The organism is Nocardia sp. NPDC059236, assembly GCF_042754085.1.
Taxonomy (GTDB): domain Bacteria; phylum Actinomycetota; class Actinomycetes; order Mycobacteriales; family Mycobacteriaceae; genus Nocardia.
Map to the genome: position 1 here is coordinate 1 of NZ_JBHZAF010000016.1, position 113,633 is coordinate 113,633.

Below are 113,633 nucleotides of genomic sequence, written 5' to 3' on the forward strand. Positions count from 1 at the left end.
ACTGTGCCGTCTAGCTGCCCCTGACCTGGTCACAGGCGTCGGCGCTGGTCAGACCGGAAATATTACAATTGGTGCACTGCCGACCCTCTGCCCCGGCATCGTCCACACCAATATCGTTGCCACCACCCGCTTCTCGGGTGTCTCCGCCGAGGAGGAGGCCGCCAAGCAGCAGCGCTACGACAAGCTCTACGCTGCCCGCCGCTACGGCCCGGAGAAGGTCGCCGCCCAGATCGTCAAGGCCGTCGAGCAGGGCCGCGACGTCGTCCCGGTGACCCCGGAAGCCTGGCTGCAGTACCGCTTCAACCGTTTCGCCCCGGCGGTGGCCCGCTTCTTCGCGGCCCGCGTGAAACTGACGTAGTCAGGTACCCATTTCGGCGGGGGCTCACACCGGTGGTGAGCCCCCCAGAAAATGGGTTTGTCGGACCGATTCTTCCTGGCGTAGCTTTCGGCTATATCTCGCGGTAGGGGCCGCGAGGTGGGGGAGGAGGCCGACGATGGTTGGCGGAATTATCTGTGTTGGCATCGTGATCGCGCTGATTGCCGTGGCGATTTCTGTCGCGAACGGGAGAGAGCCCGATCGCCGTCGTGGAAGTCGCAGCAAGAGTTGGGGATACGGGGCGGCCGGCGGCGATGGGGGCGGCGGGTGGTCCGACGGTGGCGGGAGTCACGGCCACGGCCATGGCTGCGGCGGTGGGCACAGCGGGTGCGGTGGCGGCAGTAGCTGCGGCGGCGGTGGCTGTGGGGGTGGTGGCTGCGGAGGCGGTTAGCCCGCCCGTAGCGCGGCCTCGATGGAGTGGACCCGCTCCGCGGGGATGCCCCACGGATGGTCCACTCCCACAACGGTATCCAGGTCCCACAGCACGCATTTCTCGCCTGGTCGCGCCACGAACGACCAGGCGACCACCGTGCGTCCCAACTGCTCCGTCATAGGGTCACCCGAACCCGTGCCCTCGCCGTCGGGGAAGTGATGCAGAAACCGGCCATACGCGCTGTCGCACAACCGCGCATACCGCTTCGTGCACAGGATGAGCCCGTGCCACGCCTCGTCCACCGCATGCGAGGGCATGCCGATCACCCGATCGTCCCGCATCGCCGCCCCGCAGCAGCGCAACCATTGCCGCAGACCGGTTTCCACCAGCTCGCGCGGCTGCCACGGACAGGTCTTGAACACTGCCTCCGGAAGTTCCAGCGCATCCACGGCGCGATTGACCTGCTCGAGCCGAGGCGGCCGGGAACGGTGCAGCAGCATGGTTTCACGCTACGTCGATACCGGCGCGGTTCGCGAGCGATATTCACCGGTCCCTGCCGCGCGGCTCACTGCACGTCGACCGCGGTCTCCTCAGCGTGTCCCTTGTCGCCGCGGGTGGCGCGGAGGCTGGTGAAGGTCACCGTCGCCAGCACCACCACGATCACCAGTAGCGAGGCGGCCGTGGGGATCTGGGGGACACCGCTCCAGATGCCGTGCGCCCAGTGCAGGACCAGCTTCACGCCGATGAAGGCCAGGATGGCGGCCAGGCCGTAGGCCAGGTGCACCAGACGGGAGAGCGCGGCGTGCAGGACGAAATACAGTGCGCGCAAACCGAGTAGCGCAAAGGCGTTGGTGGCGAACACCAGGAACGGGTCGCCGGTGACGCCGTACACCGCGGGCACCGAGTCGACGGCGAAGACGATATCGGTGGCCATGACCGCGCCGACCACCAGCGCCAGCGGGGTGAGGGCGCGGCGGAATCTACCGGGCTGGGTGGGATCCGCCTCGCGGACCACCATCTTGGTGCTGCGGTAGTCGTCGGTGACCGGCCAGATGCGGCGCAGCAGGCGCACCGACTTCATGGTGGCGACATCGAGTTCCTGCTCGTGCCCACCGGCCGCGTCGGCCAGCAGCTTCACCGCGGTCACCAGCAGGATCATGCCGAACAGCAGGAACGCCCAGTCCAGGGTGGCCAGGGCGGCCGCACCGAGCGCGATGAAGATGCCGCGCAGCACCAGCGCGCCCGCTATGCCGTACAGCAGCACCCGCTGCGCCAGCGCCGCCGGGACCGCGAAGGCGGACAGCAGCAGCATGAAGATGAACAGGTTGTCCACCGACAGCGACTTCTCCAGCAAGTAGCCGGTGAAGAACTCCACGGACGGGGTGCCGCCGTTGTTGAACCACAGGAACACGCCGAACGCGATGGGCAGAGCGATGTAGAAGATGGTCCAGGCGATGGCCTCGCGCATGGACACCTCGTGCGGGCGGCGGGTGAGCGTGAAGTCGAGGATCAGCAGCGCCAGCACCGCGGCGATCGTCCCGCCCCACAGCCAGGGCGTCCCGACGCTGTTGATGGTGGTGGAACTCGCGAGAATGGACAGGGTAGGACTCATGGGACCTCCTCGGGCAGGGTAAACCAGCCGAGGTCTCCTTCACCTGCGTCTTCGAATGCCACAGTCGCAGGCAACCATCCGGGGGACGCGTCGGCGCGGCCCGTACTGACCGGAGTGATTCTTGGGAAGTACTCCCCTCAGGTCAGGAAGGATAGTCGACCCTTACCCACGAGGTCCACCCGGCGCTGGTGTCAGCGCGGTGTGAGCACCACCACGGCGATCGGCCGCGAGGTCATCGTCTGGTACTGGGTGTAGCGGCCCTGGTTCACCTTGTCGACGAGCTGGAAGCGCCGCGCGTACTCCGGATCGTCCGGATAGGTGGCCTGTGCGGTGACCGGAATCCGCTTGGTACCGATCTGAATGTCACAGTCCGCCTTGGCCTTCACATTGGCCAGCCAGCCCGGCGGCCTGGGTGACCCGCCGTTGGACGCGGTGACCAGGTAGTCCTTGCCGTCCTGCGCGTAGGTGAGCGCATTGGTGCGCTCCTGGCCGGTCTTGCGGCCGACCGTGCGCAGCAGCAACGTCGGGTTGCCGAACAGCAGCTTGTGGCCGACCAGGCCGTTGCTGTTCTCATAGATCCACTGATGTGCCTTCAGCACGTTCGCGAACAGACTCGCCATCGTGATCCTCCCTGCGGTCGTGGACTGCCCCAGATTAACGCTTCACGATCCGGTCACGATCTTGTGGATACGTTTCCCGAGCCGGTTCGCCCGGGATTTCGAAAACTGCACGACGACAAAAGGATTCATCGCATGACCACCGCTCTCGCCATGCCGATAAAGCCCCGCAACCCGGTGCTGGTGTGGCTGGTCTGGCCGCTCATCACCCTCGGCATCTACTTCTTCGTCTGGTACTACAAGATCCACAAGGAGATGGCCGAACTCCGCCGCGACCCCGAGGCCCCGGTCGCGGGCCCCCTCCTGGTCATGCTCTTCCTCTCCTGGACCGGCATCGCCGCCATCATCAGCTTCTGGCGCACCGGCACCCGAATCCGCCAATCCCAGGAAGCCGCCGGCCTCGAAGGCACCTGCAACCCCATCCTCGGCTTCGCCCTGAACCTGATCCTCGGCCTCGGCATCCTCTACTACCAGCTGGAACTCAACAAGATCGCCGACCGCTACGCCGGATAGCGAGTCCAACTGGGCATCGACCCTCCCGAGGCGGTAGCATCTCGCGGAGCCCGTAGTGATCTGAAGCGGTCGGGGGCGGTAGCTCAGTCGGTTAGAGCCGTGGACTCATAATCCATTGGTCGCGGGTTCGAGCCCCGCCCGCCCCACAAACCCCTTTCACCTGCGGATACTCCGCCTCGTTCTGTCGAGCCGCTCCAGTACAGAGCACCTCCAGCCTTGTATTCTGCACGTAGAATCGGCTCGCATGGGGGCCGAGAATTGAAGGACGACTTCGCCACGGAACTGCAGCGAAGGAACCGCAGCAAGAACACGATCGACGGCTATCTGGTCCGGATCGACTACTTCATGTCTGGCCGCCGCGCCAGCAACAGCGGGGCATGGTCCTCCAAGAGGAATCTTGGAATATTCGACGTTGAGCGGTACGCCCGGTTTGCATTCGGCTGAACCTTATTCAGCCTGTTGTCCGCTCTGGCAACGTGATGACGCTCATCCCGATCGGCGTCATCGTGTCGATTCAGGTGGGCAAGAAGACCAACGGCCGCAAACGCCCGGATAGCCGATGCGCCGCGCCGAGGTGTTACCGCCGCGCGCCGCGAACCCTCAGGCCCGGCATCTGCAACGATCCAGCAAACATCGCCTCCGTGCGGACGCGTCCGCAGGCGAAAACTGCCAGGATGCAGTACGACGACTCTGATTCCGTGCGGACTTGCGACGTGTGGAGGGACATGTTCACAAAACTCGCCAAGGTGGCTCGGGTAGCCTGCGCCGGTGCCCTGGGCGCGGCGTTGCTCGGGACGGGCGCGGGGGTCGTGCGGGCCGATTCCGGTCCGCCGGTGATCGGGGGCGGTTCCGGAATCATCATCGACAACGTGGAAACCTGCACCGTCACCACCGTCGGCCATGATGCGGCCGGACGACTGGTCGGCCTGACCGCCGGGCATTGTGGCGAGCAGGGCTCCCAGGTGTGGGCCGAGCAGGACCGCGGCGCCGGCGTGATCGGGCATTTCGTCTACTCCAACTCCGACTGGGCCCTGGACTATGCGGTCATCCAGTTCGATGAGGGCAGCATCATTCCGGTCAACCGGATCGGCAACACGACGATCACCGAGATCGGCGCGCCCGCGACGTTCCCGATGATCGGCTGTAAGCAAGGCCGGACAACTGGCAACACCTGCGGAATCACCTGGGGCGACTTCTTCCAGACCGGCAATACCTGGACCCAGATATGCGTAGTCCAGGGCGACTCCGGTTCGCCCGTGGTGGTCGGCACGACGCTGGTCGCCATGGTGCGCGCCTACGTGGTCGCGGCCTGCATCGGTCCCGAAATCGGTCCCAACATGTCGGCGATCGTCAACGATATGAATGCGCGCGGCGGGGTCGGCGCGGGGTATTACCCGATCTGATATCCGAGCGTGCCCGCCTGAAAGTGGTTGTGCGGGGCGGTGATTCGAGTGCGAAAAACTCAAGTCACCGGCCCGATCCGTGTTCGGGGGCGTTCGGCTGCATGGCCGGACCGGTCACGGCGCAATGCGGCAGGCCGGTCCCGGCCGGAGACCGGATCGACGTTCGCAGCAACCCGTCTGGGTATGGTGGGGGCGACGGCTCGAAGGGCGCTCGCCCGTGGCCTCGACTCTCGCGGTGCGCGCTCGGAGTTCGACGTCCACAACGAGAACCGTCACCGGCCCCGACAACGGTGACTCGCTCATCGGGCGGCGCTCGAGCCCCGATACACGACACGATCGCCCGAACGGGCACGACAACCTGTCTCGGAGAACAGATTCCGGCCGCCTCACCGCGACCGTCGATTGCGCATAGCGCAGCGTGCGGCCCGGCGAGTCCGGCTCGACCGCTACCGGCGTAGGCGCGGCCGCTGCTACGGCTATGCCGACCCTCATCGGCGCCCAGCAATTCTGCGCTCTACACAGCGACATCTCCACCGCCGCCACACACGGCTGCCTACTCTCGACACCCTCGTCGAGTTCGACCGGGGGACAAACCCTTCCGCGAAGAGCAGGCCGTTGATCTCGCCGTAGTCGTGGATCGGGATGATGTGTGGTTCCCGCAGGCGGGCGGCGGTGCGGGACTCGCGCCGGAACCGTTCGCGGTAGCGGGCGTCGGCGGCCAGGTGTTCGGGCAGCAGCTTGAGCGCGACCGTGCGGTCCTTGGTGGTGTTGTATGCCTCGTACACCTCACCCATACCGCCCCGGCCGAGCAGCTTCCGCAGCTGGTACCACCCGAATAGGACCACAGCGAGCCCGCCGGACAGGCGCTGCTGCACCGGCCCGAACGGCGCCGCCTGCACCACCGCCAACGCCCACTGATAGAACTTCTCGAGCACCGCATCCGATCGATTCCACGTCACCGCGGCCACCTGAAACGGCGGCCCGGCAGTCGGCGCGCGGCGTAAAACGCCTCGCTGATCTGGGAACGCACGCGCACCACACAGCCACGTGCTGGCCGACATGAAGCGCACATCCGGTGCAGGACACGCGCGATTCTGGCGAATCGGCCACGGCCTTCGAGGATCGGCCGGTGCTGTGCCAGCGCGGTCATACGCTGCGCTTCTCGGCGCCGTTTTCCGTTGTCAGTGCGGAAGCAGACCGCGCGTGCGGGGATGAGCCCACCGCGATCACGTTGCCCATCGGGGTCGAGGCGTGCTCTCCGCATATGCGGGGATGAGCTCTCAGGAGGGCCCGGTCGTATCGATCGCCAGGGTGATCTCTGCGCGCGCGGGAGGCACGGCGATCAGCCGGTTGCAGGTGTCTCAGCGATCTGCACGTAAGCGTCTTGCGTTGTGGGACCGTCGATTTCGATGCGCACTGGTTTCGGAATGAATGCACACTGGATGCGCAATGAATGCACACAAGTTGTGCGATGAAAGTGCGATACGAAATCGCTTTGACCTGTGGGTTTGGTGGTGGTCCGCCTCCCGCCTGATCCCTACTATCTCCCGCTTCGCTGAAGATAGTAGGGATCAGGCACGAGGCAAACCACCACCAAACAGTTGGGAGGAGAAGAGAAGAACCAGAAGAGGGGGAGACCACAAGGAAGAGGGACCACAAGGGGGAACACAAAGAGAGGACCACAAGAGGCGGGTTGGCATGGCAAGGTGCGTTGGTAGCGGAGGCGCGTCCGGCGACGAAACCACAAGCGGGGCGTGAGCGTGGATGTCACGTCGACGCCTGGGCTCGGTTCGAATATTGACCACAACAAGGGGATTCAGCGCGGAACTTCTTTGATGCCTGTGCAACAACATTTTTGATGCATAGAAATCAATTCTCGGAGGTGTGGCATGAATGCCATTTCGAGTCCTCTTGTCGTAGCTATCGAGTCGGTGTGGGCGGATCTGCGCGCACGTCATGCCGATATCCCCGATGTGGTGGTGGCCATGGCGTCGGGGATCGATGGGTCGGCGTGGGGTGCTGAAGCTGGGGCATTTCGGCCCCGACCGGTGGAAGGCCGGCCAGCAGATGATGCCCGAGTTGTTCGTCGGTGGAGAGGGTTTGGCGATGGGCGCGCGCGATGTGCTGGGAACATTGCTGCACGAAGCCGCACACGGTGCGGCGGTTGCGCGCGGGATCGACGACACCAGCCGCGCCGGTGCCTACACAACGGGAAGTTCCGGGACATTGCGCGCGAGTTCGGGCTCACTGTCGAACGCACTCGCGATCGTGGCTGGACGGTCACGACCATGTCCGACGCCACCGCCGACACCTACAAGCGGCAGATCCGCACACTCGACGCTGCGATCGTGGCCTACCGCCGCGACGAGCACGATCCCGCTGATGGCGACGGCGAGGGGGACGGCGACAAGTCCGGCAAGGCCCCGCGCAACGGGCGCGCACTGCTGTGCACCTGCACGCCGGCGCGGCGAGTTCAGGCGGCGCAGAAGACCATCGACGCGGGCCCGATCCTGTGCGGAGTGTGCCGCGAACTGTTCGCCGCCGAGGCCGAGGAGTGAGATGAAGCCACCGATGGCCTATTACGGGGCAAAACGACGATCGCGGCGAAGGTCGCGGACATGCTGCCCGAGCACAGGCATTAAGTCGAACCGTTCGCCGGATCGCTGGCAGTGCTGCTGGCCAAGCCCGCAGCGCGGATGGAGACAGTCAACGACATCGACGGCGACCCGATGACCTTCTGGCGCGTGCTGCGCGACCGGCCGGCGGATCTGGCTCGGGTGTGTGCGCTGACCCCGCACTCGCGCGCCGAGAAAGCGGCCTCGCACGGGGACCTGTCCGGGCTGGAACGGCCCCGGGGGCTGAGGGAGGACTGAACAAGTTGGCCGCCTCTCGAACACAACATCATAATGTCGACCTACGCCAACTCATGTTGGCAGCCGGGTTATGCAGCCATTCATATCGGTCTCATTCATGGCGGACGGGCCTGCGTTGACAAGGAACCGGGGGCGCGGAATCGCGTCGCGCAGCAAACCGTCCCGTTGTACAACCGCGGTGGAATCGGCGCCGACCAGCAGTGCTGTGTCGGCACCCAGGGCGTGAGATGTTGCCCAGGGGTGAAAACGATCGCCACCTATGGTGGCTATTCGGGACGAGCGCCTACGCCGAAGATTCTTGTCAAGGCTGCTGCCAACGAAGCGGCGGACCTCACCCATCGCGCGCCGCGCCGATACACGAACCAGCTTTCCAGGAGTTCACGAATGCCGTCCACCTTTGTCGCGGATGTTCGCGAAGCCGATGCCTACCGCGCTACACCTTTTTCCGCGAGGTGCGCCGCGAACTGGTCGCGGAGGCGGTGAACCACCGTGCACTCGACTCCGACACACGGGCAGTGGGGGTCCGGCCACCGTGCCGTCCTCAGGCCGATCGGACGGAGCCGTTGCTGTATCCGCTCGGACGCGAGTTCTTGCGGGCGTGCTTCGGTTGCCCGTACGCCGGAGCGATCGCAGCACCGGCCGCGTGCCGCACGCTGCGCGCAGCATGCAGCGAACCAAAATCCTCCAGGCGAGTCTGTGGAACGAGACGGTGCCCCCATTCGCAGTGAGTCACCAGCATTCGCTGGATGTGTCGGCGCGAGAGCCGGTCGATCCCCGAGCAGTCGTAGCACGCCGGCCCATACCGTTGGACTAGAATTCAGGGGGGCATAGATTGTGTGGCAGTGGGGTCGCACTTTCGCCGAAGGGGCCGAGGCCGCGTCGTCGTCCACCTGGCAGGTCGACAATGTTCAAGCGCCGATTCTCGATTCTGATCAACCTGCGCAGGTTGCCCACAACGCAGGCAAGGCAGTCGTGAACAACCTACGGCCGCCACTGATGCCAGGGTCGACGTTCGGGAAATATAGCCTGCGGCGGCTGATCGGTTCCGGCGGGATGGGCCGGGTGTTCGAGGCACTCGACACCTCCAAGGGCCGGGTGGTCGCGGTGAAAGTGCTGCCCGAACAGCTGGCCGACGACCCGGTTTATCGGGCCCGGTTCCGGCGCGAATCCCACATCGCCGCGCTGCTGCAGGAGCCTCACGTCATCCCGATCCACGACTACGGCGAGATCGACGGGCTGCTCTACATCGACATGCGACTCGTGCACGGCGAGAGCCTCCGCAGCGTGCTGAGAACCCGCGGCCCGCTGCCGCCCGAGCAAGTTGTCTCGGTGATCTGCCAGATCGCAGCCGGACTCGACGCGGCACACCACGACGGTCTGGTCCATCGTGACGTCAAGCCGGACAATATCTTGCTCACCCACGACGGGTTCGCCTACCTGGCCGACTTCGGCCTGGCCAACACGAACACCGACGAACGCCTGACCCAGACCGGATCGGCGATCGGGTCGTTCAGCTACATGGCACCCGAACGTTTCCGACCCGGCCCGGCCACGCCGGCTGTCGACGTGTATGCCCTGGCGTGCGTGTTGCACGAATGCCTGACCGGCACCCGCCCTTACGCGACCGACGGCGGCGACGCCGCCATCATGCGGGCCCACATGATCGAACTTCCACCCCGAACGAGCAGCTACGCACCGGGAATCCCGGTCGCGATCGACGCTGTCGTAGCGCGCGGTATGGCGAAGTCGGCCGATGAACGCTACGCCAGCGCCGGCGAACTGGCCGCCGCCGCTCACGCCGCACTTGCACCGTCTACCGGCGACGCCGAAGACGATAGTCCCCTTGCCGTATTCGAATACGATCCCACCGTGGCGGCGCATCCCGCACCCCGGGCGACCTCCACACCCGAGGCGAGATCCGTCCCGGGGCCCAGGCGCCGGCCACGCGGCCTCTGGATCGCCGCTGCCGTGGCCGCCGTGGCCGTCGTGGCCGTCGGAGCCTGGCCGCGACTCCACAAGCCGACACCACCGGCCCCAGGGACGGCGAAAGCCGAATTCACCGACGACGACATCACCCTGCTGACGAACGTGCAAGGCCCGTACAACCGCAGCATCTGTCATCACTCGAACCCAGAGGCGATTCTGGGGGAGAAAGCCCGTCTCGGCTGCGACGAGATTCCCGAAATCCGCGTGCCCAGAGCGGAGTTCCACCTGTTTCCCAACGCCGACGCGCTAGGCAAGGCCTATCACGGCTTACCGGTACAGACCAGCAGCTGTCCGGGCTATCCATCCGGCCCGGATGGCCCCGCGACGAGAGACGGCAGGGAGGTCGGGCGGACGACCTGCTTCATGGATGCCACTACGACACCACCGACCTCGGGGGTGATCCAAACCGACGACGCGGCCATGAGCATGGCGGTTTTCTACTTCACCGAGTCGGTGGGCGGTAACGCCAGCTTGTTCTGGACGCTGAAGGACACGGGAGAGGGAAATTCGCAATTCCGGACCAAACCGAAGGACCCGGACTACACCACTCAGGCCGACCGCGATCTGCTCACCAAACTGCCCAAAACTTACAACCCGCGATACTGTCGACACGAGTCACCCGAGAGCGATGCGACCGCCGTCGTTGTATGCTTGGGCAACGAGTCTGGTGCGCCGACAGCAACGTTTTTCCAATTTCCCAACCATCCGATCGCGACCCAGTTTTTCGATGGTGTCATGAGGAAGTCCGGCGGGCGCGCGTGCGGCGGTGCAACGGTTCCCGAGCAACCGTCGATTCGAAATGGTGCGACCGTCGGCCGGTTCACCTGCACCACCGATCCTGTGCCGACGCTCGTTGCGTTGGATCAGAGCAGCGACATCGCCATTCGAGTCAAAGCAGTCGGTCCCGATTCCCCCTCGAACCGTCCCAAGACGGATCAGGGTTTGATCGATTGGTTCAAAAAGAACCCGCTGTAGGCGCCGATGTCTCCGCGGAGTCGGCGAACCAGCGTCGACCACCGCACGTCGATACGTCGATAACTCGCGTCATGCGGACTGACGAAGTCAACTGGTCTTCGATGCCGATGCGACGCGAACTCGCTAAGTCCGGGCGGTGGTTGCTTTCCGTTTGCGATCCTCACCAGCACCAGCTGAGGCAGGGGCTGTGGGTCTGGCCATGGATCCTTGGGCTTCGGTTGCTCCCCGGGCAACCGCGTCTGGCCTCGCAGCCGCTGCGCTCGTGTCACAGTGTGGGCTGCCCGGGGCGCCGCAGCCAGCCCGCCCTGGTCCGGGGCTGGAACACCGCGATAGATCTGGCAGGAGCCTCCGCCCCTCCGTGTACTGGAGAACCCGCCGCCCGGTGGGGAACTGAGTTAGCAGTCGAATCTAGGGCACCGAGGCATCGGCGGATGCCAGTGGCTTTGCGAGGCGGCATCGAACGACGACGCGGATGCCACCGGTGATGCGGCTAGCGGCAGCGAGCCCGACATCCCCAAGACGCTGGGGCCGAGCAGCATGAGTCCGCCGGTAAGGGCCATCGACAGCAGGACGCGGCGGCGGGCATGCGAGTGCATTCGCCTGCCAGGGGTCCCGGGACGAGAAGACAGAAACTGAACAGCAAGAGGCATCTGCATCACTTCCCTGGGCGCGGTATCGCTCACGACGTGGACAGGGTCAATTCTCGTCTGTGAACGGATCGCGCAACACCCACCCCAGGGTGAAACCCGCACCCGCCCTTACCGGCTGGCAGATCGGATTTCGGTCAACAGGGCCACTCCTGCTGTGACCGATTTGATGGTCACGCCGAACCCCGCACGATCGTTCCTCTCGCCGAAAGCGGACGAAACTCGCTGCTATCAATGCTCCCGAATGTCCGGTCTTGTCGATTACCGAATGTCCCTGCAATGTCGATGAGTGCGCTGGACAGCCTGATGCAGACTTATCGGGATGTGCCCGCTTCGTGGAATGCGGGCAGCGCCGGGATGAGGGTGCCGACGTAGTCGCGAATCCGTCGTGGTGGAAAGGATGCCACCGGTGATGCGGCTAGCGGCAGCGAGCCCGACATCCCCAAGACGCTGGGGCCGAGCAGCATGAGTCCGCCGGTAAGGGCCATCGACAGCAGGACGCGGCGGCGGGCATGAGAGTGCATTCGCCTGCCAGGGGTCCCGGGACGAGAAGACAGAAACTGAACATCATTCGCACATGAGTTCGAATGACCGGCGGTGTCTGGTATCTGCACCCGGACAGCTACGCCATCGATAACGACCACCTGGTCCAGACTCCGCGCGGGTGGGTTCTCCCGACGCCGATCTTCTGCTCGGGCGCAGAAAGCCACGTGCTCGCGGCGAGCCGGTCGACCCTCGGATGGACCGCGTGCCGCCGGGCGGGATGCTCCCGCGGTCATCTCGTCCACACCTGCGGCCGCTGCGGTGCCCATGTGTATCAGCCGGTACTCGGGCCGGGCTGGGCAATGCCAGCATCGAAAAGTGATGCCCAAGCGGGCTCGTCGGCGACGCGGACACCCTCCCCGCCAGACCGGAAGCGCCCGTGCCGCAACCAGATCCGGCGCCATGGCGGGCCCACCTCAGGCCGAAGGCACCCGTCGTACACCCTGCGCTCCCGCAACGACGACACCACCGCGGAGAACCGTGCATCGAAATCGCGGATTCGGGCGCTGTCGGCGGTCTGTGGCTGCGCTGTACCGCATTGTCCGCATGGATTCCCTATAACCCGGGCTGCCGGGCTATAGGGTTGCATGGTCATAGGTCACACATCGTGGGCGCGCGTTGGCGGGCCGGCTCGCTGCCGGATTTCACGGGAGGCGCGGCATGACATCGACGTATATGGGGAAGCCGTACTATCCAGCGTGGCTGGATAACCTGGCCGACGACGTAACCGGGGAAGGCGCCGCGTGGGACGGCGTCATAGAAGGCGCAGAGGCCGTCCATGAAGTCGTGGTCGCCGCCCGCGAAATATACGAGTTCCAAGACTTTCACTACGCCGGCCCCTGTGGCGAGAACAGTTTCCTCGAGGACTACACCTCATCGGTACGCGGCGTGCCGATTCATGTCATCGTCCTGGTCACCTTCAACGCCGCCGGAAAGGCCCAGCGCCTCGTGGTGAACCACCGTCCACGCAGCTCGGTGCTGCTGTTGTCCCGCTTGATGCTCGAGCGGTTCGCCGACACGCCCCTTGCCAAGCACTGGGAAAACACACCTTGAGGAGCGAACATGAATGCGCCCTTGTACCTGATCACCGGGGCGGGTGGTGGCACCGGTGGCGTGAGCCGGCAGGTGATCGAGCAATTGCGGGAACGTGGGGATCGCGTTCGCGCGCTGGTGCACCGCGACGACGCCCGAGCTGAGCCGTTACGTGCACTCGGCGCTGATGTCGTAGTCGGAGATTTGACCGATCCACGAGATGTGGTCGATGCGATGGCCGGCATCGATCGCATGTTCTTTTCGATGGGTGTCTCTCCGGACTACCTGCAGGCAACGGTAGTCGTCTGCGACGCCGCCTTGGAGTACGGCCACCTCGAGGTGGTCGTGAACATGTCCCAGATGACTGTTTCTCAAATGACGCTGACCAGTGTGGGAGAGTCTCGTCAACATCGACTGCATTACCTCGCCGAGCACGTCTTGAACTGGTCGGGTGTCCCGGTCGTGCACATCAGGCCGACTGTGTTTCTGGACAATCCGATATTCACCGGACTCGCGGCACCGTCGCTGCGAGAGCAAAACCTGTTGGCCCTCCCCTTCGGAACGGGTCGAACATCACCGATAGCTACCAGCGACGTGGCCCGCACGATTACGGCAGTGCTCGTGGATCCCACCCACCGCATCGGCGACGTCTACGAATTGACCGGCCCGGCGCGTTTGGACATCGATGGCCTGGCCGCCGAGTACACCCTGGGGCTTCACCGGCAGATTCGCGGCACCGACATTCCCCACGAAACCTGGGTCCGGGAGGTCCTCGCGCCCCGAGGTCTGCCCGCGCACGTCGAGCAGCATCTGACCACACTGGCACTGCTACACCGTGCCAACCGCTACGACCGAGCCACCGACGACGTCGAGAAGATCACGGGACGGCCGCCATCCACCGTTGGGCAGTACATAGCCGAACACCCGGAACTGTTCTCATAAAGGACGCCAGACGGTGTGGCCGCCCTGGACAAAACGCTGAACTCGATCGCCGGACCGAAAGTTCTTGTGGGCCATGCCTATGCGGGCGCGGTGATCGGCGCGACACCTCGATTCCGCATCCCCGAAGAAAGTGAGTCACCCAGTCATGTCCGCGATCCGATATTTGCAGGCCGACGTCGACGGATTCCACGTGTCCTACCGCGAGGCGGGAACGCCGGGAAGGCCCAAACTGCTTCTACTGCACGGCTTTCCGACGTCCAGCCATATGTTCCGCGACCTGATCCCCTTGCTCGCTGACGACTTGCACCTTATCGCCCCCGACCTGCCGGGCTTCGGCGGTTCGGACATGCCGCCACGCGAGCAGTTCGCCTACACCTTCGACCACATTGCCGAGGTGATCGACCGCTTCACCGAAGTGGTGGGCTTCGACCGGTACGCGCTCTACGTCTTCGACTACGGCGCTCCGACCGGATTCCGGCTCGCCGTCGAACATCCCGACCGCATCACCGCCATCGTCTCCCAGAACGGCAACGCCTACGCCGAAGGGTTGAGTGAGGGCTGGAACCCGATCCGCGCCTATTGGGAGAACCCCTCGGACGCCAATCGCCAAGCGCTGCGGCAGTTCCTCGCACCGGAAACCACTCGCTGGCAGTACACCCACGGCGTATCCGACGATGCCCTGGTTTCCCCCGACGGCATCGCCCTCGACAACCACTACCTGGCCCGCCCCGGCGCGGATGATGTGCAACTGGACCTGTTCCTCGACTACCGCGACAACGTCACCCGCTACCCCGAATTCCAGTCCTACTTCCGCACCCATACACCCCGACTCCTCGCAGTGTGGGGCAAGAACGATCCCTTCTTCCTCCCTGCCGGTGCCGAGGCTTTCCGACGTGACCTCCCCGAGGCCCAGATCCACTTCTACGACACCGGCCACTTCGCCCTCGAAACCCACGCCCTTGACATAGCCCAAGCCATCCGGTCGTTCCTCACCGTTTGAGTGGCGGCGGTCATGGCCGGCCTGGCGGCCGAGTATCGAATCCTCGAGACCCGGTGCCTCGCCGACGATCTCATGCTCGGCTATCGGTCATTTCCAGGTCTCGCGACTGTGAAACATCGCCCCTATCACCGCGGGGGCTGGGTCAGCTGTTGAGGAAGATCGGTTTCCAGCGCGGTGCGGTTGGCACCGGAAATGCCGTGGGGCGCATCGGGATCACGCGCAGTTCGGAAACGTCCCTATCGACAAAAAGATTCGCTCGTGGAACCCGAAGGATCCGCCCGCCGACTACCTGACCATGCTGCACCGCTCTGACACCCACCACGACATCCGCACCGCCGCCGTCGTTCTCGCCTTCCTGCTGGTCATCGCCACGACCGCCCGCATGATCGGCACACCGACGCGCCAAGCCGCCCCGGCCGCGGATCGTACGCACTGACAACCGCCCCTCGGGGATGAGCAGGACTGGAGGACAAGACAATTGGAACGACGAGCCGTGTTGCGAGCGCTGATGGCTGCAGGCGGTGCTGCCACGTTCGCAACCACCCTGCCCAGGAGCGGCGCACCGGAAGCGAAGGCGGACGGACAAGGCCCAGCCGGGCCTCTCCGCGTCCATATCGTCATGTTCGACGGTGTCGAAGAACAGGATTTCATCGGACCCTTCGAGGTGTTCTCGCTCGCCGCCATGCTCGCCGAGCGCGGCGTGGACCTGCGGTACGTGACTACCGGTCAACCCGGAACGATCCGCGCTTCCTACGGCACCGTCGTGCAGGTCACCGAACCGTGGGCACCCCAGAACGCCGATGTGCTCGTCGTACCCGGCGGCGGCTACACACACCGCGACGCGCCAGGCGTCTGGGCCGAGATCAATCGTGGCGTCCTACCCGAAGCCCTGGCAGCCGCGCCCCGCGCCGGACTGACGATCAGCTCATTGTGCACCGGCGCATTGCTTTTGGGCGCAGCCGGGCTGATCAACGGCCGCCCCTGCACAACCCATCACGGTGCTCTCGACACACTGAAACAACAGGGTGGCGTCCTTATGAAGGCGCGCGTCGTCGACGACGGCGATCTGGTGACAGCGGGCGGCATAACCTCGGGAATCGACCTGGCCCTCTGGCTGGTGCGCCGCGAGCTGAGCGCCGAAACCGCGACCCGCGTCGAGGAGATCCTGGAATACGAGGCACGCGGGCCGATCTGGACCCGATGACCCAATCTCGATCCACCCGTTGACCCCTCCCCATCCTGGTGGGGATTCAATTCGGGCTCGGAACGGTATTGATGCGTATTTGTCAAAGGTTCTGATTGAACCGTGGTTGTGAAAACTACTGGTAGGGAACATGATTCGGTTGAATCCCGTGGAACCCGGCAGTCGCCCGCTGACACGCGACAGCTAGCCACGCCCGCAAGAAAGGTCGAGGCTAGGATGCTTGCGAGGGTAAGTGAGTCGACCACGTGAGGCGGCGAGCATATGGTGACCCAGGACAACGAACACCGATCCCTGTACCTGTCTTATCTCGGGTACTGCAATGAGCACGATTTCGATAGTATGGCGTCATTTTATACATCGACCATCAAAGTCGATGACGTTCCTATGGATCCAGCCGCTGTTACGGCGCAATTCTCACCTCTCGTCTCCGGATTTCCCGACTGGCATTGGGAGATACGGCACCTCGTTGTCGACGGCAACTATATCGCGGTGCACTTCACGGTAACCGGTACCCATCGGGGGACTTTCCAGGGAATTGAGGCGACCGGTCGTCGGGTGACTATTTCGGAGTTCACTCTTTATCACCTCGAGGACGGCAAGTTCGCCGAGGTCTGGGACTACACCGATATCGACGCGTTGATGAGGCAAATCGGGCGAGGCGAGGCGCCGCTGACGACCCCGACCGACGAAGCCGGTACCGCAGATAGCTGACTTCGCTCCCGTCCATTTGGTTTGACTCCACCTTCTGGAAGGCAGGCCGATGACCCCCACCACACCCTCGTTCTTCGAGGCGCAACTTCCCGCCCTCTCGAGCAGCGGAAGAGACGTTCAACGTCACGAGCGATGTCTGCCGCGTACTCAACGGCTATACCCCGGCCGGTTTCGAGCAAGTGATCAAGGGGCTCGCGCGACCGGCACCGAAGCGTGAGCTTCCCCCGAGAACTGAAGAGCCGGCGCCAGCAGACATCGCGGCAGCACAGTTCCTGTTCAGCAACTACTGGACCGCACGAGCCGACGATCCCTGGGCGAAATTCTTCGTCCGCTGATCCCGCGCCCGCATGGATAGCACGCTCGATTGCTGTGCCCACTGGAGAAAGGGGCTGATCGATCATCATGACCACGAAATCGTCCGTACAGAGCGTCACATACGATTTGCTGAGGTCGCTGCGCCTGACAACGATCTTCGGTAATCCGGGTTCGACCGAGGAGACATTTCTCAAGAACTTCCCGGATGATTTCACCTACGTTCTGGGGCTGCAGGAAGCGTCTGTCATCGCTATGGCGGACGGCTTCGCCCAGGCCACGCGGCGTCCTGCGTTGGTGAACCTGCACTCTTCGGCGGGGCTGGGAAACAGCATCGGCAACCTGGTCGCGGCCTATCACGGACACACGCCGCTGATCGTCGTGGCCGGTCAGCAGCATCGCGAGTTGTTGATCGGCGACCCGTACCTGAGTAACCGCGACGCAGTGGCGATGCCGAGGCCGTGGGTGAAGTGGTCCTATGAGCCCGCACGCGCCGAGGCCGTGCCCGAAGCGTTCATGCGTGCCTACGCGATGGCCGTGCAGCCTCCTGCCGGGCCTGTGTTCTTGTCCATTCCGCTCGACGACTGGAACCAGCCACTGGAAGGGCCCGCGGTACTGCGGGATGTCAGCACGACCTACGCGCCCGACCCGGAGCGTCTGCGGCGCTTCGCCGAGCGCATCACGGTGAGTCGGCGGCCGGCCCTGATCCTCGGGCCCGACGTGGACCGGGCCCGCGGGTGGGACGCCGGCATCGCGCTGGCGGAGAAGTTGCGGGCTGCGGTGTACAGCCCTCCGCTCCCGGATCGCGCTTCCTTCCCGGAGGACCACCCGTTGTTCCAGGGGTCGGTCGGTATGTCGGTCAAGGCCATCGGCGAACGGCTGGCCGGACACGATCTCGTCGTGGTGATCGGGGCCGAGGTCTTCCGCTACTACCCCTACGTACCCGGCGACATCCTGCCTGCCGGAACCGAACTACTGCAGATCACCGACGATCCGGGGATTGCCGCGGCCGCCCGTGTCGGGGACAGCCTCCTGGGCGATGCCCGGCTGTCGATCGAGCTTCTCACCGAACTGGTGGGCGACGGCGCAGGCCGTGAGGTGCCCAAGCCCATGCCGCGCGACCGGAAGCTGCCGGAAACGTCGAACGGCACGCTCACGCCTGCCGAGGTCTACGCGGCGCTCAGCGCAGTCCGTCCCGAACACGCCGTCTTCGTCAACGAGTCCACCTCGACCATGGCCCAGCATGCCAACTGGCTGCCCGCCGTGGAGCCGGACTCGATGTTCGCCACTGCCAGTGGTGGTATCGGCTGGGCCGCACCGGCTGCGGTCGGTGTCGCACTGGGCGACCGCGACCGTGGCGTCACGCGCCCGGTGATCGGTCTGATCGGGGACGGCTCGTTCCAGTACTCGGTCCAATCGCTGTGGACCGCAGTACAACACAATGTGCCGATCGTGTACGTCGTGATGCGCAACCACGAGTACTCCATCCTCAAATCCTTTGCCGCTCTGGAACAGACACCGGGCGTCCCCGGACTCGACCTCCCCGGTCTCGATATCGCTTCCGTGGCAAGAGGATTGGGCTGCCATTCCGTCGACGTCACCTCCGCCGGAGACCTCGAGAAGGAGTTCCGGCTCGCGCTGGAATCCGGCACCACCACGGTCATCGTGGTGACCACCCAACCCGAGAAGGCCGCACTCTGAGCGATCAGCAATTCCGATTCCGCTCGAGCTCGGCCTCGTTCAGGTCGGCCGGTCACCAGACCCCATGCTCGCTGCCCTCCAGCGCGAGTTGGCGCGATCGAAGGAGCCGCAGGGAGACCTGCGGCTCCTTGGGGTTCGGGTTACTTGGTGGCCGGTGGGGTGAAGGGTTGGTTGATGGTGGTGAAGTATTGGGCGGCGGCGAGTATGGCTACCGGGGCGGTAACGAGGAGTAGGCCGGCTACGGTGCCGAGGGGGGCGATGGCGGCGATGCCGCCGATGCAGCCGACGGCGGCGGCGGGGAGGAAGGGGCCGAAGAGGCCGACGATGGTGGCGGAGGCGGCGGCGGCGCCTGCTGCGCCGCCTAGGAGGCAGCCGACGGCGGCACCGCCCAGGCCTCCTACCAGGGTGCCGATCGCGGCGCCGGTGACGAGGGTGGTGCCGAGGCGGGCCCAGGCGGCTTGTTCGCGGTCGTATTCGTTTTTCCAGGGCGCCTGGTTCTCGTAGGGGAGGGCGACGGGTTGGTAGACCGCGTGGTCGAGGTCGAAGCGGGGGGTGAGGACGGCGGTGCGGTTTGTGATGTCGGCGGTGATGGGGAAGACGAAATCGTCTACGCGGAAGGATAATTCGGTGCCGGCAAGGGTGGTGCCGTCAGCGGCTTTGATCTTGAAGGTGCCGTGGTCGTCCACCAGGGAGCCGGCGTCGGTGGTGATGGTCAGCGCGCTGTCGGTGCGGACGGCGGTGTAGTCGACTCGGCCGGTGGTGCCGGAGTCCGCTTGTGCGGCGCCGGAGTCGGCGTGTGCGGTGGCGGGTAGGGCGGTCAGGGCGGTGGCCGTGAGCAGGGCGAGGCCGATGTTCTTGTGCAAGAGGATGACTTTCAATTCGGGGTGGTGAGGATGGGGTCGTGGGTGATGCTGCGTTCGCGGACCAGCCACGAGGCGCCGTGCGGAACGAGGTGATCGCGGATATCGGTGCTCAGGTGCAGCCGCGGGGACTGCCCGGGGCCGGTTTCGACGACCAGGGAGTAGAAGCGGGTGCGGATGGTTCCTGTTGCCGCGCCGTCGTTTTCGATGGTCAGGTTGCCCAGCCAATGGCGGCGCACGAGGCCCGCGGCGCGGAGTCGTTCCGAGGTGCGGCGCAGCCCGTCGGCGATCTCGGCCCGCCCGGTGTGGGTGGCGGCCCGCTGCGGATGGATCAACAGCCCGTCGGGTTCGAACTCGGCCGCCCATTCGTCGACGCGCCCGTCGTCGAGCAGGCGCAGGTGCGCGGCATAGAACTGCTGGAGGTCGACATAGAGCTGGCGGGTGCGGTCAGCGTCGGACATCGGAGCCCCGTTCGGTGGATTCGGCCCATTTCTTCGCGTTCTCGAGGGTGGACAGGGAATTGCGGCCCAGGGCGTTTCGAATGAAGGCCGTGGCATCGGCGAGGGTCTTGCCCGTGCCGAGGATCGAGGGGATCGCCTCGGTGATGAGGGCGACGGTGTGCTCGGAGGTCGCGAGCGTCCCCCCGTCGCGCGGTGTGAAACTCCAGCGACCGCGGTGCAGGGAGAGCAGCGCGGGCAGCCGAGTCTGCTTGTAGACGATGTCGCCGGAGTCGAGGACCACGCGCCACGAGGCGGTGGTGTGGACGTCCCCGTCCGGTGTCCGGGTGTCCAGGCTCAGAAACTGGTGTCCGGGTTCCGGTTCGGTGAGGGTGACGGCGTCGACGTGGGCGAGTCGCTCCGCCCACAGGTCGGCGCGGTCGATGAATTCCCGGACCCGCGCCGGTTCGGCGTCGATCCACAGCGAGTCCGCGAACGTGACGGTGGCCTCGGGTCGCCGGGCCAGCGCCTCGGCCGCGGACTTGAGCGATTCGAGCTCCCGGGTCGAGTTGGTGTCGACCGCGGCCTCGATCCACTCCCGGGCTCCCGCGCTGTCGTCGGGAGAGAAGCTGTGCAGTAACAGCACTCGGCTGTTGTCGGCGTCGATCTCCTGCACCACCCATTCCCCGCTCATGGAGGCGACCGGGGGTGCGGAGACCACCTGCCGGAAAGTGATCCGGCGCTGTTCGGGGTGGAAGGTGCGGCGCGAGGTCCAGGTCTTCAGTGACTCGTTCGCGGTGGCCCACAGCCGGATGTGGTCGCCGGAGGCGTCGTGCTCGAGGGTCTCGGCGTGGATGGTCGGGGGAAAGATGTTGGGCCAGTTGACGACCGAGCGCAGCGCGTCGTGCACCGCCTGGGCCGGCGCCGCGATCGTGATGGTGTGTTCGGTGTGATGGAGGCTCATCCGAGCCACCTCCCAATCTCTCGGTGGCTCAGTAGTTGCCCAGTCCGCCACAGACATTGATGGCCTGCGCGGTGATCGGCGCGGCGGCGGGCGTGGTGAGATAGCCGACCAGTCCCGCGACCTCCAGCGGAGTCGAATACCGCCCCAACGGGATCTTGGCCTCGAACTTCTCGAGCACAGCGGCCTCGGTGGTGTTCCACACCTCGGCGTAGCCGCGCCGGACCCGTTCTGCCAGTGGGGTTTCGACGTATCCGGGGCAGACGGCGTTCACCGTCACCCCGGTCTTGGCCAGTTCCAGTCCGAGCGCCTTGGTGAATCCGATGACGCCGTGTTTCGACGCCGAATAGGGCGCGCCGAGCACCACGCCCTGCTTGCCGCCGGTCGAGGCGATATTGATGATGCGGCCGTCCTGGGCGTCGAGAATTCCGCCGTGCGACAACACTTCTCGCGTCACCCGGAAGGTTCCGGTCAGGTTGATGTCGAGCACGTCCTGCCACAGCGCGTCGTCGATGTCCCGGGTGACGCCGCCGCCGTTGCGGCCCGCGTTGTTGACCAGCACCGTGACCGGTCCGAACCGCGCGACCGCCGCCGCGACGAAGGCCCGCACGTCGTCGGTCGATCGGACATCGGCGGCGATGCCGTCGATGGTGATGCCTTCGGTGCTCAGCTCCTCGACCGTGCTCTTGACCCTTCCCCCATCGCGGGCGTTGATGAAGACCTGATATCCGGCCAGGCCCAGCGTGCGGGCGATCTCGAGGCCGATTCCGCTGGTGGCCCCGGTGACAATGGCGTGCTTGCTCATGCGAGTGCTCCTGAGGATGGATCGGAGGCACCGGCGTCCTGGCCGGCGCCCTCCGCGAGGGTGGTGTTGACGAGTTCGAGAAAATCTCGAACGGTCACGGCGTCGACGACCGAACTGTCGAGAAGCTTGATCCCGTAACGGATTTCGATCTGGTTGGACAGTTCCAGGACCGCGAGGGAGTCGTATCCCAGGTCCTCGAATGAGCGATCGGTGATGTCTCCGCTCAGGTCGATGGTCTCGTCTTCGCCGGCGACCCGCTGCAGTACCTCGCGCAGCTGGTCGGTGGTCACGGCTGGGTTGGCAGACACCATGTGCCTCCCTTCTCGGTCGGGTGCTGTTGGGGGAGTGGGGTTTTCATCGGACGCCGCGCAGGACCACCGCTGAGGTGAACCCGCGCCCACCGCGGGCGAGCACGAGCGCGGCCGGTGTGGTCAGCTCACGCGGCTCCCGGACCAGGTCCAGGCGGGTGGGGCAGGGATAGTGCTCGAGGCCGGGGGTGGGCGGGATGGTGCGGCTGTCCAGCGTGAGAGCGGCCGCGGCGATGTCGAGCGCCCCGCCGCCCGCGAACAGTCGTCCGGTCCCGGTCTTGGGTGCGGTCACCGGGACCCTGTGCGCGCCGAATACCGCGTCGAGCGCGGCGATTTCGTGATCGTCCTGTTCGCGGACTCCGGCCGCGTCGGCGAACACCACCCCGATCTCGCCGGGCGCAATGCGGGCGTCGGCGAGCGCGGCCCGGACGATCCGGGCCAGCGCCGGTGGCCGCGGTGAGCCGGGCCGCGGATCGAATCCGCTGGCATACCCGCTGATGTGGGCGTAGACGTGCGCACCGCGGTCGCGTGCCCGGTCCGGATGTTCGAGGACGGTCAAGGCGCCGCCTTCGCCGGGTACGAAACCGTCGGCGGTGTCGGCGAATGGCTGGTAGGCCCGTTTCGGGTCGGTGCTCGTGCTGACATTGCCCGCAGCGAGCGTGGCCAGCCAGCCCCACGGCGAGAGCACGGAATCGAAACCGCCGGTGAGCACCAGCGGGGTGCCCGCACGCACCAGCCGGCGCGCCTTACCGACCGCGTCGAGGCTGCCCGCCTGGTCGGCCACCACGACACTCGAGGGTCCGCGCGCGCCGTGCCTGATCGCGAGCTGCCCCGTGTTCACGGCGTAGAACCAGGCGAAAGACTGATACCGCTGACATGGCGACTGCCCTGGGCCCATAGTTTCTGCAGCTCCTTCTGCCCGAACTCGAAGCCGCCGCTGGTGCTGGCGGTGACCACTCCGAGTTCGAAGTCGTCCCGGTCGTCCGGGGTGATGCCGGCGTCGCGCAGCGCGGCGTCGGAGGACACCAGGGCGTGCCGGGTGGAGATGTCGGTTTGCGGAAGCAGGCGGCCGGACAGCGGCGAGGGGTCGAAGTCGCGAATCTCCCCGGCCAGGGTGGCGGTGTACGGACTGGGATCGAAGCGGGTGATCCGGTCGATCGCCGAGCGCCCCGCGAGGGTGTTGCGCCAGTAATCCGCCACGGTGACTCCGGTCGGCGCGTGGACGCCGATGCCGGTGACGGCGGGATCCACCGCGAGTCCGGTCATGGCGCGACCAGCACTGCGGCACTCTGGAATCCGCCGAATCCGCTGCCGACGCTCAGCACGGTGTCGGTGCGCTGGCCGCGCGCGGTCAGCGGCACGTAGTCCAGATCGCAGCCGGGGCCCGGGTTGTGCAGGTTGGCGGTCGGCGGGATGACGTCGGTGTCGATCGCCAGCGCCGAGGCGGCCAGCTCGAGGGAGCCGACAGCGCCGAGCGAGTGCCCGATCATGGACTTGATGGAGCTCATGGGAACGCGCCGGGCATGGTCGGCCAGCGCCCTTTTCACCGCGGCGGTCTCGTGCAGATCGTTCTGTTTGGTTCCGGAGCCGTGGGCGTTGACGTAGTCGACCGCGGTGGGGTCCACCCGGGCCTGGTTCAGCGCGGCGCCGATGGCCTCGGCCATCTCCACTCCGTCGGGCCGCAGGCCGGTCATGTGAAAGGCATTGCCGCGCGTGGCGAATCCGGCGAACTCGGCGTAGATGTGCGCGCCTCGGGCGCGGGCCCGGTCCCAGTCCTCGAGGATCAGGGTTGCGGAACCCTCGCCGAGGACGAAGCCGTCCCGATCCCGGTCGAACGGACGCGACGCGTGTTCCGGGTCGTCGTTGTTGGGGCTGGTGGCCTTGATGGCATCGAAGCAGGCCACCGTGATCGGTGAGATCGGGGCCTCGCTGGCGCCGGTCACGACGATATCGGCGGCTCCCTCGCGGATCAGATCGGCGCCGTGGCCGACCGCGTCCAGCCCGGACGTGCAACCGGTGGAGACCACCGAGGTTGGTCCTTCGGCGCCGATCGTCCAAGCCAGCTCCGCGGCAATGGAACTGGGCACCAGGTAGTCGAAGAGCTGCGCCACCGCCCAGGCCGGGTCCACCAGCCATTCCCGGCCCTGATCGCTGACCAGGGAGTACTCGCGTTCCAGGCCCGTCGTGCATCCGACCGCACTGCCGATGCTGATGCCGATCCGCGCGGGGTCCACGGTGCCGAGATCGAATCCACTGTCCTGCAAGGCTTCCCGGGCGGTGGTGACCGCGAACTGGGTGACCCGATCCCAGGCCCGCTCCTCGCGCCGGCTCAATCCGTGGTCGTAGGGCCGGAAGTCGATCTCGCCCGCGATCCGGGACCGGTAGCCGCCGGTGTCGAACGAGCTGATCCGGCGGGTGGCGGTGCGGCCCGCGGTGAGCAGGTCCCAGAACTGGCCGGTGCCGACCGCTCCGGGAGCCAGTACGCCGATTCCCGTGATCGCGACCCGGCGCGGTCCGTGCGCCTTTGTTGTCTTTGCTTGCGCCCCAACGTATGCCATGTTCCATCCTTTCGAGTTCGGAACAACTGCTGGCGATCGCCACGACTTCGTGTCAGTGGCGTCGACACTCGCATCGGCTGCTGGAGGCGACGCCGACGAATGCTGGAGGACCACTGGAATCGGCTGCTCCAGCGATCCTGTAGGCGGTTGTCGGGCGGGTGTCGGCACAGTCGAGCGACGACTGTCACCTGAAGGAGAAGTAATGACTGTGCAGCCGAATGGTCTGGCCGAACGCCGCATCGTGATCACCGGAGGTGGCCGCGGGCTGGGCCGCGTGGTGGCCGAGGATCTGCTCCGCCACGGCGCGCGCGTAGTGATCGTCGGAAGGGAATCGACTGCGACACAGTGGATTCAGGAGCACCACGCCGGAAGCGCCGTGACTGCGGATGTCACCGACGCCGTGCAGCTGGCGGCGGCCTTCGCCGAGGCCGGCAGCAGGCTCGGCGGTGTCGATGTGGTGTTCGCGAACGCCGGCGTGAGCCGTCCCGGCCCCTTGGCGGTCACGCCGCCGGAGAATTTCACCACGGTGCTCGAAACCAATGTCGTCGGAACGTTTCTCACCCTGCAGGCAGCGGTGCCCTATCTGGCCGACTCCGGGTCCGCCCGGTTCATCGCCCTGTCGTCGGCCCTGGCGCAGCGGATCGCGCCGGGCGCGGGCGCGTACTCGATCAGCAAGGCGGCCATCGAGACCCTGGTCCGTGTCGCGGCGATAGAGCTTGCACCGCAATCCATCTCGGTGAACGCCCTGTCTCCCGGTTTCATCGACGAGGGGATGGGCCGCGATCTCATCGCGAATCCACCGGTGTGGGACCGGTACCTACCGACCATCGCGGCGGGTAGGCCGGGGCGGGCCGGGGAGATTGCCGGTGTGGCCCGGTTCCTTGCGGGTCCGGACTCGGACTACGTCAACGGCCATGTGCTCGAGGTGAACGGCGGCCTCGCGTTCTGACGCCTGCTACCAGTGCAGGACCGCCTTGCCGTGAAAGGTCCGCTCCTGGAGTGCGGTCAGCGTGTCGTCGAGCGTGTCCAGCGGCCCGGTTCGGTTCACGGCGAGGTTCAAATCCCCTGCGGCCCAGCGCTGTCCGAGCCAGCGCAGATCGGCCCCGGCCCCGGTCCCGGCGTCGAGCTCGTCGAACAGGTTCACGTAGCTCAGACTCACCCCGGGCCGCCGATGTCCCCAATCGACCGGCAGCTCGAGCGGCGCGCGGACGGTATTGCCGAAACTCACCAGCACGCCTCGCGGTTTCAGCAGCTCGAACGCCGCCTGCAGCGTCGGTCCGCCGACACTGTCGAACACGACGTCGACCGGCCGCGGTGCGGTCGGTTGGCCTTCCGGAGAGACGACATCGAGCCCGGCACCGGTGATTTCGAGCCCAGTGCCGGTGAACCGGTGCCGGACCGACAGCACCTCGGCCCCGGCGGCGTGTGCGAGTTGCGCCAGCACCCCGCCGACGCCGCCACTCGTTCCGGTGACCAGCACGGTCCTGCCGATGATCGGCCCGGCCCGCCGGATGGCCGCGAGCGCCGTCAACCCGGCCACGGGCAGCGCGGCGAGATCGACGGCCGTGCCGGGGTCGTCGATGACGGCGACGTCGCGGCGCGGCACGGCGACCCGATCGGCCCACCCGTCGCCGCGCGCGAGCGCGACGACGGCCCGCGAGTGCGCCGGCCCGTCCGCGTCGGCGTCCTCGATCGTGCCGAGAATGTCCCAGCCGAGCCGGGATCCCGCCGGAAGTCGCTCCGCCCGGGTCAGCTCACCCCGGTTGATCCCGATGGCCTGCACCCGGACCAGCACCTCACCGGGCCCCGGCGTCGGCTCGTCGACCTCGATCAGCCGCGTCGGCGTCTGCCGGTCGCCGGTGGTCACTACCGCTCTCATCGCACACCCGTCCTGTCTCGTGTCTTCACGCGATCCAGCAAAACGACTGCCGCGCAACGCTGTCCAGCAAGGGCCGGACGCCTTCCAGCGTTCCTCCAGCGGCGCCGGAGCGCGGCTGCATCAGCGGCGACAACACTGCGAACCATGATGGGTAGAACCGTGTGGCCGCTGGCCGCCCTGCTGACCGCTGCCGCGCTGGTCGCGGGCTGCTCCCCGGGTACGGATGGCGGGGGATCGGACGGGCCGCCGGTGGCCGGCGGCACGCTGCGTTTCGCGCTGCCCTCGGAGCCGAGTTGCCTGGACCCGGGGGTGAGTCCCGCCGACGCCACCGCCCTGATCGATCGCGGTGTGGTGGATTCCCTGGTGGCGCAGGGCAATGACAACACCATCCACCCCTGGCTGGCGAAGAGCTGGACGATCAGCGATGACCTGACGCGGTACGTCTTCACCCTGCGCGACGATGTGGTGTTCCACGACGGCACCCGGCTCGATGCCGCCGCGGTCAAGGCGAACTTCGATCGGATCGTCGATCCGAACACCAAATCCCAATGGGCGGCAACGCTGCTGGGACCGTACAGCCGGTCGACCGTGATCGACGAGCACACCGTCGAGGTGGCGTTCACCGAGCCCTTCCAGCCGTTCCTCGCGGCGGCGAGCACCACCGCCCTGGGTATCCAGTCGCCGAAGAACTTCGCCGACAACGCCGGCAAGCTCTGCGATCACGTGGTCGGGTCGGGTCCGTTCACCCTTGCCGGGCATACCGCGCAGCAGAGCGTCAGCCTCGCCAAGTTCGCCGGATACGGCTGGGCCCCGGAGACTTCGGCGCATACGGGGCCCGCGCACCTCGATGGTGTCGAGTTCCGTTTCGTGCCGGAGAACTCGACCCGCATCGGGGCGTTGACCAGCGGCCAGATCGACGGACTGCTGTCGGTGCCCGCGCAGAACGTCAGCGACCTGAAGGCGGATCCTTCGCTCCGGTACACCCGCTACGACGCACAGGGCACCGGCTACGGCGTCTACATCAATACGCGGCGGGGTCCGTGGCAGGACCCACGCGTCCGCCGGGCGTTGCAGCGATCGACCGATGTCGACGCGATCCTGTCCTCGATCTATTTCGGCGTCTACAGCCGGTCCTGGAGCATCCTGACCCCGGCCACCCAGTTCTACGATGCGGCACTGGAGAATTCGTGGAACTACAGCACCGACGAGGCCAACCGGCTGCTCGACGAGGCCGGGTGGAACCAGCGCGACGCAGCGGGCTACCGGGTCAAGGACGGCGTCCGGCTCCGCGCGACCTGGACGACCACCAAGGCACAGGACGAATCCAACTATCGGGGCCTGGTCGGGCTGGCCATCGTCGCCTCGGCCGAGAAGGTCGGCATCGAGATCGTCCGCACCAATGTCCAGACCGGTGAGCTCTTCCAGCTCGTCGCGCGCGGCGACTACGACCTGTTCGACACCAGCTGGTCTTCCAACTCGCCGGACATCATGCGCAGCTTCCTGCTCTCCACCGCCAAACCGATGGCGGGACAGAATATTTCGTGGGTGAACGACCCGCAGGTCGACGCGTGGGTCGGCAATGCCGCGCGCACGCTCGACGCGGGCGCGCAGCGCGCGGACTATGCCGCCGCCCAGCACTGGGCCATCGATCAGGCGGTGCTCGTTCCGATCTTCGTGCCCGCCAGCCAGGTCGCGACCCGGACCCGGGTGCACGGTCTCGCCGCCGCCCCGGCGTCGTACCCGGTCTTCTACGATGCGTGGCTGAACTGATGGCCGCCCTGGTGACCGTCGCCGGTGCGATCCTGCGCCGGGTACTCGGAATCGCCGGAATCCTCACGGGGGTCGCGACCGTGACGTTCCTGGCCATGGCGCTCGTGCCCGGCGATCCGGCCTACGCCATGCTCGGCAACGCGCCCGCGACCCCGGCGACCCTGGCCGCCATCCGTGCGCAGATGGGCCTGGACGAGCCACTGCCGCAGCGGTTTCTGCACTATCTGGGCCGCCTGGCCCGCGGCGATTTCGGCGAATCCTTCCAACGACAGCAGCCGGTACTGCATGTGATCGGCGAACAGCTCACTCCGACACTGCAACTCGCCGCAGCGGCCATCACCCTCGGCGTCACGGGTGCATTGGTCACGGTGGTCGCGACCTCGGGGACACGCCGTGTGCCGCGGGTGCTCGCGCACGCGCTGGAGCTGATCGCGGTCTCCACGCCGACCTTCTGGACCGGCACCCTGCTGCTGGCGGGCCTCTCGTTCCGCCTGCATCTGTTCCCCTCGACCGGGTCCGGTCCGGCGGCCTTGGTCCTGCCCGCGACCACCTTGGCTGTGCCCATCGGCGCGCTGCTCGCCCAGGTGATGCGGGACGGCGTGGACGCGGTCATGTTGTCCCCGTTCGTGCTCAGCGCCCGCGCCCGGGGGTTGGGTGAGCTGGACATCCGAATCCATCACGCGCTGCGGCACACGCTGCTGTCCGCCGTCACGGTCAGCGGTTGGCTGGTCGGCGGTCTGCTCAGCGGCGCGGTGCTGGTCGAGACGGTGTTCGCGCGCCCGGGTCTGGGGCGAGTCCTGTTGTCGGCGGTCACCACTCACGATTTTCCGGTGGTCATCGCACTGGTCATGTTCGGCTCGCTACTGTTCATCGCCGTCAATTCCGTGGTGGACCTGGCCTACCGGGTCATCGATCCGCGCTCGGCGACGCCCTCGGGGGTGGCCCGGTGACCGCGACGCCGAACGTGCGGCTGCTCTTGCCCGGCCTCATCGCCGCCGTGCTGGCGGCCTGTGTCCTCGTGCCCGGCCGGATCGCGGCGCGATCGCCCATCGAGGTCGATCTCGGTCAGGCGCTGGCGACGCCCGGCCGCCACCACTTCCTCGGCACCGATCAGCTCGGACGAGACATCTTCGCGCGCATTGTCTTCGGCGCCCGCTATTCGATCCTCGTCGGTCTCACCGCCACCCTGCTGGCCGTGCTCGGTGGCACGCTGATCGGGCTGTGCGCCGCGCTCGGCGGCCGGCTCATCGACACCGTCGTCGCGCGGGGGCTGGACATCGTGCTGGCGTTTCCGGGCGTCCTGCTGACGCTGTTGGTGATCGCGATGCTCGGGCAGGGGGCGGGCAGCCTGATCGCGGCGATCGCCATCGCCGAATCCGCCTCGTACGCCAGGCTGGTCAGGTCGCAGGCCCTGGTGGTGCGGAACGCCGACTACGTGCGGGCGTCGATCGCGCTGGGCCGCTCGCCCGGATATCGGATCGTGCGCCACATTGTCCCGAACTCGCTGCGCCCGACCGTCGTGCTGGCGACCCTCGGCGTCGGCAGCTCGATCATGATCGGTTCGGCCCTGAGTTTCCTGGGGCTCGGCCCGAAAGAGCCCACCCCCGAATGGGGTTCGATGCTCGCGGCGGGCCGTGAACTGCTGTCCAAGTCGTGGTGGGTGGCCGTTCCGCCCGGAGCCGCCATCACCCTCACCGTCGTCACCGTCACCGTGCTCGGCCGGGCACTGCAACAACGTTGGGAGGGCGGCCTTGCCCGTTCTGCACGTCGATGATCTGCACGTCTCCTTCGGCCGGGGCGGTGACCGGGTAGCGGCGGTGCGTGGCATCGGTTTCGAGCTCGCGGCCGGTGAATGCCTGGCGATCGTGGGGGAATCCGGGTCCGGAAAGAGCGTTACCGCCCGCGCGCTGCTGGGCCTGACCGGACCGGGCTCGACGGTCGCCGCCCGGTCTCTGCGCCTGGGCGACATCGATCTGGATCGATTGTCCGCGCGGGAGTGGCGTTCCGTGCGCGGTCGGGAGATCGCGCTGATCCTGCAGGACGCGCTGATCTCGCTCGACCCGTTGCGGCCGGTCGTGGCCGAGGTGGGCGACACGCTACGCGCGCACCGGCTCGCGCGCTCCGCGGCCGACCGCGCCCGCCGGGTCGACGAGTTGCTGCGATCGGTCGGCATCGACGATCCGGAACTGCGCAGAACCATGCGCCCACACCAGCTTTCGGGCGGGCAGCGGCAGCGGGTATTGATCGCGTCCGCCCTCGCGGGCCGACCGAAGGTGATCATTGCCGACGAGCCGACGACGGCCCTCGACGCCACCGTACAGGCCCGGATCCTGAAACTGCTGGCCGCCCTGCGCGATGACGGCACCGCCCTGCTGCTGGTCAGTCACGACCTGTCGGTGGTCGCCGGAATCGCCGACCGGGTCGCGGTCATGCACGAGGGCCGTATTGTCGAACAGGGCCCGGCCGCACGGGTTCTCGGCGCACCCGAGCACCCCTACACCCGCCGGCTGCGGGCGGCGGTCCCGACTCCCGGCAAACGGGGAAGGCGGCTGTCCGGGGATGGCTGGACCGTCGCGCGATCGGAACCGGCGGTCCGTGCCGGCGCCGGGACCGAATCCGCGTCGCCCGCCCTGTCCGTGACCGGGTTGTGCAAGTCGTTCCGCGTGGCCCGCGGCCGGTCGGTGGCGGCGGTCACCGAGGTCGGCTTCGAGCTGCCGGTCGGCACCACGCTGGGCCTGGTCGGCGAATCCGGCTCCGGCAAGAGCACCACCGCCGCACTGGTTCTCGGCCTGCTGCGACCGGACGCCGGCACCGTCACCCTCGGCGGCCAACCCTGGAGCGCCCTGCCCGAGCGGGCCCGCCGGGCCCGGCGTCCGCAGGTCGGCGTCGTCTGGCAGGACCCGGCGAGTTCGTTCGATCCCCGCTGGGACGTCACCCGGATCATCGGTGAGGCCCTGCCCGCGCGCGGGCGCAGCGCCGCCGATCGGCGCAAGCGAATCCTGAGCCTGCTCGATTCCGTCGGTCTGCCACAAACTTTCGAACGGCGGCGGCCCGGCGAGATGTCCGGCGGGCAGCGCCAGCGGGTGGCCATCGCCCGCGCCCTGGCCTCCGATCCCGCCGTCCTGATCTGTGACGAGCCGGTCTCCGCCCTGGATGTCACCATTCAGGCGCAGATCCTGGATCTGCTCGCGGATCTGAAAGCCCAACGGGGACTGTCGATGCTGTTCGTTTCGCACGATCTCGCGGTCGTGCAGCACCTCAGCGACTCCGTGGCGGTGATGTCCACGGGCCGGATCGTGGAGCAGGGGAGTGTCGACCAGGTCTTCGACACTCCGCAGCACGACGTCACCCGGGCCCTGCTCGCCGCGGTCCGGCTTCAGCCGCAGAGCGAATCCACCTGCGGTCGCAGTCGACCCGCGATGAGTTCGGCCGAATAGCGCGAGGCGGCAACGATTTTCGGTGGCGGAGCCAACTCCGGAGCGCTGCGCAGCACCTTGTGGTGCAGTTGCTGCAGCGCCGGGGTGGGCTCCAAGCCCAGCTCCTCTGCCAGCCGGTGCCGCAACCGCTCGTACACCTGCAGCGCGTGCGCCTGCCGGCCGGAGCGGTAGAGCGCGATGATCAGATGCGCGTGCAGGCTCTCCAGCAGCGGTGAGCGCTGCACCATGCCGCTGAGTTCACCGATCAGTTCGCGATGACGGCCCAGCCGCAGGTCCACCTCGATGCGGTGTTCCAGGATCGACAGCCGCACCTCGTTCAGGCTGGTGGCCCACATGGTCAGCACCGGACCGGGTTTGATGTCGGTGAAGACCGGGCCGCGCCACACGGCCAGGGCCGCGCGCAGCGCGCTGTCGGCGCTGTCGTCGTCCTCGGCCGCCAGTGCCAGCCGGGCCAGCCGGACCTTGTCCTCGAAGACGTCGACATCGAATTCCCCGGGGCCTACATGCAGGAGGTAGCCGCGTTCGCGGGTCTCCAGCCGGGACTCGCCCCGATCCAGGTTCGAGCTGTGCTCGCCGAGGCATTTGCGCAACTGCATGACATAGGTCTGGAGCGTGGAGGCCGCCGAGGACGGCGGCGCGGACTCCCACAGTTCCTCGATGCAGTAGTCGGCCGAGATCACCCGGTTCGCGTTCATCAACAGCAGGGCGAGCAGTTGGCGCTGCTTCGGTGCGCTCGGGACTGCGCCGACACCGTCGATGCAGCACTGCAGTGATCCCAATACCCCGAATTTGATCATGTGTAGCTCCCGAGCTGTATGAAGATTTCAGCGCGCCGGAAATCCGGTCACGCTGGTCGTTCGATCGCGTAGGCGCGCAGAATCAGTCGTGCGGCGCGCGCCGAGATCTCTGCGGCCCGGTCCGGCGTGAGCGCGATGGTGCCGAAGGCCGAGGCCTGCTGGCCGTCGTGGGACAGCTGCGCGAAGAACTGGCCCGCCACCTCCGCCGGTTCGGTCGTCTCCAGAATGCCCGCCGCGGCGAGCACTTCGAAGCGATGGGCGAGCCATCCGGCGATCCGCGGCCCCTGCGCCACGGATTGATCGGCACAGACCTGATGCAGGTCCGGGTGCCGCGCCACCTCACCGACGATCAGCCGCCGTACCGCGGACACCCGCTCGGACAGGGTCACCGCGAGGAACAAACGCCCCACCGTGACCAGATCCTCGAAGACGGTGTCCGGATTCCGCAGCAGGCGCGGATCGAGTTCGTCGGCCGTATCGGCCGCCGCCCGCACCCCGGCGAGTACCACCCGGAACAGGGTCCGTTTGTCGCCGAAGTAGTTGTAGATCGTCTGCTTGGACACGCCGGCCTGCTCGGCGATGGCCTCGACACTGGTTCGCTCGTAACCGAATTCGAGAAACGAGTCCGTGGCGGCATCCACGATCACCGACCGCTTGTTGGCCGCGCGTGATTCCAGCGCGACTGCGGCCCGGGACGAAGCTGACACCATGGGCACACTCCTTCATTCGAAATGCGATCCGATTCCACAGGCTAGCCAGCGTCCGCCGGGTGCGGAATCGTCCCGCTCGCCGTGATCGGAAGGCTTCGTCAGTATTTCATAATCTGTTACGGCACAGTCGAATTGGTGACATGGTCGGCAATCGTCGGGTGGGCGTGCCGAGGTCAGGCGGAGGCCGGGATCGAATGCCCCAGGAAGGCCGCCATATCCGCCAGGACCGGTCCCGAGCGGATCGGCGTGGCGGTGTCCGCGATCTCGGCGTACGCACAATGGAGATTAGCCACCAAACGCTCCGGTTCATTCCACGACGACCACGGATGGTCGCCCAGTCGCGCCGGATCGACCTGGCGGGCCGCCTCGAGTGGCGTCGCGCCGGACGGCATCGCGTCCCCGGCCACCGCGAGCAGCCAGTCGAGATAGTCACGGGTCTCGGTGAGGACGTGACGGTCGGCGACCTCGCCGTGGCCGCCGATGATGGTCTCGGGCGCCAGGTCCCGTAGCCGATCGATCCAGTCGAGCATGCCGTGCACCGAACCCGACAGCAGGAACGGTGTCGTGCCGGGCATGACGAGATCACCCGCGATGAGGACCCGCGCGTGCGGTACCCACACCGCCAGATCGGCGTCGGTGTGTCCGATACCCCCGGTGAGCAGGTGGATCTCGCGCTCACCGGCGTGCAGGACGGCCCGATCACCCACCCCGACACCGGGCAGCACCAAAGGCAGGTCCCCCCAATCGATCTCGGGCCACAGGGCCCGCACCGCCCAGCCGTTGCGAGCCATCGCCGGCCGGCACCGTCGATGCGCGACGATCGGAGCCGGGGCGAACAGCGCGTTCCCCGCCGTGTGGTCCCCGTGCCAGTGGGTGTTGATCACCATCGCCGGTGAGCCCGCGCCCATCCGCGTCAGCGCGGAACGCAAACCGCGGGCCCGGCTTTCGGTGCCCAACGTGTCCACCAGAACGGATTCGCCGTCAGCGCGGACGAGCGCGGCATTGCTCACGCACCAGCCGCCGGGGCGCTCGATATAGGCGAAGACATCGTCGGCGACCTCGTCGAGTGCACTCACCCCGGCTGACCGGCCGATCGAATGATCCGGCACAGCTGCGGATCTCCGGACGCCACCTCACCGACCCGGGTGCGGGTGCGGAATTCCGGATTCGAGGTCGCGCGCAGGAATGCCTCGCGGCCGGACCAGCGAGCGATATTGATATAGACGTCCGGATTGCTCTCGGATTTGAGCAATTCGTAATGCCGGAAGCCGGGTTGCCGCGAGAAATAGTCCGCGACATCGGCATAGATCGATTCGAATCGCTCCGCCGGACCCGCCAGGCGCAGGACGTTCACGAAGACGTACTCGGACTGCTGCCCGGCCGCTACCGGGTCGGTCGTTGGATCGGACACCGATCGTCCTCACTTCTCATCGATCGAACACGTGTCTCCAGCATGTGCGCGGGATCTGCAGCGCCACTGGAGTCCCGCTGGAGTCTCGCTGGAGTCCCGCTGGAGCCGGATTGACGGTGGACTCATGAGTCCAGATATTGGACCCATGAGTCCATCGGACTCGAATCACCTTTGTGTCCAAGGGAATTGGAGCCCAATCCATGTCCACACCGTCTCCGTCGCTCGACACCACACGGTCCCGGATTTCCCGTCCGCCGGATTGGGCGGTGCTGAGCCTGCTCTGCCTGGGGCAGCTGATCGTCGTCCTCGACCTTTCGATCGTCAATGTCGCGCTGCCCGCCATCCAGGGTTCGCTCGACTTCTCCGACGCCGGACTGCAATGGGTGGTCAACGGCTACGCCATCACCTTCGCCGGCTTCCTGTTGCTCGGCGGCCGGGTCGCCGACCTGATCGGCCGCCGGCGGGTGTTCCTCATCGGCCTCACCATTTTCACCCTCGCCAGCCTGGCCGGTGGTCTGGCCAGATCGTCGGAATGGCTGGTGATCGCCCGCGTCATCCAGGGTTTCGGCGGCGCGCTGCTCTCGCCCGCCACCCTGGCGATCCTGTCGACCACCTTCACCGAGGGCAAGGCGCGGGCCCGTGCCACCGCGGCCTGGGGTGCGATCTCGGGGGCCGGGGCCGCACTGGGGTCGGTGCTCGGGGGCGTGCTGACCGATATCGCCAGCTGGCAGTGGATCTTCTACGTCAATATCCCGCTCGGTGCGCTGGCCCTGGCACTGACCTATCCATTGCTCGGTGAGAGCCGGGGCGCGGCGGGGAAGCGGCTCGACGGGGTCGGTGCCGTGCTCGTCACCACGGCGCTGGTGGCGCTGGTGTTCGGTGCGGTGGACTCCCAGAACCACGGCTGGTCCGCACCCTCGACCTGGGGGCCGATCGCCGGCGCGGCCGTGCTGCTGGTCTGGTTCACCCTGCACGAGGCCAAGGTCGCGGCCGCGCCGCTGATTCCGTTGTACGTCTTGAAGATCCGTTCGGTCGCCTTCGCCAATATCGTCATGTTCTGGATCGGCGCGGCGGTGATCGCGCACTTCTACTTCCTGTCGCTGTACATGCAGAACATCCTGGGCTACAACGCCTTCCGCACCGGCATCGCGTTCCTGCCCGGCGCGGTGGCGATGACCATCGGCGCGTACTCGGGTCCGCCGCTGGTCAAGCGATTCGGGGGCGTCCGCCCGCTGCTGACCGGCGCGCCCGCGTTGAGCGCGCTCGGCTTGATCTGGCTCGCGTTCGTCCCGGATCACGGCTCCTTCGCACTGCATGTGCTGATCCCCCAGGTCCTGATCACCCTCGGTGCGGGCTTGGTGATGGTGCCGCTGGTCATTGCCGCCACCGGCGGCGTGGCGCCCGCCGAGGCCGGCGTGGCCTCCGGAATCATCAACACCACCAGGCAATTCGGTGGAGCCATCGGACTGGCGGTGCTGGCCACCATCGCTGCCTCCCGGACCGGTTCCGGCAGTGGCGGCCACCCGCCGTCGCACGCTGAGCTGCTGTCCGGCTATCACGCCGCGTTCGGTGTCGGCGCGGTCTTCGCAGTGGTGGCGCTGGTGTTCACCTTCGGGCTGCGGACCGCCGCGCCGCCCGCACCGGCGGCGGCGACCCCGGCGGAGCCGGAGATCGACGCACCTGAGTCCGATGCCGCTCTGGAGACCACCGAAAGCAGTCCCGCCCGCCCATGACCGGTGCCGGGCGAGGGTCCTCACGAATCGCCGAGGAACCTCGCCCGGTGGTCGCGCACGAACTTCTGATAGCTGATCGGCGGTGTCCCGGTGAGTATTTCGACGTCATCGAAGATCCGGCCCCGGACCGGGCCCGCGGCGGCACGGGCGGCGGTGACCGCGTCCGCGACCGCCGCGGGCACCCGGCGGGCCAGCCACTCCCGCTCCTGGTCGATCGAGATCTCCCGCACGGCGATCGGCCGGCCGAGCACCTCGGCGAGGACGGCCACCTGCGCACGCGGGCTCACCGCCTGCGGGCCGCTGAGCCGCAGCACCGGTGCGCCGGCGGGGTCGGTCTCCGCAGACAGCGCCCGGGCTGCCACCCGCCCGATATCGCGGGGATCGAGGTGGGCCGCGGGCAGATCGGGCAGCGCCACCTCGACCACGCCGGTGCCGAGAATCGAAGGGATCCACGCGAATGTATTGGAATAGAACCCGTTCGGCCGCAACACGATCGACGGAATACCGGACTCGACGGCCACTCGCTCGCCCGCGGCATGCCAGCCGCCGAGCGCGCCGTCCGGATTCTCGTCCACTGCCAGCGACGAGACCGTGACCACCCGCCGCACGCCCGCCGCCACGGCGGCCGCGACCACGGTGGCGTCCTGCCTCGCCTTCAGATGGCCGGAGGTCGCGATGAAGACCGAATCCACGCCCTCCAGTAGCGGATCCAGTGTGCGGGGAACATCGAGGTCCCCGGCCACGAATTCCACGCCCGCCACCGGGGCGGTCCGGCCGGGCTCCCTGGTCAGGGCGCGAACCTTCGCGCCCCGCCGCGACAATTCCCGCACCGCCGCGGTGCCGACGATACCGGTGGCTCCGACCACGAGAATCATTCGAATCATCTCCCTTGCAACGCGATTCACTGCGACGGCGGGAGCGTATCCGGCAATTCGGGCGCACCGTCGAATGCCGGATCCACGCTCCAGAGATCCTCCAGGAGCCGTGCAGTAGCGCTTTCTACGGTCGATTCCGACGCCAAACCTCAGGAGAACTCGATGAGTCACGTCTCCACACCGCTGATCCCCGCTCCCGGTGAGAACCTCGACAACACCGATTCCGGTGGATCGCCCGCACACATTCTCGGCCTGGTCTCCGGGGCCCGCCGCGCCCAGGTGGTGCTGGCCGCGGTGGAGCTGGACCTGTTCACCGCACTGGCCGAAAAGGAGCTTCCGGCAGCCGAAATCACCGCGATCACCGGAATTCGACCCGAGTGGTCGCGCGATTTCCTCGATGCCGTCGCCACCACCGGACTGCTCATCACCGATCATGGTCGTTACGCGAACAGTCCCGATGCGCACCGTTATCTGGTACGTGGCCGTCCCCACTATCTCGGCGGATTCCTGCGTTTCCTCGACAAGACCCTGCATCCGGCCTGGACCGGGCTCGCCGCCAGCCTGAAATCCGGGAAGCCGGCCAATTCCGATGCGGCGGACGGTGATCCATACGGCACGCTGTTCAGCGACGCCGACGATCGTCGCGCCTTCTTCGAGGCGATGGATGTGCTCAACGCCCCCATCGGCGCGGCGCTGTCCCGGCTGGACTGGTCGCAGCGCACCACCTTCGCCGATATCGGCGGCGCGCGCGGAAATATCGCCGCGGAACTGGTGCGAGCCCACCCACACCTCACGGCACAGGTCTTCGACCTGCCCGAGGTCGAACCCGAATTCGACGCCCACATCACCGAACTGGGGCTGACCGACCGGATCGCGTTCCGGCCCGGCGACTTCTTCACCGATCCGCTGCCCGGCGCCGATGTGCTCATTTTCGGGCACGTCCTGCACAACTGGCCCGTCCATCGGCGGCAGCAGCTCATCGCCGCCGCCTACGCGGCGCTGCCGGAGGGCGGCACCATCGCCATCTACGACCCGGTGCTCGATCCGGTCGGCCCCACCCCACCGGCCTTGCTCGCCAGCCTGAACATGCTGGTGTGGTCCTCCGGCGGCAGCGAGTACACCGTCGCGGAGGCCGAAACCTGGCTGCGTGCGGCGGGATTCGTTGATATCGCCGCGGCCCCGCTCGGTCCGACATCCACGCTCATCACCGGCGAAAGGCCACATCATGGCGGTGCCACTGCAGCGATCGCCGAATAGCACCCGGGATCTGGTGCTGGGCTGGCTGTCCCGCACCTCGACCGGGTACCGCATCGATCCGGACAGCGTCGATATCTCGCTGCCGCGCAACGGTTTCTCGGCGGAGACCATTCAGGTGACCGCGCGCGATGTCGCGGGCGGCACCCACCGTTCGATCATCCGGGTCGGCGCCACCGGAGAGAGGATCTATCCCACCGAATCGATTGTGGCGCAGGCCGATGCGCTGCGGGCGGTTCGCCGCCACAGCGATGTGCCCGTGCCCGAGGTGCTGGCCGTCGAACCCGATGCCACCGTGCTGGGCGCGCCGTTCTTCCTGATGGAGTTCGTCGACGGCCGGGTCCCGCCGGACTTTCCGTCCTACCACCGGTCGGGCTGGGTCGCCGACCTGGTGCCCAGCGAACGCACGGCGGTCTGGTGGGCGGCCCTGACCGCGCTCGAACGACTGCATTCGATCACGGCGGACACCGCCGATCTGCCCGATCTGGGTCCTGCGGGTCCCGCTGCGCAGGTGCGGTATTGGAGCGATGCGCTGGACTTCTATCGCTGCGCGGACGATCCGGTCATCCGGCGGGCCGAGCGGTGGCTGGCGGGCAATATTCCGGTCCACCGGTCGCCGTACGTGCTGCTGTGGGGTGACGCCAGGCTCGGCAACATCATCTACCGCGATACCGAGGTCGCCGCCCTCGTCGACTGGGAGATGACCGGATACGGCGAACCCGAGAGCGATCTCGCCTGGTTCCTGTACCTGGACCGGCATCTGAGCCGGGGGATCGGCGCACAGCGACTGTACGGGCTGCCCGACCGGGACCGAACTGTCGAGGCGTACGCCGCGCTGTCCGGCCGGACCCTGCGGAATCTCACCTTCTACGAGGTGCTGGCCGGATTCAAATTCGCGCTCATCACCGCGGCGGTGACGCGCCGCGCGGAGCGCACCGGACTGCCCTCGGATACGCCATTTCCCTTGCACCGCAATGCGGTAGCCCTGCTCGACGAAACCCTGGAGGCGCTATGACCATCAGATTGTCCATCCTCGACCAGGCTCCGGTCCCCGAGGGCACGCCCCAGTCGCAGGCCCTGGCCAATTCTCTCGACCTCGCCCGCCACGCCGAACGCTTCGGCTACACCCGCTACTGGGTCGCCGAACACCATGCCATGTACTCGCACGCCATCTCGGCGCCCGAGATCCTGGTGACCGCGATCGCCTCGGCGACCTCGACGCTTCGGGTCGGATCGGGCGGGGTGCTGCTCACGCACTACAGCCCGTTCAAGGTGGCCGAGACGTTCCGGACGCTGACGGCCCTGCATCCGGGCCGCATCGACCTCGGCATCGGACGGTCCACGGGCGCCGACGAGGTCGAAACCCTCGCGCTGCGACCGGTGCCCGAGGCCGGATGCGGACCGTCGATCGACGCGAAGGTCGAACAGCTGCGCGCGTATCTGGCCGGCTCCCCGGCCGTCGACGGGGCGCGCCGCGCCCCGGTCGCGGTCCCGCTCGACGCGCCCGCACCGGATATCTGGCTGCTGGGCAGCAGCCCCGGAAGCGCCGTGTCGGCGGGCCGGGCCGACATCGACTACGCGTTCGCGCATTTCATCAATCCGGGGGCGACCCGGGAGTCCATCGAGGCGTACCACCGGCTCGCGCCCGGGCGGTCGCCGATCGTCGCGATCACGGCGGTGGTCGCTGATACCGAGGCCGAGGCCGCACGACTGTACTCGGCCCAACGCGCGGTGCGTAATCGGTTGTTCCGCAACGATGTCCGGCCGATTCCGGAGCCGGACACCGCATTGGCGGAGCTGGCCCGCTACGGCGACATCCTCGAAAACGAGAACTTCGAATGGCCCCGGTACTTCTGGGGCACGCCCGACCGGGTCGGTGACCGAATCCGTTCGCTCGCCTCGAGTCTCGACGTCGAGGAGATCATCGTCGTCACCACGGTGCACGACCATCAGGCGCGGGTGCGCAGTTATGAACTCCTGGCCGCCGAGTTCGCGCTGCCGGCCGCCACCTCTTCACTCCAGGACGTGACGCGATGAAGTTCGGCATCAATCTCTTTCCCACCGTCGGCCCGCACGACCAGGCGCCGGTCGACTACTACGATCACGCGCTGTCGATCGCGGTCTATGCCGAAGAGCTCGGCTACCACCACGTCAAGACCGTCGAGCACTACTTCTTCGAATACGGCGGCTACAGCCCGGATCCCACCACCTTCCTGACCGCCGTCGCCGCCCGGACGGAGCGGATCCGGCTGATCACCGGCGCTGTGGTGCCCGCGTTCGATCATCCGATCAAACTCGCAGCGCGGCTGGCGGTGCTGGACAACATCAGCCACGGGCGGCTCGATGTCGGTGTCGCACGTGGATTCCTGCCGGACGAGTTCGCGGCTTTCCAACTGTCCCTGGATGATTCGCGGCCACGGTTCGACGCCACCGTGGCGGCGATCGTCGAGCTGTGGACGGGATCCGATGTGACCATCGACAACGGCTTCCACTCGTTCGGGCCGGTGACGCTGCAGCCGCGTCCGTTTCAGAGTCCGCACCCGCGCATCCTGGTGGCCACGGCGATCACCCCGGAGTCCGCCGAGCGGGCCGGTGCAGCCGGGTACGGGCTGCTGCTGGTGCCGTCGATCAATCCGCGGGAGAAGGTGCAGGACATCATCGCCAGGTATCGGGTGGCCCGGGAAGCCGCCGGATTCGACCCCGCCACAGCCGAAGTGCATCTGAGCTACAGCTCGTTTCTCGCCGACGACGCGGACGAGGCGCGCAGCCTCGGCGAGCAGTTCGCGAACACCAACCACCGTGCGCTGGCCCGGGCCGTCTCCGGCTGGTCGACCGCCCGCAGCACCCAGTACGAGGGGTACGAGAAGATCGTCGACCGGGTCGCGGGCGGGACCTTCGCCGCCCAGCTCGCCGCCGACAAGACCATAGTCGGTACGCCGGCCCAGGTCGTCGATCAGATCGCTCGTATCAGAGAGGCGTTCGGCGACGTGACGATCAGCCTGCAGACGCCGCCCAGCACCGCGCCCGAGGCCGTCGTGCGGCGCTCGGTGCAACTCTTCGCCGAGGACGTGCTGCCGCACTTCTCGACGCCCGTCGCACTCGACGGCACAGCTCCCGGCGTCGCGGCGGCGGCTGTCGCGCCGGGCCGATAGAAAACACCCGCATCAGAAGGAGTTTCGAGCATGGCGCTCTTCGCCGTCTTCACCAAGCAGCACCCCATCGGCATCAGCGCCGACGAATTCCGGCACCGGCTGCCGGAGGGATTCGCACACCACGTCGATCTCGTGAAGCGTGGCATCATCAAGCACAGCTGGATCATTGCCGGACAGTCCGGCGGGCTGAATGTCTACGAGGTGGCCAGCCACGAGGAACTCACCGACGCGCTGTACGGCAACCCGCTGTCCTCGCACCTGGAATTCGAGGTCTTCCCGCTGTCGGACCCGGGTGGGTTCGATGTCGACGAATTCGCCACGCGGGACTAGGACAGGCGAAAGCGGGGTGGTCACCGATCGGTGACCACCCCGCTTTCGCGCATGCGGCTATCGGCCGCGGGCCAGGAACGTCTCGACGACGGAGCTGAACTCGGGCGCGTTGTCGACCCACGGATAGTGGCCCGCTCCCGCGATCGACACATGCGTCGCGACCGGGAACAGCGCGGCGGCGGCGTTTCCGGCCTCCACACCGGTCAGCGCGTCCGCGGCGCCCGTCACGACCAGGACGGGTGCGGTGACCTGCCCGAACGTCGGCAGGAAGCGTTCGGGCTCGGTGCGATCGCCATTGCCGTGGAAGTGCTTCCACGCCTCGAGCGAGAACTGTTCGCGCTGTGTCGCGGCATGCGCGCGCTGCCGCTCACCCCACCCGCCGTACGCGGCCGGGACATAGCGGTCCAGTAGGTCGAGCACAGCCTCGGGCGAGTCCTGCGGCCCGGCCGCTGCCAATTCCCCGGCAGCGGTACGCACCTCGTCGAACCACGGCTCGTCCGCGCGGGCATTCAGCAGGCTCGCGATATCGCCACCCCCGCCGAAGAAGTCCGGTCCCGGCACGACCAGCACCAAGCGGGACACCCGATCCGGATGATGCCCGGCGTACACGGCCGCGACCACCGCCCCCGACGAGTGGCCGAGCACATCGATCGTCTCCACCCCGAGATGGGATCGCAGCGCGTCCACGTCCCGGGCGAGCGACGGATAGGCATACTTGGCCGGATTGTCCGGGGCCGCAGTGGATCCCGTACCCCGTGCGTCGTACCGAATCAGGGTCCGGCTCGCGGCGAGGCCCCCGAGGTCCTCGAGATACCGCGAATCCCGCGGTCCGCCCGGCACCACGACCAACGGTGGCCCCGATCCGATCGCCTCGAACGCCAGCTCGGCCCCATCGAACGACACTGCGGTGCCATGAGTCGAAGTAGTCATAGCCCGAACCTACGAACCCCGGGTCCACTCTCCCTACGCCCTCGCTACAGCCCCGCTGGAAGCCTTGCGGCAACTGCGTCTGGCGACGACGGAACGTTGTGGGACGCCGACGTATTGGCTCAGGGGGCGGATCAGGGCGTTGGAGGCGCTCTGTTCGATGATGTGGGCGGTCCAGCCGGTGATGCGGCTCATGACGAAGATCGGGGTGAAGGACTCGATGTCGAAGCCGAGCAGGTAGTAGGCGGGGCCGGTGGGGAAGTCGAGGTTCGGCTTGATGCCGGTGGCCTCGTTCATCGTGCGTTCGAGGATGTCGTACATCCGCACCCAGGTGCCGCCGTCGGTGGCGGCGGCGATGTCGAGGAAAGCCTTTCTCATGGTAGGCACCCGGGAGTCACCGTTCTTGTAGACCCGGTGGCCGAAGCCCATGACCTTTTCCTTCTTGGACAGCTTGTTGCGCATCCACTCCTCGGCCAGCGCCGGATCGCCGATCTCGAGCATGTCGTGCATGACCGCCTCGTTCGCCCCGCCGTGCAGCGGACCTTTGAGTGCGCCGATGGCGGCGGTGACGGCGCTGTAGATATCCGAGAGTGTCGAGGTGACGACGCGGGCGGCGAAGGTGGAGGCGTTGAAGCTGTGCTCCGCGTACAGGATCAGCGAGACTTCGAACGCCTTCACCAGTTCAGGTGCCGGGATCTTGCCGAAGCACATGTTCAGGAAGTTCTCGGCGAAGCCCAGATGTGAGTGCGGCGCAATGGGATCCAGGCCGTGGCGGCGGCGGTGATCGGCGGCCACGATGGTCGGCAGCACCGCCATCATGCGAAGTGCCTTGGCGCGGTTGGCTTTCGTCGAGTTGTCGTCCTCAGCGGGATCTTCGGCGCCGAGATAGCTGATGGCGGTGCGTACCACGTCCATGGGGTGGCAGTTGTCGGGCAGCTTGGCCACCAACGACAGCAGCGAGCGGTCCGCGCGCCGCGAGGCACGCTCCTGCTGCAGGAACTGCGCCAACTGGGTGTCGTTGGGCAGTTCTCCGTACCAGAGCAGGTAGGCGACCTGTTCGAAGCTGCAGTGCGCGGCCAGATCCTGGACCGCGTAGCCGCGATAGGTCAGAGAGTTGGTTTCCGGCACCACCTTGGAGATCGCGGTGGTGTCGACGACGACGCCGGCGAGACCCTTGTAAATGGTCGGTATCGCGGTCTCCGTCATCACTGGTTCCTTCCCAGAGTGAAATTGAAGATGTCGGAATCGAATTCGTTGTAGCGCTCGTACTGCAGCAGCTCGTAGAGACGGCTGCGGTGTTGCATGCGATCCACCAGCCCCGACTGGGTTCCGCTCGCCGCGATCTCGCGCAGCCCGATTTCCGCGGCGAACATGGCCAGCCGCAGCGTGGTCACCGGGTAGATGACCGCGTTGTAACCGATCGATTCCAGCGTCTGGGCCGGAATCAGTTCGGACTTGCCGAACTCGGTCATGTTGGCCAGCAAGGGAATCGACACCGCAGCCCGGAACTTCTCGAAGTCGGCCTCGGTGTGCAGCGCCTCGGTGAAGATCAGGTCGGCACCGGCGTCGGCGTAGGCCTTGGCCCGGTCGATGGCCGCGTCCACGCCCTCGATGCCCGCGGCGTCGGTGCGCGCGCAGATCACGAAGTTCGGGTCCCGGCGGGCAGCCACGGCCGCACGCAGGCGGCGCACCATGTCGGCGGTGGGCACCACGGCCTTGCCGTCGAGGTGGCCGCAGCGCTTGGGATTGACCTGGTCTTCGAGGTGCAGCCCGGCGATGCCGGCGTCCTCCATGACCGTGACGGTGCGCGCGGCGCTCATGGGTTCACCGAATCCGGTGTCGGCGTCGATGAGCACGGGCAGGTCGGTGACCCGGGCGATCTGCTGACCGCGCCCGGCCACCTCGGTCAGCGTGGTGAGCCCGATATCGGGGAAGCCCAGATCAGCGGAGAGCACCGCGCCGGAGACATACACGCCCTCGAAGCCGATCTCCTGAATCAGCTTGGCCACCAATGGATTGAACGCACCGGGGAACCGCTGAATCGTGCCGGAGCTCAGCCCCGCTCTGAACGCTGCGCGCTTGTCTGCGGCCGAGGTGGCGGCGGCGAGCAGGCCGGTCATCAGAACAGCCCCTTCGGCGACCGGGGCGCGCGGGCGAGCACGTCCGACGAGACGGTGAACGTGAGCTCCGACAGCTCGCCCGCGGACAGCTGGCCCGCGCGCTGGGCCACCTCGAGGAAGCGGTCCTGCTCGGCGGGCGCGATGACACCCTCGGCGAGAGTGCGGAACTTGGCGAGGTATTGATCCCGGGCGAAGGGACGCGCGCCGAGCGGATGCGCATCGGCGACGGCCAACTCGTCGATGATCACCTCACCGCTCTTCAATGTCACCTCGGCGCGGGCGCCGAACGCCTTCTCGTTCGGGTCTGTCGAGTGGTAGCGCCGCGTCCACTCCGGATCCTCGGCGGTGGAGATCTTGTTCCACAGCTCGATCGTGTCCGGACGCTGCGCGCGTTCCGGCGCGTAGGAGCGCTCGTGATGCCAGGTGCCGTCCTGCAGCGCCACCGCGAAGATGTACATGACGGAGTGGTCCAGGGTTTCGCGAGAAGCCTTGGGGTCGAACTTCTGCGGATCGTTCGACCCGGTGCCGATCACGTAGTGGGTGTGATGGCTGGTGTGCAGCACGATCGACGCGATCTGATCCAGGTCACCGATCCGCTCCCGCATCCGCCGCGCCAGATCGATCGGGGCCTGGCTCTGGTATTCGGCCGAGTGCTCCTTGGTGTACGTATCGAGAATCGCGCGCTTGGGCTCACCCGGACCCGGCAGCGGCACAGAGTATTCCGCGTTCGGGCCGCCCAGCAGCCAGGCGATCACACCGTCCTCCCCCTCCCAGATCGGTGCGGGCGCGCCCTCGCCGCGCATGGCGCGATCCACGGCCTCCACTGCCATCTTCCCGGTGAAGGCCGGCGCGTAGGCCTTCCAGCTCGAGATCTCACCCTTGCGGGACTGACGGGTCGCGGTGGTGGTGTGCAGCGCCTGGCCGACGGCCTGATAGATGGTCTCGGTGTCCAGGCCGAGGAGCGTGCCGATACCCGCGGCCGCCGACGGTCCGAGGTGGGCGACATGGTCGATCTTGTGCTCGTGCAGGCAGATCGCGCGCACCAGGTCGACCTGGATCTCGTAACCCGTTGCCAGACCGCGGATCAGGTCCCGGCCGGTGCGTCCGGCGTGCTGCGCGACGGCCAGGATCGGCGGGATGTTGTCCCCCGGGTGCGAGTACTCGGCGGCCAGGAAGGTGTCGTGGAAGTCGAGTTCGCGCACCGCGACCCCATTGGCCCACGCCGCCCACTCCGGGGAGTACGAGCCCTCGACCCCGAATACGGTGGCGCCCGGCCGGTAGGGGTGGGCCAATGCCTGCGCACGGGCATTGGCGACCGGGCGGCGGGTGATCGAGGCCGCCGCGACCGCCGCATTGTCGATGATCCGGTTGACGATCATCGCCTCCACCTCCGGAGCGACCTCCACGGCATCCGCGGCAACCTCGGCGATCCGCCAGGCGAGGTGCTCCTCACGGGGGAAGTGCTCGGCGGAGCGGTGGGTACGGACGAGATGATGCTTCACTGTCGGAGTCCTCCAGGGCGTCGATTTCACCGGTATATTTCGCACGCTACACAGCGCTGTATTCGACCGAAATACCCCGCAAATGCCGATTTTTGTGGAACCGGCCCCGCGAATTTGTAAAAGTTGTGAAAATAGGAATTGCTAGATTGAGCCCATGCAGAAGATGTACGCGGGCGCGCGATTGCGTACGGTCCGGGAACAGCGGGGGTTCACCCAGTCGGCCTGGGCCAAGGCGCTCGGGTTATCCGTGAGCTACGTCAACCAGCTCGAGCACGACCAGCGCCCGCTGACCGTGCCGGTGCTGCTGCGCCTCAATGCCCGGTTCGACCTCGATATGGGGTTCTTCGCCGCGGACACCGATGCCCGGCTCATCGCCGACCTGCAGGATGTCTTCGCCGAGGACCCCGAGGGCGCAACCATCACCACCGCCGAGATGGACGACCTTGTCGCCCGCGTCCCGGCGGCCGCGCGCCTGCTGGTCGGCCTGAACCGGCGACTGCGCGGGGCCACCGAGCAGCTGGAGCGCTTCTCCGCCGGAATCGACAGGGACGCAAGAGGTTCCACCGCCTTGCCCTACGAGGATGTGCGCGACTACTTCTACGATCGCCGCAATCACATTCCGGTCCTCGACAGCGCGGCCGAGGAACTGTTCGCGTGCAACGGTCTGAGCCTGGGCGGGCTGGATCTGCAACTGAGCCGGTTGCTGCGCGAACAGCACGGCATCGCGGTGACGATCCGCACCGACGACCCCGGCGCGCCCGGGCCCAAACGGGTCTACGATCCGGCCGCCCGGGTGCTGACACTGGCCCGACGGCTCACCCCCGGGCAGCGTGCCTTCCAATTGGCCACGCAGCTGGCCTTCCTGACCCAGGCCGAGCCCATCGCCGCATTGATCGACGAAGCCGAGGCCATGCCCGAGCACTCGCGCGGGCTGCTCCGCATCGGGCTGGCCAACTACTTCGCGGGCGCGCTCGTCCTGCCCTACACCCATTTCTGGGATGCGGCCGAAACCCTGCGCTACGACATCGAATTGCTGGCCGCGATGTTCGAGGTCGGCTTCGAGACCGTCTGCCATCGCCTGTCCACGCTGCAGCGCCCGGGCAGGCGTGGGGTGCCGTTCTTCTTCGTGCGCACCGACCGCGCCGGCAATATCTCGAAGCGGCAGTCCGCCACTGCCTTCCACTTCTCCCGGGTGGGTGGCAGCTGCCCGCTGTGGGTGGTGCACGAGGCGTTCTCGACGCCGGGGAGCATCCGCACCCAGATCGCGCAGATGCCCGATGGGCGCAACTATCTGTGGCTGGCCCGGACCACGGATGAGCGGACACCCGGATACCTCTCGCCCAAAAGAGATTTCGCCATCGGGTTGGGCTGCGATCTGGCCTATGCCGACAAGCTCGTCTACTCGAGCGGACTGGCCGTCGACGACCCGAGCACTGCGGTCCCGATCGGCGCGGGCTGCAAGGTGTGCGAGCGCACCGACTGCGCCCAGCGCGCCTTCCCGCAGCTGGGTCGCCCGATTCGGGTGGACGACAACAGTTCCCAGCACATTCCCTACGCGCCGACCGTGGCGTAGGGCCGCGGGTCAGGCGCTCAGGGGCGCGGCGGTCACCTCGTAGCCCAGATTGGTCAGCACCTCGGTGGTCGCCTTGGCGAAGTTGAGGGTGATGAAATGCAGGCAGGGCGCGCCTTCGGCGATCAGGCGCTGCGCCATCTCCGTGGCGATCTCGATACCGGCCGCGCGCACGGCGGCACGATTCTCCTCCGGACCGTCGCCCGCCGCCTTCCGCAGGCGCTCCAGCACCGTGGCGGGCAGCTCGCGCCCGGACAGCTCGACCGCGCGCCGTACCGAGCGCAGCGAGGTGATGGGCATCAGTTCGGGAATGATCGGCTTGGCGCCCTCGACCGGATCGAGCTGCAGCACCCGGTCGCGCAGGCGCAGATAGTGCTCGGGGTCGAAGAACATCTGTGTGATCGAATAATCCGCTCCGGCACGGAGTTTCGCGGCCAGGAACGCGGTATCGATATCCAGGTCGGGGGAGCGGTGATGGCCCTGCGGGAACGAGGCCACCCCGACATGGAAGTCGCCGAGATCCCGCACGATCCGCACCAGCTCCTCGGCGTACTCGACGCCGTCGGGATGCTTGCGCCAGTCACCGAGCGGGTCGCCCGGCGGGTCGCCGCGCAGCACGAGAATATTGCGGATACCGCAGTCGGCGTACGCGCCGACCAGCGCGCGCAGTTCGGCGACGCTGTGACCGACCGCGGTCAGGTGCGCGACCGGCAGCAGCGTGGTCTGCTGCGCCAGTTGCCCGGTGATGCGCGCGGTGCGGTCCTTCGTGGAACCGCCTGCCCCGTAGGTCATGGAGACGAAGGCCGGGTGCATGCGCTCGAATTCGCGTACCGTGCGCCACAGCCGCGCCTCCCCGGCGGCATCGCGGGGTGGATTGAATTCCACCGAGAAGGGCACCCGGGGGCCGGAGTGCGTGCGCAGGCTCCGCACGACCGACGGTACTCCGGTGACTATCGGTGAGATCCGGGTCGAGCGCCCGGCGATCGAACGGTTCCGTTCGAGTGGGGAATCCATGATGACCTCGTGGAAGGGATTGTGGCGCGGCCGATGCCGCGCCGATGGGAGAACGACGTCACGCCGGGGCGCCCGCGATGTGGAGCGCCCCGGCGCGTGGTCAGCGCAGCGCCTGTGCCGCCGCGACCAGGTTGCGCAGCGAGGCGGTCACCTCATCGGTGTGACGCGTCTTCAGACCGCAGTCGGGGTTGACCCAGAGCCGTTCGGCCGGAACGGCTTTCAGCGCCAGGATCAGCGACTGCTCGATCTCGTCCGGGCTCGGCACGCGCGGCGAGTGGATGTCGTACACGCCCGGCCCTACACCCAGGTCGAAGCCTGCGGCAGTGAGGTCGTCGAGCACCTCCATATGGGAGCGCGCGGCCTCGATCGAGGTGACGTCGGCGTCCAATTCCGCGATGGCGCCGATGATCTCGCCGAACTCCGAGTAGCACAGGTGCGTGTGGATCTGCGTGGCGTCCGTGACTCCGGAGGTCGCCAGCCGGAACGCGTCCACCGCCCAGTCGAGGTAGGCGGGCTGGTCGGCGCGGCGCAGCGGCAGCAGTTCCCGCAGCGCGGGCTCGTCCACCTGGATGATGCCGATACCCGCGGCCTCGAGGTCCACCGTCTCGTCCCTGATCGCCAGCGCTATCTGGCGTGCGGTGTCCGCGAGCGGCTGATCGTCGCGGATGTAGGACCACGCCAGGATGGTGACCGGCCCGGTGAGCATGCCCTTGACCGGCTTGGCGGTGAGCGACTGCGCGTAGGTGCTCCAGCCGACCGTCATGGCCGCCGGGCGCACCACGTCGCCGAACAGGATCGGGGGCCGGACGCATCGGGTGCCGTAGGACTGGACCCAGCCGTTCACGGTGGCGGCGAATCCGTCGAGTTGCTCGGCGAAGTACTGCACCATGTCATTGCGTTCGGGCTCGCCGTGTACCAGCACGTCCAGGCCGATTTCTTCCTGCAGCGCAACGACTTCGGCGATCTCGTCCCGCATCCGCGCTTCGTACTCGGCCCGATCGATCTCCCCGCGCGACAGTTCCGCGCGCGCTACCCGGATTCGGCCGGTCTGCGGGAACGAGCCGATCGTCGTGGTCGGGAGCAACGGCAGGTGCAGTCGCTGCTGCTGGAGGGTCCGCCGCTCCGCAGCCGGGGCGCGCCGGACGTCGGTTGCACCGGCCACGCGCGCCCGCACGGTCGCGTTGTGCAGTCGAGTGTCGGATCGCCTGTCCCGCACGGCCGTTCGCGCGATCTCCAGCTGCTCGCCGACCGCGTCCTGCCCCTCGTGCAGGGCGCTCGCGAGCATCCGGATCTCCGCGACCTTCTCCGCGCCGAAAGCCAGCCACGAGCGCAGCCGCGGCTCCAGCGCCGTCTCGGCGTCCAGGCTGTAGGGAACGTGCAGCAGCGAGCAGGAGCTCGATACGGCGACCTGGGCGCCGCCCTCGCGCAGGGCGGCCAGCCGGGGCAGCGCGCGATCGGGATCGACGCGCCACACGTTGTAGCCGTCGACGATGCCGGCCACGACGAGCGTGTCCCGAAGCGACTGCGCCGCAGCCACATCGGCGTCGCCGCCTGCGACCAGATCGACGGCGATGCCCTCGACACCGGTCGCCGCCAGCACCGGCAATGCCTCACCCAAGCGGCCGAAAGACGAGGCCACCAGGAGCGCCGGCCGTGCGGACACCTCGGCCAGCCGGCGATAGACGGTGTGCACCAGCGCCAGTTCGGTCTCGCTCAGGTCGGTGACCAGCACCGGTTCATCGAGCTGCACCCAGCGCGCGCCCGCCTCCGCCAGCAGGCCCAGTAACTGCTCGTACAGCGGCAGCAGATCCGGCAGCCGGTCCAGCAGGTTGCTGCCGTCCACCGATTTGGCCAATTTCAGGAACGTGATCGGTCCGACGATCACGGGACGGGCTGGAACACCCAGTGCCAGCGCCTCTTTCAGCTCGGCCAGCGGCTTGGCCGGATGCAGCGAGAACTCCGTCGCGGCCGAGAGCTCCGGCACCAGGTAGTGGTAGTTGGTGTCGAACCACTTGGTCATCTCCAACGGTGCGACCTCGGCGGTGCCGCGCGCCGCGGCGAAATACCGGTCCAGCTCGTCCTCGATGCCGCGCACCCGGTCCGGCAGCGCGCCCAGCAGCACCGCGGTGTCGAGCACATGGTCGTAGTACGAGAAGGTCCCCACCGGAACCGAATCCAGGCCGGTGTCGCGGATCCGCAGCAGCTGTGCGGCGCGCAGACCCGCCGCGACGTCGTGCAGCGTGGCGGCGTCGATCCGCCCCGCCCAGTACGACTCGATCGCGCGCTTGAGCTCGCGGTTGGGCCCGATACGCGGCAATCCGAGCACCGTGGCGGTGAAAGTATTGTCAGGGTTCAGCATTGATGAACTCCTTGGTCAGTAGCCGATGGCCGCCGCCCTTAAGAACGCACGCTGACGGAGCCCGCAAAGCATCGATCCCGTGCCCAGGTCCCACTCGGCGTACCGCCCAATCCACGAGGCGACGACCGCCGGATACGGCGTATCCGGCACAACGGGCAGGTCTTCGGACTCGTGGGCATCGACCCGGAAGGGTCGGCCCCGGCGCTCGAGGCCCGGGGTTGGTCCTACTGGCCGTCGCTTCCCAGGCATCATTTCTTGCGCCCAGTGCGAATGACGGCTGTCGTTCCCACTCACCGCTGCGGGACAGTCCCGGATTCTCACCGGGTTCCCTCTCACCCGCTCGGCGCGCGAACGCACCGCCGGGCTTCGACGCCATCGGATGGATCAGGGGCTCCTCGACTCCACCTCCGGCGAACCAGCTGCGATGGCGAATATAGCGAAGGTTCTCACGAACCCGTTGCGCGGCCGGTGCGATCCCATCAGGTGGACCCGGATTGACCAGCGGGGATGTGTCTTCGTATGGTGAATCGACGATGTCCTGAGGAATCCGGTGCAATTCCGGAGCGGTCGCGCCACTGTGAGCATCCCGGTAGGGGTGCGAGTCAGACCCTCGCATCGTGAATTCGATCGACTGTGGGGACGCGAAATCCCCCTGACTCAAAGGGGTCACCGTGGCTACGTCCTACGCTCCTCGTTCCGGTCTCGGCACCGGCGCGCTCGCCCTCCCCACCACCGCCCTGTGGCTGGTCGGCACCACCGTTCTCGCGCTGCTCGCGATCTACTTCATCGGCATCGACCAGGGTGCGGTGTCGATCTTCGGCAGTGACATGCACGTCCACGAGTTCGTGCACGACGGACGGCATTTCCTCGGGTTCCCCTGCCACTAGTCGCGGGAATCGAGTCACCACAATGGAAAAGCGAATCATCGGCCGAGGAGTCCTGCTGGGCGCACTCGGCGGATTGCTGGCGTTCGTCTTCGCCCGGATCCTGGCCGAGCCCATCATCAATAGGGCCATCGACTACGAATCCGGCCGCGACGACGTGCAGATGGCCCTCGACAAGGCCGCCGGAAAGCCCATGGCCGACATGGGTCCTGACATCTTCACCCGCACCCAGCAGGAGAACATCGGGCTGGGCTTCGGCGTGATCGTGTTCGGCGCGGCGCTGGGTGCGCTATTCGCGGTCGTCTACTTCCTGGCGCTGCGCAAGGCCGGCAAGATCGCCCCCCGCAATCTGGCGCTGCTGGTGTCGGGCGGCATGTTCCTGGTGCTGTACGCGGTGCCGTTCCTGAAATATCCGGCCAACCCGCCCTCGATCGGGCATCCGGAAACCATCAAGGAACGAACGGCGCTGTTCGTGGGCATGATCGTGATCAGTGCGGTCGTCCTGCTCGCCGCCATCTGGCTGGGCCGGAAACTGGCGGCACGACTGGGCAACTGGACCGCCACCATCGCGGTCTCCGCAGCCTTCGTGGTGGTCATGGGCGCGGTCATGGCATTGCTCCCGTCCCTCGGGAAGCTCTCGGCCAATAAGGAGTACGGCGACTTCGCCACCGAAACCCCGCAGCCACTGAAGGATCCGTCCGGAACGATCGTGTACCCCGGCTTCCCCGCCGACGATCTCTATCACTTCCGGCTGTATTCCTTCGCCGCCCAGCTGATCCTGTGGGCGGTCATCGGCGTCGGCTTCGCCTGGCTCGCCCCGCGCCTGCTCGGCGACCGCTCGACCACCACCGAACTGGCCGCATGAGCGCGGTCACCCGCCTCACCCTGGTGACGCACGCGATCACCGACGCCGTGCAGGCCGCCCGCTTCCCGGCCGACGAACCGCTCAACCCGCTCGGGTCGCGGTCGGTCGAGAAAGCGGGCGGCCTCCCCGGCCTCGAACCCGCCGTCGTCTACCACGCCCCGGAAATCCGTACGGCCCAAACCACTCACGGTCTGGGCTTGACCGGAACTCCCGAGCCGGCCCTCCGGGATATCGACCACGGCACCTGGAGCGGCCGGTCGATGGACGGACTCCCGCCCGACCAGCTGATGGCCTGGCTCACCGATCCCGCCTACCGCGCTCACGGCGGCGAATCCATCAGCGGACTCCTCGACCGCGTGGGCTCCTGGCTGACATCCTTGGCCGGCCGAGGCGACCGCATCGTCGCGATCACCCACCCCGCCGTGGTCCGGGCCGCGGTGTTGCTCACCTTGAACGCCCCCGCGGAGTCCTTCTGGCGCATCGACATCCCGCCGTTGACGGCCACCACGCTCCACCATCGCGCCCCCGCCTGGACCCTGCGGACCACCGCCCACGATCTCATCGTTTGATCGTCGGTGGAGAGCGGACCTCCAGCGGCGGTCGCTCACGCGGGTTATCGGATCCCGACGATCACGCGGTCGTCGCCGTACTGCCATACGATTCCGGATTCGGCGAAGCCGGCCTCTCGTGCGAAGGCGATGTAGTCGTGGACGGTAGGTCGGTCGTCGACCGGGTGGGCGAATCCGCCGTCGCGCAGGCGGACCAGGTCGGCCAGTTCGGGAGCGTGGTCGACCGCGGCCCACCACGCGTCCCAGTCCTCCGTACTCGCGGTTCCCATGCGTAGGGCGCGGCGGGCGGTCATGGCTTCGCCCAGTGCGTCCAATCGCGGGCCGGTGGCTCCTTCGTGGAGATGGTCCCCGTCGATGAACAGACCGCCGGGCGCGAGTGCGTCCGCGCAGGTGCGGATCAGCGCGCGAAGCGGTTCACGGTTCATCCAGTGCAGAGCGGTGGTGCTCACGAACGCGTCGGGCACTCGATGCAACCGGAGTCTGTCGAGCCAATCGCGCTCGCGCAGATCGGCGTTCACCGTACGGAATCGCGGTGACCCCAGGGTCATCTCGGCCAATGTCAGCAGCAGCGGATCCACGTCCACGCCGACGATGGTGGCGGCAGGCATTCGCGTGAGCAGCCGGTCCGACAGCGTTCCCGGACCGACGCCGAGGTCGACGATCAACGGGTCCGTCCGGTCGACGAGTTCGGTCAGGACGTCACCGATCACCTCGAACCGCTGTTCGCGATCGGGCATGTAGTGCTCCTGCTGACGATCCCACCGGCCGACCCAGTACCGCGCCCGCGACATATCGAGTTTGCTGGTCGTCACACGAATCCTCCTCGCAGGTAAGGTATTTCGCGCATTCTGCGACAACCGCCGCCGAGTCCTCCCCGGTCGGCGCGCTTCGACGCCCCAGCATAAGTGTGTTCAACCCAATACAAGACCATTTGGTCCGGTTCGGAGCGAAAAGACTTCTGCGGCCGCTCACGGACAGAGTCGGATATGAGGCCGCAACTCGTGCGCACCCGCCGATGGTCCGGGCATCCCGGATATCACCGCGGCGTGCTGGTATGCATGCATTGCCGTAAAACTCACCCGATACAGAAAAGGAACCGGGATATGAACGACGAACACTCCCACGTCGAGCCCCATACCCATCCGCACAGTCACGGCACCCAGACCCATACCCACGCCCACAGCACGCACGAGCATGACCACAGCGAACACGAACACACCCATACGCACGAGGATGGGACCGTGCATTCGCATCGCCATGTGCATCAAAGCGATCTACTCGACGATCACTCACACACCCACGACTGAGCCGAACCGCGCGGGAACACGGATGCGGTACGGCTGGGCGTCGGCTGTTCAGTCCTGGTCGGTTCGAGGCTGGAGTCCGGCAGTCCATTTCTCTTCGATGCGTCCATAGCGCCAGGCGAGGATGGCGATGGCCCAGGTCGCGACGAACAGGCCGACGATGAGGTAGCCGATCAGGTTGAGGTCCAGGGCGCTGATCCAGTCGAAGAAGCCCCCGGTCCAGCCGAATTGGTCGGCGAGCAGGCCGAGAAGTTCGACGGTGCCGATGATGAGGGCGACCGCGACCGAGAGCGCGGTGATGGTGATGTTGTAGTAGACCTTGCGCACGGGTTTGGCGAAGGCCCAGCCGTAGGCGAAGTTCATGAAGCTGCCGTCGATGGTGTCGAGCAGGCTCATGCCGGCGGCGAACAGGATCGGCAGGCACAGGATCGCATACCAGGGCAGGCCCGCCGCGGCGCTGGTGCCGGCCAGGACCAGCAGCGCGACTTCGGTGGAGGTGTCGAAGCCGAGGCCGAACAGTAGCCCGATCGGGTACATCTGCCAAGGCTTGGTCACCGACTTCATCACCGGACCCAGCAGCCGGTTCATCAAACCACGTTGTGCGAGTTGGTTTTCCAGCTCGGCCTCATCGAACTGACCGCCGCGCATGCGCCGGAACACACGCAGAATCCCCACCAGCACAGCGATATTGATGATCGCGATGATGTAGAGGAACGTCCCCGAGACGGTCGTTCCGATCAGCCCGGTGTAGTGGTGCAGCGCCGAGGAGTCGTCCTCGACCGGCCCGACGATGGCCTTCACTCCGATCGAGAGCAGCAGCGCCAGACCGAAGACGACGCTGGAGTGGCCGAGGGAGAAGAAGAATCCGACCGACAGCGGTCGTTGCCCGTCGTGCATGAGTTTGCGGGTGGTGTTGTCGATCGCGGCGATGTGGTCGGCGTCGAAGGCATGCCGCATGCCCAGCGTGTAGGCGGTGAAGCCGACGCCGACACCCAGGGTCCGGTCGCCCAGGCTGAAATGCTGCGGAGCGACGAACGCGACCAGGGTGAACCAGCCCAGCACGTGCAAGCCGATGATGACCCCGGCCATCGCGGCCAGCCGCAGCCATTCCGGGCGGGTCAACGCCAGCCGATCGGTGACCGCGCGAAAAGGTTTCAGGATTGCAGACATCACGATATCCCCTCTCCGCGCGAGCCGAATTCATCGAAGGTAGAACGCATCCCGCCTTGTTGCAAGTGATTGGCAAGACGGGGGTTGGCGGTCGAGCGGGTCGAAACGGCAGACTGGGGGCCATGGCGCGCGTTTCGCACCTCACTCACGCCCCGGCACCGACCGGTGAGCACAACGCTCGCCGTTTGCTGCGCAGCCGCGGACTGCGGTGCACCGCACCACGACTGGCTGTGCTGTCGATCCTGGACGGCTCGCGCGAGCAGGGACACCTGACCGTGGCCCAGATCCAGCAGGGTCTCGCCACGGCCGGCCACGAGGTCGACCTCACCACCGTCTACCGGACGGTGGCGACCCTGGTCGACGCGGAAGTGCTGCACGCCTTGGTCATCGATGAACGGATCACCAGTTACGGACTCACCGACATCCCGCACCATCACGCGGTGTGCACCCGGTGTGGCGCGATCGACGAGGTCCCCTCGGCACATCTCACCGTGGCCCTGGCCGAAGCACGCAACGGCAGTCGCTTCGCCCTGCCCGACACCGGCGGACTCACCCTGCACGGACTGTGCCCAGCCTGCCAGCAGGACACCGAGGACTGACCACGCAGGAACCGCGGTCGACTACTCGATGAGTTCTGTGAGGTCAGTTCATGTTCGCGATGTGGTGTCGGATGACGTCGTCGACCGGGTGCCGGGTCGGGCCGGAATCCGGGGGATCGGCGCCGTCGAGAATGGAGTCGAGGATAGCCGCCCGGTCGAGAGTGGCCGGGACTCGGTGTGATTCACGCGCGCTGACGATGACCGCGTGCAGGACGGTTGCGTAGATCTGGGAGCGGGGCACGGTCAGTCGCCACCCGCACCGCTCGCGCTCACGCAAGCGGGCCTCGACGATATCGAGAACATCCTTGATCACCTGAATCTCGACTCGGTCGTAGTCATCCCGGTCGCAGTCATCGCAGGGCATGGCGACCGCCGAGGAACAGTGCACCCCAACCTGACAGCGCGTCGCGTAGCACGGCGAGCGGCGATCTCCGGGCTGCTCGGGTGCGCGTAGCACGCGGATCCAGCACCATACGTCCGGCCGCGACCAGCGCGGTGCGTGCCCGCCGCCGCACCCGGCAGGTATCAACACCGCACCCGAGATGCAGCTGCATGGCCGTATGTGCTTGCGCGGCAGTGAGTTTGCCCGGATCCGAGTAGCACGACCACAACCCGCGTACCGAATAGCCGACCTTGGTCTCGCTGGCCGTTACGCGTTCGGCGTCGGCCAGCTGCTTCTCGTGTTCGATGCGGTCGATGATGGCTTGCACCGACCACGGGCCGTCGTAGGACATCTCGCTACCTCCCTGCCGTCGTTGTGGTTTCAGCACACCACCAGCGACGCGGCGGATACAGTGATATCGGGTTCCCGGCCACATGTCGTTCGAATCGGCATGAAGAGATTCGGAAAGGCAGTGGATCACACCCGATTTCGCGATCCAATCAACCCGATTTCGCGTAATGATGGGACGCCGATATGTCCGGTACTTGCGATGACGACGCTGAGATCGCCCCGAGTTCGACGCTTCCGCGGCGGCAGTTGGGACGGTTTCTGCGGGAGTGGCGTGAAGCCAACGGGTTCACTCTCGCGGCTGCTGCGAAGCTGGTTGATCTATCCGCCTCGGCGCTGCAGCGCATCGAGGCGGGACAGAAGCAAAAGGTTCGCAAACAGGATGTGCGCGCACTATGCGACGTCTACGGCGTCGGCTCATCCGAAACAGCTGCTGCCATTGACCTGGCAACGATCGCCAGGATGCAAGGTTGGTATCACGCCTACGGTGGGTTGTACTCGGACGCGTTCAATATGTATGTGGGTCTCGAGGCCGCCGCCCGGCGGCTGATCACCTACCACGAACATGTACCCGGACTGTTGCAGACCTCCGACTATGCCCGCGCGGTGATCGGCGCGCACCCGGGATTCGTCAGCAGCAGCGACATCGATCGTCGTGTCGAGTACCGTATGAAGCGGCAGGCGATCATTACCCGCAAGACCAATCCGGTTGCGCTGGAGGTACTTCTGCACGAGTCTGCGCTGCATCGAGTAATCGGCAGCCGACGGACCATGGAGGCCCAGTTGCGTCACCTGGCCGAGGTTTCCAAGCTGCCCAATGTCATTCTGCGCATCCACCCGTATTCGGCGGGATTGGCTTGGGGAATGCGGCATGGGTCGTTCACGATCCTCGAGTTCGACACCACCACCACAGCAGACGGGCCCGTCGAGCCGCCGATTGTGTTCATCGAAGGTGGCCCGGCTCAGGATGTGTACCTCGAAAAGCCTGATGACGTGCGGCTCTATAGTGAATTTGCTTCGGCGATCCGAAGCGCCGCACTGGAGGATCAGCCGACCCGGGAGTTGGTTCGCCGGGTGACGAAGGAGTTTGAGCATGACCAGCATTGACCTATCCGCGGCCGAGTGGTTCAAGAGCAGTCACAGTGGCAGCCAAAGTGATTGCGTTGAGGTCGCGCATCTGGACGGCGGCATGGTCGGTGTCCGGGACTCCAAGAATCCGACCGGCCCGGCTCTGGTCTTCGGGCCGGGGGAGTGGGATGCCTTTACGTCCAGTGTGGTCGCCGGAACGTTCGGTCATCCGGCCTGACGTCGATCGCCCTGATGCTGCGGTGACAGGTCAAGTAGATCATCGGGTTTCGGCCTGACGCGCAACTTCCGAGGGCTCGGCACCGCAGCGACACCGATGTGGGTGCGTGGCCGTGCGTGATGTCGGTGGTGCGGATCATGGCGTGGCGGAGTTGGATTCGTTGATGGTCCGAGGCGCGCTCGAAGGCTCGGCCCGCTCCCTGTCGGAAACGAGGGAGCGGGCGTCAGCCGATTCTTGCTGCCGGACAGAGGGTTCCGGGTCGGCCGAACCCTCGGCTAGCCGGATATGCTGGGGAGCGGGCAGCCGAAGCTGCCGGTGGAGCCGGCTGCGCCGACCTGGACGGTCAACGGCGTCAGGGGCATGGGGGTGTTGAAGCTGAAACCGGCTGTGGCGGTGAGGACGTGCTGGCCCGGGGTGGCCGGTGTCCACGAGACTTCGGCCGGGTTGCCGAGCAGGCTGGTGCCCACCTTGCCGGTGCCGATGGTGGCCCCGTTGTCGTAGAAGGTGACGGGCATCTCGTTGAACGAGCTGCTGCCGCCACCGACCAGGTCGCCGCTGGTCAGCGTGTAGCTGCACCCGGCCTGCGGGTTCGAGCCCTTCAGCGTCACGTCGCCGATGCCGGCGGCCGCGGCGTCCGGAGCCGCGGCCAGCAGCAGCGCGCCCGTGCCCGCGACCGCCGTCACGGCGAGTTTCGCGTGGCGCACCCAGGGTGTTGTCATGGCGTCCCTTTCACTGCGAGATGTCCGCGCGGTCACGAACATCCGACGCGATCCGCGACCACGCCGAGATAGTGAAATTAACATGCTTCAGAATTGGCCGAGCCCGATTCGCGGCAGCCGGACCGGCAGCCGTCCGGCTGCGCGAAGTTCCTGGTCAGTCGCAGAGGCGGACCGCGTCGGTCTTCTTGTCGGCATAGCGTGAGAGGGTGCCGCGCTCGCTGTCCTGGATGACCGCGAGGGTTTCCCAATGGTCGCCCATCCAGTTGAGGAGGGTGACCTGCTTGCCGGTCCGGTTCCAGTACGAGGTGAGCAGATCGCCCTTCCCGGCATTCCCGATGTCGTGGAGGAAGCACTCGGAGTTGGCCTGGACAACCAGGTTTCCGGTGCCGTCGCGGCCTTCCCATCCGCAGAACATGCCACCGGGGCAGTCATAGGCGTAGGCGTGCGCGGGGGTCGCGGCGACCAGGGCTGTGGCGGTGAGCGCGCCGAAAGTCAAGGCGACGGCGGTGAGGGGCGCGAGACGCGCGCTGTTCGAGCGGGACACTGTTTCCTCCTCTGGCTGGACACCCAACTGCGGGTGCTGCCGGGAAGCGTATGGACAGCTGCCGGTTCCGGACGTCCGCCGAACTACTCACCGCGCCTACTCATTCGAAGCGGGTGGCCGAGGCTCGCACGGGATGGCGAGGGTTCGGGGTGGATCCGGGACCTCGGGCGTGAGCATGATCAAAGCTATTGCGTGGCAACAAGTCTCGATTGAAACAGGTTTCTGTGGATCGTGGATCATGTGGGTTTCTGTGTGTTACAACGGAATTGCAGATAGTTCACGTTGCTAACAATCTGGAGGTCCCCGAATGTGTGGGATTGCAGGGTGGGTGTCGTTCGAGGCGGATCTGACGCGGCGGCAGGGGGTAGTGGACGGGATGACGGAGACCATGGCGTGCCGGGGGCCGGATGCGCGGGGGACGTTCGTGCGCGAGCATGTGGCGCTGGGGCATCGGCGGCTGGCGGTGATCGACCTGCCGGGTGGGGCGCAGCCCATGGTGGCCCAGACCGGTGGGGGACAGGTGGCCATCGTGTACTCGGGGGAGGCGTACAACTATCGCGAATTGCGGGCTCGGCTCAGGGGATTGGGGCATTCGTTCCGGACCGATAGCGATACCGAGGTGGTGCTGCGGGGGTATCTGGAGTGGGGCGAGGGGGTGGTGGATCGGCTGAACGGCATGTACGCGTTCGCGATCTGGGATCAGCAGGGCGAGAAACTCGTGCTGGTGCGGGATCGGATGGGGATCAAGCCGCTCTACATCCACCCGACGCCGGACGGCGTGATATTCGGATCGGAACCGAAAGCGATCCTGGCCAATCCGCTCGTCCGCACGGTCGTCGACATCGACGGGATGCGGGAGCTGTTCGCGTTCACCAAGGCTCCCGACTGGGCGCTGTGGCGGGGGATGACCGAACTGCTACCCGGCACGGTGATGACGGTGGACCGCAGGGGAATCCGCCGGCGCCCCTACTGGCGGCTCACGGCCCGCGAGCATTGTGACGGCACCGGGCGGACGGTGGAGAAGGTGCGCGATCTGCTCACCGACATCGTCGATCGGCAACTCGTGTCCGACGTGCCGCGCTGCGTGCTGCTGTCCGGCGGCCTGGATTCCAGCGCCATCACCGGCCTCGCCGCCCAGCAACTCGCCCGCCGGGGCGAGGGGCTGCGCACCTTCTCGGTGGACTTCGTGAACCAGGAGGCGAACTTCGTCCCGGACGAGATGCGCGACACCCCGGATTCCCCGTTCGTCCGCGATGTCGCCCGCCTGGTGGGTTCCGAACACCGCGATGTGGTGTTGAATCCGGCCGAGCTCTCCGATCCTTCGGTGCGCCGGGCGGTGATCGGCGCCCGCGACCTCCCGCTCGGCCTCGGCGATCTGGACAGCTCTCTGTACCTGCTGTTCCGCGCGATCCGGGAGCAGTCGACTGTTGCGCTGTCCGGCGAATCCGCCGACGAGGTATTCGGCGGCTACCGCTGGTTCCACGACGGCGTGGCCCTGAAGGCCGACACCTTCCCGTGGCTCGCCTTCAACTCCGCCTTCACCCTCGAATCCCGCTGGGACATCCTCCATCCCGACCTGCGCAGCCGGCTGCGCCTCCCCGAGTACGTGGCCGACCAGTACGCGACGGCCGTCGCCGAGGTCGATCACCTCCCGGGTGAATCCGACCTCGAACACCGCATGCGCACGGTCTGCCATCTGCATCTGACCCGCTTCGTCCGCCAGCTGCTGGACCGCAAGGACCGCATGTCCATGGCGGTGGGACTCGAAGTGCGCGTGCCGTTCTGCGATCACCGGCTCGTCGAGTACGTGTACAACACGCCCTGGGAACTCAAGACCTTCGACGGCCGCGAGAAGAGCCTGCTGCGGGCGGCGGCGAAACACGTGCTGCCGCAATCGGTCGTGGACCGCGTCAAGAGCCCGTACCCGTCCACCCAGGACCCCGGGTACGCAGCCAATCTGCAGCAGCACGTGAAAGAACGCCTGATGGAACACGATTCGCTGTTGTTCGACCTCCTCGACCGTGAGTGGCTACTGCGGGCCGTGGAACAGGATCCGGCCCGCATGGCCCCGCAGGTCCGCGTCGGTCTCGACCGTGCCATCGATATCGGCACCTGGCTGGATCTGTATTCGCCGGATCTGCAATGGAATTGAACCCGGCGATGTCAGCGGCTTCTCGAGACTGCGGCGCTCGACTTCCCGGAGCAGCGCGTGCACCCGCGGGTCACGGGCCAGGCGGGAATCGAGCACGGTATTGATCACGCCGCGCAGCAGCGAGTAGGGCATCCAGGCCAGTGGCGAGATGGCCTGGGGTGTGCGGTGCTCGATGGCGTCGGCAATGGTGCGCGCGGCGTGCTCGGCGGTGATGCGGGTGCTCAGCGGCCACGGCAGCAGCGCCTCGATGCGGCGGCCGAGTTCGTCCCGGTCGAGGGTCGAGTGGGTCATCTCGGTGTCGACGATCCCGAAATAGGCGACGCCCGCGGACGCCCCGTGCGGCGCAAGCTCGACCCGCAGCGCCCGGCCGAGCTGCTCCACCGCCGCCTTGCTGATCATGTACGGCGCGCCGCCCATCCCCGGAGCGAAAGCGGCGCACGAGGACACGACCTCGACATGCCCGCGCGCGGCGATGATGTGGTCCAGCGCCGGGTGCACGGTATTGAACACCCCGGTGAGGTTGATGCCGATGACCCGGTCGAACTCGGCGGGATCCATGGTCCGCAGCGTCGCCGGCGGCGGTACCACGCCCGCGTTCGCCACCACGATGTCGAGATGCCCGAAGTAGGCGACCACCTGCGGAATCGCCTCGGCCATGGCGGCCCGGTCGGAGACATCCGCGATCACCGGCAGGGCCCGATCACCCAGGGCGGCGGCCAGCGAGGTGGCGGCCCGGGCATCGACATCGACGATGGCCACCGACGCGCCCCGCCGGTACAGCACCCCGGCGAGTTCGCGGCCGATACCCTGACCGGCCCCGGTGATGAGGGCGACCCGCCCCTCGGGACGGAAGGGGCCGGGACCGGGGAGACAGCGCGGAGTGGACATCAGCGGCTCATTTCGTAGGAGTCGGCGTCGAAACGCCGGGTGCGCCGGCGGTATTCGAAGCTCCAGTTGGGGTACAGGCCGGCATTGCGGCCGTCGGCGGTGGTGTAGTAGCTCTGGCAGCCGCCGGTCAGCCACACGGTGTCGGCGCTGCGGCGGTCCATCTCGTCGAGGAAATCGTCCTGCACCTCGGGACGCAGCTCGATACGGTCGATTCCCCTGTCGCGCATGGTCTTCACCGCATCCACGATGTAGGCGATCTGGGATTCGATCATGTAGACGGCCGATTGGTTCCCGGCCGCGCCGAACGGGCCCAGCGTGCAGAAGAAATTGGGGAATCCTGCGACGGCCGCGCCCAGATAGCTCTGCGGCTCATGGTGATACAGGTCCGCGATGGACTGCCCGTACCGTCCGACACAGCGGTGATACGCCGACGGAATCGAGGTGAAGCCGGTGCCGAAGATGATGGTGTCGACCGCGTGCTCGGTGCCGTCGCGCAGCACGATCGAGTGCGGGCGCACCTCGGCGATGCCGTCGGTGACGACCTCGACATTCGGCTGATCCAGCGCGGGCAGATAGGCGTCGGAGAAGATGGCGCGTTTGCATCCGATGACATAGTCCGGGGTCAGGGTCTTGCGCAGCGCGGGATCGCGCACCTGCCGTAGCAGCTGCAACCGGCCCAGTGCCTCGTACGGATGCCGGAACCGCTTGTCCACCAGTGAGATCAGGCCGAAGCCCTCGATGGCCGCGTACCAGCCACCACGGATCGCTTTCTGGGCGAGAGGAATCCGACGTAGTAGCGTCCGCTCCAGACCGAGTGTCCGCCGATCCATCCGTGGCACGATCCAGGGTGCGGACCGCTGGAACAGCAGCAGCCGGTCGACCACCGGCTGGATCTCCGGCACGAACTGCACCGCCGACGCGCCCGTGCCGATCACGGCCACCCGCTCGCCGGTCAGGTCATGGTCATGGTCCCAATGCAGCGAGTGGAAGGCCTTGCCCGCGAACCGATCCAGCCCCGGCAGCTCGGGATACTTGGCCTCCGCGAAGATGCCCGCCGCGGAGATCAGGACATCGGCGGTGAGCGCGCCCCGGCTGGTCTCCACCCGCCACCGCGAGTGCGCCTCGTCCCAGCGGGCGTCCAGCAGTTCGGCGCCGAATCGGATGTGCCGCACCACATCGTGGTCCGCGGCGACCCGGCGCAGATACTCCAGGATCTCGGCCTGCCGCCCATAGGTCCGCGACCAGTCCGGATTCGGGGCGAACGAATAGCTGTAGAGCTGTGAGGGGACATCGCAGGCGCAGCCGGGATAGGTGTTGGCCCGCCAGGTCCCGCCCAGATCCTCGGCCCGCTCGAGAATCGCCAGGTCCTCGAACCCGGCCTCGCGCAGTTTGATCGCCAGGCCGATGCCCCCGAATCCGGCCCCGACGACGGCGATCCCGACATGTTCGGCCGGTGCCGAATCGGGTTCGGCCACAGTTGTTTCCGTATCAATCGACATGAGTGTTCCCCGCGTTCAGAGATCGAGCACGAGCGCGTCGCCGCAGGCGCGGGACACGCAGAGCAGCATCCGGTTCTCCCGCGCGGCCGCGGTGAGCAGCCGGTCGCGGTGGTCCACGTCGCCTGCGCGGACCCCGACCTTGCAGGTGCCGCAGAAGCCCTGGCGGCAGGAGTAGTTCACATCGGGCAGCACCCGCCGCACCGCCGTGAGCGCCGTCTCCTCCGCGCCGACCCGGACCGTCCGGCCGCTGCGCGCCAGGGTGATGTCGAAGGCCCGGCCGTCGACCACGGGCGGTGCCGAGAAGCGTTCCGTGTGCAGTGATCCCGTCGGATCCAGTGTGAACCGGCAGCGTTGCGCCGCCGCCAGCATGGCGGGCGGACCGCATGCGTACACGGCCGCACCGGGTTCCGCGCTCGCGATGATCGCGGCGATATCGGGCGGTCCGACCTCGTCGTCGGGCCGTACCTCCGCGTCGGGCAGCTCGTCCAGGAACGGCATCGTCGCCCGCGACCGTCCCGCGTACACCAGTCGCCCGCGCGACCCAGCGGCCCGCACCATCGGCAGGATCGGGGTGATGCCGATCCCGCCCGCCAGGAACAAATACGACGGCGCGTCCACCAGCGTGAAAGCATTGCGCGGCCCCCGAATTCGCATGCGGTCCCCGACCCACAGCGACTCGTGCAGCTCGCGCGACCCGCCTTCGCCGTCCGGGATCAGCCGCACCGCGATCCGGTATCGCGTCCGATCCCGTGGATCTCCGCACAGCGAGTACTGCCGTTGCCGCCCCGACGGCAGGAACACGTCCACATGCGCCCCGGGCCGCCAGCTCGGCAGGTCCCGCCCGTCCGGGGCCCGCAGCATCACCGCGAGTACATCGGGCGCGGGCCGCTGCAGCCGCTCGACCACCGTGTCCAGCTCGAACCCGCTGTGGCGCACCGGGTTCGACGGAGACAGCAGCCGCGCCGCGCGGCCGCTCACGAACAGCTGCTTGTAGGCGTCCATCATCCCGCCGAGCATCCGCAGGCTCGCGGGCATCGTCCCCGCATCCACGGGGTCGACCGCATGCTCCCGGCCAGTCGTGCTCGCCCGGTCCGGGCTGCCGGACCGGTGCGCCGCGCCGACCCGGGCCGGGACGGCCGTTCGGCTCTTGGCGCCCAATTGGATTCGCATGCTCACGCTGTCCTCTGGGCTCACTCGGCAGCCGCCCGCGCCGCTGGGGAGTGTGCAAGATAGCGCAGCGCCACATCCATCGGGCCCAGCTGCGACGGATGGAAGCCCGGCCGCAGATACCGCGGAATCTCGGTGAAGAACACCGTCCAGCTGGGAATCACGCCGCGCCGCGTCGCGCTCAGGAACTGCCGCGCCCAGAATCTCCCCTTCTGCGGCGACGGATCCTTCCGATACAGGTATCCGGCCGAAATGATGAACAGCGGCAGCAGCGTCGCGCTGGCCAGTACCGCGGTGCGTGCCTTCCGCAGATACCCGCCGTCGAGGTACATGTACGCGTCGTAGACCACGCTGCGGTGCTCGACCTCCTCGGCCCCGTGCCAGCGCACCAGGTCCAGCATGGCCGGATGCATGCCCTCGGCCTCCAGAATGTCGGCATTGAGCAGCCATTCGCCGATGACGGCCGTGTAGTGCTCCATCCCGGCGAACAGGCCCAGCCGCTCCTTGAGCCACTCCTCGCGCGCTCGGCCGCTCAGCCCGTGATCGCCGAGAATCCGATCGACCAGCCAGGCAATGGCATCGACATACGAGTCGACGTCCAGCCCGACGGACTGCAGGTGCCGGCGCGCCGCCTCGTGACTGCTGGCGTGCATGGACTCCTGCCCGATGAACCCGGTCACCTCCTCCCGCAGCCGCTCGTCGTGGATGTGGGGGAGGGCCTCCGCCAGCGTCTGCGCCATGGCCCGTTCGCCCTCCGGCAGCACCAGGTGCATGACATCGACAATGTGGGTTGCCAGGACTTCGCCCGGAATGTAGTGCAGCGGAACGGAATCGAAATCGAACCGCACATCGCGGGCGGAGATGGCATGCGCCTCGTCGCGGTAGTGGCGCTGCGTCGCGCCAGCCTTGTCAGCCATCACCGAACCGTACAGCGCAACAAATCCTATTGCAATGTTGCAGCTACAAATTATCCGAGATTGTTGCATCGGGGGTGGCGCCTGCTAGCGTGGATTCGGTGACGACCGCGTCGAAAAACCCGCTGACCCGCACGGATGCCGCCGATGACATCGAGACGCGCATCCTCGACGCGGCACTCGTGCAATTCCAGAAGGTCGGGGTCAAGAAGACGACGATCGAGGACGTCGCCAAGCAGGCCGGCGTCGACCGGGTGACCGTCTACCGCCGGCTCGGCTCCCGCGACGACCTCGTACAGGCCGTCGTCAGCCGCGAGGTCGGCAACCTGCTGGCCGAATTGTCGAGCATGCCGGACCGGCACGACGACCTACCCGGACTGGTTGCCGACATCTTCGTCACCGTCATCACCCGCTGGCGGGCCCATCCGCTGGTGGAACGGCTGCTCGCGGTCGAGCCGGACCGAATCCTGGTGAAACTCACCGTCGAAGGCACGACCACCTTCGCCATGTCCGTCGCGGCCACCATCCAGATCCTGGAGCGCGCCGCCGCCCAGGGCCTGTTCGAGGCCCCGGCCGATCTGGCCGCGCGCACCGAAATCGGCTGCCGCATAGTGCATTCGCTGATTCTCGTCGGCGGCGGCGCGGCCACCCTCGAAACCCCGGACGAGCTGGGGGAATTCGCGCGCACGTATCTGGTGCCGATCCTCGTCGGGTAGGCGGATGCCCGACTACAGCACCGCCTGGGTCTGGGTCACCTTGGCGACGAGTTTGCCCGCGTCGTCCCGGATTTCGGTCTCCACCACGATGAAGCTGCGCCCGGCGTGCAGCGGACGGGCCGTGGCGGTGGCGTGACCCGAGCGCAGGGCCCGCAGGAAGTTCGTCTTCGACTCCACCGTGGTCGTGCCCTGCTTGCCCGCCGGCAGATTCAGGAAGGCGCACACCGCGGCGGTGGCGTCGGCCAGCGACATGAGCGCGCCGCCGTGCATCGATCCGCCCAGGGTGCACAGGTTCTCGCGCCACTCCAGGCGGCTGCGCACCAGCTCCGGGCCGCACTCCAGGACCTGGACGCCGAGGCCCTCGGTGAACGGCATGGTGGCGAACAGCTGGGCGCCCGTCGGGGCGGTGGTGATCTCGGTGTCGGTCATGCGATCGACTCTGCCCGACGCCGGGCCGCGCGTCGATTACCTCGCGGGTAATCGTGCGGGCTCCGAAGTTGCCGCCGATGCGCGAGGTAATCGCCTGTGCTCCGCGGTGATCGGCGGGTCCGCGGCCGCGCGCCGGGCGACGATTCTGGAAGACTCGGCACGTGCAGGTTGGTGTGCTCGGGGCCGTTCGGGTCCATGCGGAGGATGGGACGCCGGTGGAGATCCCCGGCGTGCGGGTGCGGATGCTGCTGGCGCGGCTGGCGCTGGAATCGGGGCGGGACGTGCCGGTGACCGCGCTCATCGACGGACTCTGGGGTGAGGAGCCGCCCGCCGAGGCGGCCGGAGCATTGCAGGCCGCGGTGTCGCGGCTGCGGAAGGCATTGCGCGGCGTGGGCACGGTCGAATTCGGGACCGGCGGCTACCGGCTGCCCGGGGTGACGGTGGACGCCGATCGGTTCGAGGACCTGGTGCGGCAGGGCCGTCAGGAGCTGGCCGCCGGGCGGGCGGAGGCCGCCACCCGTCGGCTGGGCGAGGCCCTCGCGCTGTGGCGCGGACCCGCGCTCGGCGATGTGCAGGACGCACCGTTCGCCCAAGCCACCGCGACCAGGCTGGACGATCTGCGGGCCGCGGCGGTCGAGGACCGGTTCGAGGCCGAGCTGCGGCTGGGCCGGTACGCCGATGTGCTCACCGATCTCGAGATCGCCGGAGGGGACAATCCGCTCAGCGAGCGGCTGGCCGCGCTGCGCATGCGGGCGTTGGCGGCGGCGGGACGGCAGTCGGACGCGCTGGCCGTGTACGAGGAGATGCGGGAGCGGCTGGACGAGGAACTCGGCATCGATCCGGGGGCCATCCTGCGGGACACGCATCTCGCGCTGCTCCGGGGCGAACTCGAAACCCCCGCTCCGCGTAGGGAACCTGTGACCCGGATGCTGCCCGTGCGGCTGACCGGATTCATCGGGCGCGAGGCGGAACTCGCGGAACTGGCCGGGCTGCTGGCGGATTCGCGGCTGGTCACCATTGTCGGACCCGGCGGGGCGGGCAAGACCCGGCTCGCGCTGGAAGCCATGGACCGGCAGGCCAGCGGGGCGGTGTTCTTCGTCCCGCTGGCCGAACTGGGCGCGCCCGACCAGCTCGCGGACGCGGTGGCCGGGGCGCTCGACAGCGACTCCGCCGACCGGCCGGACAAGACCGCCCGGCTGACCGAACTACTGGACGTCGGGCCCGCGGTGCTGGTGCTCGACAACTGCGAGCACGTCATCGCGGCCGCCGCGGCCCTCGCCGAACAGCTGCTGGATCGGCTGCCGCAGCTGCGCGTACTGGCCACCAGCCGGGAACCCTTGGCCATCACCGGCGAGGCGCTGTGCCACCTGGGACCGCTCGGCGTTCCGGTCGAGACAGCGGATCCCGTTGTGGCCCAGGGCGCACCGGCCGTGCGGCTGTTCACGGATCGCGCCGCCGCCATCCGCCCCGGCTTCACCCTCGACGACGCCACCGTCGCCCCCGTGGTGGAGATCTGCCGCCAACTCGACGGCCTCCCGCTGGCGCTGGAACTCGCCGCCGCCAAGCTGCGCGCCATGAGTGTCGACCAGGTCGCCCGGCGGCTCGGCGACCGCTTCCGGCTGCTCACCTCAGGCAGCCGCACCGCCCTGCCTCGGCAGCGCACCCTGCTCGCCCTGGTGGAATGGAGCTGGGATCTCCTCGACGAACCCGAAAAGATCCTGGCCCGAAGGCTTTCCGCCTTCCCCGGCGGCGCCAACGCCGAGGCCGTCGAAGCCATCTGCGCCGACGGCGACCTCCCCATCGAGGACATCGTCTACCTCCTCGACGCCCTGGTCGAGAAGTCCCTCGTCACCGTCACCCCCGACGACCCGCCGCGCTACCGCATGCTCGAAACCATCCGCGCCTACGCCGCCGACCAGCTCACCCGCTCACCCGACGACCTGACCCCGCTCTTCACCGACTACTACCTCACCCTCGCCGAACAGGCCGAACCCCACCTCCGCGGCACCGAACAGCTCACCGCCATCGCCCTTTTCGATGCCGAACACGCCAACCTCGCTGCGGCACTTCGTACCGCCCTCGGCACCAGCCCCGCCCCGGAGACGGCGATGCGGCTCGTGCGGGCCATGTTCTGGTACTGGGGAATCCGGGGGATGAGCAGCCAGTTCGAGAGCTCGCTCGATGCGGTCCTGCGGTTCGGGGACGAGCTCCCGGCGGCCGCGCGGGCTGCCTTTCGGGTGATCGCGCTGATGGCCGGTTCGCCGCCCGCCGGGAGCTCGCTGACCGCGCTCATCGAGGACTGTGTGCAGGCCGGAGGGCTGGAATTCCATGCGGCCGTACCACTGTGGACGGCGCTCCTGGCGGCGCGCGCCGACGACGAGAAGCTGGCCGAACGGCAACTCGAGCAGGCGCTGACCTGGCCGGACCCGTGGGTGCGGGCCAGCGCGAAGCTCGCCCGGGACATCGCCCTGACGGGGCAGGGGCGGCTGCACGAGGGGGCTGCCGCGCGACGGGAAGCCTTGCGCGGCTTCGAAATCGTCGGCGACCGCTGGGGTCTGGGTATGGCGCTCCTCGCCGTCGGCCGCGCCCACTCGTTGCAGGGCGACCACGACCAGGCCCGCGCCGCCTACGCCCGCGCCGTCACCCTCGCCTCCGAACTCGGCACCGAGGACGACATCGTCGCCGCCCGCACCGCCCTCGCCGACGAACGCATGCGCGCCGGCGAACTCGCCGAAGCCGCCCGCGATATCGACGCCGCCCAGCGCCTCGCCGCCGACCAGGGCTTCCCCCGCCTCGCCGCCGTCATCCTCCTCACCAGCGCCGAATTGCACCGCCGCACCGGCGATATCACCCGCTCCGACCGAGAACTCGACCAACTCGAGCACCGCTTCCGCCACCTGCCCTATCCAGAAGCGATGGCCGCCAACCACATAACGGTCGCCCGCCTCCGCAACCGCCTCACCGAAGGCTCACCCGCCGCGGCCCGCGCCCTGCTACCCCGTGCTATCGAAGGCGCCTTCACCTACGGCGACTCCGCCGCCACCGCCCAGGCCCAAGCCCACGTCGCCGAACTCCTCGCGAAACTCCGTCTCCTGGAAGACAACCCGTCCGCTGCCGCCACCGCCCTCGGCCTCAGCCAAGTCATTCGCGGCACCGCCGACCACGGCGAGCCCGAAATCACCACCCTGACCGCGACCCTCACAAACCTCCTGGGCGACACCGAATACCACCGCGCCTACCACCTCGGCGCAGACCTGCCTCGACCAGAGGCCCTGGCCCGCCTCGCGACAGAGGCCACCCCTGCTCCGTAATCGAAACCAACAAGTCGACCCGCGACTTTCCAAGCGCTGGACGCTGTATTCTGATCACCAGAGCTCGCCGCCCCCTCAATGAATTACGTCCTGCGCCATCGGAAAATTGGTAGAGACGTAACCGATAATCTCCATCAGGGTGGCGTCGGTCGATTGCCGACGGGGCTCTGGAGCGATTCTCCGTCCTCAGAAAGAGCAAGGTCCTCCTGGACTTCAACCCGCATCGCTCGTGAGCGCCGGCGGGCCCGACACGATCGAGGATGAGCGCCATGACCACACACAGCACCATCGGCATTCTCGGAGCAGGAAATATCGGCCAGGCGGTCGCGGACAAGGTCGTCCGTCATGGCCATGAGGTACTCATCGGCAACAGCCGGGGCCCGGAGACGCTCCGGGCCGTCGTGGAGCAGTTGGGGCCGAAGGCCCACGCGGTGACGGCCGGGGAGGCCGCGCAGGCGGAACTCGTGTTCCTCGCGTTGCCGTTCTTCGCCGTGCCGGATCTGACCGGGCTCACCGACTGGTCCGGGAAGATCGTCGTCGACACGACGAATCAGTTCGCCGCGGCGAACCCCTGGCGGGGCCGCTACGACGTCGGTGACCTCACGGGCAGCGAGTGGGTCGCCGAGCGCCTTCCCGGCGCGCGGGTCGTGAAGGCATTCAACACCGTGTTCGCCGCATTCATCGCCGCGGACCCCCAGCATGCCGAGGGTCGGCAGGTGATCTTCTACGCGGGCGACGATGCCGAGGCGAAAGCCGCCGTGGCCGGATTGCTGGACGAGTTCGGATTCGCCGGGCTGGACCTCGGTGGTCTGCGTGCTGGCGGACAGCTGATGCAGCTGGACGGTCCGCTCAACGCGCGGCACCTCCTGCTTCAGGACGTCGGCTGACGCTCTGGCCATCTCGGTCGACTCGGCCACAGTGCGATAACCAGTTAGTTGCCGAAAGGTTCTGTATGGGAGCAGAATCGAGCGGGTGGAAGCGGGGCGTCGGCTCCGGTCGAGATAGTTCAGGCGATCGATGACACCACGAGGTGACCTTGATGCGAATGGACGGGGACAGCTGGGACATCGTGACGAGCGTGGGGCTGACCGCCTTGGGCGTCGCCACGTTTCGCGCACTCGAGACGATCGATCCCGAGCCGATGATCCGCGACGACTATGCGGCGTGGTTCGTCGAGGCGGCGGGTGAACCGCACTTCACGCAGATGCTGGAGGACCCGGCGTCCGTGGGCAACATGACGCGGTTCGGGCGGTTCATGGGTGTCCGGACGAGGTTCTTCGACGAGTTCTTCGCCGCGGCGTGGCAGCAGGGTGTGCGGCAGGCGGTGATCCTGGCATCCGGTCTGGATGTGCGCGCGTACCGGCTGGATTGGCCCGCGGGCACGGTCGTCTTCGAGATCGATCAGCCCCGGGTGCTGGAGTTCAAGGACCAGGTTCTCGCCGAGCACGGTGCCGTGGCCAAGGCCGATCGACGCGTGGTGGCGGTCGATCTGCGCGACGATTGGCCCGCTGCGCTCACGGCCGCGGGATTCGATCCGGAGCGGCCGACGGCGTGGTCGGCCGAGGGGCTGTTGCCGTTCCTGCCGGGTTCGGCACACGACGCATTGTTCGAACGCATCGACGCCCTCTCCGCGCCCGGCAGCAGCGTGGCCACCGACGACTTCGGCCGCGGCTTGGACCCGCAACGCTTCGAAGACACGGAGGAGAAGTTCTTCGGCAGCAACCCCTTCGGGAACCTGGACGTGAGCGACCTCTGGTACGACGATGCCCGCGCTGTTCCCGGCGACTGGCTGGCCCGGCACGGCTGGTCGGTCCAGAGCACCGCCCCCGTCGACCTCGCCGCCGGCTACGGCCACCCGATCACCGACATGCCCGCCGAACTGCTCGACCTCATGCAGCAGGCGCACTACGTGAGCGCCGAAAAGCGCCGCTGAACCCGCATATGGGATGTAACGGAATTCGGTACATGAAACAAATTGAGAAATATTCGGCTTCGATCTTGCGTCAGGTTCTATCGGATTAGTATTTCGAATCCCATCAGCATTCGCCGCGATACTTCGGCACGGTCGTATACTTCCGTTATGGCGGATGAGTGGTCCTCCACGGAATTATCCGAGTCCCCGGTTCTTGTGGTGCAGACGCGAGAACACGTCTATCGGCTACGCCCCGAGGGCGCATACAACATCGGCCGCGATCCGACCGCCGACATTGTTGTCACCGATCCGCGTGTTTCGGCGTTGCATGCCGTGCTGGAGCGGGGATCCCACGGTTGGGAAATCGAGGACGCGCACAGCCTGAACGGCACCTTTTTCGATGGTCACCGCGTCGAGCGGATGGTGATCGACCACGACGAGACCTTCCAGCTCGGGCATGCCAAATACGGTGCGCAGTTGTCCTGCTCGCTGGAAACATCACCCGACTCCGGCCCCGAGCCCGATGACGATATCGGTGGGGACACGATGATCGTCCCGAATCCTGGTTATGACCTCGACGATGAAGCCACGGTCACCAAGTTCGAGCCGGGCCTGCCCCGGCGAGTGTCGCGGTCGGCGCCTCAGGCCGCTCGCCCCAGCGCGCTGGTACGGATCATCTCGGGCCCACTCCGGATCGGGCGCGCCGCCGACAACGACATCGTCGTGCCCGACCTCATGGTCTCTCGCCATCACGCCGAACTACAGGTGATCGACGAAGGCAAATATCGAGTCGTCGACCTCGACAGCCACAACGGCACCTACGTCAACGGCCACCGGATCGAGACCGCGGACCTGTCCGAATCCGACCTGATCGGCATGGGACACACCACCTACCGGCTCGTCGGCAACGAACTGCGCGAGTCCGTCGACACCGGTGACATCTCGGTCTGTGTCCAGAACCTCATCGTGCGGACACCGGAAGGCAAAGTGCTGCTCGACGACGTGACCTTCCCCATCGAGCAGCGCTCACTCGTCGGGGTCATCGGACCCAGCGGAGCGGGCAAGTCGACGCTGTTGGGCGCGGTCACCGGGCTGCGGCCCGCGACCGAGGGGACCGTCCGCTACGACGGACGCGACCTGTACACCGATTACGACGAGCTGAGACACCGGATCGGCCTGGTTCCGCAGGAGGACATCCTGCACAACCAGCTCGCGACGCGACGCGCCCTGCTCTACGCGGCCGAGCTGCGCTTCCCCGGTGACACACAGAGCGAGGAGCGCGAGCAGCGAGTCGACGAAGTCCTCGACGAACTCGGCCTGTCGCGGCATGCCGACACCCGCATCGACCGGCTCTCCGGCGGGCAACGCAAACGGGTGAGCGTCGCATTGGAACTGCTGACCAAACCGTCGCTGTTGTTCCTCGACGAACCGACCTCCGGCCTGGATCCCGGCCTGGACAAGACGGTCATGGAAATGCTGTCCGAACTCGCCCACGACGGGCGGACCGTCATCGTCGTCACCCACAGCGTGGCGAATCTCGATTCCTGTGACCGCCTGCTGGTGCTGGTGCCCGGCGGCAAGCTTGCTTATTACGGGCCGCCCGCAGAGGGCTTGCAGGAGTTCGGGCAGCGCACCTGGGCCGAGGTGTTCCAAGCATTCGACCGGGAGGAGGACCGCGACTGGGCCGGTGAGTTCCGGAACTCCCCGCGCTACGAGAACTACGTCGCTGTCGAGCAGACCAACGAGACCGGACCGGTGGAAGTACCCGCACCGGCACCGCCGCCCGCGCCGCAATCCAAGCTCAGCCAGCTCAGCACACTGTGCCGGCGCTATCTGGCGGTGATCGCCTCGGACCGCAGTTATCTGGCGTTGCTCGGCGCGATGCCGCTGCTGCTGGGCGGTCTGATCGCCGCGGTGCCGTCGGGCGCCGGTTTCACCGGGGCGCCGGGAACCAACACCGATGCCTCGACCAAGCTCATGATCTTGATATTCGGTGCCTGCTTCATCGGCACCGGCAACGCGATTCGCGAGATCGTCAAGGAACAGACGATCTATCGCAGAGAACGCGCGGCAGGACTGTCGGCCGGGGTCTATTTGATGTCGAAACTGCTGGTCTTGGGCGTGATCACCGTCCTTCAGACGGCGGTGCTGTTCTTGATCGGCACTATCGGTACGAGTGTCCCGCCGACAGGGATATTCACCTCGGTCCAGCTGGAGTTGATCTTGGCGATGGCGATTCTGGGCATCGCGTCGCTGGCGTTGGGCTTGCTGGTGTCCGCCTCGGTGGACACCTCGGAAAAGACACTGCCGCTGCTGATCGTGCTGTCGATGGCGCAACTGGTGCTCACCGGCGGGCTGGTGCGGCTTCCCGGCACGCCCGTTCTGCAACAGCTGTCCTACCTGTCACCGTCCCGCTGGGGCTTCGGCGCTGCAGCGGCCAGCATCGACCTCGACACCCTCTCGCCGCACAATGGCGGGCCCGACCCGCTGTGGAAGCACACCATGGGCACGTGGCTGCTCGATATGGGAGTCGTCGCCGGCCTGGCGGCGATCTTCCTCGCGCTCGCCTGGTATCGCCTGTACCAGATGCGGCCACGCCGCCGCGGTGCCCGCCCCGCCCAGATTTGAGCAGGGACGCACTCGGCGACCGGCAGCGTTTGCCGGCTCTCGACGCACCAAGGAGAGGACGCCTGCCCGGTATCGGGGGCGCCCTCTCGTTCAGCGGTGTCAGGAGACTCGGGTGAAGACACGGCCCGCGAGGTCGATGGCGGTGATGCCGCCGCTGGTGTCGCGGGTGAAGTAGCCGCGCTGGCCCTTGAAAGAGCCGTCGGTGATGACGTATTCGTCGCTGCCGGGGAGGAGGCCGAAGGGGAAGGGCGGGTGGTCCTGGGGGATCTCGGCGCCGGCGGCGGCGCGGATTTCGGGCTTGACCTTGCAGTCGAGGTAGAGCTGGTCGCCGTCGGCGTAGCAGGTCATGGTCATGGCGTCGATGTCGTAGACGCCGAACAGTTCCGGGGCGCGCGCGGCGTCGAAGGGGGCCGGCTCGGGATCCTTGTCGACGACGCCCAGGTAGTGCTCCAGGGCCCAGCGGATGATGGCCTGGTTGGCGGGGATGCCGTCGGGGCTGGCGTTGGAGAGCACGACCACCGCGAAATCGCGTTCGGGTACCAGCTGGAAATTGGCGAACTGGCCGAAGCCGGAACCGTCGTGGCCGACCGTGCGGACCCCGTCCACATCGCGCAGCATCCAGCACAGGCCGAAGGCGTCGGCGAGGGTGCTGGCCCGCAGCTCGACGGTCGGCTGCTGCATCCGGTGCATCAGCTCGGCCGGCAGCACCGGTGCGCCGCTCTCGGTGCGGCCGCCACCGAGGTGGAATCGGCCCCAGCGCACCAGATCCGACACCGTGGACCCGAGCCCGCCGCCGGGGTTGTTGGCGCGGCTGCCCTTCCAGGCCCGCGACACCTCGAGCTCACCGTCCTGCTGCCGCTCGTGCCCGGCGGCGAAGCGGCGGGTCATGACATCGCCCTGGAAGTAGAAGCTCTCGGCCAGCCCCACCGGCTCCAGAACCGTGTCGGCGACGACCTTTTCGAACGACTCCCCGGTCACCTTCTCGATGACGCGGCCCAGCAGGTTGAAGCCCGCCTGGCTGTAGGACGCCCGCTCGCCTGGCGCACCGATCAGCGGCAACTCGGCCAGCGTGGCCACGAAGGCGGCCAGCCCGTCCGCGCCGTCGCCGGTGTCGTTGATGATGTTCCACTCCAGTCCGGCGGTGTGGTTGAGCAGCTGCCGCACGGTGATCGTCGCCGCGGACTTCTCGTCGATCAGCTCCAGCTCCGGCACATAGGTGCGCACCGGCGCGTCCAGATCCACCCGGCCCGCCGCGACCAGCTGCATCAGGGCGGTGGCGGTGAAGGTCTTGCTGGTCGAGCCGATCGCGAAGATCGTGTGCTCGGTGATCGGCACCGGGTTCTCGGTGGTGGTCACACCGACATTGGCGTGGATCTCCCGCCCGTCGACCCAGATGCCGACGGCCATGCCGGGCATCCCGTACTCGGCGGCGGTGGCCGCGACGAACTCGGTGAGGGCGGAATCGGTGTGCGCGTTCGCGGACATTTGCGGTGCCTTTCGGTGGTGGCTGTTCGGGTGTGTCCATGACGATGCCGACCCGCGCTGACAGCCCACCGACAGTGCGCTGACCGCCGCCCGTCGGTGGCGTGGATCCCGGTCAGCGGCGGCAGTGAGTGAAGTCACCCGAGCCGATTTCCGGCTCCGACCGGGGTCTCGCCACCCTCTCAGCCGCAGCTCAGCTTCGAGTCAGCAATTGCTAAGAGGCTGTGGGCAACGTGGGGGGCTGATTCGTGACACCTGCACAAACTGCTCGTCACGCCAGAGAAAACTGCCGAAGGAGAAAGCGTGCGTTCAACGAAGACCTGGGGCAGCGCGGCATTGGCCTTGACCGCAACCGTTCTGCTACCAGTGGCCGCGGGCGCCGCCTCCGCCGACCCGGGGACCTCGCTGAACTTCGCGGGCATCTCCGCCGACGGCTCTCGCATCGCCTCCAGCAAGGCCACCGACGCGCGCACCCTGACGCTGCAGGTCTATTCGGCCGCCATGGACAAGAACATCGAGGTCGATGTGCAGCGCGCCGCCGACACCTCGGCGCCCACCCCGGTGCTGTACCTGCTCAACGGCGCGGGCGGCGGCACCGACTCCGCGACCTGGCAGAAGCAGACCGACGTCCTGAACTTCCTGTCCGACAAGAACGTCAACGTGGTGCAGCCGGTCGGCGGCGGCTTCAGCTACTACACCGACTGGCGCGAGACGGATCCCGCACTGGGCGTGAACAAGTGGAAGACCTTCCTCACCGAGGAACTGCCGCCGGTCATCGACCAGGCGCTGAACACCAACGGCCGCAATGCCATTGCCGGTCTGTCCATGGCGGGCACCTCGGTGCTGCAGCTGCCCATCGCCGCGCCCGGCCTCTACCAGTCGGTGGCCGCCTACAGCGGCTGCGCCCAGATCAGCGATCTGCTCGGCTACAGCATGGTCAATACCGTGATCGCCGCGGGCGGCGGCGACAGCGCGAACATGTACGGCCCGCAGCGCGATCCCATGTGGGCCGCCAACGATCCCTACGTGCACGCCGACCAGCTGCGCGGCCTGAACATGTTCATTTCCAGCGGTTCCGGCCTGCCGGGCCAGTGGGACACCCTCGGCGGCCCGCACACCCTGCCCGGCGCGGGCGGCTGGGCGAACCAGGTGGCCCTGGGCGGCACGCTCGAGGCCGCCACCAACTACTGCACCCACAACCTGCAGACCAAGCTCGACGGCCTCGGTATTCCGGCCACCTACGACTTCACGCCCACCGGCACCCACTCGTGGGGGTACTGGCAGGACGCGCTGAAGAAGTCGTGGCCCGTCCTGGCGACCGGTCTGGGCCTGCCGGCCTGACCGGTACATCGACGAAACCGGCACGCCTTCAGGGGAGGCGAGCCGGTTTCGTCTTGTGTACACGTGTGGTAACGAGGGTGGGAATCGCGCCCTGACCCTACGGCCGGAAACGTACTCTCGGAGTCAGTTCAGTTCCGGGCCGGCATTTTCCGAATCCGCTCGGCACTCTGAAGTGCTGACTCGTGACAACGGGAATCTGCCGGAGGAGACAGCGTGCGTTCCACAATTACCCTGGGCAGCGCGGTATCGGCCTTGACCGCAACCATTCTGGTGTCGATGGCCGCGGGCACGGCCTCCGCCCAACCGGACACCCCGGTGACCTACACCGGCACTTCCGTCGACGGCTCACGCATCGTCTCCAGCACGACCACCGACACCCGTCTAGTGACTCTGCAGGTCTATTCGGCCGCCATGGACAAGAGCATTCAGGTCGATGTGCACCGTCCGGCCGACACCTCCCAGCCCGCCCCGGTGCTGTACCTGCTCGGTGGCGCGGGCGCCGCCGACGCCGTGACCTGGCAGACGCAGACCGATGTGCTGGACTTTCTGGCCGAGAAGAACGTCGATGTGGTGCAGCCGATCGGCGGCGATTTCACCTACTACACCGATTGGCGCGCCCCGGATCCCGCTCTGGGCGTGAACAAGTGGAAGACCTTCCTGACCGGGGAGTTGCCACCGCTCATCGACGAGGCGCTGAACACCAACGGGCGCAACGCGATCGCGGGTCTGTCGATGGCGGGCACCTCGGCGTTGCAGCTGCCCATCGCCGCGCCAGGGTTGTATCGGTCGGTTGCGGTCTACAGCGGCTGCGCCCAGATCAGTGACCCCATCGGATATCACTTCGCCAATGACGTGGTGACGAAGGGCGGCGGGGACAGCGCGAACATGTATGGCCCCGAGGGTGATCCCGAGTGGGCCGGCAACGATCCCTACGTGCACGCCGACCAGCTGCGCGGCCTGAATCTGTTCATCTCCAGTGGTTCCGGGCTGCCGGGCCGGTGGGACGCCCCCGGCGGCCCGCACACCCTGCCGGGCACGGACGGCTGGCTCCAGCAGCTGATCATCGGTGGCGGGATCGAGGCCGCCACCGACTTCTGCAGCCACAATCTGAAGGCCAAGCTCGACGGCCTCGGCATCGCGGCCACCTATGACTTCACGCCGACCGGCACCCACTCGTGGGGCTATTGGGAGGACGCGATGAAGCGGTCGTGGCCCGTTCTGGCTGCCGGTCTGGGCCTGCCCGCCTGACCGCGGACGACGAAACCGGCTCGCCGCCAAGAGGAAGCGAGCCGGTTTCGTCGGGTCCAGTGACTACGCGGTGAGCTCGAAGTTCGGGTACCCGTTGTCGCGCTCGTCGTCGCAGTAGCGGCGGTAGTTGCCGAAACCGCCGATGTAGGGCATGAATACGCGCTTCTTGCCCTCGATGTTCGCGCCCATGTACCAGGAATTGGCCTTCACGAACAGCGTGCCCTCGGCGACCTCGAGCAGGTGATCGGTCCACTTGACCGCCGCGTCCGTGCGGGCCTCGGCCTTGCGGATCCCGTTGGCGCGGCAGTGCTCCACCAGCGCCAGCACCCAGTCCAGCTGCTGCTCGGAGTGCAGCACCATGTTCGCCATCACCGACGGGGTGCCGACACTGTTGATGCTGAACATGTTCGGGAAGCCGGGGATGCCGAAGCCCAGGTAGGTGACCGGCCCGTCGGCCCACAGCTCACCGAGGCGGGCATCCCGCGCGCCGTGCATGTCGATGCGCAGCAGCGCACCGGTCATCGCGTCGAAACCCGTTGCGTAGACCAGCGCGTCGAGTTCGATGAACTTGTCGGCGGTCCGGATACCGGTCGGGGTGACCTCCTCGATGGCCTCGCGGCGCAGGTTCACCAGCGACACGTTCGGCCGGTTGAACATCTCGTAGTAGCCGGAGTCGGTGCAGATGCGCTTGGTGCCGATGGGGTGGTCGTAGGGGATGAGGTCGTCGGCCACCGCCTGGTCGTCCACCTTGGCGCGGATCTTGGCGACCGCGAACTCGCGCACCAGCTCATTGGCGGCCAGATCGCTGTTCTGGTCGGGGAAGACCTTGTTGAACAGCACGCCGCCGCCGTCCCAGCGGTCCTGCATGGCCTGCTCGCGCTCCTCGGCGGTCAGGTCCAGGGCCTTGGTCTCCAGCGAGCGGTGCGGGGTGGCGGCCGGTGCGTAGTAGGAGTTCTCGCGCCGCTGCTGGTAGGTGGCGCGGATCTCGCCCTGCTCCTCGTCGGTCCACGGCCGGTTGGGCACCGGCACGCTGAAGTTGGCCGAACGCTGGAAGACGGTGAGCGCCTCGGCCTCCCGCGCGATGATCGGCGCGACCTGGATGCCGGAGGAGCCGGTGCCGATGACGCCGACCCGCTTGCCCTCGAAGGACACGCCCTGCTCCGGCCACTGCGCGGTGAAAAGCTCCTCGCCCGCGAAGGTTTCGATGCCGGGGATGTTCGGCTTGATCGGCGCGGACAGGCAGCCGGTGGCGAAAACCACGAACTGCGAGCGGAATTCGTCGCCGGCCTCGGTGCGCAGCGTCCAGACGGCCGCCTCGTCGTCGAAGCGGGCGCCGACGACGCGCTGACCGAACCGGTAGCGCTGCTTCAGCTCGAAGCGGTCCGCCACATGGTTGATGTAGGCGAGGATCTCCGGCTGGGCGGCGAAACGCTCGGTCCAGGTCCAGCTCTGCTGCAGGTCTTCGTCGAACGAGTAGGAGTAGTCGACGCTCTCCACGTCGCAGCGCGCACCCGGGTAGCGGTTCCAGAACCAGGTGCCGCCGACACCCTCGCCCGCCTCCAGACCGAGCACGTTCAATCCGGCCTTCGCCGCCTGGTGGACGCCATAGAGTCCGGCGAATCCGGCACCGATGATGATCACATCGAATGGGCTGCCCTGCTCGGGATGCATGCGCGACCTCTCACTATTCGTCTCGAGATATTTCGAATAGGCATATCGTCACGGCGCATGCGGGCACTCGGCGATACCACGTCCCACTGACCAGGAGCCGAGTCCCGGGAAATGCTCGCTATGCGTGCGATGGTTCGCCGGTCACGATGTGATCGGCGTGGTTCAGGCCCTCGCGGACCAGGCGGGCCAGGTGGCCGTCGCGGATGCGGTAGATGATGCGGCGGCCCTCGCGGCGGGTGTCGACCAGGCCGCTGAAGCGGAGTTTGGCCAGATGCTGGCTGACCGCGGTGCGGGAGGCGCCGCAGGCCTCGGTGAGGGCGGTGACATCGGCCTCGTCGGAGGCGAGGATCCAGAGGATGTGCAGGCGGGTCGGATCCGACAGCATGCGGAAGGTGGCGGTGGCCACGTCCAGATGGGGCTGATCCGGACGGACCGGGTGGATGAGGCTGGGTGCGGCAGGTGCCGGTTCGGTCTCCTCGCTCACCAGTTCACCTTCCTGCCGCCGCCGTCACCGCCTCGGGGCCCGTCGGCACGTGTGCGGGCCAGGCGTGGGCCGCCGTCGTAGCTGCCAGTGTAGCGACGGCGGCCAGCACGATCGCCGTGGTCGGCAGGCCCGCCAGCGCGCCCAGCTTGCCCGCGACCGGGTAGGTCACCAGGAAGCACGCGTGCGAGAGGGAGAACTGTGCGGTGAAAACGGCTGTGCGGGTGTCGGGTTCGGACTGGGCGCGTAGCAGGCGCGCGGACGGGGTGTTGATCATCGAGGTGCCCGCGCCCAGCAGCGCCCAGGTCACCGCCAGCACGAGCGCACCGGCCCCTCTGGGGAGCAGGGTCGGCAGCGACGCAGCGATCAGCCCCAGCGGCAGCAGCGCGCAGCCGGTCATCATGAAACGGCGGTCCGGCACCCGCGCCAGCAATCGCGGGGTCGACAGCGCCACCGCCATGGAGCCGAATCCGAAGCAGCCCAGCGCCAGTGCCACCGCGGTATTGGAGCCGCCCAGCTGATCCCGCACGTACACAACGGTATTCACGATCACCAGCGCGGTGGCCGCGGCCACCACCATGTTCATGGCCAGCAGCCCGCGCAGCACCGGCCGGTTCATCATGATCCGGGCGCCCTCGGTGATGCGCCGCAGCAGCGGGACGGACCGCTCGGGCGCGGCGAGCCGGGGCAGCCGGGTGGTCACCACCAGCAGCGCCGAGGCCACGAAACCGGCCGCGGTACCCACGAACAGCGAGTGATAGCTGATGACCGTCAGCAGCGCGGCCGCCAGCACCGGGCTCAGCAGCGACTCCATGTCGTAGGCCAGCCGCGACAGCGACAGCCCGCGGGTGTAGTCCTCCTCGTCGACCAGGATCGAGGGGATCAGCGACTGGAACGCCGGCGTGAAGGTGGCCGAGGCCGACTGCAGCAGCGCGATCAGCACATAGATCTGCCAGGTGTGCGTGACGAACGGCAGCATGAGCGCGATCCCCGCGCGCACCGCGTCCGCCGACACCAGTACCAGCTTCCGGGGCAGCCGCAGGGTGAGCGCCGAGATCACCGGCGCGACAGCCACATACGCCACCATCTTGATGGCCAGGGCGGTGCCCAGCACCGCGCCCGCCTGGCCCCCGGCCACCTCGTAGGCGAGCAGGCCCAGGGCCACGGTGAGCAGTCCGGTGCCGATCAGGGCGACCACCTGGGCGGTGAACAGCTTGCGGAACCGGGGATCGCGGAGAACGTCGAGCACATAGTTACTATAGGCCTATATGTGCGCAGTTGTGCACATAATGTCGGATATATGTGGGGTCGGCCTCGCTCGGTCCGATTGCTGCGCATTCGTCGCTATCCTCGCTCCCATGGGGAGGAATCTCGTGGCCGCTGGCCTGGCTGCCGCCACGCTCACGCTGGCCGCGTGCGCACAACACCCCGCCACCGCACCCATGGCCGGCAACCTCTCCCCGCACACCAGCGATCACGTCGTCCCCGGTCCGGTCACCCCCGTCTCCGCCCTCCCGCCCTGCGGCGATATCGCCTCGGCCGCCACGCCTCCCGACTGCTACCTGCAATCCCACGACGCCGCCGGGCTGACCTTCGAAGTGCGGCACCGCGGTACCGGACAGCAGGGGTCGGTCGCCATCACCGTGCTGGACCCCGTCGGCGCACAGCTGCAGACCCTCACCGAACAGGCCGTCGGCACCACCGAGCCACGACTGCGCGACCTCGACAACGACGGCCGCGACGAGCTGATCATCCCGATCATGCTGGCCAGCGCCAACACTCGCTACGTCATCTACCACGCGGCCGGCGACGGGCAACTCCAGCGCGCGGGCGAACTCGCGGGCATCGGCATCGACACCTCCGCGGCCGGCTACACCGTGGTCACCGCGCGCGACAGCTACGAACTCTGGAACATCGAATTCTGGACCTTCGATGCCGAGAAGCTGCAACCCCTGGTCACCGCCGAGGTCCGGCTCCTCGACGACGGGACCGGGCGCGTCGGCGGCAGCGAGTGCACGGTGATCGACAGTGGCGGGCTGAATCGCATCGGTCTCACCCTGGACCAGGCCACCGGGCAGTTCTGCGCCGAACCAACTGTGCTGCGGGTGAGGCGCTGACGCAGGTCAGCTCACCGGCTTCGAATACCGCCGGCGCAGCCACTCGGCATAGTCGTACGACACTGTCTCGCCATCGGCGTCGAGGCACAGTGCAGCGTCGCGCAACCGTCGCACGATCCGGCCGACCGGCGGCACCGGCAGCGGCAGCAGCGCCTGGCCGAGAGCCTGGCGGCGGAGCTCGGCCAGCTCGCCGAGGGTCTGCACGACCGGACCGCCCAGATCGCGGACCCGGCCGGACGGGCCCGCCTCGACCGCGTCGGCCAGCCGGCCCGCCACCGCGACCACGTCGACCGGCTGGAACCGCATGCCGGTGCGCGGCGCGACGCGGAATTTCGCGGCCGCGCCGACCATTTCGTCGATGAGCTCGTGGAACTGCGTGGCGCGCAACAGGGTCCACGGCACCGGGCCCTGGGTGACCACCCGTTCCTGGGCGACCTTGGTGCGGTAGTAGCTGAACGGCACCCGCTCACAGCCGACGATCGAGATCTCCACATGGTGCCCGACCCGGGCGCGCTGCTCGGCGGCCAGCAGGGTGCGCACACCGTCGACCATCACCCGCGCGCTGCGCAGCCCGCGATGGGAGGCCGCGTCCACCACCGCGTACACACCCTCCAGCGCCGCGTCCATCCCGGCGCCGGTGACCAGATCCACCGCGTGATGCGTGGTCCCCGGCACCGGCTCGGCGGGCGCGGACCGGCTCAGCACCCGCACCGTATGCCCGCGCGCCACCAGATCCCGCACCACCGGCGTACCCAGCGTCCCGGTACCGCCCACAACCGCCACCTGCATGTCGGATCCCCTTCCTCGACCGGTCTTCCTCGGACGCTAGAGCCACACCGTGTGCCGCTCAACATGATTCATCGCATGGCGTCGGATTCCCCACATTCGCCCGTGCCCCGCGCGTCGATGGGGTTGGATGTGCGGCTTCGCGGGGTCAGATATGCGCGCCCTTGGTGCGGTTGCAGGCGCGGCAGAGGATCTGCAGGTTCGCGGGGCTGGTCGCGCCGCCGCGGCTGATCGGGATGATGTGGTCGAATTCGAGATAGTGACTGTCGCCGCATTCGACGCATTTGCCACCGTCGCGCTGCCACACCACGGCCTTGACATCCGGTGGGATGGAACGGGTGTCGCGGCGGCCCGGGGTGAGGGCCAGGCGCTTGGCGATGCGCAGCGCGCCCTCCATGGCGGCGGCCACGAAGTCCGGATCGGCGACCTCGAGGATCGCGCCGCCGCGCGAGGAGGTGGCCGACACCTCGACCAGGCCATCGGCGGCCGTCACCGAAACCACACGGGCCCAAGGCATTTCGGTGCCGGTATCCGCGCCCGTGAAGCGCAGCTTGCGGTTGCTGACGATCAGACGGCCCTCGGTGCGCTTGGGGCCGCGGGCCAGCTGCCGGATGTGCACGGCGGGGAGGTTCAGGTGAACCCGCTCGTCGGGATCCAGGTGCAGGCCCGTGGTGGGCTGCTGCGGCAGCTCGCCGGACCGCAGCCGGGTGAGCAGGCGGCCGCGGTGCAGGCGGCGGCGCAGGTCCTCGATGACCGGGCCCGACAGGGACAGCTCCGCGACGGTGTCCTCGAAGTCGTCCACGTCGGACTCGTCCACCACGCCGTCGGCGAAGGTGAAGGCGACCAGGCGTTCCAGCTGATCGAGGGCGGGCGGGCGCAGCAGATCCAGGGCGGCGGCGCGGTCGACGCGCTGGAAGCGCAGCGCGGCCCAGAGCGTCTCCCAGTCGTCGTGCGGGGAGAGGCCACGCAGGGTGCGCTCGGCGCGGGGCCGCCAGGTGCGCAGGTATTCGGCTGTCTCGGTGGCGCATTCGCGGCACAGCGGCGTGGCGCCGAACAGCGCCGCGCCGAACAGGCGGCGGCGCGGCGCCCCGCAGCGCGGGCAGTGGCGGGCATCCTGCGGCGGGGCAGGGCGGGCCGACGCCGTCCAGGTCGTGCCGTCCCACCAGCGCAGGCGGGCCGGATCGCGAGGATCCGGATGCCATTCCGCCCGTTCGGGATCCGGGGGCGGCGGCGTGCGGCGCGGCTCGGGTTCGAAGCCGTGCGCGGGATCGATGCGCACCCCGAACTCGCGCACCAGCCCGGCCAGGCTGACCCCGGCGTCGGCCAGTGCCCGGAACTCCCAGCCCTCCTCGGCGCGCGTGAACTCACCCAGCACCAGGGCCGGTGCGGGGTCCGGCGTGTCGATGTCGTACCAAGCGACCGGATGGTCGTGGTCGAACACGGTCAGCCGGAGGTCCGCGACATCGGCGAAACCGCCTGGCACCGAAGCGATGACCACGATTCCCGCCACCTCCGGCCCGGTGCGCGGGAGCGAGACCGACAGCCGCGCCGTCCCGGGCGCGGGCTCCCGATCCAGCGTCACCGCCTGCGAGACGTGCCGGGGCGCGTCGAACCAGACGAAATCCCGGTCCGACCGGGCCCGCCCGTGCTCCGCCACCAGCACGGCCTGCGCCCGCACGGCATGCTCCGACCGCCACGAAAGCACAACCGTCAGAAGCGATGTCGGAACCGTCGTATGGCCACCCATGGTCAGTTTCATCGTGGTCGAACTATGCCACGACCCTCCGACAAAACCGCATGCCCGGCCCTGCGGGCCAATCTGAAAATCGTGCGGCACAGTAGAGGTATGACCAACCCCAAGGGGAGCGACCGTCAGCCCGCCAAACCGTCGACCTCGCGCGTCCCCACCGCCGGGGACATCCTGGCGGCGGCCCAGGCCGCGGTCGAAGCCGCCCAGAGCGCGGCCGGTCAGGCCCTGGATTCCGCCCAGGTGACCGCGTCCACCGCCTTCGACACCGCCGTCCGCCTCCCGCCCGCCTCCATCCAGCTCGCCGCCCAGCTGCCCGACCTGATCCAGAGCCTCACCATCGCCGTCGAGCGCCTCAACTCCACCATCGACCGCCTCGATCGCACCCTCGCCCTGGCCGAGCCGGCCTTCGTCGCCTACGACAAGATCCTCACCCGGCTCGAGGCGGTCACCGCCCTCGGCGAGGAGGTCTTCACCCGCCTGGACAAACTCCCCGGCGTCTCCCTGCTCGGCCGCCTCACCGGAACCCGCGAGAACCCGGAACCCGAACGGCCCGAAGGCAAGTCACGCCGCTCCCGCCGCAAGTGAGGTCGCAGCACCCCGGTGGGCCGGACTACCTGGCCGAGGGAATGCGGTCGCGGGGCGGGACGCCCAGGCCGGGCAGGGCGCGCAGCGCGGCGGCGGCCTTCCAGACCATTTCGTGGTACTCGCCGGCCGGGTCGGAGTCGAGGACGACCGCGCCGCCCGCGCCGACTCGCCAGCGATTGTCGTGGCGGACGGCGGTGCGGATGACGATGTTCAGGTCGGCGGCGCCGCCGAGGCCGAGGAAGCCGATGGTGCCGGAATAGATGCCCCGGGCCTCGGTTTCGAGGGAGTCGATGATTTCGAGGGTGCGGAGTTTGGGGGCGCCGGTCATGGAACCGCCGGGGAAACAGGCTCGGAGACAGTCGATGACGTCCAGGTCGGGGCGGAGGGTGCCGCGCACGGTGGAGACCAGCTGGTGCAGGGTCGTGTAGGTCTCGACGGCCATGAGCTTGGGGACGTGCACCGAGCCGATCTCGCAGACCCGGCCCAGGTCGTTGCGGAGCAGATCCACGATCATGAGGTTCTCGGCGCGGGTCTTGGGGCTGCGGGCCAGCTCGTCCTTCAGCTCTTCATCCTCGGCGGCAGTGCCACCGCGCGGGGCGGTGCCCTTGATCGGCTTGCTCTCCACCGTGCGGGAGCGATCCACCTTGAGGAAGCGCTCCGGCGAGGAACACGCCACCTCCAGCCCGGCGAAGCGCAGGAATGCCGCGTAGGGGGCCGGATTGCACCGGCGCAGCGTGCGATACACGGAGAGGCCGTCGGCGCCGCCCGGGGGATGAGCGCTGTCGGTGATGCAGATTTCGTACGACTCGCCCGCGAGCAGCTGCTCCCTGCAGGCCGCCACATCGGCGAGATAGCGGTCCCGGCCGCGCGTGAGGAACGGCGCGACCGTGGCCTCGTCGGCGCGCAGCTCGAGGTCCCGCGGATTCTCCCAGGTCGGAAGGGTTTCCACCACGGCCCGGGCGGCGGCCAGCCAATCCTGTGCGGCGGCAGCGGCATCCGGCTCGGCCAGCGCCAGCAGATGGGTGCGGCCCGCTTCGTGATCGACCACGATCAACCGGTCCGCGAAGATCCACTGGGCGTCGGGCGTGGCCGCGCGATGCACGGCCCCGGCACCGCAGTCCGCCTTCATCTCGTAGCCGAGATAGCCGACATAGCCACCGGCGAAATCGAAAGGCACATCCGGGAATTCGATCTCCCGACGGCGTAGCTCGGCGGATAGATAGTCGAGCACCCCGCCCGGCACCGTGCGCGGCCCGGCCGCCGACTCGATCTCGACCCGGCCGCTGCCGACCCGATACCGCACCACCTCCGCCAGCGGCCCGGACGCGTCACCCAGGAACGAGAAGCGATCCAGCCCCGGCTCCACATGCTCGCTGTCGAGCCAGAAGGCATGCGGGGAACCGGCATACAGCGCGTCGAAGGCCGCCTCGGTATCGACGGCCCGCTCCACGACCGTCTGCTCGACCCGATAGCGGACGGGCGCGCCGACGGCGGGCGGTCTCGAAGACTCGCCTCCGATCCGGGGGCGCGCCGGCATCGTTCGTGCGGGCTCTCGGGAAATGCCCTGCCGCCGTTGATAGTCGGCGGTCAATGCGGCGAAATTGCGCAGCAGCAGTTCCCCGTGCTCGCTGGAGATCGACTCGGGATGGAACTGCACGCCCCACTGCGGCCGGATGCGGTGCCGCACGCCCATGATCACCCCGTCCGGCGTGGTCGCCGTGACCTCGAGGTCCGCCGGCAATGGGCGAGCCGCACACAGCGAGTGATAGCGCACCGCCGAGAAGTCCTGCGGCACACCGGCGAACAGGTCCCGCCCGTCATGGCTGATCAGATCCGGGTACCCGTGCCGGGCCTGCGGCGCCGTGACCACCTGCCCACCCGCCGCGATCACGATGCCCTGATGCCCCAGGCACACTCCCAGCACCGGCAGCTCGGCTCCGGCGATCAGGGCCGCCGAGATGCCGAAATCGCGCGGGACATCCGGCCGACCGGGCCCGGGGGAGACGACGATGTTGTCGAACTCCCCGAGCCCGAGCTCCCCGATCGAAGCCGCCTCGTCATTGCGCACAACCACGGGTTCGACCCCGTTCACCTCGCTGATCAGCTGATACAGGTTGTAGGTGAACGAGTCGTAGTTGTCGATCAACAGGGTGCGCATTTGACCACGCACATTACGCTCCGTCCAATTTTGCAGTTACTGCTGGCGACTGCCTTCAGTTCGTGTGGACCGCTACGGCAGAATAGGCGGCATGTCTGTTGCGCAGCCGGTCGAAGTGGATCGTGACGTCGTCGATTTCGCCATCGTCGGAAAGTGGATGGAAGAGCAGGGCCTGCCCGGCGGGGAGTTCGAGGAGGTGAAGCCGCTCGGCGGCGGCACCCAGAACATCATGCTCCGCTTCCGCCGCGGCGGCCGCGAGTACGTGCTGCGACGCGGGCCCAAGCATCTGCGGTCCGCCAGCAACACCGTCATCCAGCGTGAATCCCGCATCCTCGGCGCCCTCGGCGACACCGAGATTCGCGCCCCCAAGGTGATCGCCGCCTGCCCCGACGAATCCGTGCTCGGCGCGTCCTTCTACCTCATGGAACCGATCGTCGGCTTCAACCCGCAGAACGAACTGCCCGAACCGCACGCCTCCGACCCCGAGGTGCGCCGGCAGATGGGCCTGTCCGCGGTCGAGGCCATCGCCCGCCTCGGCTCGCTCGACCACGAGGCGCTCGGCCTGGCCGACTACGGCAAGCCGGAGGGCTTTCTGGAACGCCAGGTGCCGCGCTGGCTCAAGGAGCTCGACTCCTACAGCGTCAACGACGGCTACCCCGGCCCGGAGATCCCCGGCGTCGCCCAGGTCGGCGACTGGCTCGACCGTAACCGCCCCACCCAGCCGAAAGCCGGCATCCTGCACGGCGACTGCCACCTCGCCAACATGATGTTCTCCTACGACGGCCCCGAGGTGGTGGCCATGGTCGACTGGGAGATGTCCACCATCGGCGACCCGCTGCTGGACCTGGGCTGGCAGATCGCCACCCGCCCGGTCCCCGGCACCACCGGCGCGGCGCTGGTCGGCTCTCTCGGCGCGGTGGGCGGCCTGCCCACACCCGAGGAGATGATCGCCCACTACGCGAAGTTCTCCGACCGCGACCTGACCCATGTCACCTGGTACACCGTGCTGGCCTGCTTCAAGCTCGGCATCGTGCTCGAGGGCACGCACGCCCGGGCCTGCGCGGGCAAGGCCCCCAAGCAGGTCGGCGACTTCCTGCACGCCATCACCCTCGAACTGTTCGAGAAGGCACACCAGCTGATGGAGTGACGGCACCGTAAGTTGGTCGCCATGCCGATCGTTCCCGATGCCAAGGACTGGACGTGGGTGCTCGAACGCGCCTGCGCCGAGTGCGGATTCGACCCCGCCGCCACCGCCTTCGCGGCGGTGCCGGGGTCGGCCCGCGCCAGTGCCGCCCGCCTCGCCGCCGCCCTGGAGCGACCCGACGCCCGGCAACGGCCCGATGAATCGACCTGGTCGCCGCTCGAGTACGCGGCCCACGTCCGCGACGTGTGCCTCATCTTCACCCACCGCCTCGACATCGCCCGCACCGGCGGGCCCCGTCCCGGCCCGGTGATCCCCGCCTACGACACCGCGGTCACCGTGGGGGACAACGGCATTCCCATGTTCGCCAACTGGGACCAGGACGCCACCGCGATCGCCGCGGACTACACCGCCGCCGAAACGGCCACCGTCGCAGTCGAACTCACGGCCGCTGCCGAGACCGCCGCCCGCGCCTTCGAAGCCGTGCCGGTCACCGAACTCGACCGGGCCGCACTGCGCAGCAACGGCTCCGCGTTCACCATCGACTCCATGGCGCGGTACTTCCTGCACGACCTCGTGCACCACGTGCACGACGTGGAACACGGCTGAGGTCTACGCCGGCTCCTGCTGGGTCGTGCAATGGATGCCGCCGCCGCCCGCGGCGACCGCGTCGATATCGATCTGCACCACCCGGCGGCCCGGAAACAGCCGCGCCAGTGTGGCTTCGGCGAAGGCGTCGGCCTCCCGATCCCCGAACTCGGGGGCCACGACCGCGCCGTTGCAGACATAGAAGTTCATGTAACCGGCCGCGAAGTCGTCGTCGGCGAACTCGTCGCGCACTCGCGCCGGGCCGGGAATCACCTCCACTTGCAGCGGGCGGCCCAGGGCATCGGCGGAGTCCTGGAGGATGGCGAGATGGCGGCGGGTGACGTCGTAGTCGTAGCAGTCCACATCGTCCTCGCGACCGGCCACCACCACGCCCGGGCCCGCGAACCGCGCGTAGAAATCGGTGTGCCCATCGGTGACGTCGTAGCCGGCGATGCCGGGCAGCCAGATGACCTTCGAAATCCCCAGCAGCCGAGCCAGTTCCGCCTCCACGTCCTCGCGCTGCCAGCCGGGATTGCGATTGTCGTTGAGCACGCAGCTCTCGGTGACGATGGCGGTGCCCGCCCCGTCGACCTCGATGCCGCCGCCCTCCAGTATCAGCTCGGTCGTCAGCAGTTCCGCCCCGGTGCGCTCGGCGACCAGCCCGGCCAGCCGCGCATCCTCCTGATACTCCTGCTTGTCGCCCCAGGCATTGAAGTTGAAATCGACCGCCGCCATGGCCCCGTCGCCGCCCACGAACACCGGGCCGCTGTCGCGCAGCCACAGATCGTCCATCTCCGCGGGCACCAGCGCCACCTCCGGCCCGGCCAGCGCGCGGGCCAGATCGAATTCCTCCGGCCGCACCAGCATCGACACCGGCTCGAATCGCGCGACGGTGCGGGCGATCCGGGCCACATCCTCGCGAATGCGGGGGAGCAGCTCGGGCGTCCACACCCGCTCATCGGCCCCGAAGGCCATCCAGGTCCGCCGATGTGGCTGTCCTTCGTCGGGCATCACCCACGGTTGGCTCGGCATGGACCTATTCCTTTCGGTCAGCGACAGCGGAGCAGGGCCTCACGGAGATTGCGCGAACGGACATCGTCGAGCACCGCCATACCCAGGCGGTTCATCACATAGCCGAACCCCAGACCCGTTGCCGGATCGGCGAATCCGAACGAGCCGCCATAGCCGGTGGTGCCGTAGGCGCGCTGGTCGGAGCCGAACCGGAAACCGCCGCGCGACCGGCGGAAGCCCAGGTGGTAGCGGCTCGGGGTGAGCAGCACCAGGTCCTCGGCCGGGACGTCGTCGGCGGTGTCGGGGGAGCCCAGGCGGTCCAGCAGGCTCGGCTCGATGGGCAGCTCACCGGTCCGCCCCGCCGCCGCGCCGTATACCCGCGCCAGCGCCCGCGCGGTGCCGACACCGCCTGCGGCCGGGCTCTCCACCGCGAGGAATTCGCGCCGGGCGGCCCGGGCGGGCGCACCGACCTGCGGGCTGTTCAGCGCGCGGAAGGACAGGCCGCGCTTGCTGTAGAGCTGAATGCCGATGCGCACCGGCAGATCTCGCTCATAGCGCAGAATGTCGAGGCCCTCGGTCGCCGACAGCGCGGCCACCCGATCCAGCGAAACCTCCTCCGGCAGGCCGATATAGAACTCCGCGCCCAGCGGTGCGGCAATGTCCTCGGCGAAGATGCGGCCCAGCGTGCGATGCTCCGGATCGACCCGCCGCAGCAGCTCGCCCTGATACAGCCCGGCCGTGATCGGGTGATAGCCGTGCCGGGTTCCGGGCCGCCACAACGGTTTCTGCTCGGCCAGCACCACCGCCATCCGATCCAGATCGGCCATATCCGCGAGCCGGAACGGCCGATCCAGCGCTGCCAGCCCGGCCTGATGGTCCAGCAGCTGCCGCACGGTGATGGACTCCTTGCCGTGCGCGGCGAACTCCGGCCAGTGCAGCGCCACCGGGTCCTCGTAGTCCAGCAGCCCCCGCGACACCACCGCCGCCACCGCGAACGCGGTCATGCCCTTGGTCGAGGACCACACCGGGGCCATGGTGTCGCGCTCCCACATCACCCGGCGCTTGCGATCGCGATGCCCCGCCCACAGATCCACCACGGGCCGATCCCCGTCGTAGACCGCCACCGCCGCACCGATCTCCCCGTGCCGGCCGAAGTTGCGGCGGAACGCGTCGGCGACCGGGCCGAAACCCGCGTCCACCTCGCCATGGATCGTGACCTGCTCACTCATGATGGGTCCGATCGTAACCGGGCGTACGGTCTGTGCGGGTCGTAGCGACGATGGTGAATACCTCTGCGACGCCAGTACATAGCTGTGAGCAGTACGGATCCCCCGATGGATGTGCCACCCTGATGCCATTTCGACCGGTCCGACCCGGTAGCGTGGCCGCACATGCCCGGACTCCATCGGATTACCGCATCATTGCTGCGGACCAAGCCAGTTGAACAGCTCACCTCCGATGGAGAACACACCGCACTGCGGCGCAGCATGGGCCTGATCTCGCTGATCGCACTGTCGGTCGGCGCCACCCTCGGCACCGGCATCTTCGTGGTCCTGGGCGAGGCCGCACCGCTGGCCGGGCCCGCCGTCGTCGTCTCCTTCGTCATCGCCGCACTGGCCGCGCTGTTCTCCGCCCTGTCCTACGCGGAACTGGCCGGCGCGGTGCCGGTGTCCGGATCGGCCTACTCGTACACCTATGCGACGCTGGGCGAGATCATCGCCTGGATCTGCGGGTGGTGCCTGCTGCTGGAGTACGGCGTGTCGGTGGCGGCGGTCGCGGTCGGCTGGGGCGCGTACCTCAACGAGTTCCTGGGATCGACCATCGGCTGGCGGATTCCGGACGCGCTGGCGCAGCCGCCGGGCGACGGCGGGGTGCACGGCGGGGTGATCAACCTGCCCGCCGCCATCGTGGTGGTGCTGGCCACCGTGGTGCTGCTGGGCGGCATCCGGGAGAGCGCGCGGGTCACCACCGTCACCACCATGATCAAGATCGCGGTGCTGGTGTTCTTCGTGGCCGTGGTGGTCACCGCCTTCCACTCTTCGAACCTGCACCCCTTCGCGCCGGCCGGCGTCTCGGGCATCGGGGCGGCGGCCTCGATGGTGTTCTTCTCCTTCATCGGCTTCGACGCCGCCTCTACCGCCGGTGAGGAGGCCAAGAATCCGCAGCGAGATCTGCCGCGCGCCATCATCATTTCGCTCGGCATCGTGACCTTGGTCTACGTGCTGGTGGCGCTGACCGCCGTCGGCGCGGTCGGCGTGGACGCCGTCAGCAGCTCGGGCGCGTCGCTGGCCACCGTGCTGGAACAGGTCACCGGGCGCGGCTGGCCCGCCACCATCCTCGCGGGCGGCGCGGTCATCGCCATCGCCTCGGTGGTGCTGACCGTGCTCTACGGGCAGACCCGCATCCTGGTCTCCATGTCCCGCGACGGGCTCATGCCCGCCGTACTGTCGCGGGTCGGTGAGAAGCGGGTGCCGACGGTCAACACGCTCATCGTCGGCGGCGTGGTGGCGGTGCTGTCGGCGCTGGTGCCGCTGGGCGAACTGGTGAACGCCACCAATATCGGCACGCTGGTGTCCTTCGGGCTGGTGAACATCGGCGTGCTGGTGCTGCGCCGCACCAAACCCGAGCTACCGCGGTCGTTCCGGACCCTGGTGCCGCTGGTGCCGGTCATCGGCGTGGCCATGTGCGTATGGCTGCTGATCCACCTGCCGGGGGTGACCTGGCTGGCGTTCACGCTGTGGTCGGCGGTCGGGCTGGTGGTGTACTTCGGCTACGGGCGGCCAAGGTCAGCCCTGAACAATGCCATGCCTGCCGAAACCGCTACCTCGCAGGTGCATTCGTAACCGGCGGACAGCCCAAAGGTTCGCGGCCGTCTCGATTCCGGACTGCGCTCCGCCTCCCCGCGCTTGGAGCGACGGAGCGCAGCGGAGGAGTGGAGGGAGGGAAGAATCGAGACCTCGGGGCCGCGAACCCGCCCGGAGCGAAGCGGAGGGCAAAATCAAACACAGTACTCTCGATGTGTGCGAGCGCTGGAGCAGATTCGACAGTGGCCGGTCCGGAACGCGGCGGCGGGGGTCGTCGTCCGCGGCAAGGGCGTGGTGGACGCCGAGGGTGACACCGCGCATGTCTTCCCGCTCGCCTCGGTGACCAAACCCCTTGTGGCTTACGGGGTTCTGGTGGCCGTCGAGGAGGGCGCGATCGAGCTGGACCAGCCCGCCGGGCCGCCTGGATCGACAGTGCGGCACCTGCTCGCCCACACCTCCGGCCTGGCCTTCGACACCACCGTGGTGCTGGCCCGGCCCGGCGCGAAGCGGATCTACTCCAGCGCCGGGTTCGAGGTGCTCGCGGATTTCGTTGCGGCGCAGACCGGTATCCCGTTCGACCAGTACCTGCGCGAGGCCGTCTTCGAGCCGCTGGGCATGAACTCCTCGGCGCTGGTCGGTTCGGCCGGACATGCCGGCCGCTCCTCGGTCGCAGATCTGCTGCGATTCGCCGAGGAATTGCTGGAACCTGCTGTCGTGAGTGCCGAATTGGTTTCCGAAGCAAGCACAGTGCAATTCCCGGGATGCAATGGTGTCCTTCCCGGTTACGGGTCGCAGCGCCCCAACGACTGGGGATTGGGTTTCGAAATCCGCGACCACAAATCGCCGCACTGGACCGGTGGCGCGAACTCGTCGCGGACTTTCGGGCACTTCGGGCAGTCCGGCACATTCCTCTGGGTGGATCCGGAAGTCGGCATGGCGTGTCTCGCGCTGGCGGACGAAAATTTCGGGGACTGGGCCCGAGCGGCGTGGCCGCCCCTCAGCGACGCCGTAATCGCGGAGTTTGCGTAGCGGCCGACACAGGCATCAAGTAACACACGCAACACCGGGCACTCCAGTACACTCGGGCAACGCCGAGCTCAGAAGGGGCCGTTGGGGAAGACGTCCCTCGTCGAGCCGGAGGTGTCAGTGGTGCACGCGTCTAGTCAGTTCGCGGAGGCGACGTCTGGAGTCGTCTATATCCATTCGTCGCCGGCTGCGCTGTGCCCGCATGTCGAATGGGCTCTGACCTCCACTCTCAAGGCCCCCGCGAAACTGCGCTGGACCGCGCAGCCGGCCGATCCCGGACAGCTGCGTGCCACCACCGATTGGTGCGGCCCGGTTGGTACCGGAGGGAAATTAGCCAGAGCATTGCGGGATTGGCCCGTGTTGTATTTCGAAGTCACCGAGGACCCCAGCGAGGGCGTCGACGGCGCCCGCTTCAGCTTCGTTCCCGGCCTCGGCCTCTGGAGCGGCGCCACCGGCGCCTGCGGCGACGTCATGGTCGGTGAGATGCATCTGCGCGCCATCGTCGCCGAGGCCCGCGCCCACGGCCGCGGCTCCGCCGCCGAGATCGCCGCCGACATCGACCGCGCCCTCGGCACCGCCTGGGACGATATCCTCGAGCCCTACCGCCTCGGCGGCGAGGGCGCTGAAGTCACCTGGCTGCGCCGCGACGTCGGCTGATACGAGGAGGATTCGTGCGGACCACAGCGATCGCGGGTGCGGCCCTGGCCATGGCGACGGCCTTCGCCCTCACCGGCTGCAACGACAACAGCCCCACCGTCGCCTCCGGCTCCTCGGCCCACCCCGCCACCTCCGCCGCCGCCTTCCCGGCCGCGGGCCACGAGGCCGTCCAGTGCGGCGCCGGCCCCTGGGGCCTGGCGGTCGTGGTCTCCACCGCCAAGGGCGCCGGCTTCTGCCCCACCGCGCTCTCCGTCGTCACCGCCTATGCCGACCAGCGCGCCAAACAATCCACCGGCGACATCGCCGTCACCGTCGACACCGTCCGCTGGGTCTGCGGCGAACGCCCCGCCACCCCCAATCCCTACCAGGAATGCGCCAGCCAGAACGAGTCCGCCGACAAGGTCCGCCTCCAGTCCTGACGTCGGCTCCCGCTCGGGATCCGCGATGAACTGGGAACTCGTCACTCCCATCCCGTACACCGCCCTGCAGCAGATGCTCGACGAGTCCTCCCCGGCGGGTCTGTTCGCCTACGTCGACCACGACCAGCATCGTGTCCGGGAATCCTACGGCGACAAGTACTCCCGCCTCGTCGCCCTCAAATCCGCCTGGGATACCGACAACGTCTTCCACCACAACGCCAACATCCCCCCGGCCTGACAGCGAAACCCGTTCCCGGCCAACGAAAAGCGGGCGGTCTCCGAGGAGACCGCCCGCTATCGCGTTGCCGTGTAACCGATTACAGCGGAATATTCTTGTTGTGCTGCGGCCGCGCCGGGGCGGCGGCCAGGGCGGCGGCGATGGTGGAGCGGGTCTTGGCGGGCTCGATGACCTCGTCCACGACACCGATCGAGATGGCGCGCTGGACGCCACCGGCGATGCGCTCGTGCTCCTCGGTCAGACGCTCCAGCAGGGCCTCGCGCTCCTCCTCCGGGGCGGCCGCGAGAGCCTTCTTGTGCAGGATGCCGACCGCGGCCTTGGCGCCCATGACGGCGACCTCGGAACCCGGCCAGGCGTACACGGCGGTGGCGCCCAGCGAGCGGGCGTTCATCGCGATGTAGGCGCCGCCGTAGATCTTGCGGGTGACCAGGGTGACGCGGGGGACACGGGCCTCGGCGAAGGCGTGCAGCAGCTTGGCGCCGCGGCGCACCACGCCCTCGAACTCCTGCGAGACGCCCGGCAGGTAGCCCGGCACGTCGGTGACGACGATCAGCGGGATACCGAAGGCGTTGCACAGGCGCACGAAACGCGAAGCCTTCTCGGCACTTTCGGAGTTGAGGCAGCCACCCAGGCGGATCGGGTTGTTGGCCAGCACACCGACGGTGCGGCCGCCGAGCCGGCCCAGACCGACCACCATGGAGCGGGCGTAGCCGCCCTGCAGCTCCTCGAAGGTGCTCTCGCCGTCGACGTTGTCGAGCAGCTCGTGGATGATCGGCTTGACGTCGTAGGCGCGCTTGGCCGACTCCGGCATCATGGCCTTGAGGTCGACATCGCCGTGCGCGGCTGCGGCCAGGTCGAATTCGCCCTGCTCGGCGAACATCGAGACCAGGCGGCGCGCACGATGCATCGCGTCCTGCTCGTCGTCGGCGACGATGTGGCAGACGCCGGACTTCTTGCCGTGGGTGATCGGGCCACCGAGGGTCGCCATGTCCACGCTCTCACCGGTCACCGTCTTCACGATGTCCGGACCGGTCACGAAGACGCGGCCTTCCGGAGCCATGATGACGATGTCGGTCAGCGCGGGGCCGTAGGCGGCGCCGCCGGCGGCGAAGCCGAGCACCACGGAAATCTGGGGGACCTGGCCGGACGCGCGGACCATGGCCTCGAAGACCAGGCCGACGGCGTGCAGGGCCTCGACGCCCTCCGCCAGCCGGGCGCCACCCGAATGCCACAGGCCCACAACGGGAACCTGGGAATCGATGGCGGTGTCGATCGCGTCGACGATGTGCTTGCACCCCTCCACGCCCATGGCGCCGCCCATCACGGTGGCGTCGGAGCAGTAGGCGACGGTGCGGACGCCGTCGACCTCACCGATGGCGGCGAGCACACCGGACTTGTCGCGCGGGTGTAGCGGGAGAACGGTTCCGGGGTCGAAGAAGCGCTGCAACCGACCCAGCGGGTCACGGGGATCGGTAGCGGTGTCGGCGTGAGCGGGGGCCATTATGGTCATCGCAAACTCTCCTCATGGGGGAAAGGCGGTCGCTGAGAGCGGCTGCGAATGTCTAAGTCCCGGGGGGATTTTCGGGTGCGGGATCGTCCATCCGAAAACCCCCGCCGGGACCGCTTGTCTTACTGACCGGTAAAGCTGAGCCGGATTTCCGGTTTACCGGGATGAATCCGTGTCAGTACCGGCCGAAGGCGAGCGCGACATTGTGCCCACCGAAACCGAAGGAGTTGTTGATCGCGAACTCGATGTCCTGACGGCGAGCCTCGCCGTGCACGACATCCAGATCGATCGCCGGATCCTGGTTGTCCAGGTTCAGCGTCGGGGGGACGATGCCATCCCGGATGCTGAGCACCGTGAGTACCGACTCGAGTGCGCCGACGGCACCGATCGAGTGGCCCAGGGCCGACTTGGGAGCGTAGACCGAAGCGTGCTGCACGCCGGCCTTGTGAATCGCGTTGGCCTCCGCGGTGTCACCGATCGGGGTGGCAGTCGCGTGGGCGTTGACATGGGTCACGTCCTTGGGGGACAACCCGGCGGTCTGCATCGCGCGCTGCATGGCGCGAGCCGCACCACTGCCCTCCGGATCGGGGGCCACCAGGTGGAACCCGTCGGAGGTGATACCCGCGCCCATGAGCCGGGCGTGGATGGTGGCGCCACGAGCCTTGGCGTGCTCCTCGGTCTCGATGACCATGAGCGCGCCCGCTTCGCCGAAGACGAAGCCGTCGCGATCCTTGTCGAAGGGGCGCGAGGCCGCCTTCGGATCGTCGTTGCGAGTCGACATGGCCCGCATCATGGAGAACGCGGCGATCGGCACCGAGTCGATGAAACCCTCGACACCGCCGGTGACCATGATGTCGGCGTCACCCATGACGATCATCCGCCACGCGTTGGCGATGCCCTCCGAACCCGACGAACACGCCGAGACCGGAGTGATCACACCCGCGCGGGCCTTGAGTTCGAGACCGACGACGGCGGACGGCCCGTTCGGCATGACCATCTGAACAGCGAGCGGCGAGATCTTGCGATAGCCGCCGTTCTTCAGCTTGTCCACCGAATCGATCAGCGCGTCGCCGCCGCCGAGACCGGTGCCGATGGCCACACCCAGCCGCAGCGGGTCGACCTCGGGAGAGCCGGCGTTCTTCCACACCTCGCGACCGAGCACGGTCGCCAGTCGCTCGACGTACGCCATGCGACGGATCTCGACCCGATCGAGCAGCGTGTCCGGCGACACCTTCAGGTGGCCGCCGATTCGAACTGGAAGGTCGTACTCCGCAATGAAGTCGTCCTCGAGAGTGTCGATGCCGCTCTCGCCATTGAGGAGGCCCTTCCACGTCGCATCGACGTCACCGGCGATCGACGTGGTCGCCGCCATGCTCGTTACGACGACGTTGGGAAAGTTCCCGTTCAAGGTGGAAGGAGTGGTCACGGTGTCGGTTCCTACTCGCCCTCGGCGCCGAACTTGGCCTTCAGCTCAGCGGCCGCGTCGGAGTTCTCGGCCTCGAGCTTCTGGATGTACGCCACCGCGTCGCCAACGGTCTTCAGGCTCGCCAGGTCCTCGTCGGGGATCTTGACGCCGTACTTGTCCTCGGTCTGGACGGCGATCTCGACCATCGACAGCGAGTCGATGTCCAGGTCGTCGACGAAGGACTTCTCGATGGTCACCTCGGAGGGCTCGATACCGGTCACCTCTTCGATGATCTTCCCGAGCTCTTCGACGATCTGTTCCTGGGTCAGAGCGGCCACTGTGGTGGCTCCCTTCTTATTTCCTGTAGAGGGTGGATTTTCAATTGTTTGCGACCCGGTTGCTCCATCGCCGTTGATAGGAGCGGGCCGCGAGCCAAGCTAGCTTGCCGCGGTGAGTTCGGCGAGCGCGGGGAGGTCCGCGGGTGTCTTCAGCGCCAGATTCGGGGTGCCCTTGAGCTCCCGCTTGGCGATGCCGACCAGGGTGCCCGCCGGCGGCAACTCTGCCACCGCGGAAACCCCTGCCGCACGGATCGTTTCAGTGCACAGATCCCAGCGCACGGGGCGCGTGACCTGGGCAGCGAGCTTGTCGACCGCGTCCTGGCCGGAGCTGACCGGCTGCCCGTCGAAGTTCGACAGCAGGGTCCGGACCGGCGCGCTGGGCGCGATCTTGGCGATGGCCTCCGCAACCGCGTCCTGGGCGGGAGCCATGAACGCGGTGTGGAAGGCGCCGGCGACCGGAAGTGCACGGACGCGGGCCTTTTCGGGCGGGTTCGCGGCAAGGGCTTCGAGCGCCTCGAGCTTACCCGCGGCCACGATCTGACCCACCGCATTGCGATTGGCCGGAATCAGACCGAGATCATCGAGACGAGCGAGCACCTCCGCTTCGTCACCACCGAGCACAGCGGACATACCGGTCGGCTCGAGTGCGCAAGCTTTGGCCATTTCCGCTCCGCGGATGGCGGCCAGGACCACCGCGTCATCGGCGGAGATGACTCCGGCGACGGCAGCGGCGGCGAATTCGCCGACCGAGTGTCCGGCGACGACTGTATCCGCGGGAAGCGAATCCTGCGGGATTTCCGCGAAAGCCATGAGGGCAGCCGCGACGACGAGCGGCTGGGTGACAGCCGTGTCGACGATTTCATCGGCGGTCGCAGTCGTGCCCAACCGCAGCAGGTCCAGCCCCGAGGCCTTCGACCACAGCGCGATGCGGTCCGCAGCGCCGGGAAGATCGAGCCAAGGGGTGAGCATGCCGGGAGTCTGAGAGCCCTGTCCAGGGGCGAGCAATGCGATCACGACTCAAGAAAACACTGTGAGGCCGCTCTCACGAGATGTCGGCGCGAATGAAGCTTGCTTGGCAGTTTTGTGAGGAGTCCACAAAAGACCAAGTGGGCCGTCCGGATCGCCCGATGCTCGAATCTCGTTACACCCCATCCTTAGGATCTGTGATGGGAGTCACATCAGTGGCAGGAGTGGGTGATTCGTTACGAGTTCGTGTCAGCCGACCTACTGTGGCCGCGATTCGTAACACATAGGCATCACGCGGGTTCATCGGATCCCGGCCCGTGATGTCGGCGATTCGCTTGAGCCGATAGCGCACCGTATTTGGATGAACGAACAGCTGGCGGGCGCAGGTCTCGACGGCTCCACCGCAATCCAGATAGGCGTCCAGCGTGTCCGATAGATCGGCGCTGGCGGCGGCCAACGGCAGCACGAGGTGCTCGTTCAGGGCGTCTATGGCCGCACGGTCGCCGAGCAGGGCGCGTTCGGGCAGGAGTTCGGAGGCGTGCACCGGGCGTGGCGCACCCCGCCAACCCACCACGGCCTCCATGCCGGCCATCGCCTCCACCGAGCTGACGTGCGCGGCGGACAGCGCCCGCATGGTCGGGCCGATCACCACCGGGCCCTCGGAGAAGGCCTCGGCGAGCAGGTCCGCCAGGAACTGCGACGGATACATCGGGTCGCCGAGATGTCCGCTGACTACCATCACCAGCCGCGAACCCTGCACCACGGCGAGCGCGTTGCGGCCGTGCCGGCCGGCCACACTATGTACGGAACTGACAACAGCCACCTGGTCCTTGGGGGGAGTACCCACAAGGACCGTCGCCGGGGCGGTCGCGTCCCAATTGAGAGTGGCCGCACGGGACAGCATTTCGGGGCCGGTGTCGCCGCGCACCACGGCATCGACGACCAGGGCCTCCAATCGGGTGTCCCACGCGCCGCGCGACTCCGCGGCCGAGGCGTACACCGAGGCGGCGGCGAAACCGAGCTCCCGCCCGTACCGCAGCACCGCCTCGGTGAGCGCCACCAGCTGACGGTCGTTGCGCGCCAGGGCCGGCAGCCACTGCTCGAAGAACTCCATGGCCACCCGGACCATGTCGACGGTCTGGCGCAGCGTCAGCCGCCGCGCCAGATCGTCCGGAATCACTTGGAAGGCATCGAGACTGAAGCGGATATCCGACTCCGGGTCCTGCAGCCACTCCAGGAAGTTCACCACCGCCGTCTGCACCAGCATCTGGACGCCGGCCCGCTGGGCGGCATCCAGATTGGCGAAGAACGGCAACCGATCCTGCATCGAGGCCACGGCCTCGGTGGACAGGCGACCGGAGAACTGCTTGACCCGTTTCAGGAGAGTGTCCGGAAGCGGGTCGCGCGTCTGCCGATTCGGGGAGAGCGCGCCGGTCGGGAGATAGACCTCGTGGGAGGAGGTGCCCTCTTCGTTGATCCGGCGCGGCCTCGGCGGTTTACGTTCCACGGTATTTATGTTCGGTTATGCGTCGCCGCCCTCGGTACCGGGTGCCGCCTTCGGCGCGGCGTTCACGTCGTCGATGGCGTAGCGGCGTGCCGCCTCGGCCACCGTGGCGGGTGAAATCCGGCCCTGAGCAGCGAGACCCTGCAGCGCGGCGACCACGATGGACGCGGCATCCACATTGAAGACGCGGCGCGCGGCCGGGCGGGTGTCGGAGAAACCGAAACCATCCGTACCGAGGGTGATGTATTCGGTCGGCACCCACTGACGGATCTGGTCGGGCACCGCGCGCATCCAGTCGGAGGCGGCGACGACCGGGCCCTGCGCCTTGGACAGCACCTCGGTGATGTAGGGCAGACCCGGATCCTGGTCGGGGTGACGGAGTTTGGCGATCTCCTTAGCGAGGGCCTCCTTGCGGAGCTCGCCCCACGAGGTCACCGAGTAGACATCGGCCTGCACACCCCACTCCTGGGCCAGCATCTCCTGTGCGCGCATGCCGTCGGGCAAGGTGACGCCCGCGACCAGGATGTTGGCGCGCAGGTCGCCGGCGCCGCCGGGACGGTACAGGTAGATGCCCTTGAGTAGACCCGCCACGTCCAGGTTCTCCGGCTCGGCCGGCTGGACATAGGGCTCGTTGTAGAGGGTGATGTAGTAGAAGATGTCCTCGCCGCCGAATTCGTGGTGCACCGAACGCGATTCGGGATCGGTGCCGGGCAGCGCCTCCTGGTAGCCCTCGGCCGGGCCGCCGCCGTACATGCGGCGCATGCCGTCGCGCACGATGTGGGCGATCTCGAAGGAGAAGGCCGGATCGTACGCGACACAGGCCGGGTTGGTGGACGCCAGCAGCAGCGAGTGACCGTCGTTGTGCTGCAGGCCCTCACCGGTGAGCGTGGTTCGCCCGGCGGTAGCTCCGAGCACGAAGCCGCGCGCCATCTGATCCGCCGCCGCCCACAGGCCGTCGCCCGTGCGCTGGAAGCCGAACATCGAATAGAAGATGTAGAGCGGGATCATCGGCTCGCCGTGGGTGGCGTAGGAGGTGCCGACCGCGGTGAAGCTCGCGGTGGAACCGGCCTCGTTGATGCCCTCGTGCAGGATCTGGCCGATGCTCGACTCTTTGTAGGCAAGCATCAAATCCGCGTCGACCGATGTGTACAACTGGCCGTTGCGGTTGTAGATCTTCAACGAGGGGAACCACGAGTCCATACCGAAGGTGCGGGCCTCGTCGGGGATGATCGGGACGATGCGCTTGCCGATCTCCTTGTCGCGCAACAGCTCCTTCATCAGGCGCACGAAGGCCATGGTGGTGGCCACCGACTGCTTGCCCGAACCCTTGCGGACCGAACGGTAGGCCTCGTCGCCGGGCAGTTGCAGCGGCTTTGCCAGCGTGCGGCGCTCGGGGACGAAACCGCCCAGCTGCTTGCGGCGATCCATCATGTACTGGATCTCGGGCGCGTCCTGGCCGGGGTGGTAGTACGGCGGCAGGTACGGGTTGGCCTCGAGCTCGGCGTCGGTGATCGGAATGCGCTGCACGTCGCGGAACGCCTTCAGATCGTCGAGGGTCATCTTCTTCATCTGGTGCGTGGCATTGCGAGCCTCGAAATGCTTGCCCAGGCCGTAGCCCTTGATGGTCTTGGCCAGGATGACCGTCGGCTGACCCTTGTGCGCCATGGCCGCGGCGTAGGCGGCGTAGATCTTGCGGTAGTCGTGGCCACCGCGCTTGAGGTTCCAAACCTCGGCGTCCGACAGGCCCTTGACCAGTTCCTTGGTGCGCGGGTCGCGGCCGAAGAAGTGCTCGCGCACGTAGGCGCCGTCATTGGCCTTGTAGGTCTGGTAGTCGCCGTCGGGCGTGCTGTTCATCAGGTTCACCAGCGCGCCGTCGCGGTCGGCCTGCAGCAGGGCGTCCCACTCCCGGCCCCAGACCACCTTGATGACGTTCCAGCCGGCGCCGCGGAAGAACGACTCCAGCTCCTGAATGATCTTGCCGTTGCCGCGAACCGGGCCGTCGAGGCGCTGCAGGTTGCAGTTGATGACGAAGGTCAGGTTGTCCAGGCCCTCGTTGGCGGCCACCTGGATCAGGCCGCGCGACTCCGGCTCGTCCATCTCGCCGTCGCCGAGGAACGCCCAGACATGCTGGTCCGAGGTGTCCTTGAGGCCGCGGTCGTGCAGGTAGTGGTTGAAGCGGGCCTGGTAGATGGCGTTCATCGGGCCCAGACCCATTGACACCGTGGGGAATTCCCAGAAGTCCGGCATCAGGCGCGGGTGCGGGTACGACGACAGGCCGTGGCCCGGACCGCCGTGGCTGTACTCCTGGCGGAAGCCGTCCATCTGGTCCGTGGTGAGGCGGCCTTCGAGGAAGGCGCGGGCATAGATGCCGGGGGAGGCGTGGCCCTGGATGAACACCTGGTCGCCGCCGCCCGCGTGGTCCTTGCCGCGGAAGAAGTGGTTGAAACCGACCTCGTAGAGCGCCGCCGAGGACGCGTAGGTCGAAATGTGGCCGCCCACACCGATTCCCGGCCGCTGGGCGCGGTGCACCATGACCGCGGCGTTCCAGCGGATGTAGGCGCGGAAGCGGCGCTCCACCTCCTCGTCGCCGGGGAACCACGGCTCGTTCTCGGTGGGGATGGTGTTGACGTAGTCGGTGGAGGTCAGCGCGGGGATGGCGACATGGCGCTCACCGGCGCGTTCGAGCAGGCGCAGCATGAGGTAGCGGGCGCGGCCGGGGCCCTCGCGGGTGAGCATTTCGTCGAAGGAGTCGAGCCATTCACTGGTCTCCTCCGGGTCGATGTCCGGCAGGTATGACGCCACCCCCTCGCGAATCACTCGAACCCGGCCTCCCGCCGGGGATTTGCGTGCCGATCCATTGGTGGAATTCGACGAAGTCGGGTGCATCAAGTCGGTCAAGACGTTTGCTCCTCGTACACATGGGGTGGGACATCTGGTGTGGCGTCAATACCCCGGATATCCGCTGGTGGGCGGCATACCCGTAACGATTGGTCTGGGGCGCATCTCACATCCTTGCCGATGATGCGGCCCAGGTCATCATGTCAGCCGGAAATCCAGTACGGTTGCGCAGGGAATCGCGCCGCTCGCGACGCCATCCAACACCGCCGGGCTGGATCGGGGAGGAAACAAGTGAAGCTGCTGAACCCGCGGGGGTTCGGACTGGTGTGCGCGTCCGCGGCGGTGGCGGGGGGATTGGTTCTCGCCGGGTGCGCGAACACGGTCGAGGGTACTCCGACCGTGAATCAGGTTCAGGTGACGTCGTACAAGGCCGAGGCCGCGTCGTCCTCGGCGGCTGCCGCCTCTTCGAAGGCGGCCGCGGCGACCGCCAAGGCGACCTTCGACAACTGCGACCCGTTCCGCAAGATCACCGGGACCGCTGTCGATCGCTACAACGAGTTCGTCGACGCGCACGACGCGAACGCGGCCGACCAGATCGCCAAGCGCGACGCGGCGGCGTCCGCGCTCGAGGACGCCGCGAAGACGGTCGAGACTCAGGTGGGCGCGTCGGGTGCGGACCTGCCGGCGGATCTGGGGCAGAAGTTCACCGACTATGTGACCGCGGCGCGGTCGCTGGCCGCGGAGGTGCGGAAGATGACGACCAGCGCGTCGGTGTCGCCGCTGAACGACGCGAGTCGCAAGGTCAACGATGCTCTGACCGGTGTCCGGAACGCCTGCCCGGCCAAGTGAATCGGGCCCTTCACGTGGTGTGAAACCGGGCTGTCCAATGGATCTCACTGGTCTCACATACGACATTTAGGGTGCGATTTCGGCCGATCGGCTTGCGCTGGGGGCTTTTACCATGTTCGCTTGCAACTACCTATTGTCTGGAGTTGAGGAGGACACCACCGTGGTCGCCGCGGCGGACGCGCAGAACTACGCTCAGAAGCTTGGCATTTCACACGACATGGTGGTTCAGGAACTGGGCTGGGACGAAGATACCGACGACGCGCTTCGCGCCGAGATCGAGGAAGCCACCGGTTCCGAGCTGCTCGACGAAGACACCGACGAGGTGGTCGACGTCGTGCTGCTGTGGTGGCGTGAGGGTGACGGTGATCTGGTGGACGAGCTGCTGAACGTGATCACCCCGCTCGCCGACGACGGCGTCGTCTGGGTGCTCACCCCCAAGACCGGTCAACCCGGCCATGTCGATCCGAGCGAAATCGGCGAGTCGGCGACCCCCGCCGGCCTCACCGCGACCACCCCGGTCTCCCTGGGCACCTGGACGGGCACCAAGCTCACCCAGCCCAAGACACCTTCCAAGCAGCGCTGAGGCCTCCACTAAGGTTTCAGGTAAGCCGAGTGACAACGGTGGATTCCGCGTGTCTCCACGCGGTGTCGCTCGGTGCTGCGCTCAGGACATGAGGATGGAGGGGAAGGTATGCCGCTCGAGGTCGGTTCGGTCGCACCGGACTTCACGCTGAAGGACCAGAACAATCAGGAAGTCACGCTGTCGAGCTTCCGCGGCGAGAAGAACGTCCTGATCGTCTTCTACCCCCTGGCCTTCACCGGTATCTGCCAGGGCGAACTCTGCAAGGTCCGGGACGAACTCCCCAAGTTCCAGAACGACAACGCCGAGATCCTCGCCATCTCCGTGGGCCCCCCGCCCACCCACAAGATCTGGGCAGCCGAACAGGGCTACACCTTCCCCCTCCTCTCCGACTTCTGGCCGCACGGCGCCGTAGCCCAGACCTACGGCGTCTTCAACGAGAAATCCGGCTACCCCAACCGCGGCACCTTCGTCGTCGACAAGGACGGCATCGTTCGCTTCGCCGAAATGAACGGCCCCGGCGAGCCCCGTGACCAGCACGCTTGGGAAAAAGCCCTCGCCACACTAGATTCATAACCCGTTGCCCGGACATCCACGTCCGGCGCACCGATCCGACCCCGGGCCCCGCCCGGGCAGTTGGGGCGTATAGCTCAGCGGTAGAGCACTGGTTTTACACACCAGCGGTCGGGGGTTCGATCCCCTCTGCGCCCACCTTCGAAAGCCTCTCAGGCGATCGCTGTTCCTTGCATCGTCGCTGAGAACCCTTGCCCTGCAACAGGTTGTTCCCTTCGGGGCGCAGGACTTGTCCCCGCGGAGCGCCGCGTTGTGGGCCGATGGCCGCTGGAATCAATTAGATCTGCTGCATTGCGAATTTCTTTCCACATAAGCCCCTGGATACATCTGCCGATTCTGATACCTCAAATCATCGACTATCGATACCAGACGCCGGAATTCCAATCGCCGTAGTCCCAGACGTTGAAATCGTAGCGATCATGCGCGCCCGCGAACACATAGCCCAGCCAACCAGCCGATGTGTCACAGATTTCGTCGTCGTGGTTGCAGACGGTGAGCACCGGGATGTTGCCGAACCAATCGTCGACACCGGCCAGTGGATAACCGATGAGCCAATTCCCGGGAGTCGAGGACAGTCCACCCGAACCGGGTCCCGGAGCGCGTTTGGGATCCGATAGCAGGATGGCGTTCGCATTGCCGACATCTTGGTGGGCGGTGACCCAGGCGTGGAGTATGCCCGCACCTTCACTGTGCCCGATCAAACGGATGTGATCGCGCGGACATTCTGTGCGGTGTGACCAGAAGAGCCGGTCGATTTCGTTCAAGGCCGACATCGGATCGGCGGCGTTGTACCCGACGGACTGATCGACGTACGGAGCGAACACCGACGGGTCGCCTGATCCGCCGACTCCGATGGCCCAGTCGCCGGGGCAGCCGGCGGCCCGGGCCGTCGGGCTTATCGCGTAGGTGATGGAAAAGAGGATGGCCAACAGTAATGCGGCGAAGAGCGCCGTTGCTCTACGCATGATCGTACTTTCTTCTTTGTTCTTACTTCCGGGTGCGGCCCGGCCCGAGCAGGATGTAACCAGAAACTACTGGCGTTCTCGTCTGCTGGCGAAACGAATTACCTGCGCCCGGTTCACCTGGGCTGTAGCGAAACATCGGAGGCCATGTTTCTTTCACCTCGATGCGAGTAGTTTCCGGTCGCCGCGTGACCAGTACGGCGCGTCCGCTTTCAGCTTACGCGGAATCGGGTTTCAACCGATTGGGTATTTGTCGAGCACCTGCACCCAGTGGTCGGCGAAATGTTTGCGCTCGATAGCTACGGGGGCTATCCCGATCTCGACGGCGGTATCGGAGCCGAATTCTGTTGGGGTGTCTCTTGAACACGCATGTCTGCCAAGGTTTTTCGTGGGGCGATCTGCGGTCGGATACCGCTGCATGGGGCAGTCAGCGGGTCCAGCGGAGGACGTGGAGGGCTGCGCCGACGGCAATGGTGTTGGTTCCGAGGGGACGCGGTAGGAGTTCGCCGGCTCGGGCCAGGCGGCGGACCACGGTGCTGCGGTGGGTGTACAGGCGGTCTGCGGTGCGGGCGATGCTGCACTGTTCTTCGATGTAGGTGGTGAGCGCTTCCACTATCTCGGGGTCGGCGCCGGCCAGGTCGCCCAGTGTGTCCGTGATGAATTCGTCGGCGCGGATGGGGTCGTTGGTGAGGACGGCGACCAGCTGGATGTCTTGATGTCGGGCGACTCTCCGGTGTGAGGTGAGGCGGGCGAGCATGCGCTGGGTTTCGAGGGCGTCGAGGTGGCTGCGGCGGAACCCGTCGAGGTCGGTGCCCGGCCGGCCGATGGCGATGCGGATGTCCGGTGCGGCATCGAGTCCTTCGATGATCGGGGCCAGTTCGGGTGCGGTGTCGACGGGCAGCCACAGCCACAGGGCTGCGGCGCCGGCCACGATCGTGAGCCGGTGCCCAGCACCGCTGATCCGCATGAGCAGTTCCGCGGCGGCCTCGAGCTGGTCGCTGACCGTGGAGGACGTCGCCCACAGGGTGGCGGCGGTGTGCGGTCCGGTCAGCCGGTAGCCCAGCTGGGCTTCCGCCTGGGCGAGACGGATCGGCGCGCCTTCGAGCAGCAGTGACACGGTGGCACGGCGTTCGGCGTGGGTGCCCCGGGTGAGGTCGGCTTTCTCGGCTTTCAGCTGGTCGGTGACGGCGGCGATGGTGTCCTCGATGAAGGTCGAGATCGACAGTGAGGCGAGCTCCAACAGTTCACGCAGCTGCCGGGGATCGTTGGTGAGCGCGAAACACACCTCCATGCAGCGGTTCCATATGACGCTGTAGGTGGTGCGGTAGGCCTCGAGTGAGGCCTCGTCCAGTCCACGTCGCGCCAGATCCCTTGCTGTCGAGAGTGCTTCGGGTCCGAGGTTCGGCGGGACCCTGCGGCCGGGATGCTGCGTATTGCACCAGGCCCAGTGCGCGACGTTCGCGACGTTGGCGCGCCGCACGGCGTCGGCGAGCGCGGGGTCGTCCGCGATTCGCTGCATACGCTCGCCCACTAAGGAGGCCTCGTGCAGGTCCTCGAGCCACTCCGCGGGCTGATTCAGCGCGATCTCCGCCGCCTGCCGGATGAGGGCGACGGTTTCCGGACCGGGCTCGGGCCATCTCGCATCGCGTGCGTCATTTTGAACCACAATCCCAATATCGTGCGTCACTATGTTGTGGCGCAACTCTCCGGCGGTATTCGATCCTGGAATCCAGCCTCCGCACCGTCGCGTGGAATGCGGAGCCGGAACAAGAAGCCGCTATGACACCCCCTCAGACCTCCGGGACGTCGTCCGCTGAACACGTCGATGTCGTGATCGTCGGCGCCGGAATCTCCGGCATCGGTGCGGGCCGCTACCTGCGAACCATGGTGCCGCACAAGAGCTTCGCCATCCTCGAGGCCCGCGGCAGCCTGGGCGGCACCTGGGACCTGTTCCGGTACCCGGGTATTCGATCGGACTCGGACCTGCACACCTTCGGCTACGAGTTCAAGCCGTGGCGCGACGAGCAGTCGATCGCCGACGGTGAACGGATTCTGTCCTACCTGCGCGAGACCGCCACCGAGAACGGCCTCGACGACGCAATTCGCTACCACCACAAGGTGATCGCGGGTTCCTGGTCGTCGGCGGAGGCGCGCTGGACGCTGCAGGTGGAGCGCACCGACACCGGCGAACTGGTGGAGCTGACCGCCGACTGGATCTTCTCCGCCGCCGGCTACTACCGCTACGACGAGGGATTCACCCCCGAGTTCACCGGCCGTGACCGGTTCCGGGGCACGGTCGTGCACCCCCAGCACTGGCCCGAGGACCTGGACTACGCCGGCAAGCGTGTCGTCGTCATCGGCAGCGGCGCGACCGCGGTGACCCTGATACCCGCGATGGCGGATTCCGCTGCGCACGTGACGATGCTGCAACGCACCCCCACCTACATCCTGCCGGTGCCGAAGAAGGACCCGATCGCGAACGCGATGAAGCGGCTGCTCGGCGACGAACGCGGCTACGCCTGGACCCGCCGCAAGAACATCGCCCAGCAGAAGCTCATCTGGAGTCTCTCGCAGAAGTACCCGGACCAGGTGCGCCGATTCATCCGGTGGGCCAATGCCAAACAGCTGCCGGAGGGCTATCCGGTCGACGAGCATTTCAATCCGCCGTACAACCCGTGGGAACTGCGCCTGTGCACCGTCCTCGACGGTGACCTGTTCGCCGCCATCCGCGACGGCAAGGCCTCGGTGGTCACCGACCGCATCGACACCTTCACCGAGACCGGTATCCGGCTGGCTTCGGGCCGGGAACTCGACGCCGACATCATCGTCACGGCCACGGGCCTGAACGTGCAGGCGTTCGGCGGTATCCCGGTGACCGTGGACGGGCACTCGATCGAGCTGCCGAACACCATGGCGTACAAGGGTTTGATGCTGTCGGGAGTGCCGAATCTGGCCTACGCCATCGGCTACACCAACTCGTCGTGGACATTGAAGATCGGCCTGCTGTGTGAGCATTTCTGCCGCCTGCTGGCCCACATGGACGAGCACGGCTACCGGATCGCGCGCGCCGAGGTCGCGGACAAGACCATGCCGACCCGGCCGTTCCTCGATTTCGCCGCGGGCTACATCCAGCGCATGGTCGACCAGCTGCCCACCCAGGGCGATCGGATGCCGTGGCGGACGTCGATGAACTACCAGGACGACGTGCACATCCTGCGAAAAGGCAGCATCCTCGATCCCGAGCTGCACTTCGAAACCCCGGCCGTAAGCCGTCCGGCTCAGCTCGCTGTTTCGGTGCTCGCATGAGCGCGGGGTCGTCCGCAGGTGACATCTGGCGCAGCCGACGCTGACTGCCTACTGCGCCAGCAAGTTCGGCGTCCGCGGCTTCACCGAGGCCCTGCGCACCGAAGTCCTCGCCGCCCGCCATCCGGTGAAGGTGACCACGGTTCACCCCGGCGGCGTGAAGACCGGCATCGCTTCCGGGAACCTCGCCGACGCGTCGGCCCGCGGCGTCGATCTCACTGCCTCCCAACGTAAGCGGGTGGATTTCTACAACCAGAGACTGCTGCGGATGCAGCCTTCCGATGCCGCGAACATCATCCTCGACGGTGTCGCCGCCGGCTCGCCGCGCATCCGGGTGGGCCGCGACGCAAAGGTGCTCGACTATGCGGTCCGGCGCTTCCCGGAGCTCTATCCGAGGGTCGTGGCCGGTCTCGACCGCCGCGTGTTCGGCGCATGACTCCGGAGGCCTACGTGTTCCGCGCCATCGGCCAGGTTTCGACCCGTTTGAGCCGACAGATCGCTCGCGTGAACATCGGCGGATAGGTATCCCCGCGCCATGCGCCCCAGATTCCGACCATCAGACAAGGAGCAACCCCCTCATGACCGGACGCATCGTCTTGCCCGGCGCCACCGGATACACCGGCGGACTCGTGCTCGACTCGTTGCGGCGCAGAGGTATCGAACCTGTTCTGGCAGGCCGTGATCGCGACGCGCTGCACGCCCTCGCGCAACGATCCCGAGGACTGGATTACGCGCTGGTCGATGTCACCGATGCCGCGAGCATCGCGGCAGTGGTCGGCCGCGGCGATGTCCTGATCACTACAGTCGGGCCCTTCGAGCGGTTCGGGCACGTGGTGGCGCGCGCGGCCGCCGACATCGGTGCGCATTACATCGACTCCACCGGCGAAGTCGGTTTCGTCCGTGGCCTGCACCGCGACCTGAACGATCGCGCACGTGCCACCGGGGCGGTCATGGTGCCCGCGTTCGGTTATGACTATGTGCCCGGGATCCTCGCCGGCACTCTGGCCGCGCACCGGGCCGGTGACCGCGCACGCTCGATCGATATCGGCTACTTCGCCACCGGCCCCCTGTGGCGTGGCCTGAGTCAGGGCACCCGCACCACCATGCGTGACGCCGTCACCCTGCCGATCGTGAGCTGGCGCGACCGTCGGATCACCGATGCACGCACCGCCTCGAAGGTTCGGGCGTTCACCGTGCGTGGCCGCCGGCGAAGCGCATTCCTCGTCTCCGGCACCGAAGTGCTGTACCTGCCGAGCGCGTTCCCGGCCCTCGACAACGTCACCGTGTACAACGGCTGGTTCCCCGCACTGAGCCGACTGATCTCGGTCCAAACCGCGATTGCCGCTGCCACCGTGCGGATTCCGGGCGGTCGTGCCCTGGTCGATCTGCTGAGCCGGCCGATGATCGGCC

The 113,633-nt window shown here is 67.5% G+C and carries 105 protein-coding genes, 2 tRNA genes, 4 pseudogenes and 2 riboswitches (1 of these 113 running past the window's edge); of the genes and pseudogenes, 59 read left to right on the forward strand and 52 right to left on the reverse strand.

Going from position 1 to position 113,633, the window contains the following annotated elements:
* Positions 1–358: pseudogene (locus ACFXIV_RS33390) on the forward strand (hypothetical protein); the annotation flags it as partial.
* 405 nt (positions 359–763) lie between these two features.
* Here the strand turns inward: ACFXIV_RS33390 and ACFXIV_RS33395 are convergent.
* From ACFXIV_RS33395 to ACFXIV_RS33405, 3 genes are all read right to left on the reverse strand, one after another.
* Positions 764–1,249 (reverse strand): hypothetical protein, encoded by a 486-nt coding sequence (locus ACFXIV_RS33395; RefSeq protein ID WP_379400042.1) that lies wholly within the window; start codon positions 1,247–1,249, stop codon positions 764–766.
* A gap of 65 nt (positions 1,250–1,314) precedes the next feature.
* The gene (locus tag ACFXIV_RS33400; RefSeq protein ID WP_379400041.1) at positions 1,315–2,361 is read right to left on the reverse strand and encodes a TerC/Alx family metal homeostasis membrane protein; all 1,047 of its coding nucleotides are present in this window, start codon (positions 2,359–2,361) and stop codon (positions 1,315–1,317) included.
* Positions 2,362–2,552: 191 nt separating this feature from the next.
* The gene (locus tag ACFXIV_RS33405) at positions 2,553–2,981 is read right to left on the reverse strand and encodes a nitroreductase family deazaflavin-dependent oxidoreductase (RefSeq protein ID WP_354838026.1); all 429 of its coding nucleotides are present in this window, start codon (positions 2,979–2,981) and stop codon (positions 2,553–2,555) included.
* Between the two features lie 132 nt (positions 2,982–3,113).
* On the opposite strand from ACFXIV_RS33405, the gene ACFXIV_RS33410 reads away from it, so the two are divergent.
* The 4 genes from ACFXIV_RS33410 (at position 3,114) to ACFXIV_RS33425 (ending at position 4,894) form a co-directional block, all read left to right on the forward strand.
* The gene (locus ACFXIV_RS33410; RefSeq protein WP_379400040.1) at positions 3,114–3,491 is read left to right on the forward strand and encodes a DUF4234 domain-containing protein; all 378 of its coding nucleotides are present in this window, start codon (positions 3,114–3,116) and stop codon (positions 3,489–3,491) included.
* A 72-nt stretch (positions 3,492–3,563) separates the two neighbouring features.
* Positions 3,564–3,637, forward strand: a tRNA-Ile gene (locus ACFXIV_RS33415).
* 112 nt (positions 3,638–3,749) lie between these two features.
* Positions 3,750–3,935 (forward strand): hypothetical protein, encoded by a 186-nt coding sequence (locus ACFXIV_RS33420; RefSeq protein WP_379400039.1) that lies wholly within the window; start codon positions 3,750–3,752, stop codon positions 3,933–3,935.
* Between the two features lie 281 nt (positions 3,936–4,216).
* On the forward strand, positions 4,217–4,894 hold the full coding sequence (locus ACFXIV_RS33425) for a serine protease (RefSeq protein ID WP_379400038.1): 678 nt from the start codon (positions 4,217–4,219) through the stop codon (positions 4,892–4,894).
* 596 nt (positions 4,895–5,490) lie between these two features.
* Here ACFXIV_RS33425 and ACFXIV_RS33430 read toward each other — a convergent pair.
* A pseudogene (locus ACFXIV_RS33430) lies at positions 5,491–5,757 on the reverse strand (protein kinase); the annotation flags it as partial.
* A 1,425-nt stretch (positions 5,758–7,182) separates the two neighbouring features.
* Between ACFXIV_RS33430 and ACFXIV_RS33435 the strand changes: the two are divergent.
* From ACFXIV_RS33435 to mdlC, 11 genes are all read left to right on the forward strand, one after another.
* A complete protein-coding gene (locus tag ACFXIV_RS33435) occupies positions 7,183–7,452 on the forward strand; it encodes a hypothetical protein (RefSeq protein ID WP_379400037.1) in 270 nt (89 codons plus the stop codon).
* A 111-nt stretch (positions 7,453–7,563) separates the two neighbouring features.
* Positions 7,564–7,767 carry a hypothetical protein gene (locus ACFXIV_RS33440; protein ID WP_379400036.1) on the forward strand — a complete coding sequence of 68 codons (204 nt, stop codon included), beginning with the start codon at positions 7,564–7,566 and terminating at the stop codon, positions 7,765–7,767.
* Positions 7,768–7,800: 33 nt separating this feature from the next.
* The gene (locus ACFXIV_RS33445; protein ID WP_379400035.1) at positions 7,801–8,250 is read left to right on the forward strand and encodes a hypothetical protein; all 450 of its coding nucleotides are present in this window, start codon (positions 7,801–7,803) and stop codon (positions 8,248–8,250) included.
* Positions 8,251–8,601: 351 nt separating this feature from the next.
* Positions 8,602–10,728, forward strand: coding sequence for a serine/threonine-protein kinase (locus ACFXIV_RS33450; protein ID WP_379421377.1), 2,127 nt, complete (start codon positions 8,602–8,604; stop codon positions 10,726–10,728).
* A 1,850-nt stretch (positions 10,729–12,578) separates the two neighbouring features.
* Positions 12,579–12,971 carry a hypothetical protein gene (locus tag ACFXIV_RS33455; protein ID WP_379400033.1) on the forward strand — a complete coding sequence of 131 codons (393 nt, stop codon included), beginning with the start codon at positions 12,579–12,581 and terminating at the stop codon, positions 12,969–12,971.
* 21 nt (positions 12,972–12,992) lie between these two features.
* On the forward strand, positions 12,993–13,892 hold the full coding sequence (locus ACFXIV_RS33460; RefSeq protein ID WP_379421378.1) for an NAD(P)H-binding protein: 900 nt from the start codon (positions 12,993–12,995) through the stop codon (positions 13,890–13,892).
* A 145-nt stretch (positions 13,893–14,037) separates the two neighbouring features.
* Positions 14,038–14,892 (forward strand): alpha/beta fold hydrolase, encoded by an 855-nt coding sequence (locus ACFXIV_RS33465; RefSeq protein ID WP_379400031.1) that lies wholly within the window; start codon positions 14,038–14,040, stop codon positions 14,890–14,892.
* A gap of 295 nt (positions 14,893–15,187) precedes the next feature.
* The gene (locus tag ACFXIV_RS33470; RefSeq protein ID WP_379400030.1) at positions 15,188–15,328 is read left to right on the forward strand and encodes a hypothetical protein; all 141 of its coding nucleotides are present in this window, start codon (positions 15,188–15,190) and stop codon (positions 15,326–15,328) included.
* A 72-nt stretch (positions 15,329–15,400) separates the two neighbouring features.
* The gene (locus ACFXIV_RS33475; RefSeq protein ID WP_379400052.1) at positions 15,401–16,096 is read left to right on the forward strand and encodes a DJ-1/PfpI family protein; all 696 of its coding nucleotides are present in this window, start codon (positions 15,401–15,403) and stop codon (positions 16,094–16,096) included.
* Between the two features lie 261 nt (positions 16,097–16,357).
* Complete coding sequence (locus ACFXIV_RS33480) at positions 16,358–16,807, forward strand: ester cyclase (RefSeq protein WP_379400029.1); 450 nt, start codon at positions 16,358–16,360, stop codon at positions 16,805–16,807.
* Positions 16,808–17,209: 402 nt separating this feature from the next.
* Complete coding sequence (mdlC, locus tag ACFXIV_RS33485) at positions 17,210–18,820, forward strand: benzoylformate decarboxylase (protein ID WP_379400028.1); 1,611 nt, start codon at positions 17,210–17,212, stop codon at positions 18,818–18,820.
* A gap of 140 nt (positions 18,821–18,960) precedes the next feature.
* Here mdlC and ACFXIV_RS33490 read toward each other — a convergent pair whose 3' ends face one another.
* From ACFXIV_RS33490 to ACFXIV_RS33525, 8 genes are read right to left on the reverse strand one after another with little or no spacing between them, the layout of a single operon-like run.
* The gene (locus ACFXIV_RS33490) at positions 18,961–19,689 is read right to left on the reverse strand and encodes a hypothetical protein (RefSeq protein WP_379400051.1); all 729 of its coding nucleotides are present in this window, start codon (positions 19,687–19,689) and stop codon (positions 18,961–18,963) included.
* 5 nt (positions 19,690–19,694) lie between these two features.
* The gene (locus ACFXIV_RS33495; protein WP_379400027.1) at positions 19,695–20,141 is read right to left on the reverse strand and encodes a nuclear transport factor 2 family protein; all 447 of its coding nucleotides are present in this window, start codon (positions 20,139–20,141) and stop codon (positions 19,695–19,697) included.
* Positions 20,128–21,081 carry an aromatase/cyclase gene (locus ACFXIV_RS33500; RefSeq protein ID WP_379400026.1) on the reverse strand — a complete coding sequence of 318 codons (954 nt, stop codon included), beginning with the start codon at positions 21,079–21,081 and terminating at the stop codon, positions 20,128–20,130. Before ACFXIV_RS33500 ends, ACFXIV_RS33495 begins: the two co-directional genes overlap by 14 nt.
* 28 nt (positions 21,082–21,109) lie before the next feature.
* Complete coding sequence (locus tag ACFXIV_RS33505) at positions 21,110–21,883, reverse strand: SDR family NAD(P)-dependent oxidoreductase (protein ID WP_379400024.1); 774 nt, start codon at positions 21,881–21,883, stop codon at positions 21,110–21,112.
* A complete protein-coding gene (locus tag ACFXIV_RS33510) occupies positions 21,880–22,191 on the reverse strand; it encodes an acyl carrier protein (RefSeq protein ID WP_364615415.1) in 312 nt (103 codons plus the stop codon). The genes ACFXIV_RS33505 and ACFXIV_RS33510 overlap by 4 nt, the downstream gene beginning before the upstream one ends.
* Positions 22,192–22,237: 46 nt before the next feature.
* On the reverse strand, positions 22,238–23,032 hold the full coding sequence (locus tag ACFXIV_RS33515; protein ID WP_379400023.1) for a beta-ketoacyl synthase N-terminal-like domain-containing protein: 795 nt from the start codon (positions 23,030–23,032) through the stop codon (positions 22,238–22,240).
* Positions 23,029–23,457: a beta-ketoacyl synthase N-terminal-like domain-containing protein gene (locus ACFXIV_RS33520; protein WP_379400022.1), complete on the reverse strand. Its 429-nt coding sequence runs from the start codon at positions 23,455–23,457 to the stop codon at positions 23,029–23,031. The genes ACFXIV_RS33515 and ACFXIV_RS33520 overlap by 4 nt, the downstream gene beginning before the upstream one ends.
* Positions 23,454–24,749, reverse strand: coding sequence for a beta-ketoacyl-[acyl-carrier-protein] synthase family protein (locus tag ACFXIV_RS33525; protein WP_379400021.1), 1,296 nt, complete (start codon positions 24,747–24,749; stop codon positions 23,454–23,456). Before ACFXIV_RS33525 ends, ACFXIV_RS33520 begins: the two co-directional genes overlap by 4 nt.
* A 202-nt stretch (positions 24,750–24,951) precedes the next feature.
* On the opposite strand from ACFXIV_RS33525, the gene ACFXIV_RS33530 reads away from it, so the two are divergent.
* Positions 24,952–25,698 (forward strand): SDR family NAD(P)-dependent oxidoreductase, encoded by a 747-nt coding sequence (locus tag ACFXIV_RS33530; RefSeq protein WP_379400019.1) that lies wholly within the window; start codon positions 24,952–24,954, stop codon positions 25,696–25,698.
* Positions 25,699–25,704: 6 nt separating this feature from the next.
* Here ACFXIV_RS33530 and ACFXIV_RS33535 read toward each other — a convergent pair whose 3' ends face one another.
* Positions 25,705–26,616, reverse strand: coding sequence for a zinc-binding dehydrogenase (locus ACFXIV_RS33535; RefSeq protein WP_379400017.1), 912 nt, complete (start codon positions 26,614–26,616; stop codon positions 25,705–25,707).
* Positions 26,617–26,772: 156 nt separating this feature from the next.
* On the opposite strand from ACFXIV_RS33535, the gene ACFXIV_RS33540 reads away from it, so the two are divergent.
* The 4 genes from ACFXIV_RS33540 to ACFXIV_RS33555 are packed head-to-tail and all read left to right on the forward strand — an operon-like array spanning position 26,773 to position 31,835.
* Entirely contained in the window at positions 26,773–28,398 is a 1,626-nt protein-coding gene (locus tag ACFXIV_RS33540; RefSeq protein ID WP_379400015.1) for an ABC transporter substrate-binding protein, read from the forward strand.
* A complete protein-coding gene (locus ACFXIV_RS33545) occupies positions 28,386–29,348 on the forward strand; it encodes an ABC transporter permease (RefSeq protein WP_379400013.1) in 963 nt (320 codons plus the stop codon). The genes ACFXIV_RS33540 and ACFXIV_RS33545 overlap by 13 nt, the downstream gene beginning before the upstream one ends.
* Positions 29,345–30,172, forward strand: coding sequence for an ABC transporter permease (locus tag ACFXIV_RS33550; protein ID WP_379400011.1), 828 nt, complete (start codon positions 29,345–29,347; stop codon positions 30,170–30,172). Before ACFXIV_RS33545 ends, ACFXIV_RS33550 begins: the two co-directional genes overlap by 4 nt.
* On the forward strand, positions 30,150–31,835 hold the full coding sequence (locus ACFXIV_RS33555) for a dipeptide ABC transporter ATP-binding protein (RefSeq protein WP_379400009.1): 1,686 nt from the start codon (positions 30,150–30,152) through the stop codon (positions 31,833–31,835). The genes ACFXIV_RS33550 and ACFXIV_RS33555 overlap by 23 nt, the downstream gene beginning before the upstream one ends.
* Here ACFXIV_RS33555 and ACFXIV_RS33560 read toward each other — a convergent pair.
* From ACFXIV_RS33560 to ACFXIV_RS33575, 4 genes are all read right to left on the reverse strand, one after another.
* Entirely contained in the window at positions 31,775–32,632 is an 858-nt protein-coding gene (locus tag ACFXIV_RS33560; RefSeq protein ID WP_379400007.1) for a BTAD domain-containing putative transcriptional regulator, read from the reverse strand. The two genes, ACFXIV_RS33555 and ACFXIV_RS33560, sit on opposite strands and share 61 nt — an antisense overlap.
* A 47-nt stretch (positions 32,633–32,679) precedes the next feature.
* Positions 32,680–33,342, reverse strand: a complete 663-nt coding sequence (locus tag ACFXIV_RS33565) for a TetR/AcrR family transcriptional regulator (protein ID WP_379400005.1) — start codon at positions 33,340–33,342, stop codon at positions 32,680–32,682.
* Positions 33,343–33,515: 173 nt separating this feature from the next.
* On the reverse strand, positions 33,516–34,418 hold the full coding sequence (locus ACFXIV_RS33570; RefSeq protein ID WP_379400003.1) for an MBL fold metallo-hydrolase: 903 nt from the start codon (positions 34,416–34,418) through the stop codon (positions 33,516–33,518).
* Complete coding sequence (locus ACFXIV_RS33575) at positions 34,415–34,753, reverse strand: antibiotic biosynthesis monooxygenase family protein (protein WP_379400001.1); 339 nt, start codon at positions 34,751–34,753, stop codon at positions 34,415–34,417. The genes ACFXIV_RS33570 and ACFXIV_RS33575 overlap by 4 nt, the downstream gene beginning before the upstream one ends.
* 200 nt (positions 34,754–34,953) lie before the next feature.
* Here ACFXIV_RS33575 and ACFXIV_RS33580 point away from each other — a divergent pair, with 200 nt between their 5' ends.
* Positions 34,954–36,486 carry an MFS transporter gene (locus ACFXIV_RS33580; protein ID WP_379399999.1) on the forward strand — a complete coding sequence of 511 codons (1,533 nt, stop codon included), beginning with the start codon at positions 34,954–34,956 and terminating at the stop codon, positions 36,484–36,486.
* Between the two features lie 20 nt (positions 36,487–36,506).
* On the opposite strand, the gene ACFXIV_RS33585 is transcribed toward ACFXIV_RS33580, so the two are convergent.
* The gene (locus tag ACFXIV_RS33585; protein ID WP_379399997.1) at positions 36,507–37,361 is read right to left on the reverse strand and encodes an NAD(P)H-binding protein; all 855 of its coding nucleotides are present in this window, start codon (positions 37,359–37,361) and stop codon (positions 36,507–36,509) included.
* Between the two features lie 162 nt (positions 37,362–37,523).
* Between ACFXIV_RS33585 and ACFXIV_RS33590 the strand changes: the two genes are divergently transcribed.
* The 5 genes from ACFXIV_RS33590 to ACFXIV_RS33610 are packed head-to-tail and all read left to right on the forward strand — an operon-like array spanning position 37,524 to position 42,097.
* Positions 37,524–38,618: a methyltransferase gene (locus tag ACFXIV_RS33590; RefSeq protein WP_379399995.1), complete on the forward strand. Its 1,095-nt coding sequence runs from the start codon at positions 37,524–37,526 to the stop codon at positions 38,616–38,618.
* Positions 38,587–39,630: a phosphotransferase family protein gene (locus ACFXIV_RS33595; RefSeq protein ID WP_379399993.1), complete on the forward strand. Its 1,044-nt coding sequence runs from the start codon at positions 38,587–38,589 to the stop codon at positions 39,628–39,630. The genes ACFXIV_RS33590 and ACFXIV_RS33595 overlap by 32 nt, the downstream gene beginning before the upstream one ends.
* Positions 39,627–40,652, forward strand: a complete 1,026-nt coding sequence (locus ACFXIV_RS33600) for an MsnO8 family LLM class oxidoreductase (RefSeq protein WP_379399991.1) — start codon at positions 39,627–39,629, stop codon at positions 40,650–40,652. Before ACFXIV_RS33595 ends, ACFXIV_RS33600 begins: the two co-directional genes overlap by 4 nt.
* Positions 40,649–41,767 carry an LLM class flavin-dependent oxidoreductase gene (locus ACFXIV_RS33605; protein ID WP_379378528.1) on the forward strand — a complete coding sequence of 373 codons (1,119 nt, stop codon included), beginning with the start codon at positions 40,649–40,651 and terminating at the stop codon, positions 41,765–41,767. The genes ACFXIV_RS33600 and ACFXIV_RS33605 overlap by 4 nt, the downstream gene beginning before the upstream one ends.
* Positions 41,768–41,797: 30 nt before the next feature.
* A complete protein-coding gene (locus ACFXIV_RS33610; protein WP_354838102.1) occupies positions 41,798–42,097 on the forward strand; it encodes a muconolactone Delta-isomerase family protein in 300 nt (99 codons plus the stop codon).
* A gap of 57 nt (positions 42,098–42,154) precedes the next feature.
* On the opposite strand, the gene ACFXIV_RS33615 is transcribed toward ACFXIV_RS33610, so the two are convergent.
* The 4 genes from ACFXIV_RS33615 to prpD are packed head-to-tail and all read right to left on the reverse strand — an operon-like array spanning position 42,155 to position 46,646.
* Positions 42,155–43,027, reverse strand: coding sequence for an alpha/beta fold hydrolase (locus ACFXIV_RS33615; protein ID WP_379399989.1), 873 nt, complete (start codon positions 43,025–43,027; stop codon positions 42,155–42,157).
* A gap of 33 nt (positions 43,028–43,060) precedes the next feature.
* Positions 43,061–44,230: a bifunctional 2-methylcitrate synthase/citrate synthase gene (locus ACFXIV_RS33620; RefSeq protein ID WP_379399987.1), complete on the reverse strand. Its 1,170-nt coding sequence runs from the start codon at positions 44,228–44,230 to the stop codon at positions 43,061–43,063.
* On the reverse strand, positions 44,230–45,144 hold the full coding sequence (gene prpB / locus ACFXIV_RS33625) for a methylisocitrate lyase (RefSeq protein ID WP_379399985.1): 915 nt from the start codon (positions 45,142–45,144) through the stop codon (positions 44,230–44,232). The genes ACFXIV_RS33620 and prpB overlap by 1 nt, the downstream gene beginning before the upstream one ends.
* Positions 45,144–46,646 (reverse strand): 2-methylcitrate dehydratase PrpD, encoded by a 1,503-nt coding sequence (gene prpD, locus ACFXIV_RS33630; protein WP_379399983.1) that lies wholly within the window; start codon positions 46,644–46,646, stop codon positions 45,144–45,146. Before prpD ends, prpB begins: the two co-directional genes overlap by 1 nt.
* Positions 46,647–46,800: 154 nt before the next feature.
* On the opposite strand from prpD, the gene ACFXIV_RS33635 reads away from it, so the two are divergent.
* Entirely contained in the window at positions 46,801–48,219 is a 1,419-nt protein-coding gene (locus ACFXIV_RS33635; protein WP_379399981.1) for a short-chain fatty acyl-CoA regulator family protein, read from the forward strand.
* Between the two features lie 9 nt (positions 48,220–48,228).
* Here ACFXIV_RS33635 and ACFXIV_RS33640 read toward each other — a convergent pair whose 3' ends face one another.
* Entirely contained in the window at positions 48,229–49,230 is a 1,002-nt protein-coding gene (locus ACFXIV_RS33640) for a methylenetetrahydrofolate reductase (protein ID WP_379399979.1), read from the reverse strand.
* A gap of 100 nt (positions 49,231–49,330) precedes the next feature.
* Positions 49,331–51,589, reverse strand: a complete 2,259-nt coding sequence (gene metE, locus ACFXIV_RS33645) for a 5-methyltetrahydropteroyltriglutamate--homocysteine S-methyltransferase (protein WP_379399977.1) — start codon at positions 51,587–51,589, stop codon at positions 49,331–49,333.
* 136 nt (positions 51,590–51,725) lie between these two features.
* A riboswitch (cobalamin riboswitch) is annotated at positions 51,726–51,955 on the reverse strand.
* A 124-nt stretch (positions 51,956–52,079) separates the two neighbouring features.
* Positions 52,080–52,222: riboswitch (cobalamin riboswitch) on the forward strand.
* 38 nt (positions 52,223–52,260) lie between these two features.
* Between metE and ACFXIV_RS33650 the strand changes: the two genes are divergently transcribed.
* From ACFXIV_RS33650 to ACFXIV_RS33660, 3 genes are read left to right on the forward strand one after another with little or no spacing between them, the layout of a single operon-like run.
* Entirely contained in the window at positions 52,261–52,476 is a 216-nt protein-coding gene (locus ACFXIV_RS33650) for a CbtB-domain containing protein (RefSeq protein WP_357003714.1), read from the forward strand.
* Positions 52,477–52,498: 22 nt separating this feature from the next.
* A complete protein-coding gene (locus tag ACFXIV_RS33655; RefSeq protein WP_379399975.1) occupies positions 52,499–53,338 on the forward strand; it encodes a CbtA family protein in 840 nt (279 codons plus the stop codon).
* Positions 53,335–53,907, forward strand: coding sequence for a histidine phosphatase family protein (locus ACFXIV_RS33660; RefSeq protein ID WP_379399973.1), 573 nt, complete (start codon positions 53,335–53,337; stop codon positions 53,905–53,907). The genes ACFXIV_RS33655 and ACFXIV_RS33660 overlap by 4 nt, the downstream gene beginning before the upstream one ends.
* Positions 53,908–53,951: 44 nt before the next feature.
* Here the strand turns inward: ACFXIV_RS33660 and ACFXIV_RS33665 are convergent, their stop codons facing one another.
* A complete protein-coding gene (locus tag ACFXIV_RS33665; RefSeq protein ID WP_379399971.1) occupies positions 53,952–54,719 on the reverse strand; it encodes a class I SAM-dependent methyltransferase in 768 nt (255 codons plus the stop codon).
* Positions 54,720–55,010: 291 nt separating this feature from the next.
* Between ACFXIV_RS33665 and ACFXIV_RS33670 the strand changes: the two genes are divergently transcribed.
* Positions 55,011–55,214: a zinc transporter Slc39a7 gene (locus ACFXIV_RS33670; RefSeq protein WP_379399969.1), complete on the forward strand. Its 204-nt coding sequence runs from the start codon at positions 55,011–55,013 to the stop codon at positions 55,212–55,214.
* Between the two features lie 48 nt (positions 55,215–55,262).
* On the opposite strand, the gene ACFXIV_RS33675 is transcribed toward ACFXIV_RS33670, so the two are convergent.
* Complete coding sequence (locus tag ACFXIV_RS33675; protein WP_379399967.1) at positions 55,263–56,381, reverse strand: HoxN/HupN/NixA family nickel/cobalt transporter; 1,119 nt, start codon at positions 56,379–56,381, stop codon at positions 55,263–55,265.
* Positions 56,382–56,503: 122 nt separating this feature from the next.
* On the opposite strand from ACFXIV_RS33675, the gene ACFXIV_RS33680 reads away from it, so the two are divergent.
* The gene (locus tag ACFXIV_RS33680; protein WP_379399965.1) at positions 56,504–56,980 is read left to right on the forward strand and encodes a Fur family transcriptional regulator; all 477 of its coding nucleotides are present in this window, start codon (positions 56,504–56,506) and stop codon (positions 56,978–56,980) included.
* Between the two features lie 43 nt (positions 56,981–57,023).
* On the opposite strand, the gene ACFXIV_RS33685 is transcribed toward ACFXIV_RS33680, so the two are convergent.
* A complete protein-coding gene (locus ACFXIV_RS33685) occupies positions 57,024–57,344 on the reverse strand; it encodes a hypothetical protein (protein ID WP_379399963.1) in 321 nt (106 codons plus the stop codon).
* Positions 57,331–57,714: a hypothetical protein gene (locus tag ACFXIV_RS33690; protein ID WP_379399961.1), complete on the reverse strand. Its 384-nt coding sequence runs from the start codon at positions 57,712–57,714 to the stop codon at positions 57,331–57,333. The genes ACFXIV_RS33685 and ACFXIV_RS33690 overlap by 14 nt, the downstream gene beginning before the upstream one ends.
* 182 nt (positions 57,715–57,896) lie before the next feature.
* On the opposite strand from ACFXIV_RS33690, the gene ACFXIV_RS33695 reads away from it, so the two are divergent.
* Positions 57,897–58,817 (forward strand): helix-turn-helix domain-containing protein, encoded by a 921-nt coding sequence (locus tag ACFXIV_RS33695; RefSeq protein WP_379399959.1) that lies wholly within the window; start codon positions 57,897–57,899, stop codon positions 58,815–58,817.
* On the forward strand, positions 58,804–59,016 hold the full coding sequence (locus tag ACFXIV_RS33700; protein ID WP_379399957.1) for a DUF397 domain-containing protein: 213 nt from the start codon (positions 58,804–58,806) through the stop codon (positions 59,014–59,016). Before ACFXIV_RS33695 ends, ACFXIV_RS33700 begins: the two co-directional genes overlap by 14 nt.
* Before the next feature lie 275 nt (positions 59,017–59,291).
* Here the strand turns inward: ACFXIV_RS33700 and ACFXIV_RS33705 are convergent, their stop codons facing one another.
* A complete protein-coding gene (locus tag ACFXIV_RS33705) occupies positions 59,292–59,735 on the reverse strand; it encodes a hypothetical protein (protein ID WP_379399955.1) in 444 nt (147 codons plus the stop codon).
* 154 nt (positions 59,736–59,889) lie between these two features.
* Positions 59,890–60,279, reverse strand: coding sequence for a peptidase inhibitor family I36 protein (locus tag ACFXIV_RS33710; RefSeq protein ID WP_379399953.1), 390 nt, complete (start codon positions 60,277–60,279; stop codon positions 59,890–59,892).
* A gap of 307 nt (positions 60,280–60,586) precedes the next feature.
* Between ACFXIV_RS33710 and asnB the strand changes: the two genes are divergently transcribed.
* Positions 60,587–62,431: an asparagine synthase (glutamine-hydrolyzing) gene (gene asnB, locus ACFXIV_RS33715; protein WP_379399951.1), complete on the forward strand. Its 1,845-nt coding sequence runs from the start codon at positions 60,587–60,589 to the stop codon at positions 62,429–62,431.
* Positions 62,432–62,437: 6 nt separating this feature from the next.
* Here asnB and ACFXIV_RS33720 read toward each other — a convergent pair.
* The 4 genes and pseudogenes from ACFXIV_RS33720 to ACFXIV_RS33735 form a co-directional block, all read right to left on the reverse strand.
* Positions 62,438–63,319: pseudogene (locus tag ACFXIV_RS33720) on the reverse strand (short-chain dehydrogenase/reductase); the annotation flags it as partial.
* Complete coding sequence (locus ACFXIV_RS33725) at positions 63,319–64,818, reverse strand: flavin-containing monooxygenase (protein WP_379399949.1); 1,500 nt, start codon at positions 64,816–64,818, stop codon at positions 63,319–63,321. The pseudogene ACFXIV_RS33720 and the gene ACFXIV_RS33725, both read right to left, overlap by 1 nt.
* Before the next feature lie 15 nt (positions 64,819–64,833).
* Entirely contained in the window at positions 64,834–65,853 is a 1,020-nt protein-coding gene (locus tag ACFXIV_RS33730; RefSeq protein WP_379400050.1) for a PDR/VanB family oxidoreductase, read from the reverse strand.
* A gap of 155 nt (positions 65,854–66,008) precedes the next feature.
* Positions 66,009–66,902: a metal-dependent hydrolase gene (locus ACFXIV_RS33735; protein WP_379399947.1), complete on the reverse strand. Its 894-nt coding sequence runs from the start codon at positions 66,900–66,902 to the stop codon at positions 66,009–66,011.
* Positions 66,903–67,000: 98 nt separating this feature from the next.
* On the opposite strand from ACFXIV_RS33735, the gene ACFXIV_RS33740 reads away from it, so the two are divergent.
* Positions 67,001–67,615 (forward strand): TetR/AcrR family transcriptional regulator, encoded by a 615-nt coding sequence (locus tag ACFXIV_RS33740; protein ID WP_379399945.1) that lies wholly within the window; start codon positions 67,001–67,003, stop codon positions 67,613–67,615.
* A gap of 12 nt (positions 67,616–67,627) precedes the next feature.
* On the opposite strand, the gene ACFXIV_RS33745 is transcribed toward ACFXIV_RS33740, so the two are convergent.
* Positions 67,628–68,044 (reverse strand): PaaI family thioesterase, encoded by a 417-nt coding sequence (locus ACFXIV_RS33745; RefSeq protein WP_354838146.1) that lies wholly within the window; start codon positions 68,042–68,044, stop codon positions 67,628–67,630.
* Between the two features lie 161 nt (positions 68,045–68,205).
* On the opposite strand from ACFXIV_RS33745, the gene ACFXIV_RS33750 reads away from it, so the two are divergent.
* The 4 genes from ACFXIV_RS33750 to ACFXIV_RS33765 all read left to right on the forward strand — a co-directional run bounded on the left by ACFXIV_RS33750 (position 68,206) and on the right by ACFXIV_RS33765 (position 75,895).
* Positions 68,206–71,355, forward strand: a complete 3,150-nt coding sequence (locus ACFXIV_RS33750) for an ATP-binding protein (protein WP_379399943.1) — start codon at positions 68,206–68,208, stop codon at positions 71,353–71,355.
* A gap of 269 nt (positions 71,356–71,624) precedes the next feature.
* Positions 71,625–72,242, forward strand: a complete 618-nt coding sequence (locus tag ACFXIV_RS33755) for an NADPH-dependent F420 reductase (RefSeq protein WP_379399941.1) — start codon at positions 71,625–71,627, stop codon at positions 72,240–72,242.
* Between the two features lie 152 nt (positions 72,243–72,394).
* Positions 72,395–73,288 carry a class I SAM-dependent methyltransferase gene (locus ACFXIV_RS33760; RefSeq protein ID WP_379421379.1) on the forward strand — a complete coding sequence of 298 codons (894 nt, stop codon included), beginning with the start codon at positions 72,395–72,397 and terminating at the stop codon, positions 73,286–73,288.
* 42 nt (positions 73,289–73,330) lie between these two features.
* Entirely contained in the window at positions 73,331–75,895 is a 2,565-nt protein-coding gene (locus ACFXIV_RS33765) for an FHA domain-containing protein (protein WP_379399939.1), read from the forward strand.
* Between the two features lie 99 nt (positions 75,896–75,994).
* Here ACFXIV_RS33765 and ACFXIV_RS33770 read toward each other — a convergent pair whose 3' ends face one another.
* Entirely contained in the window at positions 75,995–77,380 is a 1,386-nt protein-coding gene (locus ACFXIV_RS33770) for a serine hydrolase domain-containing protein (protein ID WP_379399937.1), read from the reverse strand.
* Between the two features lie 300 nt (positions 77,381–77,680).
* Between ACFXIV_RS33770 and ACFXIV_RS33775 the strand changes: the two genes are divergently transcribed.
* A complete protein-coding gene (locus tag ACFXIV_RS33775) occupies positions 77,681–78,718 on the forward strand; it encodes an alpha/beta hydrolase (RefSeq protein ID WP_379399935.1) in 1,038 nt (345 codons plus the stop codon).
* Positions 78,719–78,994: 276 nt separating this feature from the next.
* The gene (locus ACFXIV_RS33780) at positions 78,995–79,966 is read left to right on the forward strand and encodes an alpha/beta hydrolase (protein ID WP_379400048.1); all 972 of its coding nucleotides are present in this window, start codon (positions 78,995–78,997) and stop codon (positions 79,964–79,966) included.
* 63 nt (positions 79,967–80,029) lie between these two features.
* On the opposite strand, the gene ACFXIV_RS33785 is transcribed toward ACFXIV_RS33780, so the two are convergent.
* The 3 genes from ACFXIV_RS33785 to ACFXIV_RS33795 all read right to left on the reverse strand — a co-directional run bounded on the left by ACFXIV_RS33785 (position 80,030) and on the right by ACFXIV_RS33795 (position 83,367).
* A complete protein-coding gene (locus tag ACFXIV_RS33785) occupies positions 80,030–81,637 on the reverse strand; it encodes a flavin-containing monooxygenase (protein ID WP_379399934.1) in 1,608 nt (535 codons plus the stop codon).
* A gap of 118 nt (positions 81,638–81,755) precedes the next feature.
* Positions 81,756–82,121 (reverse strand): ArsR/SmtB family transcription factor, encoded by a 366-nt coding sequence (locus ACFXIV_RS33790; protein ID WP_379399932.1) that lies wholly within the window; start codon positions 82,119–82,121, stop codon positions 81,756–81,758.
* A gap of 4 nt (positions 82,122–82,125) precedes the next feature.
* Positions 82,126–83,367 (reverse strand): MFS transporter, encoded by a 1,242-nt coding sequence (locus tag ACFXIV_RS33795; RefSeq protein ID WP_379399930.1) that lies wholly within the window; start codon positions 83,365–83,367, stop codon positions 82,126–82,128.
* Positions 83,368–83,476: 109 nt separating this feature from the next.
* On the opposite strand from ACFXIV_RS33795, the gene ACFXIV_RS33800 reads away from it, so the two are divergent.
* Complete coding sequence (locus tag ACFXIV_RS33800; protein ID WP_379399928.1) at positions 83,477–84,235, forward strand: hypothetical protein; 759 nt, start codon at positions 83,477–83,479, stop codon at positions 84,233–84,235.
* Between the two features lie 6 nt (positions 84,236–84,241).
* Here ACFXIV_RS33800 and ACFXIV_RS33805 read toward each other — a convergent pair whose 3' ends face one another.
* Both ACFXIV_RS33805 and ACFXIV_RS33810 read right to left on the reverse strand, forming a co-directional pair.
* Positions 84,242–85,024 carry an SDR family oxidoreductase gene (locus ACFXIV_RS33805; protein ID WP_379399926.1) on the reverse strand — a complete coding sequence of 261 codons (783 nt, stop codon included), beginning with the start codon at positions 85,022–85,024 and terminating at the stop codon, positions 84,242–84,244.
* Between the two features lie 145 nt (positions 85,025–85,169).
* Entirely contained in the window at positions 85,170–86,780 is a 1,611-nt protein-coding gene (locus tag ACFXIV_RS33810; RefSeq protein WP_379399924.1) for a TerD family protein, read from the reverse strand.
* Positions 86,781–86,867: 87 nt separating this feature from the next.
* Between ACFXIV_RS33810 and ACFXIV_RS33815 the strand changes: the two genes are divergently transcribed.
* Positions 86,868–87,356, forward strand: a complete 489-nt coding sequence (locus tag ACFXIV_RS33815) for a hypothetical protein (protein ID WP_379399922.1) — start codon at positions 86,868–86,870, stop codon at positions 87,354–87,356.
* Positions 87,357–87,381: 25 nt separating this feature from the next.
* Here ACFXIV_RS33815 and pabB read toward each other — a convergent pair whose 3' ends face one another.
* On the reverse strand, positions 87,382–89,514 hold the full coding sequence (gene pabB, locus ACFXIV_RS33820) for an aminodeoxychorismate synthase component I (protein ID WP_379399920.1): 2,133 nt from the start codon (positions 89,512–89,514) through the stop codon (positions 87,382–87,384).
* A gap of 91 nt (positions 89,515–89,605) precedes the next feature.
* Here pabB and ACFXIV_RS33825 point away from each other — a divergent pair, with 91 nt between their 5' ends.
* Positions 89,606–90,661, forward strand: a complete 1,056-nt coding sequence (locus ACFXIV_RS33825) for a phosphotransferase family protein (RefSeq protein WP_379399918.1) — start codon at positions 89,606–89,608, stop codon at positions 90,659–90,661.
* Between the two features lie 21 nt (positions 90,662–90,682).
* Positions 90,683–91,264 carry a DinB family protein gene (locus tag ACFXIV_RS33830; protein ID WP_379399917.1) on the forward strand — a complete coding sequence of 194 codons (582 nt, stop codon included), beginning with the start codon at positions 90,683–90,685 and terminating at the stop codon, positions 91,262–91,264.
* A 3-nt stretch (positions 91,265–91,267) separates the two neighbouring features.
* Here ACFXIV_RS33830 and ACFXIV_RS33835 read toward each other — a convergent pair.
* Both ACFXIV_RS33835 and ACFXIV_RS33840 read right to left on the reverse strand, forming a co-directional pair.
* Positions 91,268–92,269, reverse strand: a pseudogene (locus ACFXIV_RS33835) (agmatine/peptidylarginine deiminase); the annotation flags it as partial.
* 23 nt (positions 92,270–92,292) lie between these two features.
* Complete coding sequence (locus ACFXIV_RS33840; protein ID WP_379399916.1) at positions 92,293–93,483, reverse strand: serine hydrolase domain-containing protein; 1,191 nt, start codon at positions 93,481–93,483, stop codon at positions 92,293–92,295.
* Positions 93,484–93,645: 162 nt separating this feature from the next.
* On the opposite strand from ACFXIV_RS33840, the gene ACFXIV_RS33845 reads away from it, so the two are divergent.
* The 5 genes from ACFXIV_RS33845 to ACFXIV_RS33865 all read left to right on the forward strand — a co-directional run bounded on the left by ACFXIV_RS33845 (position 93,646) and on the right by ACFXIV_RS33865 (position 97,398).
* Positions 93,646–95,097, forward strand: a complete 1,452-nt coding sequence (locus tag ACFXIV_RS33845; protein ID WP_379399915.1) for an amino acid permease — start codon at positions 93,646–93,648, stop codon at positions 95,095–95,097.
* 177 nt (positions 95,098–95,274) lie between these two features.
* Positions 95,275–96,087: a serine hydrolase domain-containing protein gene (locus ACFXIV_RS33850; protein ID WP_379399914.1), complete on the forward strand. Its 813-nt coding sequence runs from the start codon at positions 95,275–95,277 to the stop codon at positions 96,085–96,087.
* Positions 96,088–96,207: 120 nt separating this feature from the next.
* The gene (locus tag ACFXIV_RS33855) at positions 96,208–96,741 is read left to right on the forward strand and encodes a DUF3145 domain-containing protein (protein WP_379378458.1); all 534 of its coding nucleotides are present in this window, start codon (positions 96,208–96,210) and stop codon (positions 96,739–96,741) included.
* A 14-nt stretch (positions 96,742–96,755) separates the two neighbouring features.
* Entirely contained in the window at positions 96,756–97,160 is a 405-nt protein-coding gene (locus tag ACFXIV_RS33860; RefSeq protein ID WP_379399913.1) for a hypothetical protein, read from the forward strand.
* Between the two features lie 25 nt (positions 97,161–97,185).
* The gene (locus ACFXIV_RS33865) at positions 97,186–97,398 is read left to right on the forward strand and encodes a BBE domain-containing protein (RefSeq protein WP_379399912.1); all 213 of its coding nucleotides are present in this window, start codon (positions 97,186–97,188) and stop codon (positions 97,396–97,398) included.
* Positions 97,399–97,477: 79 nt separating this feature from the next.
* On the opposite strand, the gene ACFXIV_RS33870 is transcribed toward ACFXIV_RS33865, so the two are convergent.
* The 6 genes from ACFXIV_RS33870 to aceE form a co-directional block, all read right to left on the reverse strand.
* On the reverse strand, positions 97,478–98,908 hold the full coding sequence (locus tag ACFXIV_RS33870) for an acyl-CoA carboxylase subunit beta (protein WP_379378453.1): 1,431 nt from the start codon (positions 98,906–98,908) through the stop codon (positions 97,478–97,480).
* A gap of 172 nt (positions 98,909–99,080) precedes the next feature.
* Positions 99,081–100,331 (reverse strand): KasA/KasB family beta-ketoacyl-ACP synthase, encoded by a 1,251-nt coding sequence (locus ACFXIV_RS33875; RefSeq protein ID WP_379399911.1) that lies wholly within the window; start codon positions 100,329–100,331, stop codon positions 99,081–99,083.
* An 11-nt stretch (positions 100,332–100,342) separates the two neighbouring features.
* Positions 100,343–100,648: a meromycolate extension acyl carrier protein AcpM gene (acpM, locus tag ACFXIV_RS33880; RefSeq protein WP_033086997.1), complete on the reverse strand. Its 306-nt coding sequence runs from the start codon at positions 100,646–100,648 to the stop codon at positions 100,343–100,345.
* Positions 100,649–100,747: 99 nt separating this feature from the next.
* The gene (locus ACFXIV_RS33885; protein ID WP_379399910.1) at positions 100,748–101,662 is read right to left on the reverse strand and encodes an ACP S-malonyltransferase; all 915 of its coding nucleotides are present in this window, start codon (positions 101,660–101,662) and stop codon (positions 100,748–100,750) included.
* A 127-nt stretch (positions 101,663–101,789) separates the two neighbouring features.
* On the reverse strand, positions 101,790–103,091 hold the full coding sequence (locus ACFXIV_RS33890; protein ID WP_379400047.1) for a PucR family transcriptional regulator: 1,302 nt from the start codon (positions 103,089–103,091) through the stop codon (positions 101,790–101,792).
* Positions 103,092–103,136: 45 nt separating this feature from the next.
* On the reverse strand, positions 103,137–106,004 hold the full coding sequence (gene aceE / locus ACFXIV_RS33895; RefSeq protein WP_379400046.1) for a pyruvate dehydrogenase (acetyl-transferring), homodimeric type: 2,868 nt from the start codon (positions 106,002–106,004) through the stop codon (positions 103,137–103,139).
* A gap of 243 nt (positions 106,005–106,247) precedes the next feature.
* Here aceE and ACFXIV_RS33900 point away from each other — a divergent pair, with 243 nt between their 5' ends.
* The 4 genes from ACFXIV_RS33900 (at position 106,248) to ACFXIV_RS33915 (ending at position 108,096) form a co-directional block, all read left to right on the forward strand.
* On the forward strand, positions 106,248–106,805 hold the full coding sequence (locus tag ACFXIV_RS33900; RefSeq protein ID WP_379399909.1) for a hypothetical protein: 558 nt from the start codon (positions 106,248–106,250) through the stop codon (positions 106,803–106,805).
* Between the two features lie 160 nt (positions 106,806–106,965).
* On the forward strand, positions 106,966–107,388 hold the full coding sequence (locus ACFXIV_RS33905) for a DUF3052 domain-containing protein (RefSeq protein WP_354838512.1): 423 nt from the start codon (positions 106,966–106,968) through the stop codon (positions 107,386–107,388).
* A 108-nt stretch (positions 107,389–107,496) separates the two neighbouring features.
* Positions 107,497–107,961, forward strand: coding sequence for a peroxiredoxin (locus ACFXIV_RS33910; protein WP_354838203.1), 465 nt, complete (start codon positions 107,497–107,499; stop codon positions 107,959–107,961).
* Between the two features lie 63 nt (positions 107,962–108,024).
* Positions 108,025–108,096, forward strand: a tRNA-Val gene (locus ACFXIV_RS33915).
* 218 nt (positions 108,097–108,314) lie between these two features.
* On the opposite strand, the gene ACFXIV_RS33920 is transcribed toward ACFXIV_RS33915, so the two are convergent.
* Both ACFXIV_RS33920 and ACFXIV_RS33925 read right to left on the reverse strand, forming a co-directional pair.
* Positions 108,315–108,923 carry a hypothetical protein gene (locus ACFXIV_RS33920; RefSeq protein WP_379399908.1) on the reverse strand — a complete coding sequence of 203 codons (609 nt, stop codon included), beginning with the start codon at positions 108,921–108,923 and terminating at the stop codon, positions 108,315–108,317.
* Between the two features lie 424 nt (positions 108,924–109,347).
* Positions 109,348–110,586, reverse strand: coding sequence for a PucR family transcriptional regulator (locus tag ACFXIV_RS33925; RefSeq protein WP_379399907.1), 1,239 nt, complete (start codon positions 110,584–110,586; stop codon positions 109,348–109,350).
* Between the two features lie 113 nt (positions 110,587–110,699).
* On the opposite strand from ACFXIV_RS33925, the gene ACFXIV_RS33930 reads away from it, so the two are divergent.
* From ACFXIV_RS33930 to ACFXIV_RS33940, 3 genes are all read left to right on the forward strand, one after another.
* Positions 110,700–112,226: a flavin-containing monooxygenase gene (locus ACFXIV_RS33930; protein ID WP_379399906.1), complete on the forward strand. Its 1,527-nt coding sequence runs from the start codon at positions 110,700–110,702 to the stop codon at positions 112,224–112,226.
* Between the two features lie 40 nt (positions 112,227–112,266).
* Positions 112,267–112,659, forward strand: coding sequence for an SDR family NAD(P)-dependent oxidoreductase (locus ACFXIV_RS33935; RefSeq protein WP_379421381.1), 393 nt, complete (start codon positions 112,267–112,269; stop codon positions 112,657–112,659).
* Between the two features lie 142 nt (positions 112,660–112,801).
* Positions 112,802–113,633 carry the 5' portion of a saccharopine dehydrogenase family protein gene (locus ACFXIV_RS33940; RefSeq protein WP_379399905.1) on the forward strand. It continues 263 nt past the right edge of the window, so only the first 832 of its 1,095 coding nucleotides appear in the window; the start codon lies at positions 112,802–112,804; the stop codon falls past the right edge of the window.

Bases quoted from the DNA above. Each gene is read 5' to 3' on its own strand.
- ACFXIV_RS33395 (WP_379400042.1), bottom strand. From the start codon at position 1,249: ATGCTGCTGCACCGTTCCCGGCCGCCTCGGCTCGAGCAGGTCAATCGC.
- ACFXIV_RS33400 (WP_379400041.1), bottom strand. From the start codon at position 2,361: ATGAGTCCTACCCTGTCCATTCTCGCGAGTTCCACCACCATCAACAGC.
- ACFXIV_RS33405 (WP_354838026.1), bottom strand. From the start codon at position 2,981: ATGGCGAGTCTGTTCGCGAACGTGCTGAAGGCACATCAGTGGATCTAT.
- ACFXIV_RS33410 (WP_379400040.1), top strand. From the start codon at position 3,114: ATGACCACCGCTCTCGCCATGCCGATAAAGCCCCGCAACCCGGTGCTG.
- ACFXIV_RS33425 (WP_379400038.1), top strand. From the start codon at position 4,217: ATGTTCACAAAACTCGCCAAGGTGGCTCGGGTAGCCTGCGCCGGTGCC.
- ACFXIV_RS33435 (WP_379400037.1), top strand. From the start codon at position 7,183: ATGTCCGACGCCACCGCCGACACCTACAAGCGGCAGATCCGCACACTC.
- ACFXIV_RS33445 (WP_379400035.1), top strand. From the start codon at position 7,801: ATGTCGACCTACGCCAACTCATGTTGGCAGCCGGGTTATGCAGCCATT.
- ACFXIV_RS33455 (WP_379400033.1), top strand. From the start codon at position 12,579: ATGACATCGACGTATATGGGGAAGCCGTACTATCCAGCGTGGCTGGAT.
- ACFXIV_RS33465 (WP_379400031.1), top strand. From the start codon at position 14,038: ATGTCCGCGATCCGATATTTGCAGGCCGACGTCGACGGATTCCACGTG.
- ACFXIV_RS33470 (WP_379400030.1), top strand. From the start codon at position 15,188: ATGCTGCACCGCTCTGACACCCACCACGACATCCGCACCGCCGCCGTC.
- ACFXIV_RS33475 (WP_379400052.1), top strand. From the start codon at position 15,401: ATGGCTGCAGGCGGTGCTGCCACGTTCGCAACCACCCTGCCCAGGAGC.
- ACFXIV_RS33480 (WP_379400029.1), top strand. From the start codon at position 16,358: ATGGTGACCCAGGACAACGAACACCGATCCCTGTACCTGTCTTATCTC.
- mdlC (WP_379400028.1), top strand. From the start codon at position 17,210: ATGACCACGAAATCGTCCGTACAGAGCGTCACATACGATTTGCTGAGG.
- ACFXIV_RS33495 (WP_379400027.1), bottom strand. From the start codon at position 20,141: ATGTCCGACGCTGACCGCACCCGCCAGCTCTATGTCGACCTCCAGCAG.
- ACFXIV_RS33500 (WP_379400026.1), bottom strand. From the start codon at position 21,081: ATGAGCCTCCATCACACCGAACACACCATCACGATCGCGGCGCCGGCC.
- ACFXIV_RS33505 (WP_379400024.1), bottom strand. From the start codon at position 21,883: ATGAGCAAGCACGCCATTGTCACCGGGGCCACCAGCGGAATCGGCCTC.
- ACFXIV_RS33520 (WP_379400022.1), bottom strand. From the start codon at position 23,457: ATGACCGGACTCGCGGTGGATCCCGCCGTCACCGGCATCGGCGTCCAC.
- ACFXIV_RS33525 (WP_379400021.1), bottom strand. From the start codon at position 24,749: ATGGCATACGTTGGGGCGCAAGCAAAGACAACAAAGGCGCACGGACCG.
- ACFXIV_RS33530 (WP_379400019.1), top strand. From the start codon at position 24,952: ATGACTGTGCAGCCGAATGGTCTGGCCGAACGCCGCATCGTGATCACC.
- ACFXIV_RS33540 (WP_379400015.1), top strand. From the start codon at position 26,773: ATGATGGGTAGAACCGTGTGGCCGCTGGCCGCCCTGCTGACCGCTGCC.
- ACFXIV_RS33560 (WP_379400007.1), bottom strand. From the start codon at position 32,632: ATGATCAAATTCGGGGTATTGGGATCACTGCAGTGCTGCATCGACGGT.
- ACFXIV_RS33565 (WP_379400005.1), bottom strand. From the start codon at position 33,342: ATGGTGTCAGCTTCGTCCCGGGCCGCAGTCGCGCTGGAATCACGCGCG.
- ACFXIV_RS33580 (WP_379399999.1), top strand. From the start codon at position 34,954: ATGTCCACACCGTCTCCGTCGCTCGACACCACACGGTCCCGGATTTCC.
- ACFXIV_RS33585 (WP_379399997.1), bottom strand. From the start codon at position 37,361: ATGATTCTCGTGGTCGGAGCCACCGGTATCGTCGGCACCGCGGCGGTG.
- ACFXIV_RS33590 (WP_379399995.1), top strand. From the start codon at position 37,524: ATGAGTCACGTCTCCACACCGCTGATCCCCGCTCCCGGTGAGAACCTC.
- ACFXIV_RS33595 (WP_379399993.1), top strand. From the start codon at position 38,587: ATGGCGGTGCCACTGCAGCGATCGCCGAATAGCACCCGGGATCTGGTG.
- ACFXIV_RS33600 (WP_379399991.1), top strand. From the start codon at position 39,627: ATGACCATCAGATTGTCCATCCTCGACCAGGCTCCGGTCCCCGAGGGC.
- ACFXIV_RS33605 (WP_379378528.1), top strand. From the start codon at position 40,649: ATGAAGTTCGGCATCAATCTCTTTCCCACCGTCGGCCCGCACGACCAG.
- ACFXIV_RS33610 (WP_354838102.1), top strand. From the start codon at position 41,798: ATGGCGCTCTTCGCCGTCTTCACCAAGCAGCACCCCATCGGCATCAGC.
- ACFXIV_RS33615 (WP_379399989.1), bottom strand. From the start codon at position 43,027: ATGACTACTTCGACTCATGGCACCGCAGTGTCGTTCGATGGGGCCGAG.
- ACFXIV_RS33620 (WP_379399987.1), bottom strand. From the start codon at position 44,230: ATGACGGAGACCGCGATACCGACCATTTACAAGGGTCTCGCCGGCGTC.
- prpB (WP_379399985.1), bottom strand. From the start codon at position 45,144: ATGACCGGCCTGCTCGCCGCCGCCACCTCGGCCGCAGACAAGCGCGCA.
- ACFXIV_RS33635 (WP_379399981.1), top strand. From the start codon at position 46,801: ATGCAGAAGATGTACGCGGGCGCGCGATTGCGTACGGTCCGGGAACAG.
- ACFXIV_RS33640 (WP_379399979.1), bottom strand. From the start codon at position 49,230: ATGGATTCCCCACTCGAACGGAACCGTTCGATCGCCGGGCGCTCGACC.
- metE (WP_379399977.1), bottom strand. From the start codon at position 51,589: ATGCTGAACCCTGACAATACTTTCACCGCCACGGTGCTCGGATTGCCG.
- ACFXIV_RS33655 (WP_379399975.1), top strand. From the start codon at position 52,499: ATGGAAAAGCGAATCATCGGCCGAGGAGTCCTGCTGGGCGCACTCGGC.
- ACFXIV_RS33660 (WP_379399973.1), top strand. From the start codon at position 53,335: ATGAGCGCGGTCACCCGCCTCACCCTGGTGACGCACGCGATCACCGAC.
- ACFXIV_RS33670 (WP_379399969.1), top strand. From the start codon at position 55,011: ATGAACGACGAACACTCCCACGTCGAGCCCCATACCCATCCGCACAGT.
- ACFXIV_RS33675 (WP_379399967.1), bottom strand. From the start codon at position 56,381: ATGTCTGCAATCCTGAAACCTTTTCGCGCGGTCACCGATCGGCTGGCG.
- ACFXIV_RS33680 (WP_379399965.1), top strand. From the start codon at position 56,504: ATGGCGCGCGTTTCGCACCTCACTCACGCCCCGGCACCGACCGGTGAG.
- ACFXIV_RS33685 (WP_379399963.1), bottom strand. From the start codon at position 57,344: ATGCCCTGCGATGACTGCGACCGGGATGACTACGACCGAGTCGAGATT.
- ACFXIV_RS33690 (WP_379399961.1), bottom strand. From the start codon at position 57,714: ATGTCCTACGACGGCCCGTGGTCGGTGCAAGCCATCATCGACCGCATC.
- ACFXIV_RS33695 (WP_379399959.1), top strand. From the start codon at position 57,897: ATGTCCGGTACTTGCGATGACGACGCTGAGATCGCCCCGAGTTCGACG.
- ACFXIV_RS33700 (WP_379399957.1), top strand. From the start codon at position 58,804: ATGACCAGCATTGACCTATCCGCGGCCGAGTGGTTCAAGAGCAGTCAC.
- ACFXIV_RS33705 (WP_379399955.1), bottom strand. From the start codon at position 59,735: ATGACAACACCCTGGGTGCGCCACGCGAAACTCGCCGTGACGGCGGTC.
- asnB (WP_379399951.1), top strand. From the start codon at position 60,587: ATGTGTGGGATTGCAGGGTGGGTGTCGTTCGAGGCGGATCTGACGCGG.
- ACFXIV_RS33725 (WP_379399949.1), bottom strand. From the start codon at position 64,818: ATGTCGATTGATACGGAAACAACTGTGGCCGAACCCGATTCGGCACCG.
- ACFXIV_RS33730 (WP_379400050.1), bottom strand. From the start codon at position 65,853: ATGCCCGCGAGCCTGCGGATGCTCGGCGGGATGATGGACGCCTACAAG.
- ACFXIV_RS33735 (WP_379399947.1), bottom strand. From the start codon at position 66,902: ATGGCTGACAAGGCTGGCGCGACGCAGCGCCACTACCGCGACGAGGCG.
- ACFXIV_RS33745 (WP_354838146.1), bottom strand. From the start codon at position 68,044: ATGACCGACACCGAGATCACCACCGCCCCGACGGGCGCCCAGCTGTTC.
- ACFXIV_RS33755 (WP_379399941.1), top strand. From the start codon at position 71,625: ATGACCACACACAGCACCATCGGCATTCTCGGAGCAGGAAATATCGGC.
- ACFXIV_RS33760 (WP_379421379.1), top strand. From the start codon at position 72,395: ATGCGAATGGACGGGGACAGCTGGGACATCGTGACGAGCGTGGGGCTG.
- ACFXIV_RS33770 (WP_379399937.1), bottom strand. From the start codon at position 77,380: ATGTCCGCGAACGCGCACACCGATTCCGCCCTCACCGAGTTCGTCGCG.
- ACFXIV_RS33780 (WP_379400048.1), top strand. From the start codon at position 78,995: ATGGCCGCGGGCACGGCCTCCGCCCAACCGGACACCCCGGTGACCTAC.
- ACFXIV_RS33785 (WP_379399934.1), bottom strand. From the start codon at position 81,637: ATGCATCCCGAGCAGGGCAGCCCATTCGATGTGATCATCATCGGTGCC.
- ACFXIV_RS33800 (WP_379399928.1), top strand. From the start codon at position 83,477: ATGGGGAGGAATCTCGTGGCCGCTGGCCTGGCTGCCGCCACGCTCACG.
- ACFXIV_RS33805 (WP_379399926.1), bottom strand. From the start codon at position 85,024: ATGCAGGTGGCGGTTGTGGGCGGTACCGGGACGCTGGGTACGCCGGTG.
- ACFXIV_RS33810 (WP_379399924.1), bottom strand. From the start codon at position 86,780: ATGAAACTGACCATGGGTGGCCATACGACGGTTCCGACATCGCTTCTG.
- ACFXIV_RS33815 (WP_379399922.1), top strand. From the start codon at position 86,868: ATGACCAACCCCAAGGGGAGCGACCGTCAGCCCGCCAAACCGTCGACC.
- pabB (WP_379399920.1), bottom strand. From the start codon at position 89,514: ATGCGCACCCTGTTGATCGACAACTACGACTCGTTCACCTACAACCTG.
- ACFXIV_RS33825 (WP_379399918.1), top strand. From the start codon at position 89,606: ATGTCTGTTGCGCAGCCGGTCGAAGTGGATCGTGACGTCGTCGATTTC.
- ACFXIV_RS33830 (WP_379399917.1), top strand. From the start codon at position 90,683: ATGCCGATCGTTCCCGATGCCAAGGACTGGACGTGGGTGCTCGAACGC.
- ACFXIV_RS33840 (WP_379399916.1), bottom strand. From the start codon at position 93,483: ATGAGTGAGCAGGTCACGATCCATGGCGAGGTGGACGCGGGTTTCGGC.
- ACFXIV_RS33845 (WP_379399915.1), top strand. From the start codon at position 93,646: ATGCCCGGACTCCATCGGATTACCGCATCATTGCTGCGGACCAAGCCA.
- ACFXIV_RS33865 (WP_379399912.1), top strand. From the start codon at position 97,186: ATGAACTGGGAACTCGTCACTCCCATCCCGTACACCGCCCTGCAGCAG.
- ACFXIV_RS33870 (WP_379378453.1), bottom strand. From the start codon at position 98,908: ATGACCATAATGGCCCCCGCTCACGCCGACACCGCTACCGATCCCCGT.
- aceE (WP_379400046.1), bottom strand. From the start codon at position 106,004: ATGCACCCGACTTCGTCGAATTCCACCAATGGATCGGCACGCAAATCC.
- ACFXIV_RS33910 (WP_354838203.1), top strand. From the start codon at position 107,497: ATGCCGCTCGAGGTCGGTTCGGTCGCACCGGACTTCACGCTGAAGGAC.
- ACFXIV_RS33920 (WP_379399908.1), bottom strand. From the start codon at position 108,923: ATGCGTAGAGCAACGGCGCTCTTCGCCGCATTACTGTTGGCCATCCTC.
- ACFXIV_RS33930 (WP_379399906.1), top strand. From the start codon at position 110,700: ATGACACCCCCTCAGACCTCCGGGACGTCGTCCGCTGAACACGTCGAT.